This is a genomic window from Streptomyces sp. NPDC046716, from assembly GCF_040645755.1.
GTDB lineage: Bacteria > Actinomycetota > Actinomycetes > Streptomycetales > Streptomycetaceae > Streptomyces.
Genome location: NZ_JBEYYU010000033.1, coordinates 1 through 98,762 on the forward strand (window position 1 = coordinate 1; position 98,762 = coordinate 98,762).

At 72.2% G+C, this 98,762-nt stretch carries 97 protein-coding genes and 1 pseudogene; 46 read left to right on the forward strand and 52 right to left on the reverse strand.

The genetic code is table 11. The features are described 5' to 3' along the window. Positions 1–180: 180 nt before the first annotated feature. The 5 genes from ABZ930_RS23890 to ABZ930_RS23910 form a co-directional block, all read right to left on the reverse strand. The gene (locus tag ABZ930_RS23890) at positions 181–777 is read right to left on the reverse strand and encodes an ATP/GTP-binding protein (RefSeq protein WP_361551058.1); all 597 of its coding nucleotides are present in this window, start codon (positions 775–777) and stop codon (positions 181–183) included. After that, the gene (locus tag ABZ930_RS23895) at positions 761–1,117 is read right to left on the reverse strand and encodes a DUF742 domain-containing protein (protein WP_361551061.1); all 357 of its coding nucleotides are present in this window, start codon (positions 1,115–1,117) and stop codon (positions 761–763) included. Before ABZ930_RS23895 ends, ABZ930_RS23890 begins: the two co-directional genes overlap by 17 nt. Beyond that, positions 1,114–1,542, reverse strand: a complete 429-nt coding sequence (locus ABZ930_RS23900; RefSeq protein ID WP_361551064.1) for a roadblock/LC7 domain-containing protein — start codon at positions 1,540–1,542, stop codon at positions 1,114–1,116. The genes ABZ930_RS23895 and ABZ930_RS23900 overlap by 4 nt, the downstream gene beginning before the upstream one ends. Then, positions 1,539–3,908, reverse strand: a complete 2,370-nt coding sequence (locus tag ABZ930_RS23905) for a nitrate- and nitrite sensing domain-containing protein (protein ID WP_361551067.1) — start codon at positions 3,906–3,908, stop codon at positions 1,539–1,541. The genes ABZ930_RS23900 and ABZ930_RS23905 overlap by 4 nt, the downstream gene beginning before the upstream one ends. Before the next feature lie 195 nt (positions 3,909–4,103). Further along, a complete protein-coding gene (locus ABZ930_RS23910) occupies positions 4,104–5,402 on the reverse strand; it encodes a DUF5685 family protein (RefSeq protein WP_361551070.1) in 1,299 nt (432 codons plus the stop codon). Positions 5,403–5,769: 367 nt separating this feature from the next. Between ABZ930_RS23910 and ABZ930_RS23915 the strand changes: the two genes are divergently transcribed. After that, positions 5,770–6,216, forward strand: a complete 447-nt coding sequence (locus tag ABZ930_RS23915; RefSeq protein WP_361551073.1) for a cell division protein SepF — start codon at positions 5,770–5,772, stop codon at positions 6,214–6,216. Positions 6,217–6,264: 48 nt separating this feature from the next. Here the strand turns inward: ABZ930_RS23915 and ABZ930_RS23920 are convergent, their stop codons facing one another. Further along, on the reverse strand, positions 6,265–7,905 hold the full coding sequence (locus ABZ930_RS23920; RefSeq protein WP_361551076.1) for an MFS transporter: 1,641 nt from the start codon (positions 7,903–7,905) through the stop codon (positions 6,265–6,267). A 249-nt stretch (positions 7,906–8,154) separates the two neighbouring features. Between ABZ930_RS23920 and ABZ930_RS23925 the strand changes: the two genes are divergently transcribed. Both ABZ930_RS23925 and ABZ930_RS23930 read left to right on the forward strand, forming a co-directional pair. Next, positions 8,155–9,294 carry a hypothetical protein gene (locus tag ABZ930_RS23925; protein ID WP_361551079.1) on the forward strand — a complete coding sequence of 380 codons (1,140 nt, stop codon included), beginning with the start codon at positions 8,155–8,157 and terminating at the stop codon, positions 9,292–9,294. 238 nt (positions 9,295–9,532) lie between these two features. Further along, complete coding sequence (locus ABZ930_RS23930) at positions 9,533–10,510, forward strand: phosphatase PAP2 family protein (protein WP_361551082.1); 978 nt, start codon at positions 9,533–9,535, stop codon at positions 10,508–10,510. Between the two features lie 123 nt (positions 10,511–10,633). Here the strand turns inward: ABZ930_RS23930 and ABZ930_RS23935 are convergent, their stop codons facing one another. Beyond that, a complete protein-coding gene (locus tag ABZ930_RS23935; protein WP_361551085.1) occupies positions 10,634–10,837 on the reverse strand; it encodes an I78 family peptidase inhibitor in 204 nt (67 codons plus the stop codon). 448 nt (positions 10,838–11,285) lie between these two features. Here ABZ930_RS23935 and ctaD point away from each other — a divergent pair. Then, positions 11,286–12,932 (forward strand): annotated as a pseudogene (gene ctaD / locus ABZ930_RS23940) (cytochrome c oxidase subunit I); the annotation flags it as partial. On the opposite strand, the gene ABZ930_RS23945 reads toward ctaD, so the two are convergent. From ABZ930_RS23945 to ABZ930_RS23960, 4 genes are all read right to left on the reverse strand, one after another. Beyond that, positions 12,868–13,920 carry a YafY family protein gene (locus ABZ930_RS23945; protein ID WP_361551088.1) on the reverse strand — a complete coding sequence of 351 codons (1,053 nt, stop codon included), beginning with the start codon at positions 13,918–13,920 and terminating at the stop codon, positions 12,868–12,870. The pseudogene ctaD and the gene ABZ930_RS23945 sit on opposite strands and share 65 nt — an antisense overlap. Before the next feature lie 38 nt (positions 13,921–13,958). Next, positions 13,959–14,795 (reverse strand): hypothetical protein, encoded by an 837-nt coding sequence (locus ABZ930_RS23950; protein ID WP_361551091.1) that lies wholly within the window; start codon positions 14,793–14,795, stop codon positions 13,959–13,961. After that, complete coding sequence (locus ABZ930_RS23955; RefSeq protein ID WP_361551093.1) at positions 14,792–16,051, reverse strand: glycosyltransferase family 4 protein; 1,260 nt, start codon at positions 16,049–16,051, stop codon at positions 14,792–14,794. Before ABZ930_RS23955 ends, ABZ930_RS23950 begins: the two co-directional genes overlap by 4 nt. Before the next feature lie 301 nt (positions 16,052–16,352). Continuing rightward, the gene (locus tag ABZ930_RS23960; RefSeq protein WP_361551096.1) at positions 16,353–16,886 is read right to left on the reverse strand and encodes a hypothetical protein; all 534 of its coding nucleotides are present in this window, start codon (positions 16,884–16,886) and stop codon (positions 16,353–16,355) included. Positions 16,887–17,081: 195 nt separating this feature from the next. On the opposite strand from ABZ930_RS23960, the gene ABZ930_RS23965 reads away from it, so the two are divergent. Next, the gene (locus ABZ930_RS23965; RefSeq protein WP_361551099.1) at positions 17,082–17,522 is read left to right on the forward strand and encodes a hypothetical protein; all 441 of its coding nucleotides are present in this window, start codon (positions 17,082–17,084) and stop codon (positions 17,520–17,522) included. 47 nt (positions 17,523–17,569) lie between these two features. On the opposite strand, the gene ABZ930_RS23970 is transcribed toward ABZ930_RS23965, so the two are convergent. Both ABZ930_RS23970 and ABZ930_RS23975 read right to left on the reverse strand, forming a co-directional pair. Then, complete coding sequence (locus tag ABZ930_RS23970; RefSeq protein ID WP_361551102.1) at positions 17,570–18,217, reverse strand: transglycosylase family protein; 648 nt, start codon at positions 18,215–18,217, stop codon at positions 17,570–17,572. A 115-nt stretch (positions 18,218–18,332) separates the two neighbouring features. Next, the gene (locus ABZ930_RS23975; protein WP_361551105.1) at positions 18,333–18,953 is read right to left on the reverse strand and encodes a transglycosylase family protein; all 621 of its coding nucleotides are present in this window, start codon (positions 18,951–18,953) and stop codon (positions 18,333–18,335) included. A 400-nt stretch (positions 18,954–19,353) separates the two neighbouring features. Between ABZ930_RS23975 and ABZ930_RS23980 the strand changes: the two genes are divergently transcribed. Together ABZ930_RS23980 and ABZ930_RS23985 are read left to right on the forward strand one after the other, a co-directional pair. Beyond that, complete coding sequence (locus ABZ930_RS23980; RefSeq protein WP_361551108.1) at positions 19,354–20,139, forward strand: hypothetical protein; 786 nt, start codon at positions 19,354–19,356, stop codon at positions 20,137–20,139. A 146-nt stretch (positions 20,140–20,285) separates the two neighbouring features. Continuing rightward, positions 20,286–20,678 carry a hypothetical protein gene (locus ABZ930_RS23985; RefSeq protein WP_361551111.1) on the forward strand — a complete coding sequence of 131 codons (393 nt, stop codon included), beginning with the start codon at positions 20,286–20,288 and terminating at the stop codon, positions 20,676–20,678. A 19-nt stretch (positions 20,679–20,697) separates the two neighbouring features. Here ABZ930_RS23985 and der read toward each other — a convergent pair whose 3' ends face one another. From der to ABZ930_RS24015, 6 genes are all read right to left on the reverse strand, one after another. Further along, positions 20,698–22,173 carry a ribosome biogenesis GTPase Der gene (gene der / locus ABZ930_RS23990; protein ID WP_361551114.1) on the reverse strand — a complete coding sequence of 492 codons (1,476 nt, stop codon included), beginning with the start codon at positions 22,171–22,173 and terminating at the stop codon, positions 20,698–20,700. An 80-nt stretch (positions 22,174–22,253) separates the two neighbouring features. Beyond that, entirely contained in the window at positions 22,254–22,901 is a 648-nt protein-coding gene (locus ABZ930_RS23995) for a lysophospholipid acyltransferase family protein (protein WP_361551117.1), read from the reverse strand. Continuing rightward, entirely contained in the window at positions 22,898–23,578 is a 681-nt protein-coding gene (cmk, locus tag ABZ930_RS24000; RefSeq protein WP_361551120.1) for a (d)CMP kinase, read from the reverse strand. The genes ABZ930_RS23995 and cmk overlap by 4 nt, the downstream gene beginning before the upstream one ends. A gap of 90 nt (positions 23,579–23,668) precedes the next feature. Next, the gene (locus tag ABZ930_RS24005; protein WP_361551123.1) at positions 23,669–24,754 is read right to left on the reverse strand and encodes a prephenate dehydrogenase; all 1,086 of its coding nucleotides are present in this window, start codon (positions 24,752–24,754) and stop codon (positions 23,669–23,671) included. Beyond that, positions 24,751–25,122 (reverse strand): chorismate mutase, encoded by a 372-nt coding sequence (gene aroH / locus ABZ930_RS24010; protein ID WP_111666099.1) that lies wholly within the window; start codon positions 25,120–25,122, stop codon positions 24,751–24,753. The genes ABZ930_RS24005 and aroH overlap by 4 nt, the downstream gene beginning before the upstream one ends. Positions 25,123–25,240: 118 nt before the next feature. Further along, complete coding sequence (locus ABZ930_RS24015) at positions 25,241–25,678, reverse strand: YidB family protein (protein WP_361551126.1); 438 nt, start codon at positions 25,676–25,678, stop codon at positions 25,241–25,243. A gap of 166 nt (positions 25,679–25,844) precedes the next feature. Here ABZ930_RS24015 and ABZ930_RS24020 point away from each other — a divergent pair, with 166 nt between their 5' ends. From ABZ930_RS24020 to ABZ930_RS24035, 4 genes are read left to right on the forward strand one after another with little or no spacing between them, the layout of a single operon-like run. After that, positions 25,845–26,498 (forward strand): hypothetical protein, encoded by a 654-nt coding sequence (locus tag ABZ930_RS24020; protein WP_361551129.1) that lies wholly within the window; start codon positions 25,845–25,847, stop codon positions 26,496–26,498. A gap of 3 nt (positions 26,499–26,501) precedes the next feature. Continuing rightward, positions 26,502–27,086, forward strand: coding sequence for a DUF6529 family protein (locus tag ABZ930_RS24025; protein ID WP_361551132.1), 585 nt, complete (start codon positions 26,502–26,504; stop codon positions 27,084–27,086). After that, positions 27,083–27,538 (forward strand): Rieske (2Fe-2S) protein, encoded by a 456-nt coding sequence (locus ABZ930_RS24030; protein WP_361551135.1) that lies wholly within the window; start codon positions 27,083–27,085, stop codon positions 27,536–27,538. Before ABZ930_RS24025 ends, ABZ930_RS24030 begins: the two co-directional genes overlap by 4 nt. Positions 27,539–27,559: 21 nt before the next feature. After that, positions 27,560–28,243: a nucleotidyltransferase domain-containing protein gene (locus ABZ930_RS24035; RefSeq protein WP_361551138.1), complete on the forward strand. Its 684-nt coding sequence runs from the start codon at positions 27,560–27,562 to the stop codon at positions 28,241–28,243. A gap of 19 nt (positions 28,244–28,262) precedes the next feature. Here the strand turns inward: ABZ930_RS24035 and ABZ930_RS24040 are convergent, their stop codons facing one another. The 10 genes from ABZ930_RS24040 to ABZ930_RS24085 form a co-directional block, all read right to left on the reverse strand. Beyond that, positions 28,263–29,264 (reverse strand): ADP-ribosylglycohydrolase family protein, encoded by a 1,002-nt coding sequence (locus tag ABZ930_RS24040; protein WP_361551141.1) that lies wholly within the window; start codon positions 29,262–29,264, stop codon positions 28,263–28,265. Further along, complete coding sequence (locus ABZ930_RS24045; protein WP_361551144.1) at positions 29,261–30,022, reverse strand: NUDIX domain-containing protein; 762 nt, start codon at positions 30,020–30,022, stop codon at positions 29,261–29,263. The genes ABZ930_RS24040 and ABZ930_RS24045 overlap by 4 nt, the downstream gene beginning before the upstream one ends. A 90-nt stretch (positions 30,023–30,112) precedes the next feature. Continuing rightward, positions 30,113–31,246, reverse strand: coding sequence for a pseudouridine synthase (locus ABZ930_RS24050; protein WP_361551147.1), 1,134 nt, complete (start codon positions 31,244–31,246; stop codon positions 30,113–30,115). A gap of 10 nt (positions 31,247–31,256) precedes the next feature. Next, positions 31,257–31,898, reverse strand: coding sequence for an SMC-Scp complex subunit ScpB (scpB, locus tag ABZ930_RS24055; RefSeq protein WP_361551150.1), 642 nt, complete (start codon positions 31,896–31,898; stop codon positions 31,257–31,259). Then, the gene (locus ABZ930_RS24060; protein ID WP_361551321.1) at positions 31,895–32,761 is read right to left on the reverse strand and encodes a segregation/condensation protein A; all 867 of its coding nucleotides are present in this window, start codon (positions 32,759–32,761) and stop codon (positions 31,895–31,897) included. Before ABZ930_RS24060 ends, scpB begins: the two co-directional genes overlap by 4 nt. 119 nt (positions 32,762–32,880) lie before the next feature. Further along, positions 32,881–33,465, reverse strand: a complete 585-nt coding sequence (locus ABZ930_RS24065; RefSeq protein WP_361551153.1) for a hypothetical protein — start codon at positions 33,463–33,465, stop codon at positions 32,881–32,883. Beyond that, positions 33,450–34,643 (reverse strand): ParA family protein, encoded by a 1,194-nt coding sequence (locus ABZ930_RS24070; RefSeq protein ID WP_361551156.1) that lies wholly within the window; start codon positions 34,641–34,643, stop codon positions 33,450–33,452. Before ABZ930_RS24070 ends, ABZ930_RS24065 begins: the two co-directional genes overlap by 16 nt. Before the next feature lie 378 nt (positions 34,644–35,021). Continuing rightward, complete coding sequence (ald, locus tag ABZ930_RS24075) at positions 35,022–36,137, reverse strand: alanine dehydrogenase (RefSeq protein WP_361551159.1); 1,116 nt, start codon at positions 36,135–36,137, stop codon at positions 35,022–35,024. A 145-nt stretch (positions 36,138–36,282) separates the two neighbouring features. After that, the gene (locus ABZ930_RS24080; protein WP_361551162.1) at positions 36,283–38,337 is read right to left on the reverse strand and encodes a tetratricopeptide repeat protein; all 2,055 of its coding nucleotides are present in this window, start codon (positions 38,335–38,337) and stop codon (positions 36,283–36,285) included. 394 nt (positions 38,338–38,731) lie between these two features. Then, entirely contained in the window at positions 38,732–39,940 is a 1,209-nt protein-coding gene (locus ABZ930_RS24085; protein WP_361551165.1) for a helix-turn-helix domain-containing protein, read from the reverse strand. Between the two features lie 238 nt (positions 39,941–40,178). On the opposite strand from ABZ930_RS24085, the gene ABZ930_RS24090 reads away from it, so the two are divergent. The 5 genes from ABZ930_RS24090 (at position 40,179) to ABZ930_RS24110 (ending at position 45,157) form a co-directional block, all read left to right on the forward strand. Beyond that, positions 40,179–41,015: an ABC transporter ATP-binding protein gene (locus ABZ930_RS24090; RefSeq protein WP_361551168.1), complete on the forward strand. Its 837-nt coding sequence runs from the start codon at positions 40,179–40,181 to the stop codon at positions 41,013–41,015. Positions 41,016–41,117: 102 nt separating this feature from the next. Continuing rightward, positions 41,118–41,909: an ABC transporter ATP-binding protein gene (locus ABZ930_RS24095; protein WP_361551171.1), complete on the forward strand. Its 792-nt coding sequence runs from the start codon at positions 41,118–41,120 to the stop codon at positions 41,907–41,909. Continuing rightward, a complete protein-coding gene (locus ABZ930_RS24100) occupies positions 41,906–42,796 on the forward strand; it encodes a branched-chain amino acid ABC transporter permease (protein WP_361551174.1) in 891 nt (296 codons plus the stop codon). The genes ABZ930_RS24095 and ABZ930_RS24100 overlap by 4 nt, the downstream gene beginning before the upstream one ends. Continuing rightward, positions 42,789–43,895: a branched-chain amino acid ABC transporter permease gene (locus ABZ930_RS24105; protein ID WP_361551177.1), complete on the forward strand. Its 1,107-nt coding sequence runs from the start codon at positions 42,789–42,791 to the stop codon at positions 43,893–43,895. Before ABZ930_RS24100 ends, ABZ930_RS24105 begins: the two co-directional genes overlap by 8 nt. After that, on the forward strand, positions 43,892–45,157 hold the full coding sequence (locus ABZ930_RS24110; RefSeq protein WP_361551180.1) for an ABC transporter substrate-binding protein: 1,266 nt from the start codon (positions 43,892–43,894) through the stop codon (positions 45,155–45,157). Before ABZ930_RS24105 ends, ABZ930_RS24110 begins: the two co-directional genes overlap by 4 nt. Before the next feature lie 67 nt (positions 45,158–45,224). On the opposite strand, the gene pssA is transcribed toward ABZ930_RS24110, so the two are convergent. From pssA to ABZ930_RS24155, 9 genes are all read right to left on the reverse strand, one after another. Beyond that, a complete protein-coding gene (gene pssA / locus ABZ930_RS24115) occupies positions 45,225–46,007 on the reverse strand; it encodes a CDP-diacylglycerol--serine O-phosphatidyltransferase (protein ID WP_351445425.1) in 783 nt (260 codons plus the stop codon). A 64-nt stretch (positions 46,008–46,071) separates the two neighbouring features. After that, positions 46,072–46,728, reverse strand: a complete 657-nt coding sequence (locus tag ABZ930_RS24120) for a phosphatidylserine decarboxylase (RefSeq protein ID WP_361551182.1) — start codon at positions 46,726–46,728, stop codon at positions 46,072–46,074. 195 nt (positions 46,729–46,923) lie between these two features. Then, entirely contained in the window at positions 46,924–48,129 is a 1,206-nt protein-coding gene (locus ABZ930_RS24125) for an acyl-CoA dehydrogenase family protein (protein WP_361551185.1), read from the reverse strand. Between the two features lie 2 nt (positions 48,130–48,131). Next, a complete protein-coding gene (locus ABZ930_RS24130) occupies positions 48,132–48,641 on the reverse strand; it encodes a MaoC family dehydratase (protein WP_361551325.1) in 510 nt (169 codons plus the stop codon). Positions 48,642–48,646: 5 nt separating this feature from the next. Beyond that, positions 48,647–49,612 carry a CoA ester lyase gene (locus ABZ930_RS24135; protein WP_361551188.1) on the reverse strand — a complete coding sequence of 322 codons (966 nt, stop codon included), beginning with the start codon at positions 49,610–49,612 and terminating at the stop codon, positions 48,647–48,649. Next, positions 49,609–51,657 (reverse strand): protein meaA, encoded by a 2,049-nt coding sequence (locus ABZ930_RS24140; protein WP_361551191.1) that lies wholly within the window; start codon positions 51,655–51,657, stop codon positions 49,609–49,611. Before ABZ930_RS24140 ends, ABZ930_RS24135 begins: the two co-directional genes overlap by 4 nt. 22 nt (positions 51,658–51,679) lie before the next feature. Further along, entirely contained in the window at positions 51,680–53,017 is a 1,338-nt protein-coding gene (gene ccrA, locus ABZ930_RS24145) for a crotonyl-CoA carboxylase/reductase (protein ID WP_361551194.1), read from the reverse strand. 625 nt (positions 53,018–53,642) lie between these two features. Then, positions 53,643–54,500: a TetR family transcriptional regulator gene (locus tag ABZ930_RS24150; RefSeq protein WP_361551197.1), complete on the reverse strand. Its 858-nt coding sequence runs from the start codon at positions 54,498–54,500 to the stop codon at positions 53,643–53,645. An 85-nt stretch (positions 54,501–54,585) separates the two neighbouring features. Further along, positions 54,586–56,385 (reverse strand): 3-hydroxybutyryl-CoA dehydrogenase, encoded by a 1,800-nt coding sequence (locus ABZ930_RS24155; RefSeq protein ID WP_361551200.1) that lies wholly within the window; start codon positions 56,383–56,385, stop codon positions 54,586–54,588. A 360-nt stretch (positions 56,386–56,745) separates the two neighbouring features. Between ABZ930_RS24155 and ABZ930_RS24160 the strand changes: the two genes are divergently transcribed. Beyond that, positions 56,746–57,318, forward strand: coding sequence for an adenylosuccinate lyase (locus tag ABZ930_RS24160; RefSeq protein ID WP_361551202.1), 573 nt, complete (start codon positions 56,746–56,748; stop codon positions 57,316–57,318). 3 nt (positions 57,319–57,321) lie between these two features. Here the strand turns inward: ABZ930_RS24160 and ABZ930_RS24165 are convergent, their stop codons facing one another. The 3 genes from ABZ930_RS24165 to ABZ930_RS24175 form a co-directional block, all read right to left on the reverse strand. Next, positions 57,322–57,723 carry a RidA family protein gene (locus ABZ930_RS24165; protein ID WP_361551205.1) on the reverse strand — a complete coding sequence of 134 codons (402 nt, stop codon included), beginning with the start codon at positions 57,721–57,723 and terminating at the stop codon, positions 57,322–57,324. Positions 57,724–57,756: 33 nt separating this feature from the next. Further along, positions 57,757–59,352 (reverse strand): alpha/beta hydrolase, encoded by a 1,596-nt coding sequence (locus tag ABZ930_RS24170; RefSeq protein WP_361551208.1) that lies wholly within the window; start codon positions 59,350–59,352, stop codon positions 57,757–57,759. Positions 59,353–59,498: 146 nt separating this feature from the next. After that, positions 59,499–60,551 carry an Rv2578c family radical SAM protein gene (locus ABZ930_RS24175; RefSeq protein WP_361551211.1) on the reverse strand — a complete coding sequence of 351 codons (1,053 nt, stop codon included), beginning with the start codon at positions 60,549–60,551 and terminating at the stop codon, positions 59,499–59,501. Positions 60,552–60,696: 145 nt separating this feature from the next. On the opposite strand from ABZ930_RS24175, the gene ABZ930_RS24180 reads away from it, so the two are divergent. From ABZ930_RS24180 to ABZ930_RS24230, 11 genes are all read left to right on the forward strand, one after another. Next, positions 60,697–61,140, forward strand: coding sequence for an SRPBCC family protein (locus ABZ930_RS24180; RefSeq protein WP_361551214.1), 444 nt, complete (start codon positions 60,697–60,699; stop codon positions 61,138–61,140). A 340-nt stretch (positions 61,141–61,480) separates the two neighbouring features. Next, entirely contained in the window at positions 61,481–63,790 is a 2,310-nt protein-coding gene (locus ABZ930_RS24185) for an MFS transporter (protein ID WP_361551328.1), read from the forward strand. Positions 63,791–63,977: 187 nt separating this feature from the next. Further along, entirely contained in the window at positions 63,978–65,327 is a 1,350-nt protein-coding gene (gene fes, locus ABZ930_RS24190; protein WP_361551217.1) for an enterochelin esterase, read from the forward strand. Positions 65,328–65,428: 101 nt separating this feature from the next. Then, positions 65,429–66,262: a M55 family metallopeptidase gene (locus ABZ930_RS24195; RefSeq protein WP_361551220.1), complete on the forward strand. Its 834-nt coding sequence runs from the start codon at positions 65,429–65,431 to the stop codon at positions 66,260–66,262. After that, positions 66,255–67,610 (forward strand): M20/M25/M40 family metallo-hydrolase, encoded by a 1,356-nt coding sequence (locus ABZ930_RS24200; protein WP_361551223.1) that lies wholly within the window; start codon positions 66,255–66,257, stop codon positions 67,608–67,610. The genes ABZ930_RS24195 and ABZ930_RS24200 overlap by 8 nt, the downstream gene beginning before the upstream one ends. A gap of 88 nt (positions 67,611–67,698) precedes the next feature. Beyond that, entirely contained in the window at positions 67,699–69,726 is a 2,028-nt protein-coding gene (locus tag ABZ930_RS24205; RefSeq protein WP_361551226.1) for a prolyl oligopeptidase family serine peptidase, read from the forward strand. Next, positions 69,723–70,655 carry an LD-carboxypeptidase gene (locus ABZ930_RS24210; RefSeq protein WP_361551229.1) on the forward strand — a complete coding sequence of 311 codons (933 nt, stop codon included), beginning with the start codon at positions 69,723–69,725 and terminating at the stop codon, positions 70,653–70,655. Before ABZ930_RS24205 ends, ABZ930_RS24210 begins: the two co-directional genes overlap by 4 nt. 531 nt (positions 70,656–71,186) lie before the next feature. Then, entirely contained in the window at positions 71,187–72,911 is a 1,725-nt protein-coding gene (locus ABZ930_RS24215) for a CocE/NonD family hydrolase (RefSeq protein ID WP_361551331.1), read from the forward strand. 119 nt (positions 72,912–73,030) lie between these two features. Continuing rightward, positions 73,031–73,276 carry a LapA family protein gene (locus tag ABZ930_RS24220; protein WP_361551232.1) on the forward strand — a complete coding sequence of 82 codons (246 nt, stop codon included), beginning with the start codon at positions 73,031–73,033 and terminating at the stop codon, positions 73,274–73,276. Between the two features lie 11 nt (positions 73,277–73,287). Beyond that, positions 73,288–73,617, forward strand: a complete 330-nt coding sequence (locus tag ABZ930_RS24225; RefSeq protein WP_361551235.1) for a hypothetical protein — start codon at positions 73,288–73,290, stop codon at positions 73,615–73,617. 20 nt (positions 73,618–73,637) lie between these two features. Then, positions 73,638–74,210, forward strand: coding sequence for a GNAT family N-acetyltransferase (locus ABZ930_RS24230; protein ID WP_361551238.1), 573 nt, complete (start codon positions 73,638–73,640; stop codon positions 74,208–74,210). Here ABZ930_RS24230 and ABZ930_RS24235 read toward each other — a convergent pair. Beyond that, positions 74,188–74,529, reverse strand: a complete 342-nt coding sequence (locus ABZ930_RS24235; RefSeq protein WP_361551241.1) for a DUF6204 family protein — start codon at positions 74,527–74,529, stop codon at positions 74,188–74,190. The two genes, ABZ930_RS24230 and ABZ930_RS24235, sit on opposite strands and share 23 nt — an antisense overlap. A 214-nt stretch (positions 74,530–74,743) precedes the next feature. Between ABZ930_RS24235 and ABZ930_RS24240 the strand changes: the two genes are divergently transcribed. Continuing rightward, entirely contained in the window at positions 74,744–76,708 is a 1,965-nt protein-coding gene (locus ABZ930_RS24240) for a DUF5107 domain-containing protein (protein ID WP_361551244.1), read from the forward strand. Here ABZ930_RS24240 and ABZ930_RS24245 read toward each other — a convergent pair. From ABZ930_RS24245 to ABZ930_RS24255, 3 genes are all read right to left on the reverse strand, one after another. Continuing rightward, on the reverse strand, positions 76,705–77,394 hold the full coding sequence (locus ABZ930_RS24245; RefSeq protein ID WP_361551247.1) for a GntR family transcriptional regulator: 690 nt from the start codon (positions 77,392–77,394) through the stop codon (positions 76,705–76,707). The two genes, ABZ930_RS24240 and ABZ930_RS24245, sit on opposite strands and share 4 nt — an antisense overlap. Positions 77,395–77,465: 71 nt before the next feature. Further along, positions 77,466–77,834, reverse strand: coding sequence for a VOC family protein (locus ABZ930_RS24250; protein ID WP_361551250.1), 369 nt, complete (start codon positions 77,832–77,834; stop codon positions 77,466–77,468). A 108-nt stretch (positions 77,835–77,942) separates the two neighbouring features. Further along, on the reverse strand, positions 77,943–78,389 hold the full coding sequence (locus ABZ930_RS24255) for a carboxymuconolactone decarboxylase family protein (RefSeq protein ID WP_361551253.1): 447 nt from the start codon (positions 78,387–78,389) through the stop codon (positions 77,943–77,945). Between the two features lie 88 nt (positions 78,390–78,477). Here ABZ930_RS24255 and ABZ930_RS24260 point away from each other — a divergent pair, with 88 nt between their 5' ends. The 13 genes from ABZ930_RS24260 to ABZ930_RS24320 all read left to right on the forward strand — a co-directional run bounded on the left by ABZ930_RS24260 (position 78,478) and on the right by ABZ930_RS24320 (position 87,558). Further along, positions 78,478–78,798, forward strand: coding sequence for a phage holin family protein (locus ABZ930_RS24260; protein WP_361551256.1), 321 nt, complete (start codon positions 78,478–78,480; stop codon positions 78,796–78,798). A 39-nt stretch (positions 78,799–78,837) separates the two neighbouring features. Next, entirely contained in the window at positions 78,838–80,202 is a 1,365-nt protein-coding gene (locus tag ABZ930_RS24265; RefSeq protein ID WP_361551259.1) for an NAD(P)/FAD-dependent oxidoreductase, read from the forward strand. A gap of 38 nt (positions 80,203–80,240) precedes the next feature. Then, the gene (locus ABZ930_RS24270) at positions 80,241–82,073 is read left to right on the forward strand and encodes a transketolase (RefSeq protein WP_361551334.1); all 1,833 of its coding nucleotides are present in this window, start codon (positions 80,241–80,243) and stop codon (positions 82,071–82,073) included. A gap of 89 nt (positions 82,074–82,162) precedes the next feature. Beyond that, positions 82,163–82,477, forward strand: coding sequence for a gas vesicle protein (locus ABZ930_RS24275; protein ID WP_361551262.1), 315 nt, complete (start codon positions 82,163–82,165; stop codon positions 82,475–82,477). A gap of 129 nt (positions 82,478–82,606) precedes the next feature. Beyond that, positions 82,607–83,023: a gas vesicle structural protein GvpA gene (locus tag ABZ930_RS24280; protein ID WP_353945732.1), complete on the forward strand. Its 417-nt coding sequence runs from the start codon at positions 82,607–82,609 to the stop codon at positions 83,021–83,023. After that, entirely contained in the window at positions 83,020–83,772 is a 753-nt protein-coding gene (locus ABZ930_RS24285; protein ID WP_361551265.1) for a GvpL/GvpF family gas vesicle protein, read from the forward strand. The genes ABZ930_RS24280 and ABZ930_RS24285 overlap by 4 nt, the downstream gene beginning before the upstream one ends. Positions 83,773–83,776: 4 nt before the next feature. Then, positions 83,777–84,010, forward strand: a complete 234-nt coding sequence (locus ABZ930_RS24290; RefSeq protein ID WP_361551268.1) for a gas vesicle protein GvpG — start codon at positions 83,777–83,779, stop codon at positions 84,008–84,010. 3 nt (positions 84,011–84,013) lie between these two features. Continuing rightward, a complete protein-coding gene (locus tag ABZ930_RS24295; protein WP_361551271.1) occupies positions 84,014–84,754 on the forward strand; it encodes a DNA primase in 741 nt (246 codons plus the stop codon). Then, entirely contained in the window at positions 84,747–85,931 is a 1,185-nt protein-coding gene (locus ABZ930_RS24300; protein WP_361551274.1) for an SRPBCC family protein, read from the forward strand. The genes ABZ930_RS24295 and ABZ930_RS24300 overlap by 8 nt, the downstream gene beginning before the upstream one ends. After that, positions 85,928–86,263: a gas vesicle protein gene (locus ABZ930_RS24305; RefSeq protein ID WP_361551277.1), complete on the forward strand. Its 336-nt coding sequence runs from the start codon at positions 85,928–85,930 to the stop codon at positions 86,261–86,263. Before ABZ930_RS24300 ends, ABZ930_RS24305 begins: the two co-directional genes overlap by 4 nt. Continuing rightward, the gene (locus ABZ930_RS24310; protein WP_361551280.1) at positions 86,263–87,099 is read left to right on the forward strand and encodes a GvpL/GvpF family gas vesicle protein; all 837 of its coding nucleotides are present in this window, start codon (positions 86,263–86,265) and stop codon (positions 87,097–87,099) included. The genes ABZ930_RS24305 and ABZ930_RS24310 overlap by 1 nt, the downstream gene beginning before the upstream one ends. After that, entirely contained in the window at positions 87,096–87,284 is a 189-nt protein-coding gene (locus tag ABZ930_RS24315; protein ID WP_361551283.1) for a gas vesicle protein, read from the forward strand. Before ABZ930_RS24310 ends, ABZ930_RS24315 begins: the two co-directional genes overlap by 4 nt. A gap of 1 nt (position 87,285) precedes the next feature. Beyond that, positions 87,286–87,558 carry a gas vesicle protein K gene (locus ABZ930_RS24320; protein WP_361551286.1) on the forward strand — a complete coding sequence of 91 codons (273 nt, stop codon included), beginning with the start codon at positions 87,286–87,288 and terminating at the stop codon, positions 87,556–87,558. Positions 87,559–87,573: 15 nt separating this feature from the next. Here the strand turns inward: ABZ930_RS24320 and ABZ930_RS24325 are convergent, their stop codons facing one another. Together ABZ930_RS24325 and ABZ930_RS24330 are read right to left on the reverse strand one after the other, a co-directional pair. After that, complete coding sequence (locus ABZ930_RS24325) at positions 87,574–88,398, reverse strand: methyltransferase domain-containing protein (protein WP_361551289.1); 825 nt, start codon at positions 88,396–88,398, stop codon at positions 87,574–87,576. Positions 88,399–88,508: 110 nt separating this feature from the next. After that, on the reverse strand, positions 88,509–90,020 hold the full coding sequence (locus ABZ930_RS24330; protein ID WP_361551292.1) for a phosphatase PAP2 family protein: 1,512 nt from the start codon (positions 90,018–90,020) through the stop codon (positions 88,509–88,511). A 94-nt stretch (positions 90,021–90,114) separates the two neighbouring features. On the opposite strand from ABZ930_RS24330, the gene ABZ930_RS24335 reads away from it, so the two are divergent. Continuing rightward, positions 90,115–91,737: an ATP-binding cassette domain-containing protein gene (locus ABZ930_RS24335; protein WP_361551295.1), complete on the forward strand. Its 1,623-nt coding sequence runs from the start codon at positions 90,115–90,117 to the stop codon at positions 91,735–91,737. A 16-nt stretch (positions 91,738–91,753) separates the two neighbouring features. Here ABZ930_RS24335 and ABZ930_RS24340 read toward each other — a convergent pair whose 3' ends face one another. Next, on the reverse strand, positions 91,754–92,770 hold the full coding sequence (locus ABZ930_RS24340) for a hypothetical protein (RefSeq protein ID WP_361551298.1): 1,017 nt from the start codon (positions 92,768–92,770) through the stop codon (positions 91,754–91,756). Between the two features lie 288 nt (positions 92,771–93,058). On the opposite strand from ABZ930_RS24340, the gene ABZ930_RS24345 reads away from it, so the two are divergent. After that, positions 93,059–94,054, forward strand: a complete 996-nt coding sequence (locus ABZ930_RS24345; RefSeq protein WP_361551301.1) for an AraC family transcriptional regulator — start codon at positions 93,059–93,061, stop codon at positions 94,052–94,054. A gap of 10 nt (positions 94,055–94,064) precedes the next feature. Here ABZ930_RS24345 and ABZ930_RS24350 read toward each other — a convergent pair whose 3' ends face one another. The 3 genes from ABZ930_RS24350 to ABZ930_RS24360 all read right to left on the reverse strand — a co-directional run bounded on the left by ABZ930_RS24350 (position 94,065) and on the right by ABZ930_RS24360 (position 95,495). Continuing rightward, positions 94,065–94,610 (reverse strand): type 1 glutamine amidotransferase domain-containing protein, encoded by a 546-nt coding sequence (locus ABZ930_RS24350; protein WP_361551304.1) that lies wholly within the window; start codon positions 94,608–94,610, stop codon positions 94,065–94,067. A 7-nt stretch (positions 94,611–94,617) separates the two neighbouring features. Next, a complete protein-coding gene (locus tag ABZ930_RS24355) occupies positions 94,618–95,052 on the reverse strand; it encodes a CBS domain-containing protein (protein ID WP_361551307.1) in 435 nt (144 codons plus the stop codon). Between the two features lie 68 nt (positions 95,053–95,120). Next, positions 95,121–95,495: a DUF2795 domain-containing protein gene (locus ABZ930_RS24360; protein WP_361551310.1), complete on the reverse strand. Its 375-nt coding sequence runs from the start codon at positions 95,493–95,495 to the stop codon at positions 95,121–95,123. A gap of 316 nt (positions 95,496–95,811) precedes the next feature. On the opposite strand from ABZ930_RS24360, the gene ABZ930_RS24365 reads away from it, so the two are divergent. Then, entirely contained in the window at positions 95,812–96,630 is an 819-nt protein-coding gene (locus ABZ930_RS24365) for an RNA polymerase sigma factor SigF (RefSeq protein WP_361551313.1), read from the forward strand. A 34-nt stretch (positions 96,631–96,664) separates the two neighbouring features. On the opposite strand, the gene ABZ930_RS24370 is transcribed toward ABZ930_RS24365, so the two are convergent. Then, positions 96,665–97,801, reverse strand: a complete 1,137-nt coding sequence (locus ABZ930_RS24370; RefSeq protein ID WP_361551315.1) for a GAF domain-containing protein — start codon at positions 97,799–97,801, stop codon at positions 96,665–96,667. Between the two features lie 76 nt (positions 97,802–97,877). Here ABZ930_RS24370 and ABZ930_RS24375 point away from each other — a divergent pair, with 76 nt between their 5' ends. After that, positions 97,878–98,645, forward strand: coding sequence for an ANTAR domain-containing protein (locus tag ABZ930_RS24375; RefSeq protein WP_361551318.1), 768 nt, complete (start codon positions 97,878–97,880; stop codon positions 98,643–98,645). The last annotated feature ends 117 nt before the right edge of the window (positions 98,646–98,762 follow it).

Here is a 98,762-nt window from a genome sequence, read left to right on the forward strand (position 1 = left end):
GCGGGCCCCCTGCCGTCCAGCTGCACCCAGATGCGGACCCTGAGCGAGCGCAGCTCGCTTCAGGGGCGCGGGGAACTGCGCGAGAAGCGGCCACCGGGCCGCGCCCGAAGAACGACCCAGGGGCGCGGGGAACTGCGCGACCAGCCACGGCGCAGCCGGCACCCGGCGACGGCGCTGCGATCAGCGGGCCGCCGCGACCGTGCGCCGCCCCCGGACCCGAACCCCGATGACCTGGTCCATCAGCGCCCCCAGAACATCCCGCACAGACCCGCGGGCCCGCGCATCGCACTCCACCACCGGCACCGCGTCCCCCACCCCCAACGCCTCCCGGATCTCCCCGAGTTCGAACCGGTCCGACCCCTCGAAGCGGTTCACGGCGAGAACGAACGGCGCACCGTGCGCCTCGAAGTAGTCGAGCGCGGGGAAGCAGTCCTCGATGCGCCGGGTGTCGACGAGCACGACCGTCCCCAGCGCCCCTTCCACCAGGTCGTCCCAGAGGAACGAGAACCGGTCCTGCCCGGGCGTGCCGAAGAGATACAGCGCGATCGTCGGATCGAGCGTGATGCGCCCGAAGTCGAGGGCGACCGTCGTGGTCGTCTTGCCCTCGACGCCCGCCAACGAGTCGACGCCCACCGAGACCTGGGTGATCGCCGCCTCGGTGTCGAGCGGCTCGATCTCCGAGACGGCCCCGATGAAGGTCGTCTTGCCGACCCCGAGCCCACCACTGACCACGATCTTCACGGCCAGCGGGGCGACGCGTTCAGAGCGCCCTGACATGGTCCCTGATCCTTTCGAGGGTGTGGAGCGGCAGCTCCGTGGTTTGCGAACACGACAGCCGGCCGCCCACGACCAGGTCGGCGATGAGCACCTTGGCGACGCCGAGCGGCACGCCGATGGCCTCGGCCACATGGGCGACGGTGGCCGGTTCCTGGCAGTGCGCCACGATCCGCTGGTGCTCGAAGGCGAGCGGAGCGGCACCGCCGTCCGGGGCGTCGACGGCGACCACGAGGGTCTCGAGCCGCAGATCGGCCTGGGCGGGCCGCACCCGTCCGCCGGTGATGATGAAGGGACGCACGAAGGCTTCCGACGAGTCGCCGGGCTCGCGGGACTCGCTCATCGCGGCAGCGTCTCCCGCAGATCGGCGATGAGCGTCGGCGTGAGCAGGTCTCCGGCGCGCTCGGCGAGCACCGCCATCTCGTAGCCCACGAGGCCGAGTTCACCGCTGCTGTCCGCGAGCACCCCGAGACAGCTGCCGTCCCTGATCGCGGAGACCAGCAGGAAGCCGCGGCCCATCTCGATCATGATGAGTTTCACGCCGTCGAAGCTGTACCGCTTGGAGGCGCTGCGCGCGAGGCTGGAGAGCCCGGACACGATGGCGGCCAGATGGTCGGCCTCGGTCCGTCCGATCCCTTCGGAGACAGCGATGAGCAGCCCGTCCGAGGAGACCGCGACGGCGTCGCGCACTCCGTCGGTGTTGCGGACGAAGTTGGCGAGCAGCCAGTTGAAGGTCTGCGAGTCGCCCCGCGTGTCGACGGTGGTCACTTGTCGCCCTGCCCTTCGCCGGTGTTCTGCTCGGTGCCCTGCTTGTTGCCGTCAGGGGCGGTTCCCCTGGCGGCCCGTTCCCGCTCCACGCTGATGGATCCGCGCATATGGGCGCTGCGCAGCCCGGACAGCATTCCGGAGACGTCCTCGGGGCCGCGCTCGACGGCGGGTCCCTCGGGGGCGGGCCTGGTGGGCGCGTCCGCCTCGGTCACGGCCTTGGCGATGGCGCTGCGCTGCGGGCGCTTGACGAGCCCGTTGCGGGTGCGGGACGCCGAGGAGGCGGGGGCGCCGGACCTCGGCGTCGCGGCTGCGGCCTGTTCCCGGCGCGGGGCGGGCAGCACGGTCTCGCCGGCGGTGCGGGAGACCGGCACCGGGCGGGCCGCGGCGGCCTTCACCGCGCGCTCCCTCGGGGTCGCTCCCTGCGGTGCCGTGCCCTTGGCGGGCGTCGGCTCCGCCTCGGTGAGCAGCGTGGACGGGATCAGGACCCGGGCCACGACACCGGCGGCGGGCGCTTCGCCGAGCCGTACCTCGATGCCGCACTTGCGGGCGAGCGCGCCGACCACGAAGTGGCCGAGGAACCGGGTGGGTTCGGCCATGAAGCTGGCGGTGCCGGAGAGTCGTACGTTGGCCTCGGCGAGCGCCTGGGTGTCCATGCCGAGCCCGTGGTCGACGATCGCGATGAGGTATCCGGCGCTGGTGCGCCGCCCCTCGATCTCCACGTCGGAGTCCGGCGGCGAGAAGCTCAGCGCGTTCTCCACCAGTTCGGCGAGCAGGTGCGCGAGTTCGGCGACGACGGCCCCGGACGCCTGGGCGGGCTCGACCCGGCGCAGGGTGACGCGGCGGTACTCCTCCACCTCGGAGAGCGAGGCGCGCAGCACGTCGTCGACGGAGAGCGGGGTCGCCCAGGTGCGGGGGCTCGACTCCCCGGCGAGGACGAGCAGGGATTCGGCGTTGCGGCGCATGCGGGTGGCCAGATGGTCGAGTTCGAAGAGGTTGGCGAGGGTGTCGGGGTCGGCGTCCTCGTGCTCCAGCTTGTTGATGAAGCCGATCTGGCGGCGCACCAGGTTCTGGTTGCGGCGGCCGAGGCTGACCAGCGACTCGGTGGCGTTCCTGCGCAGCACGGCCTGCTCGGTGGCGAGGTCGAAGGCGGCGCGCTGCACCCGGTCGAAGGCGTCGGCCACCTCCCGTACCTCGGCCCCGGCCCGGGCGTCGAGCCCGAGCGGAGGGGGCGGCGCGGGCGCCTCTCCCCCGGTGGCGGACTGCACATCGGCGACGGCCCGCGGCAGCCGCACCCCGGCGACCTCGCGGGCCTCCTGGGCGAGTCCGCTGAGCGGCGCGGACACGGACCGTACGCAGTCGCGGGCGAGCGCGGCGAGGGCGCCGATCACGGCGAGCGCGAGCAGGACGAAGAGCAGCAGGTCCCGCTGGGCGGAGCTCTCCAGCTCGGCGGCGCGCGACTCGACGTCGGAGCCGATGGAGATCTGTACGTCCCGCAGGCCGTTGATGGTCGAGGTCATCGTGTCCCACCAGGCCATGGGCGGGATGTCCCGGGCGGCGAGCCGGCCCGCGCCGCGTACGGCGACCGACTCGTACGCGAGGGCGCGCTCGGCGTCGGGCGTCGCCAGGGCGGTGTCGAGCCGGCGCTGCTGCGCCGCGGTCGCGGTGCGCGGGAAGGTGGTCAGGGCGGCCAGCCGGCCCGACCTGATCTCCATGAACCGGCTGTAGTCGTCCCCGCGGAAGCGGCCGCCGGCCCGGACGGAGCCCAGCACGATGGCACGTTCCTGCCCCAGGTACTCCTTGGCGGTGCCGAGGACCTGGAGCGACTGGTAGGCGTCGCGCAGCCGCGCGTCGTCGACGTCGCCGAGGCCGCGGCCGGCCTTGGCGAACTGGGCGATGGTGCCGGTGAAGTAGTCGAAGGTGGCCTTGACCTGGCCGGAGCCGTCGTCGGCGTCGGCGCGGATCCCGGCGAGTCCGCCGAGCCGTCCGAGCGCGTCGCGGGCCGCGCCGGAGCCCTCGCGCTGCGCGAGCGCGTTCTCCAGGGCGGTGCGGGCGGTGTCGGTGGCCTTGCGCTGGGCGGGCAGTTTGGCGGCGAACTGCCGGACGCCGCCGACGTAGCCGGTGGTGAGCCCGCGCTCCTTCTGCAGCTCGTGGACGAGCCCTTGGAGGGTCACCTCCAGGCGCGCGTTGGCGGCGGTGGCGGACGCGCCGCGGTAGCCGGAGACCTGCTCGGCGGCGAAGACCCCGAGCAGGGCGAGGAGCACGGCGAGCGCGAGTCCGAGGATGCGCAGGAGCCGGGTACGGATGGTCGTGCTTGTTCTGGGGCGGGAGAAAGCCTTCTTGAACCGGACGGTCGACAGGAGTTCCACGGAAGTGCCTTATGGAGAGGGCGAGTTGACGGGGCAGAAACGCTGCTTCTGCGCCCGCCCAACGACCTCTCTCAGGCTGCGGTCACCGGATCACGTGTGTCTTTTACGTCCCGGAAACAGCATCCTCGCGACCCCGCAGGTGAACCCGTCGCCCCGTCCTCCGCCCGCACCTCCGTATACAGGGCCAGCACTTCACTAACCGCAGTCACAGCACGAACAGCATTCGCAGCACTCACAGCACGAGCAGTCGGGACAGTCGCAGTTGTTGCAGCAGCCCTCCCGCTTCTTGCGCGACCAGGGCCCCTCGAACTCGTCGGCGCAGCACACCTTGCAGGTGCAGCAGAGCCCGATCGCGACGGCGCACCCGGCGAGCAGCCCGCGCTTGCCGGGCTTGGGCGGCTGGAACGACGGCCCACCGCCGGAGCCACCGGGCCCACCCGGTCCGCCCGGCCCGCCGGGCCCACCCGCTCCGCCCGGGTGGCCGCCCCCGTACGGATTGTTGGACCCGTACGCGCCCGATCCCGTCGGCGCGTACGGGCTGCCCGGCGCCCCGGTCGGCACCCAGCCGTCCTGGCCTCCGTGGCCTGCCTGGTGGGCCGCGGACGCGGTTCCGGTGTGCGCGCAGGCCCCCTTCACCCCGAACACCCGGTCCACGGAGCGCGCCACCTCGTGGGCCAGCAGCAGATGCGCCAGCTTCCCGTCCACGAAGTCGACCTCGCGCAAGGCGAGCCGGATCCCGTGCACGGCGTCGTCGGCGAGGCGGCGCGCCTCGGCGAGGCCGGTGCCGGTCGCGGACAGGGGGTTCCAGGCGCCGGACGCGGTGTCCTCGGCGAGGTCCTCCACGGCGTCGAGGAGGTGCGCGAGCCGTCCGAAGAGCCGGCCCGCCTCGGCGAGCGGCTCGGCGTTGTGCGGCCGCCCGGCGAGCAGCGCGGTGTGGGCGAACGCGGCGGCGGTCGCGGTCTCGGTCGGCTCGGTGACGGTCAGCAGGGCGGTGCCGGGCCCGGCCAGCGCCTCGATGCCGGTCTGCCGCTCGACCGCGTCGAGCAGCACCGCGGTGTCGAATCCGACGTCGGACCCGGTGCGGGTGCCGGCCCGGCCCCAGCTCGCCGCGACCCGGCGGGCGGCGAGGGCGACCGGCCGGCGCGCGAAGAGCCCGTCCCGGTCGTCGACGTGGTCGCGGACCTTCGCGGCGGCGAGCACCAGGGAGACGGCGGCCGCGAGCCGGGCCCCCTCGCCCTGGGCGACGGACGCGGTCCGCATCCCGCGCAGCGGGCAGGGCCCGGCCTGGCGCCGCCGGGCTCCGGCGCCGCCGGGCAGCTCGGCCTGAGCCTCCGTCAGAACAGAGATCAGCAAACCGTCATAGTTCGTGACGACCCGGGCGAACTGCCCGTGATCGCCGCGCAGCGCCAGACAGAGGCCGCACAGGTGGGCCATCCACTGGGTCTTGAGATGCTCTCCGAGCCGATGACTGCAGGGCCGGACGATTCCGAACAAGGCGACTCCCCCGTGCGCCGGATGACGAAGCGTCAACTGGGGCCGTCAACTCCGCCCGATCGACGCGTCGCCGCCCAAGTGACCGTGAACGACGGCATCGTATCGAGCCTCCGTCCGCCTTCTCGTTCACCCGTACGCACCTCTGATCACCCAAACGCCGCGAAGAATCATATTTCACTCACCGTCAGCAGCTCGGGCCCGTACAGCCCTTGGGAACGCCGGGGCAACACCGTGTTGACTCTGCACCAGTACCGTCACGAAAACCCCGCGCGGCGACTATCCACTTGGCGCGGCATCCGCATCATGGATGAACATGGGGATGCAGGACATGCGGAACGCAGAGGAACCGCGGTGAGAGGAGGCGTCCATGGGATCGGTGCGCAAGGCGAGTGCCTGGCTTGGCCTCGTCGACGACAACGATGACGAGCGTTACTACGACGACGACTACGACGAGGGGCCCGAGCCCCCTGCGGGCGGCGCCGCCTGGGTCACCGACCCGCGCGTCAAGGTCGCCGAGGACAAGGCCGAGGAAGAGGGCCGGCGCATCGGCACCGTGACCCCGGACAGTTTCCGCGACGCACGCCGGATCGGGGAGATGTTCCGGGACGGGGTCCCGGTCATCATGAACCTCACGTCGATGGAGCCCGCCGACGCCAAGCGCGTCGTCGACTTCGCGGCGGGGCTCATCTTCGGCCTGCGCGGTTCGATCGACCGGGTCGCGAACCGGGTGTTCCTGCTGACCCCCGCGGACACGCAGATCGTGTCGGGACGGGAGGCCAAGGTTCAGCAGGACGGTTTCTTCAACCAGAGCTGACCGTGGGCGGGCGGTGACATCGCCCCGCCCACCCACGGTCAGACGGCCTCAGACAATCGAAGATTCGGCGCGGGACGGCCTGCGCGGGGCGGCGACCCCGGACGCCGGGGAGGCCTCCCCGGACGTCGGGGCAGCGTCCTCGTCGCACTCCATCCGGCGCGGCAGCCGCAGCGCGGCGAGCGCGCCGAGGAACAGCAGCACGGCGCTGACGACCAGGGTGACGTGCAGCCCGTGCACGAAGGCGGCCCGTGCGGCGCCCCGCAGTGCAGCGCCCGCGGTACCGCCCAGATCGGCGGCGATCTCGTACGCCTCCCCCAGCGAGTGCCCCGCGGCCCCGCTGGCCGTCGCGGAGACCCCGGAGACATGGCCGAGGCCGGGCGCGTACGCGGCGTTCATGACCGAGCCGAGCAGCGCGATGCCCATCCCGGCGCCCAGCTGGTACGACGTCTCGCCGATGGCGGCGGCGCCTCCGGCGTCGTCGGCCGGTGCCTCGGTGAGCATCGACTCGTAGGCCCCGAACAGCGTGCTCTGGAAGCCGAAGCCCAGCAGTATGAAGCCGAGGCTGAGCAGCCACGGCCGGTCCTCCTGGCCCATCAGACAGAGCAGCAGCACCGCGCAGGCGGTCAGCGTGAAGCCGGACGCCACCATGGCGCGCGGCCCGAACCGGCGCAGAATGGCGGAGCCGAGCACTCCCGCGGCCATCGCGGCGAAGGTGAGCGGCAGCATCCGCAGGCCGGTCTCCAGCGGGCTGAGCCGCAGCACCAGCTGGAGGTACTGGACGGCGATCAGCTCCAGGCCCACCAGCGCGAGCATCGCGATCACGATGCAGCCGACGGACGTCGAGAACGCGGCCCGGGCGAACAGCCGCATGTCGATCAGCGGATGCTCGCGCCGCCGCTGGCGCCGCACGAACAGCAGCAGGAGCACCACGCCGGCCAGGAACGGCAGCACCGCCTCCGGGGCGAGCAGGTCCCGCTCGGTGCCCCACTGCTTGATGCCGTACACGACACCGAGGACGCCGAGGGCCGCGAGCAGCGCCCCGATCAGGTCCCACGGTCCGTCCGAGCGGCCCTTGGACTCGGGCACCAGGATCCGGCACAGCGGCAGCATGACCGCCATCAGCGGGATGTTGATGAGGAAGACCGAGCCCCACCAGTAGTGCTCGACGAGGAAGCCGCCGAGCACGGGTCCGGTGGCGGCGCCGATCGCGGCGACCGCGGTCCACACGCCGATGGCGACGGCCCGCTCGTGCCGGTCGGGGAAGACGTCCCGCAGGATCGACAGCGTCGCGGGCATGATCATCGCGCCGCCGATGCCCAGCAGGGCGCGGGCCGCGATGAGCACCTGGGCGGTGTCGGAGAAGACGGCGAGCGCGGAGGCGAGCCCGAACAGCCCGTAGCCGAGCAGCAGGATTCTGCGGCGGCCGACCCGGTCGCCCAGGGTGCCGAAGAGGATCAGCAGGGAGGCGCAGACCAGGGGGTAGGCGTCGCCGATCCACAGCAGCTCGACCGAGGTGGGCCTGAGGTCCTCGGTGACCGAGGGCAGGGCGACGTAGAGGATGGTCGAGTCGAGCGCGACCAGGAGCAGGCTCGTGCACAGGACGACGAGGACGACCCAGCGATTGGTGCGGGCGCGCGTCGCGGCGAGCAGTCCGCGCAGCCGCCCGGTGGTCGTGCTCGTCCCGGACATGTGCGTACCTCCCAGTGGTCCTCGCGTTCGGCGGATCCGGGGGCTGGGGATGTCCCTCGGTCTCCGGTCGGGAGGAGTCGGCTCCCGGCCCCGCAGCGATCAGGCGAGTGAGCCGTCAGAGTACGCGAGTTCGGGCCGGTCACACGTGGCGGGGCTCTCACGGAACGGGCTCACGCGTGTGGCGTGCGCCACTCGCCCGAGGGCGGGTGACGTCCGGAGCACGGCGGGCGACCGCCGATAATCGGGGCCGTGACGGACGATGATCGACAAGACCGGCCCGTACTGCGGCGGGCGGCCCCGGCCCTCCTCGGGTACGCGGCCGTGCGCGCCCTCGGCGTGCTCGTGCTGGCGCTGTGGAGCGCCGCCGAGGGCAAGAGCTGGCTGACGCTGCTGACCGCCCGCTGGGACTCGCTCTGGTACACGCGGGTCGCCGAGCACGGCTACGGCTGGTCGGTGACGCTGCCCGACGGGAGCGTCCACTCCAACCTCGCGTTCTTCCCCCTGCTGCCCTGGCTGGAGCGGCTGGTGTCGGCGCTGACCCCGCTGGCGTACGGCACGGCGGGCATGGTGGTGAGCTGGCTCGCCTCGCTGGCGGCGGCGTGGGGGATCTACGCGGTGGGCTGCCGCGTCGCAGGTCAGCGGGCCGGGGTCTGTCTCGCGGTGCTCTGGGGCGCGCTGCCCATCGGGATCGTGGCGTCGATGGCGTACAGCGAGGCCCTGTTCACGGCGCTCGCGGCGTGGGGACTGTACGCGGTCCTGCGGCGCCACTGGGTGACGGCCGGGCTGCTCGCCTCGCTGGCGGGGCTGACCCGGCCGATCGGCGCGGCGGTCGTGGCGGCGGTGTGGGTGGCGGCCGCGCTGTGGGTGCGGCGGGAGCGGCGGGTGCCGTGGCGGCTCGTGGCCGGGGTGCTGCTCGCGCCGGTGGGCGCGGCCTCGTACGTGCTGTGGGTCGGGCACCGCACCGGCGGCGGGCTCCTCGGCTATCTCGACGTGCAGGGGCAGTGGGGCAACGGCTTCGACGGCGGTCTGGCCTTCGCCCGGTTCGTCGCCGACAAGTTCACGTCCCTGCCCGGGGCGCTCGCCGGGATCGGGCTGATCGTCGGGGTCGTGCTCGTCCTGTGGCTGTACGTGACCGGGGTCCGTCAGGGCCAGCCGGTTCCGCTGCTCGTCTACACGGGCATCGTGCTCGCGCTTGCCCTCTGTTCCTCGGGGTACTTCGGATCGAAGCCCCGGCTGATGCTGCCCGCGTTCCCCCTGCTGCTGCCCGCGGCGGTGGCGTTGGCCCGGTGGCACACCCGCCGGCCCGCGGCGGCGTGGGTGCTGGGCGGACTCGCGCTGATCTCGGCCGGGTACGGAGCGTTCTGGCTGAACGGCTCGGGGCCGCCGTGACCGGACCCGCCCCGCCCCCGACCGGACGGAGAATTCCGTGCCAGCTCGCGGTGAACGGATTCAAAAGCGAACTAAAACTGACCTGTTTAAACGATCACCGAATTCATGGGAACAGCGCTCTCCGGTAATCGGAATCCGGGGAATAAACCCCCGGCTGAGATCAATCCCACATCACATCGTCATCACAAAGCCCCTGTTTCGAGCCGGTCCGCCACTCACCCGCTGTAGCGTCGATTGGGTGCGTACCGAACCAAACCTGACCCGCCGGGTCGAGCGGGTCTTCGCCCGGCTCGACCGCGAGCCCGAACGGCCGGTGCATGTGGGGATGCCCCACATGAGCCGGCACCGTGTCGTGCTCTTCGGGCTGACCCTGTCCTTCTACCTCGCGATCGTGGTGGCCGTGCTGGTCACGTCCTGGCTGGTCGCGTTCGACTGGCAGGTCATGTTCTTCCGGCCCTACCAGCAGTGGCCGGAGATCCACGCGTTCCTCGACTACTGGGTCGTGCTCGGCCAGCGCGGCCCGACGGCCGTGATGGTGACGGCCTGGCTGGGCTGGCGCTCGTGGCGCCAGCACACGCTGCGCCCCCTGCTGATGTTCGGTACCGCCCTGCTGCTGCTCAACGCGACGGTGGGCGCCGCCAAGTACGGCATGGGCCGCGCGGGCCCGCACTACGCCACCATGATCGGCTCGAACGAGATGTGGCAGGGCGGCGACATATTCCCTTCGGGCCACACGGCGAACGCGGTGGTGACGTGGGGCATCCTCGCCTACCTCGCCTCCACCCCCCGGGCCCGCCGCTGGCTGTCCGCCGTCTCCGCGGTGATCTCCCTCAGCGTGGGCCTGACCACCGTCTACCTCGGTACGCACTGGCTGAGCGACGTGCTGCTGGGCTGGGCCGCGGGCCTGCTGATCCTCCTCGCGCTGCCCTGGCTCGAGCGGCCGGTCGCCCAGGCCGAGGCCCGGATCCTGGCGGTCCGCGACCGTCTCCGTCTGCCGGGCGCCCCGGCGCCCGCCGAGCCGCTCCCGGCCCCCGTCCCGGCCCGCACCCGCGAGCCGGTCGGAACGCCGAACCGCCCGGGGAGCCGCCCCTCGGCGCTCCTCCCCCAGGGCCCGCACACGCCGCGCGGCGAGCGCACCCCGGTCACCCCGGCGGGCAGCAGACGCCCCGCGAACACCCGGACACGGGCGGGCACGGCGGACCCGCAGCGGGCCTAGGCCCGCACCGCGGGTCCCCCAAGGACAGCGGGGCCGGTACGCACAACCACCCCGCACGACGAAGGCCCCCGAAGCCGACAGGCTCCGGGGGCCTTCGCGCACGCGCGGGCCGTCGAGGGGGCGTCACCCCTTCCAGCAGCGCGTCACCGTGCCGTCCCTGACCTCGAAGTTCAGCCGGCCCGCGCGGTACTCCATGGTGATGATCGCGCCCGGCGGCAGCTGCCGGACGGTCGACCAGCCCTGGTCGTGGGCCTGCCGCTCGGCGCGCTCGGCGTCGAGGCCGACGTAGCTGTCGGGGGCGTCCTGTGATCCGTGCGTGGGTGCCATGCCGCCACCGTAGGCCGTGTCCGCGGGTGACGCCAGGCCCGCCCGAATGCCCCCGTCGGACTGTCCTACTGTCACGCTTCCGTCACAAGATCACGACGAATCGCGACGCCGAGTTTCCGTCTTTGTTCCTCACACGTTCGAGCGGTTCCCTCCTTCTTACGTACTTCTTACGCGCCCTCGTCATGCCGTGTGAAGCGCCCCCGGCGCAGAGAATTCCGGATCCCCGCACAATGGGCGCGGCGTCGACTCCAGGACAATTACCGGACGCCCGCGGACCATTACTCCGCCAATTCGAATCCTGCGTCCGCACCGGCGAGTTGAGGCTGTCCGACAATTGCCTGTCCATGCCAGAAACCGGTGCGCGCCCCCTGTCGCGGGGGTGGTGGCGCGAGCATCATGGCCTGAGTTCGAAGCAAGCCCGGGGCGCGTTGCGGCGAGGGGGCAGGCGATGGGGACGACCGGGGTCGCGGCCGGACCGCACACGGCCGGACGGGTCCGCGAGCGGCAGCCGGGCCGCATCGTGGTGGACTGGCTGACCACGACCGACCACAAGAAGATCGGCCACCTCTACCTGATCACGGCCTTCGGCTTCTTCCTGGTCGGCGGCCTGATGGCGCTGCTGATGCGGGCCGAACTGGCCCGCCCGGGGCTGCAGGTCCTCTCCGCCGAGGAGTACAACCAGCTCTTCACGATGCACGGCACGATCATGCTGCTGCTCTTCGCGACGCCGACGTTCGCCGGGTTCGCCAACGAGATCATGCCGCTGCAGATCGGCTCCCCCGACGTCGCGTTCCCGCGGCTGAACATGCTCTCGTACTGGCTGTTCCTCTTCGGCGGCCTGATCGTGCTGGGCTCGCTCGTCGTGCCCGGCGGCGCGGCCGACTTCGGCTGGTTCGCGTACGCGCCGCTGAACAGCCTGGAGCGGTCGCCCGGCATCGGCGCCGACCTGTGGATCATGGGGCTCGCGCTCGCCGGGTTCGGCACGATCCTGGGCTCGGTGAACTTCCTGACGACGATCATCGGGATGCGGGCGCCCGGCATGACGATGTTCCGGATGCCGATCTTCACGTGGAACACGCTGTTCACGTCGATCCTCGTGCTGCTCGCCTTCCCGGTGCTGGCCGCCGCGCTGCTGGTGCTCGAGGCGGACCGGCGGTTCGGCTCGGTGGTCTTCGAGCCGGAGAACGGGGGCGCGCTGCTGTGGCAGCACCTCTTCTGGTTCTTCGGCCATCCCGAGGTCTACATCATCGCGCTGCCCTTCTTCGGCATCATCAGCGAGATCATCCCGGTCTTCAGCCGCAAGCCGATCTGGGGCTACACGATGCTGGTCGGCGCGACGATGGCGATCACCGGCCTGTCGGTGGTCGTGTGGGCGCACCACATGTTCGTGACGGGCGGCGTCCTGCTGCCCTTCTTCTCCTTCATGTCCTTCCTCATCGCGGTGCCGACGGGCGTGAAGTTCTTCAACTGGACCGGCACCATGCTCAAGGGCTCGCTCTCCTTCGAGACACCGATGCTCTGGTCGGTCGGCTTCCTGGTGACGTTCCTGTTCGGCGGGCTGACCGGCGTCATCCTGGCCTCGCCGCCGATGGACTTCCACGTCTCGGACACGTACTTCGTCGTCGCGCACTTCCACTACGTCGTCTTCGGCACCGTCGCCTTCGCGACGTTCGGCGGCTTCTACTTCTGGTGGCCGAAGCTGACCGGGAAGCTGCTCGACGAACGGCTCGGCAAGATCCACTTCTGGACGCTGTTCATCGGCTTCCACACCACGTTCCTGGTGCAGCACTGGCTGGGCGCGGAGGGCATGCCGCGCCGGTACGCGGACTATCTGGCGGCGGACGGCTTCACGGCGCTCAACTCGATCTCCTCGATCGGCGCCTTCCTGCTCGGCCTCTCCACGCTGCCGTTCCTCTACAACGTCTGGAAGACCGCCAAGTACGGCACCAAGGTCGAGGTCGACGACCCGTGGGGGTACGGCCGCTCGCTGGAGTGGGCGACGTCCTGCCCGCCGCCCCGGCACAACTTCGTCACGCTGCCCCGGATCCGCTCGGAGTCCCCGGCGTTCGATCTGCACCATCCGGAGTTCGCGGCGTTCGAGGAGGGTGCCCGCTCGTCGACGACCGCTGTAGCGCACGGTCCAGACGGTCCCGCACCGAGCTGATCGTGTCGATGAGCGCGGCCGGCTCGACCACCTCGAACTCGAAGCCGGTGGACGCGATGTGCCAGACCATCACATCGAGGCTGACGGCCCCGGTGCGCAGCAGACACGTCTCCCCGCTCTCGGCCTCGAGCGTCCCGGCCGTCGGCGAGATCCGCTGCCGCGCCTCGTCCACCGGCACCAGGAGTCGCACCACGGCCTCGGTCGCGTACGCGCGTGTGGAGACACCCCGCGACACATACGCGGCGAGATCGTCGGCGGGCGGCGTACGCGGCTGGAAACGCGGCCCGTGCGGAGGTGTCGGCGTGACCCGGTCCACGCGGAACGTCCGCCAGTCGTCCCGCTCCACGTCCCAGGCCACGAGGTACCAGCGCCGCTCGCTGCACACCAGGCGCAGGGGTTCCACGGTCCGCCGACTCGGCTCGCCGCCGTGCCCCACGTACGCGAACCGAAGCCGCTCCGAGTCCCGGCAGGCGGCGGCGAGTTCGCTCAGCAGTCCGGGGTCGACGGCCTCGGCGCCGGCGCCGCGCAGCATGGGCACGGTGTAGGCGTTCAGGGCGCCGACCCGTCGGCGCAGCCGGTGCGGCAGCACCTGCTCCAGCTTGGCGAGGGCCCGCACCGAGGTCTCGCCGATCCCGGCGATCCCCTGCCCCGCCGCCGTCCGCAGCCCCACCGCCACGGCGACGGCCTCGTCGTCGTCGAGCAGCAGCGGCGGCAGTTCGGCCCCCACGCCCAGCTGGTAGCCGCCCCCGGTGCCGGGGCTCGCGTGCACCGGATACCCGAGCTCGCGCAGCCGGTCGACGTCCCGCCGCACGGTGCGCGCACTGACCCCGAGCCGGTCGGACAGCTCGGGCCCGGACCACTCGCGGTGGGCCTGGAGCAGGGAGAGCAGCCGCAGCAGCCGGGCAGAGGTCTCAAGCATGGGCCCGATTGTGCCCCGCGCGGCGGCGGGGCGGCGATCTAGGCCGTGACGGCGCGGACCACCACCGCGAGATCGTTGTCCCCGGTGTAGTAGGGCTCGGCGGTCAGGTCCCGGCCCGCGACGGCGACCGGGGTCACCGGGTAGGCGAAGATCTGCTTCTTGTCGGCGATGTCGTCGAGCAGCCGGGCCACCCGCACCTCGGGCCCGTCCTCGCCGCCGGGCCGCACCCACAGGTCCCAGCGCCCCTCGGACAGCTCCTCGTACGCGAACCGCAGGGTGAACTCGGGGCCTTCCACGTCCACTTCGCCCCGGAGCGCGGGGCCCTCGCCGCCGCGTGCCCGCGCCTCGGCGCTCGCCTTGGCCGTGACCGGCGTGCCGTAGACCCGGCCGCGCACGCTCAACTCGGTTCCGGTGATGAGCAGTTCACCGGCCTCGGCGTGCGGTGCGCGCCGCCAGCTGCGCACCGACAGGTTGCCGTTCTTCGTGGCGTACGGGATGCGGACCGCGACATGGCCGCGCGATCCGCTGGGCGCCCGGTCGACCAGCGACCTCAGATCGTTCACACCCGGCACCAGGCGGATCGGTTCTCCCCCGGCGACCTCGGCGAACGCGTCCCAGCGGCCCTCGGCCAGTTCGACCCCTATCGGCAGCGAGGCGCGCAGCCGTCCGTCGCCGACCGGGGCGAGCGGCAGCCGGACCTCCTGGCCGCCGGCGCGCTCGACCAGCACGAGATACGCGGAGCCGTCCGCTCCGTGGTCGGTGACGTCGAAGGTGAGCCCTCCGGCGGAGTCGGCGATGCAGTCGGCGCGGGGTGCCATGAGGACGGTCCTGTCGTCGGACGTGAACGTCGGTGCGGGCGTGGCCAGCGGTGTCATGCGGTGCGCCCCTTCCCCGGCGACCTGAACAGGGCACGGCTCGCGTCCCGCACGACGTAGGCGCCGCCGAGCACGGAGCCGCGGGCCCGGTGCAGCAGGTTCACGGAGCCGCCGCGTCCGGTCAGCGAGCCGAAGAGCGACTCGTAGCGCTCGGCGATCCGGGCCGGGTCGAACCGCTCGGAGCTGGTGAGGGCGCGCGCCGCCATCTCCTGGCGCCGCTTGTCGTCGTTGATGAGCTCCAGCAGGCCGCCCGCGATCGCGTCGACGTTGCCGACCTCGACGAGGCGGCCGTCGATCCCGTCGTGGATGATCTCGCCGGGCCCGTGCGGGCAGTCGGTGGCGACGACCGGGAGCCCGCACCGCATGGCCTCGACGATGGTCATGCCGAACGACTCGAAGGTCGAGGTCACGGCCGCGACGGAACCTTTCGCCCACTCCGGCTCGATCGGGTTGGCGGGGCCCATGAGGAAGACGTGGTTGTAGAGGCCGAGCTGGTCGATGAGGGTGCGCAGCTTGTCCTTCTGGCGGCCCGCGCCGTAGATCCGCAGCCGCCAGTCGGGGCGCTCGGCGCGCACCTTGTCGAAGGCCCTGATCAGCAGGTCGTACCGCTTGACGGGGGCGAGCCGCCCGGCGGCCACGACCCACTTGGCGTCGCCGTCGGCGGGGGTGATGCCCGGAGCGGGCACCGGGTTGGACATCGCCTCGATCCGGACCCCGGGCAGCCGCATGCGGTCGCGGTACGCGCGGGCGTCGGCCTCCGTGGTGGTGGTCAGGGCGTCCAGGCGCGGGTACACCTTGCGCAGCTGGCGCAGCAGGCCCGGCGTGTGGGTGTCGAGCGTCAGGTGCTCCTGGCCGACGCGCAGCGGGCCGCGCCGGGTCTCCTTGGCGAGGTGCACATTGAGCCCCGGCCGGGTGCCGACGACGACGTCCGCCTCGACGCTCGCGAGGTGCTCGGCGATGCGCCGGTCGGTGAGCGCGCTGTACTGCTCGTAGCGGCCCTCGTGGCGCGGGAAGACCGTCGCGGGCTCGCCGAACGCCGGGTCGCCGCCGTCGTAGCCGGGCGAGTCCTTGCGCAGGTCCACCAGGTGACGCACCCGGACGCGCTGGTCAGGCGCGAACACCGGCTCGTCGCGGTGCCGGAAGACCGATACGACCTCCACGTCGTGCTGCTCGGCCAAGGTGTTGGCGAGGTTGTACGTGGTGCGGATCGTCCCTCCGATCCCATACGCGTTGTGAATCAGGAAAGAAATCTGCATGCGTCCCCGTATCCCACCATTCCGCGCGGACAGTCCGGACCGTCTGTTCTGTCGGTTCAATCCGTGTCCTCCGCCTACCAGATGGTTAGACAGAGATGCCCGGCCGAGGGTTGTTCATCATCATCATCTTGTTCCAGAACAGTTGCCTTATTGGTAGGCAATATGAGGAACCAATTGGCCACTTTGTCCATCAGGGTCACGTCTTGGCTGGTGGGGAAGCTGCGGAACGTCAAAGCACGTGTCGTTCATGTCACCGCCCTGGGTGACCCGACCACGTCGGGTCATGCCCGCGGCAAGCACATCAGCAGCCCGCGCCCGGCGACTCGTTGCCGCTCATCCGCACCAGCGCGCACAGCGTCCTGACGGACACCTTCCAGACGCCGCCCTGCTCCACGGAGGTGCCCTTGGCGCCGGGGAGCAACGTGGCTCCCTTGTAGGAGAGCGAGTACGTCACGTCGGCGGAGGTGGGCGAGGTGAAGTCGACCTTCGTCACCTCCGCCCGCACCTGACCACCGCGCCCGTCCCCGCCGAAGCCCTCCAGCACCTTCTGCATCGCCGACCCGTTCTCCAGGAGCTCGGCCTTCTGGTCGACCGGCACGTCCGGATCGAAGAACTTCTGCCAGTTCGCCTTGATCTGCTTCTCCGCGGCGGCGGGATCGGCCGGCGCGGTCCCGGTCGCGGTCGTCGTCACGGTCGGCGTGGGCCGGTGCGTCGTCGGGGTGGGCGAGCCGCCGCCCGAACCGCCGCACGCCGCCAGCGCGGGCCCGAGGGCGAGCACCGCGACGAGGGCGGCGCCCCGGCCGTGCCGGACCGCCACGATCCTGTTTCCGAGCATCAACTGGATCACCACCGGATGTCGGTCCGGGCCCCAACCTCGCCCGGAACTTTCAGGGTTGGCCTCCAGAAGGCATAGTGCAAGGCAATCGGTCGACAAAGCCATACAGAGCCGGACACGACCGGATACGACCGAAAACGGCCGCCCGGAACGGCTTCGGCGGACACCCGACACGACGACGGTGGGGAGCCACCCATGCGGACAGTCCGGCCCCGCGCATCCGACCTGCACCCCGTGCTGTGGACGGGCCTCGCCACGCTCGCCGTCGGCGCGGTGCTGTGCGTCATCGGCTGGTACGGGATGTCGGGCGAACGCCACGCCGCGCGCCAGCTGCCCTATCTGGCCTCGTGCACGGTGCCGGGCTCGGCCCTGATCATCGCGGGCGCGGTCCTGCTCACGTACGGCAGGAACACCCTGATGGCCGCCCGGGTGGCGGAGCTGTACGAGCTGCTCGTCGCGGTCGAGCCGCCCGCCACCGCCGGGAAGCTGCTGACGGTCCCCGGCGGAACGCTCTGGCACCGCGCCGACTGTCCGCTCGTCGAGGGCAAGCCGCAGGCGGTGCCGGCGGACGGCCAGGCCATCGCCGCGGGCGGTCTCGGCCCGTGCCCGGTGTGCGATCCGCCGGACGGGAGGTGAGGTGCGGCAGTCCCCGGCCTACGGGCTTCGGCGCGGGACCGTGGTGTTCAGCGGCGAGGCGTCCGGGTCGTCTTCGCCACCGGCCGAGCCGTCTTCTTCTTCGCGGCCGGCCGCTTCTTCGCGGCGGTCTTCTTCGGACCCGTCGGCCGGCCCTCGGGGATGACCAGCATCGTCCCCACGTTCAGCCGGTCGGGGTGCGGCCCGATCATGTCCCGGTTCGCCTCGTAGAGCGCCTGCCAGCCGCCCTTGACCTTGAGGCGCCGGGCGATCGACGTCAGCGTCTCCCCGCTCTTCACCCTGTGCACGCGCCCGTGGAGCCGGTACTTCTTCGCGCACGCGGGCCAGGCCTGCCAGCCCTGCGTGCGCAGCACCTCCTCGGCGACCGCGATCTGTTCGGCGCGGGTGGCGAGGTCGGCGCGCGGGGCGTACGCGAGGCCGCCGTGCTCCTCCCAGGTCGGCTGCCAGAACTGGAGCCCGCCGTAGTAGGAATTGCCGGTGTTCGCGTCCCAGTGGCCACCGCTCTCGCACTGGGCGAGGCAGTCCCACGGCCAGGTGCCCTTGGTGCAGTCGGCCGGCTTGACGACGGTGTGCGGCCGGTGGGCCGCGCCCAGGGCGGGCGCCGGCGCGACGGCCACGGCGAGCAGCGAGGCGAGCAGGGCGCAGGACGCCGGGAGCAGCGGGGGCAGCAGACGCATCGCGTCACGCTAAGCAGCGGGCCAGGGGCGGGCCGCTGTGCCGCGCCGCGCGGACCGTGGCCCCACCCGGTCGGCGGACCGAGCGGGCGGGACCACGGCGCACCACCCTCTGCGCCTACCGGATCAGCAGGTGCTGGCCCGGCAGGATCAGGTCCGGATCGCCACCGACGACCGACCGGTTGACGGTGTACAGACGCTGCCAGCTGGTGCCGTGGGCCGCCGCGATCCGGCCGAGGGTGTCGCCGTCGCGCACGACGTACCCGCCGCCGCGGGAGGTCCCGCGGGACGTCCCGCGGTCGGCGTGGCCCGGGGACCGCTGGGGGGTCGCGGCCTTCGGGGCGGACTCCGTCACGACGGGGGCCGAGCCGCCCGACGGCGCGCTGCCGTAGGCGCCCGCGCGGGCCGAGCAGGTGGGCCAGGCGCCCCAGCCCTGCGCGCGCTGCACCTTGGCGGCGACGGCGATCTGCTGGTACTTCGACGCCCGGTCGGCGGTCGACGCGTAGGCCCCTCCGCCGTACGCGCGCCAGGTGCCGGCGGAGAACTGGAGCCCGCCGTAGTAGCCGTTGCCGGTGTTGATGTGCCAGTTGCCGCCGCTCTCACAGCGGGCGATGCGGTCCCAGACGCCGGAGTCGGCCGCGTGGGCCGAGCCGGCCGCCGTCAGGAGACCGAGCGGGGCGAACAGGGCCGCCCCGGCGAGAACCGCTGTAGTTCGAGCCGTACGAATCGGCACGGACATGAGTAATCCCTCTCGTGGACTGCTCGTTGCAGACGGCGGAGGAATCTAGGCAGCGGAGGAGCGCGGCATCAACCGGCCTTCCGTCACTCCAGGCCAGTCGCTCGTTACCCGAAGTAGCGACGCATTCAGGCCACCCACTTCATTAGCTGATTTCAGGATTTGTCGACCTGGCCACTCGTGGATCTGTGACCCACTTCACCCACTCAACTTGCTTGGAAATAAAAGAAGTTGGCATGGAGTGACGCATTCCGCCATGACTCTCACCGTGCGCTTCGGATGGGTGAATTCCGTTCGGTTCCGGGCGTGACTCCTGCCACAGATCACCCGTTGTCCCTTTATCAGCACTCTCTGTCCCCGCACGGCACTCGCCTGCGGGGCGCCCGACCCTGAGGAGCCACCCGTGCCGCGCTTGCTCGACGTCAGTGACGACGTACGCGCCGAGATCGGCGACGAAGAAGCCGACCGGCTGCTCGCCGGGGGCAACGTCCCGGGCAGCTACGACTGCACGTCCTGCCGCACCGCGGGGGACTCGGAACAGGAGCGCACCAGCACCGTCCTGTTCGTCGGTGACGAGACCGCCGTGCTCGCCTTCGCCCACGCCGCCTGCCTGCCCTCGCAGGTCGTCCGGGTCGCCGAGGACCAGTTGCAGGGCGCCGTCCGCTCCGTCGCCGACGCTCCCGGCACCCCCGATCAGGTTCCCGGCGCCGCGCCGTCCCAGGCCGTGCTCGGTGTGACCAGCGGCCTCGTCCTGATCGCGGGCGAGCTGCACCCCGCGCTCGTCGTGGAGCCCACCGGCCCCATCGCCCGGCCCGGCGCCGACTCCGGCGACGACTTCCTGCCGCTCCTGATCGAGCAGGGCTACATGCCGGTGACCAGCCTGGAGGAGGCGCCGCGCGGCCTCGAGGGCTGGTCGGTGCTGCTCGCCATGGGCCAGCTGCACGCCGTCCTCCAGCCCGGCACCGGCGGCGCGCCCTCGCAGGTCGCCTGGTGGCAGGCGCACCAGCCGCTCCTCGTCACCGAGGGCTGGCGGGCCGCGGCCAACAAGACGCAGAAGGTGCTCATCTTCGCCGCCCCGGCCGGCTCCATCGGCCGCCAGCCGCGCGAGGACCTGCTGCGCGACGCCCTCGACAAGGCGGCGGCGAACGGCCGGCTGGTCGCCGCCGCGCTCCCGCTGGCGGGCACCTGAGCCTGTCCGCACCCCGTAGAGCCGACGGCCCGGACCCTCACGAATGCGCCGGTCACCCTCCTGACGCCCCGCAAAAGCCGAGGCCAAGGGCGCATCCGTAGCGGATCCGGGTCGTTGGCACCTACGTGCACCCATACGACCCCACCATGTCCGGGCGGCGTCAGCCGTACCCCAGCCAGATCCCGTCGATGCGCCCCGCGGAGGACCACCAGGGCGGCCACGCGACCGGTCACACAGGCGGCTACGCGACCGGCTACTCGGGCGGCTCTTCGGGCGGCCATTCGGCCACGCCCATCTACGACGCCCTCTACGCGGAATACCTGAGGTCCTTCCGGGCGCTGCCCGGCGACCGCAGCGGCGAGGAGGAGCTCGGATTCACCGGCTTCGGGACCGGCCCCTACGGCGCACGCCACCACACCCCGCACTACCCGTCGGCCCACCAGCACCAGCCCTGGCAGCCACAGACGAACGGGCGGCAGCACGGCCACGGAGGTCACCTCCCGGCCGCACTGCCGCCCGCTCCGCGCCGCGAGCACTGAGAGCGCCCCGGCGAAGCCGCTACTTCTTCCGGCCGCGCTTCTCCCGCACCCGGACGGAGATGTGGATCGGCGTTCCCTCGAAGCCGAACTCCTCGCGCAGCCGACGCTCCACGAAGCGGCGGTAACCGGCCTCGATGAACCCGGAGGCGAACAGCACGAACCGCGGCGGCTTCGTACCGGCCTGCGTTCCGAACAGGATGCGGGGCTGCTTGCCGCCGCGGACCGGGTGCGGGTGCGCGGCGACCAGCTCGCCGAGGAAGGCGTTCAGCCGGCCGGTGGGGACGCGGGTCTCCCAGCCGGCCAGCGCCGTCTCGATCGCCGGGACCAGCTTCTCCATGTGCCGGCCCGTCTGTGCCGACACGTTCACCCGGGGCGCCCACGCGATCTGACCGAGCTCGGTCTCGATCTCGCGCTCCAGGTAGTAGCGGCGCTCCTCGTCGAGGGTGTCCCACTTGTTGTACGCGACGACGATCGCGCGGCCCGCCTCGACGGCCATCGTCACGATCCGCTGGTCCTGGATGGAGATGGACTCGGAGGAGTCGATCAGGATGACCGCGACCTCCGCCTTCTCGACGGCGGCGGCGGTGCGCAGCGAGGCGTAGTAGTCGGCGCCCTGCTGGAGGTGGACGCGCTTGCGGATGCCCGCCGTGTCGACGAACTTCCAGACGACGCCGCCCAGCTCGATCAGCTCGTCGACCGGGTCGCGGGTGGTGCCCGCCAGCTCGTTGACGACGACGCGGTCCTCGTTCGCCACCTTGTTGAGCAGCGAGGACTTGCCGACGTTCGGGCGGCCGATCAGCGCGATGCGGCGCGGGCCGCCGACGCCGGTGGCGCCGAACGTCTGCTGCGGCGCGTCGGGCAGCGCCTCGATGACGGCGTCCAGCATGTCGCCGGTGCCGCGGCCGTGCAGCGAGGAGACCGGGTGCGGCTCGCCGATGCCGAGCGCCCACAGGGCGGTGGCGTCGGCCTCGCCGGACGGGCCGTCGACCTTGTTGGCGCAGAGCACCACCGGCTTCTTGGCCTTGCGCAGCAGCCGGACGACGGCCTCGTCGGTGTCGGTGACGCCGACCGTGGAGTCGACGACGAAGACGACGGCGTCGGCGGTCTCGATCGCGTACTCGGCCTGCGCGGCCACCGACGCGTCGATGCCGAGCACGTCCTGCTCCCAGCCGCCGGTGTCGACGAGCTTGAAGCGGCGGCCCGCCCACTCGGCCTCGTAGGTGACGCGGTCGCGGGTGACGCCCGGCTTGTCCTCGACGACGGCCTCGCGGCGGCCGATGATGCGGTTCACCAGGGTCGACTTGCCGACGTTCGGGCGGCCGACGACGGCGAGCACGGGCAGCGGGCCGTGGCCCGCCTCCTCGATGGCGCCCTCGACGTCCTCGATGTCGAAGCCCTCTTCGGCGGCGAGCTCCATGAACTCCGCGTACTCGGCGTCGCCGAGCGCCCCGTGCTCATGCTCCGGGGAGCCCTCGGGCTGGATCTGGTCGTTCATGAAGTCCGTACCTCGTCGTTCATTCGTGGTGATCGGTGCGCCGTCTCGGTCGGAGGCCGGTGCACTACTGAAAGTCTCGCTCAGCGCCCGGTCAGGCGCCTGGCGTCCGCCAGGTGGCCGGTGAGCCGCTCCTGGATGCGCACGGTCGCCTCGTCGAGCGCCTTGCGCGTACGCCGTCCGCTGCCGTCGCCCGCTTCGAAGGGGTCGCCGAAGACGACGTCGACCCTGCTCCTGAGGGGAGGCAGCCCCTTTATCAACCGTCCGCGCTTCTCCGTGCTTCCCAGGACGGCGACCGGGACGATCGGTGCCCCGCTGCGCACGGCGAAGTACGAGAGTCCGGCGCGCAGCGACGCGAAGTCGCCGTCGCCGCGGGTGCCCTCGGGGAAGATGCCGAGCACTCCCCCGTCCTTCAGCACGTCGAGGGCGCGCGTGATGGCGGTCCGGTCGGCGCTGGTGCGGTCGACCTTCAGCTGCCCGATGCCTTCGAGGAAGGTGCCGAGCGGCCCGATGAACGCCTCCTGCTTGATCAGGAAGTGCGTCGGGCGCGGGGCGACACCCATGACCATGGGGCCGTCCACGTTGTGGGAGTGGTTCACGGCGAGGATCACCGGGCCGGCGGCGGGCACCCGCCACGACCCGAGTACGCGCGGCTTCCACAGCCCGTACATCAGGCCGACGCCGATCCGCCGCCCGACCTCGGCCCCGCGGACCGAAGGCGCGTCCGTCACTTCGCCGCCCGCTTCTCCTCGACCAGCGTCACGACGCACTCGATGACCTGCTGCAGCGTGAGCTCGGTGGTGTCCACCTCGACGGCGTCCCCGGCCTTGGCCAGCGGCGACGTCTTGCGGCTCGAGTCGGCCTTGTCACGGGCGACCAGGGCCTCCTGGGTCGCCTTGACGTCGGCGCCCTTCAGCTCACCGGAGCGGCGGGCGGCGCGGGCCTCGGGCGAGGCGGTGAGGAAGATCTTGAGGTCGGCGTCGGGCAGCACGGTCGTACCGATGTCCCGGCCCTCGACGACGATGCCGACCTCGGCGCCCTTGGCGATGGAGCGCTGGAGGTCGGTGATGCGGGCGCGCACCTCGGGCACCGCGCTGACGGCGCTGACCTTCGAGGTGACCTCGGTGGTGCGGATCGGCCCGGCGACGTCCGTGCCGTCCACCGTGATGGTGGGCGCGGACGGGTCGGTGCCGGAGACGATGTCGGCCTTGCCGGCGACCGCGGCGATCGCGGTCGGGTCGGTCAGGTCGATGCCGTTGTTCACCATCCACCAGGTGATCGCCCGGTACTGGGCGCCGGTGTCCAGGTAGCTCAGACCGAGCTGCGCGGCGACGGCCTTCGAGGTGCTGGACTTGCCCGTGCCGGAGGGTCCGTCGATCGCGACGATGACAGCTGCCGGGGTTTCCATGGGTGACGGACACCTTTCTCAGTGCACGGGGGCATGCGTACGGGGCGCGGACACGCCCCGCACAAGGTTACTGGCTCTGGCAGGCGCCTTTTACTGGCGCATGGCCCAGCCCCGCTCGCGCAGGGACGCGGCGAGTTTCGGGGCGGCGGCGGGCTGCACCATGAGCTGCACGAAACCGGCCTGCTGCCCGGTCGCGTGCTCGATGCGGACGTCCTCGACGTTGACCCCGGCGGCGCCGGCGTCGGCGAAGATGCGGGCCAGCTCGCCGGGCTGGTCGGAGATGAGTACGGCGACGATCTCGTACGCGGCCGGGGCGGCGCCGTGCTTGCCGGGCACCCTGGCCTGTCCGGCGTTGCCGCGGCGGAGCATGGTCTCGACGCCCTCGGCGCCCTCGTGGCGCTTGGCGTCGTCGGCGGACTGGAGGGAGCGCAGCGCCTGCACGGTCTCCTCCAGGTCCCCGGCGACCGCCGAGAGCAGGTCGGCGACCGGTCCGGGGTTCGCGGAGAGGATGTCGATCCACATCTGCGGGTCGGAGCCGGCGATCCGGGTCACGTCGCGGATGCCCTGTCCGCAGAGCCGGACGGCGCTCTCCTCGGCGTTCTCCAGCCGGGCCGCGACCATGGTGGAGACCAGGTGCGGCATGTGGGAGACGAGGGCGACGGCCCGGTCGTGGGCGTCGGCGTCCATGACGACGGGGACCGCGCGGCACAGGGCGACCAGTTCGAGGGCGAGGTTCAGGACCTCGGTGTCGGTGTCCCGGGTCGGCGTGAGAACCCAGGGGCGGCCCTCGAAGAGGTCGGCGGTCGCGGCGAGCGGTCCGCTGCGCTCGCGGCCGCTCATCGGGTGCGTACCGATGTACGGCGTCAGATCGAGGCCGAGCGCCTCCAGCTCGCGGCGCGGGCCGCCCTTCACGCTGGCGACGTCCAGGTACGCGCGGGCCGCCCCGGCGCGCATCGCGTCGGCGAGCTGGGCGGCGACGTGCGCCGGCGGCACCGCGACGACGCACAGGTCGACGGGGCCCTCGGGGGGCTCGTCGGTGCCGGCGCCGAGCGCGGCGGCGGTGCGGGCCTGCGCCTGGTCGTGGTCGGCGAGGTGCACGGTGACCCCGCGCGAGGCGAGGGCGAGGGCGGCGGAGGTGCCGATCAGGCCGGTGCCGATGACGAGTGCGGTTCTCACTGGGCGATGTCCTTGCGGAGGGCGGCCGCGGCACCGAGGTACACGTGCGCGATCTCGGACTTGGGCAGGTCGGTCTCGATGTGCGCGAGGAGCCGGACGACGCGCGGCATGGCGCCGGCTATCTCCAGCTCCTGGGCGCAGATCAGCGGCACGTCGGCCAGGCCGTCGACGCCCAGCTTGCGGGCGGCCGCCGCCGGGAAGTCGGAGTGCAGATCGGGCGTGGCCGTGAACCAGATGGAGATCAGGTCGTCCGCGGTCAGACCGTTGCGCTCCAGGACGGCGGTGAGCAGCTCACCGACCTGCTCGTCCATGTGGTCGGCCGCGTCCCGCTCCAGCTGGACGGCGCCCCGGACCGCTCGTACCGCCACGACGATGCTCCTTGCCTGTGTACGTATGTCTGTCCGCTCCAGCGTAATTGGGCCCGCACGCACGGGTGCGCGGCGCCCGTCTGCCGAGACGGGGGCCGCGCGCCGCGATACGGGTGGGTCAGAGGTTCTGCTGCTTCGCCAGCTCCTCCAGGGAGACGGCCGGCACCTGCCCGTCGGGGGTGATCCGGTCGACGAGCTGCGGCAGCTGCTGCGCCACCTGGTCGGCGACCTGGTCGCGGCTGATGCCCGCGTCGGCGGCGGCCTGGTCGAGGGTCTCGTCGGGGATGGCCTGCTTGACCTGGTCGGCGTCGAGCGGCTGGTTGCTGCCCGTGCCGACCCACGAGTCGAGCTGGTCCTGGCTGACCAGGCCGGACTTCGTGATCATGTCCATCAGGCCGCCGAGCGGATTGGACCCTCCGGCGCCGCCCCCGCCCGTCTTGCTGCTCAGCACGGAGCTCAGGACCTGGCCGAGGATGTTGCCGGTGCCGGACGAGCCGCCCTGGCCGCCTCCGCCGAGGAGACCGCCGAGCAGACTTCCGAGATCGTTGCCCGCCATGGGGGTGCCTTTCGGGCTCGGGGAAACGCGAACCACCTCAATGTCACCCGAAGCGCACCAGGGCGCCACTCGGCCGGAGGAGGGCCGGTCGTCCCCTGGACGCGGCGCCGCGGGTCCGCTGTCATGAAGAGTCGGCCGCACGCCGCGCCTCGGGGGAGGCTCGCAGATGAAGCGCTCAGGACCCCTCTTCACGCTGTTCGCCGGGCTGGCGCTCGGCCTGGTCATGCTGTCGCTGAACGCCACGACGGGCGAGGCCGGGGCGCCGCCCGGAAACACGCCCGCCGCGTCCCCGGCCACCGAGAGCCCGTCCGTGCGGCCGAGCCCTTCGCGGACGGCGGGCGGGAAGTCCGCCTACGCGGGCCGCACGGACGACGGCACGGCCGCCGTCTCGGTCTCCGTCCGGGGCGACAGGGCGATCGCGTACTACTGCGACGGCCGCACGAAGGAGTCGTGGCTGAAGGGGCCCGTCGGGGACGACGGCTCCCTGAGGCTCAGCGGCGCGCACGGCGCCGAGCTGACGGGCACGCTCAAGGGCGACCGGATCCGGGGCACCGTCGAGACCGGCGACCGGCCCGCCGCCTTCACGGCGAGGAAGGCCGTCAAGCCGTCCGGCCTGTACCGGGCCACCACCGAGGTGCGCGGCGCGCGGATCGACGGCGGCTGGATCGTGCTGCCCGACGGCCGGCAGGTCGGCGTCCTCGAGCGCGACGGCGTACCGCGGGCCGCGCCCCGGATCGACCCGGAGACCGGCGCCGTCATCGTCGACGGCGAGCGGCTGACCGCGCGTCCCGTCGTCCCCCGACCGCTCCCGGAGGGGTGAGCCATGCCCGTCGACCCGAACGCCCCGACGCAGAGCTTCCCGAGCCCGGTGCCCGGCCACCGCGCCCCGGGCCCGGCCCGCTATCTGGTGCCCGCGGTCGTGGCGGCCGCGGTGGCGGTGGCCCTCGGCGCGTACGGCAAGGTGCACGACCCGGCGGGCACGGCGTTCAACCTGGCCGGGTTCACCAGCACGAGCGCGGTGAAGTCCTGGCTCGCGACGGTGGCGTTCGCCTTCGCGCTGGTCCAGGTCGGCTCCGCCTTCATGGTGTACGGGAAGCTGCCGGGCCCGCCCTGGGCGCCGGCCCTGCACCGCTGGTCGGGCCGGATCGCGTTCCTCGTGGCGGTCCCGGTGGCGGTGCACTGCCTGTACGCGCTCGGTTTTCAGACGTACTCGGCCCGGGTCCTGTGGCACTCGCTGCTCGGCTGCTTCTTCTTCGGGGCGTTCAGCGCCAAGATGCTGCTGCTCCGGGCCGAGCGGCTGCCGGGCTGGCTGCTGCCGGTCGTCGGCGGCCTGGTCTTCGCGGTGCTGACGCTGCTGTGGCTGACGTCGGCGCTGTGGTTCTTCCGCACGGTGGGGGTGACGACATGACAACCAGTCGGCGCGCGGCCTCGCGCAGGAGCGTGCTCGTGGCGGGCGCGGCGGCGCTCGCGGCCGGGTGCAGCAAGTACGGCGACGAGAGCGGGGGCGGAAGCGGCGGGACCCGGACGGCGCGGACCTCACCGCCCGCGGAAGCGTCCCCGCGGTCGTCGTCCCCGGTCGTGCTGGCGAAGACCTCGGACATCCCGGTCGGCGGCGGCCGGGTCTTCGCCGCCGAGAAGGTCGTGGTCACCCAGCCCGCCCAGGGGGACTTCAAGGCGTTCTCGGCGATCTGCACGCACGAGGGCTGCACGGTGAACCGCGTCGCGGGCGGCACCATCGACTGCCCCTGTCACGGCTCGAAGTACCGGATCGCGGACGCCTCGGTCGCGGCCGGACCCGCGCCGCGCCCGCTGCCGCCCCGCCGCATCGGGGTCAGCGGAAATTCGATCACGCTCGGCTGACCGGCGGCCTACGCTCACGGCATGAACCCGCACGACCTCGTCCGCGACCACACGGTCTACGCCTGCGTGATGGGCTCGCGCGCGTTCGGCCTGGCCACCGAGGGCAGCGACACGGACCGCCGGGGCGTGTTCCTCGCGCCGACGCCGCTGTTCTGGCACTTCGACAAGCCGCCGACGCACGTCGACGGGCCGGCCGACGAGCAGTTCTCCTGGGAGCTGGAGCGCTTCTGCGAACTGGCGCTGCGCGCCAACCCCAACATCCTGGAGTGCCTGCACTCCCCTCTGGTCGAGCGGCTGACGCCGACGGGCGAGGAGTTGCTCGCCCTGCGCGGGGCGTTCCTCTCGCGCCGGGCGCACGAGACGTTCGCCCGGTACGCGGCCGGCCAGCACAAGAAGCTGGAGGCCGACGTCCGCGTCCACGGCGCCCCGCGCTGGAAGCACGCGATGCACCTGCTGCGGCTGCTGACGTCGAGCCGCGACCTGCTGCGCACCGGCGAGCTGCGGATCGACGTCGGCGAGGACCGCGACGCGCTGCTCGCGGTGAAGCGGGGCGAGGTCCCGTGGGCCGAGGTGGACCGCAGGATGGCCCGGCTGACCGAGGAGGCGGACGCGGCGGCGGACCGCTCCCCGCTCCCGCCCGATCCGGACCGGGCTATCGTCGAGGACTTCCTGTTCCGCACCCGCCGCGCCTCGGCCGTCGCCTGAGCCCCGCCGCCCCGTCACCTCACCCCGCGTCCCACTGCGCCCCGAACCCGATCAGCTCGTCCCGGTGCTCGATCCGGTCGACCCAGGCCGCAGGCCAGGCGTCCGCGCCCAGCCGGGCTCCGGCGAACGCGCCGGCCAGCGCCGCGATGGAGTCGGAGTCGCCCGAGGTGCAGGCGGCCCGGCGCAGCGCGAGCGCGGGTTCGTCGACGAACAGCAGGAAGCACAGCAGCCCGGTGGCGAGGGCCTCCTCGGCGATCCATCCCGCGCCGGTGGCGAGGCAGGGGTCGACCTCCGGATTGGCGTCGCGCAGGGCGGCCTCCAGCCGCTCCAGGACACCCAGGCACTCGTCCCAGCCGCGCGCGATGAACTCCTCGGGGCCCGAATCCTGGGAGCGCCGCCACAGGTCGCCGAGCCAGCGCTCGTGGTACCGGGTGCGGTTCTCCAGCGCGTAGGACCGCAGCCGACCGACGAGCCCGGTGGGGTCGGCGCCCTGCGCGAGGAGGTGCACGGCCCGCGCGGTCAGGTCGCTCGCGGCGAGCCCGGTCGGATGCCCGTGGGTGAGCGCGGCCTGCAACTGGGCCGCCCCGGCGCGCTGTTCGTCGTCGAGGCCCGGCAGGAGCCCGAGCGGCGAGACCCGCATGTTGGCGCCGCAGCCCTTGGAGTGGATCTGGCTGGCGTCGCGCCAGTCGCGGCGCGGGTCCTCCAGGAGGTCGCAGGCGCGCAGGCAGGTGTTGCCGGGGGCGCGGTTGTTGTCGGGCGAGCGGTTCCAGGCGATGAACTCGCGGCGCAGGGCGTCGGCGTACTCCCCGGGCGAGGCGGGAACCCCGGCCCGCGCCACGGCGAGCGCCATCTGCGTGTCGTCGGTGATCCAGGCGACGGGCCCGTCGTCGGGGAGCTTCATCTCCCGCCACGGCCCGCACATCGCCAGGATCGCCGGTACGTCGTTGAACTCGACCGGGGCGCCGAACGCGTCCCCGAGCGCCAGCCCGAGAAGCGATCCGGCGGCGGCACGCTCGGTCATGAGGAAGGACCCTTCTTCGCGTCGGGCACGGGTTCGGGCGCGGGCCGCAGCAGCGGCGGGTGGAGGGATCCGGCGCCGCCGGCCCGGTACAGCGCGGCGGGCTTGCCGCGGCCTCCGGTGAGCCGGGACGCGCCGGGGATCTGGGCGACGAAGCCGGGGGTGGCGAGCACCTTGCGGCGGAAGTTCGCGGGGTCGAGCTCGGTCCCCCACACCACCTCGTAGACCTGCCGCAGCTCGCCGAGCGTGAACTCGGGCGGGCAGAACGCGGTGGCGAGGCAGGTGTACTCCAGCTTGCCGCCGATCCGCTCGTGGGCGTCGGCGAGGATCCGGTCGTGGTCGAAGGCGAGCGGACCGTACGCGCCGCCCGCCCCCTCCTCGTACGGCAGCCAGGCGGCCCGCGCCGCGTCTCCGCCGCCCTGCGCCTGCGGCGCGTCCGGCACCAGGGCGGCGAAGGCTACCGAGACGACGCGCATCCGGGGGTCGCGGCCCGGCTCGCTGTAGGTGCGCAGCTGCTCCAGGTGGAGCCCGGCGACATCGTCGAGACCGGTCTCCTCGGCCAGCTCGCGCCGTGCCGCCTCCTCGGCGGCCTCGTCGGGCTCCAGGAAGCCGCCGGGCAGCGCCCAGCGCCCCGCGTACGGCTCCTGGCCGCGCTCGACGAGCAGAATGTGCAGCCGCCCGGACCTGAGCGTGAAGACGGCCAGGTCGACGGTGACGGCGAACGGTTCGTAGGCGTACTTGTCGTAGCCCTGCACGGACATACGGCGACCCCCTCCCTTATTGGTCTAAGAGACTTTAAAGGAGGGGGTCACTCACGACAACCCCTTGGGGGATCTGTGTCCGGAGTCGGCCTAGAGGTCGACTTCCTTCATCAGCATGCCGACCTCGGTGTTGGACAGGCGGCGCAGCCAGCCCGACTTCTGGTCGCCCAGCGTGATCGGGCCGAAAGCGACCCGCACCAGCTTGTCGACCGGGAAACCGGCCTCGGCGAGCATCCGCCGCACGATGTGCTTGCGGCCCTCGTGCAGGGTGACCTCGACCAGGTAGTTCTTGCCGGTCTGCTCGACGACGCGGAAGTGGTCCGCCTTGGCGTACCCGTCCTCCAGCTGGATGCCGTCCTTGAGCTGCTTGCCCAGGTCGCGCGGGATCGGGCCCACGATGTGCGCGAGGTAGACCTTCTTCACGCCGTACTTCGGGTGCGTGAGGCGGTGGGCCAGCTCACCGTGGTTGGTGAGCAGGATGACGCCCTCGGTCTCGGTGTCGAGCCGCCCGACGTGGAACAGCCGCGTCTCGCGGTTGTTCGTGTAGTCGCCGAGGTTCTGCCGGCCCTCGTTGTCCTCCATCGTGGAGACGACGCCGGCGGGCTTGTTCAGGACGAAGAACTGGTACGACTGCGTGGCGACGGTCAGGCCGTCGACCTTGATGACGTCCTTCTCCGTGTCGACGCGCAGGCCCTGCTCCAGGACGATCTCGCCGTTGACCTCGACACGGGCCTCATCGACCAGCTCCTCGCAGGCGCGCCGCGAGCCGTAACCGGCCCGGGCCAGCACCTTCTGCAGCCGCTCGCCCTCCTGCTCGGCGCCCGGGAAGGTCTTCGGGAGGTTCATCTTCGTCTTGCCCGCGTACCGCTCGCGGTTGCGCTCCTCGGCGCGCGCCTCGTACTCGCGCGAGGTCGCCGGGACCCAGCGCCCACGGCCCTGCGAGGACTGCTGTCCGCGCTTGGGGCCGCCCTTGGCACCGCCGCGCGCCGACGCGCCGCGGCCCGTCTTCGGGCCGTCCTGCGTGCCGCCGGGGCCCACGTCGTAACGCCGCTCCTCGGGGCGCGGCTTCTTCGGGCGGCCGCTGCCGCCCTGCTTGTCGTCACGGTCGTTGCCGGCGCCGCGGGGGTTGCCCCGGCCGCCGCCACTCCCGCCGCGGCCGCCGCTGTTGCCACCACGGCTCCCGCCGTTGTTTCCGCTGCTGTTCCTGCCGCTGCTGCTTCGCATCAAATTTCCGTTAGTCGGCTGTGTCGTCGGTGTACTGCGGGCCCGGCGCATCGGGTGCGTCCGGGTCGAACGACGGGACCCCCTCCAGCGTGTCCGCCTCGATCGCGTCCGCCTCGGGGAGGAAGGGCGCGAGTTCCGGCAGCTCGTCCAGGCCGCGCAGGCCCATCCGCTCCAGAAAGTAGTTCGTCGTCCTGTACAGGATCGCACCTGTTTCGGGTTCCGCGCCCGCCTCCTCCACCAGACCCCGCTGCAACAGGGTGCGCATGACCCCGTCACAGTTCACTCCGCGCACGGCGGAGACCCGGGACCGGCTGACCGGCTGGCGGTACGCGACCACGGCCAGGGTCTCAAGCGCGGCCTGCGTCAGCCGGGCGATCTGCCCGTCCAGGACGAAGCCCTCCACGGCGGCCGCGTACTCGGGCCGGGTGTAGAACCGCCAGCCGCCGGCCACGAGCCGCAGCTCGAAGCCGCGTCCCTGCACGGTGTACTCGTCGGCGAGGGCCCGCAGCGCGTCGGCGACGGCCCGCCGGGGCCGCTGCAGGATCTTGGCGAGGTGGTCCTCGGTGGCCGGCTCGTCGACGACCATGAGGACGGCCTCCAGCGCGGGCTTCAGGTCGAGCCCCTCCACACCGGTCGCGCCGTCCACGCTCATCGCGCACTCTCCTTGTCGTCGACGGGCTCGGGGGCCCGGTCGAACTCGTCGGTCACCACCGGCCGCTCGTCGCCCTCGCCGCCGGTCCACCGCACGAGCAGCTCGCCCAGCGCGGTCTCCTGGTCCAGCGCGACGGCCTTCTCCCGGTACAGCTCCAGGAGCGCGAGGAACCGCGCGACGACGGTGAGGGTGTCGTCGGTGTCGGCGACCAGCTCGCGGAAACTGGCCTCGCCCCGCTCCCGCAGCCGCGCCATGACCACGCCCGCCTGCTCCTGCACGCTCACCAGCGGGGCGTGGATGTGCTCGACGTACACCTGCGGCTTCGGCTTCGGCTGCATCGCCTTCACGGCCAGCTTGGCGAAGCCCTCGGCGCCGATGCTGATGACGACGTCGGGCAGCAGCTCGGCGTAGTGCGGCTCCAGGCCCACGGTGCGCGGGTAACGGCGCGCCTCGTCGTCCATGCGCCGGGTGAAGATGTCGGCGATCTCCTTGTACGCGCGGTACTGGAGCAGCCGGGCGAACAGCAGGTCCCGGGCCTCCAGGAGCGCGAGGTCGCCCTCGTCCTCGACCTCGGCGGCCGGGAGCAGCCGGGCGGCCTTCAGATCCAGCAGCGTGGCGGCGACGACGAGGAACTCCGTCGTCTGGTCCAGGTCCCAGTCGGGCCCCATGGCGCGGATGTACGCCATGAACTCGTCGGTGACCTTCGACAGGGCGACCTCGGTGACGTCCAGCTTGTGCTTCGAGATCAGCTGCAGGAGCAGGTCGAAGGGCCCCTCGAAGTTGGCGAGCCGCACCTTGAAGCGGCCGTCGTCCTGAACCTCTTCGGCAGGGACCTCTTGGGCGGGGGCCTCTTCAGCGGGCACGGCGGCCTCGGGCTCCGCCTCCGGCGGCGCGGCCAGCGCCCCCCGCCCCAAGGCGCGCCGACGCGCACCCCGGTCGGGCGAAAGGGAGGAGGAATCGTTCACGGCCACAAAGCCGGAGGCTACCGCCCGCGCAGCCTGCGTACGAGAATGCTGGCGTCGCCGCGCGACTCCAGGTCGGCCAGGACCACGGCGACGGCCTCGCGCACGATCCGCCCCCGGTCCACGGCGAGCCCGTGCTCGCCGCGGAGCACCAGGCGCGCGTGCTCCAGGTCCATCAGCTCCTCGGCGGAGACGTACACGGTGATCTTCTCGTCGTGCCGCTCACGGCCGCTGGGCCGCCGGTTCGCGGCGCGGGCGCGACGACGGGCCTGGCCCGTCCCCCGGCCCGACCCGCCAGAACCTTCCTGCGCACCGGCGGACGAGCGCCGTGCGGCCTTCTCGGCGGGCTCCGCGGCGGCGGACCGGCCGCGCGACCCGGAGTCGGACTCCGCGTCCGCGGCGGCGTGTTCGGCGGACGGCGTGGACTCGCCCTCGCCCTCCTCCGGGGCCGACGACGCGGCGGCCGCCTCGTCGCTCTCCCCGGCCGGCGCGGGCACGCGTGCCTCACCGTTCGCCCCACGTCTCGGCGACGACGCCTGCAGTGCCATGCCCCCGGTCGTACGGAACAGTTCGTCGGCCCCCGGCAGACTCACTCGGCGTGACACCGGGCGAGCACCTCCCTGGCGAGCTGGCGATAGGCGGCGGCACCGACGGAGTTGGACGCGTACGTGGTGATCGGCTCACCGGCGACCGTGGTCTCCGGGAAGCGGACGGTCCGGCCGATGACCGTGTGGTACACGTGGTCGTCGAAGGCCTCGACGACGCGTGCGAGCACCTCACGGCTGTGCACGGTCCGCGAGTCGTACATCGTGGCGAGGATGCCGTCGAGTTCGAGCTCGGGGTTGAGCCGCTCCTGGACCTTCTCGATGGTCTCGGTCAGCAGCGCGACACCGCGCAGTGCGAAGAACTCGCACTCCAGCGGGACGATCACCTTGTGGGCGGCCGTCAGCGCGTTCACGGTCAGCAGGCCGAGCGAGGGCTGACAGTCGATCACGATGTAGTCGTAGTCGTCCATCAGCGGCTTCAACGCCCGCTGCAGCGTGGACTCGCGCGCGACCTCGCTGACCAACTGCACTTCGGCGGCGGACAGGTCGATGTTGCTGGGCAGCAGGTCCATGTTCGGAACGGCCGTCTTCAGCAGCACCTCGTCGGCGGACATCCCCCGCTCCATGAGCAGGTTGTAGACCGTGAGGTCGAGCTCCATCGGGTTCACGCCGAGCCCGACCGACAGGGCACCCTGCGGGTCGAAGTCGACGAGCAGGACCCGGCGGCCGTACTCGGCGAGTGCCGCACCCAGGTTGATGGTCGACGTGGTCTTGCCGACGCCGCCCTTCTGGTTGCACATCGCGATGATCTTCGCCGGACCGTGGTCGGTCAGCGGTCCTGGAATCGGGAAGTACGGGAGCGGCCGCCCGGTCGGGCCGATGCGCTCACGGCGCTGCCGGGCAGCGTCGGGCGCGAGCGTGGCCGCGTACTCCGGATCGGGCTCGTACTCGGCGTCTGGGTCGTAGAAGTGTCCCTCGGGGGACAGTTCGTCGTAGTCGGCGAAGTGGCTGTGTGTGTCGCCACTTCGGTCGCCGGCCATGGCGTTCACGTGATGGCCATCCATGCTCTGGTGTGCTGTCTGCGTCGGCAACTGCTGGGGGCTCTGGGATGAGATGCCCCGATAGCCACTCTGGCGGGCCGCGAAGGTACGTACAGCGACGGAGCCGACAGCCTGAAGCCCCGCGGGTCCTTGTCCGCCTGGCTGGCCACCTCCGGGAGTAAATGTCGACTCATTCACAAGTCGTCTTACCTCCTTGGATGTGACCAGGAACATTTATCGATAGGTCAGCGTGGCACCATGCCGACGGTTTGCGACTCTATGGCGTGTCACCACTCCGCAGCAACACAATCCGCCGGACCCGGCACGATGTGTCGGCACTTCAGCGAGCGAAGAACACCCTCATGTCAAGGGCGTATGACGGTTCTTCGGCGGGTTTCGCAGGGGCGCGAATCGGTTAAAGGGTTACGTTCGCCGCGAGTTGACCGTGCCGACGCGCCCGCCGTGCCCCCAAAAGTACGGCCGGACCCCTCGCAAGGTCCGGCCGTAGGCGTGAGATTGACGACTCCCGTTGACGCGCGCCCGGTGCGGGCGGTCGGCGGGGAGACGGTCGGGGCGTCAGCCCAGGAGGGTCTCCAGCTCGACGTGGTCCAGGCCGTGGGCCTCGGCGACCTCCTTGTAAACGACCTTGCCGTCATGCGTGTTCAGGCCCAGGGCCAGGGCCGCGTCCCGGCGCAGGGCCTCGGCCCAGCCGCGGTTGGCGAGCTCGACGATGTACGGCAGCGTCGCGTTGGTCAGCGCGTACGTCGACGTGTTGGGCACGGCGCCCGGCATGTTGGCGACGCAGTAGAAGACCGAGTTGTGGACCGGGAAGGTCGGCTCGGCGTGCGTGGTCGGGTGCGAGTCCTCGAAGCAGCCGCCCTGGTCGATCGCGATGTCGACAAGGACACTTCCGGGCTTCATGCGCGACACGAGCTCGTTGGTGACCAGCTTCGGCGCCTTGGCGCCGGGGATCAGAACGGCACCGATGACGAGGTCGGCGTCGAGGCAGGCCTTCTCCAGCTCGAAGGCGTTGGAGACGACGGTCTGGATCTTCGTACCGAAGATCTTGTCGGCTTCCTTGAGCTTGTTGATGTCCTTGTCGAGCAGGGTCACGTGGAAGCCCATGCCGATGGCGATCTGCGCGGCGTTCCAGCCGGAGACGCCACCGCCGATGACGACGGCCTTGCCGGCGGCCACGCCCGGGACACCGCCCGGCAGCACGCCGCGGCCGCCGTTGGCGGCCATCAGGTGGTAGGCGCCGACCTGCGGGGCCAGGCGGCCCGCGACCTCGGACATCGGGGCGAGCAGCGGCAGCGCGCGGTTGGCGGTCTCGACCGTCTCGTACGCGATGGCGGTGGTGCCCGACTCCAGGAGCGCGTCGGTGCACTCCCTGGAGGCCGCGAGGTGCAGGTACGTGAAGAGCGTCTGGTCCTTGCGGAGGCGGTGGTACTCCTCCGCGATCGGCTCCTTGACCTTCAGGAGCAGGTCGGCGGTGGCCCAGACCTCGTCGGCGGTGCCGAGGATCTGCGCGCCGGCGGAGACGTACTCGGCGTCCGTGATCGAGGAACCCACACCGGCGTTCTGCTCGACGAGGACCTGGTGCCCGTGGCGCACCAGCTCGTGCACACCGGCGGGGGTGATGGCCACCCGGAACTCGTTGTTCTTGACCTCGCGGGGGATGCCGACCTTCATCGTCGATCACGGTCCTTGGCTCAGGGGATGTTTCGGGCAATGCACTACATACCAGTGCCCCGAGGGGCGCACCGGGAGACACCGCGGAAGGACGCGGCGGAGCCAGTCTAATGAAGGTCTTCCGGCTGTCTAGCCTTTCGATGCATCAATCTTCAGAGGATGCACTACGGATTTCGTAGGCGTTAGCGGCTTGTTCCGATGGGTTTGCTTCCGGACTGTCCTTCGCGCCTGCGGTGGTCTCGGTGTCCGCGGACGGCGCCGGTGCGAGTTCCTCTCCCAGCATGCGCTCGGCGGCACTGCGGTGCAGCTTGGCCGCGGCCGGGTCGCCGAGCCGCTCCAGGGTGTCCGCGAGCCGCACCTGGAGCGCCGCCTGGAGCCGTACGTCCTTGGCCTGCCGGGCCCACTCGACGGCCTCCTGGCACGTGTACAGCGAGTCCTCGGGACGCCCGGCGTACTCCTGCACGCGCGCCAGTTCGCTCAGGGCCCGCGCCTGGGACCGGACGTCGCCCTCCTTGCGGTACCCGGCCACGGCCGACCGCCAGCCGCGCAGCGCGTCGCCGTAGCGCCCCGCGTACGTGTGCACCGCCGCGATCCGGCCGTGCAGCCGCGCGGCGTCCGACCGCTCGCCCCGGGTGAGCCGCTGGGCGAGGGCCCGGCCGTACCAGTCGGCGGCCCGGTGCCAGTCCCCCAGCTCCTGGTAGGTACCGCCTACGGATTCCATCGCGCGGCCGGTCGCGTAGGGGTCGCCGGCCGCCCGTCCGGCGTCCAGCGCGGACCGGTAGCGGGCCAGGGCCTCCTGCGTACGTCCGGTCCGCGCGTCGAGGTCGGCGAGATTGAGCAGGGCCGCGGCCTTCTCGCGCGGCAGGTCACGGCGCTCGGCGACGTCCAGGACGAGCCGGTGGATGCCGTACAGCTCGGCGGCGGCGTCCTCGGGCCCGCGGTGCGCGACCAGGGCCCGGGTCAGGGCCGCCATCAGGCGCCGCGCCAGGGTGTCGAGGTCGCCGTCGGCCACGGCCAGCCGGGCCGCCGCGAGCAGGGTGGGCTGCCGTACCCGCAGCCATTCCGCGGCCACCTCCGGATTCGCGAACCGCAGCGCGCTGGGCAGCCCCGCGAGCTTCTTGCGCGCCGGGGAGCCGTCGGGCTCGGTGATCGCGCGGCAGGACGTGAGCAGCCGCACCGTGCGCTCCAGCATCCGGGCGCGGGCCAGCTGCACCTCGCCGGGCCGGTCCAATGTCTCGGTGAGCCCGCGCAGCAACGGCAGCAGACAGCCCGGCACCTCGTACTGCGGCAGCTCGGAGGCGACGCCCCGGACGAGCCCGAGCGTCACGAAGTCGTCGAGCGTGGTGCGGGCGGCGGACACCGAGCACCCGGCGAGCGCGGACGCGGTGTGCGGGTCGACGTACCCCTCGGGCGCGAGGGACAGGTATCGCAGTATCCGGGCGGCGGGCCCCGGAAGGGACGCGTAGGAGTGCCGGAACACGCGGGCGAGGGCCGGGCCGTCGCCGTCCAGCGCGTGCAACTGCTTGGCGAGGTCGGCGACGGACTCCTTCGGCCGTACGGCGAGCCAGCCGCCTGCGATCTCCAGCGCCGCGGGCTCCGATCCGCACACCTCCACCAGGGATTCGGCGGAGCGCGGGTCGCAGGTGATCCGGACGGAGCCGGTGTGCCGGGTCAGCAGCTCGACCGCGGACTTGGTGTCGAGACCGCCGATCGTGCAGGGCCGCACGTCGGGAATGCCGGTGAGAGGGCCTTCGGCGACGGCCACGACCAGGCAGTCCGGGGTCTCGGGCAGCAGCTCGTCCACCTGCTCGGCGCCGCTCGCGTCGTCGAGCAGCAGGACGACCCGGCGCACGGACAGTCCCTCACGCAGCCGCTCCGTCAGATCGTCGGCGGACTCGCCGGGCGGTGCGGGCAGGTCGAGCTCGTCCAGCAGTTCGCGGGCGACGCGCTCGGTCGGCACCGGGGTGCCGTCGGGCGCGGTGAGCCGGGCCCGGAGCGCGCCGTCCGGGTAGCGGTCGGCGATCTGGCGCAGCAGCTCCTCGGCGAGTGCGGTGCGGCCGGTTCCGGGGCGGCCCGCGATGAGCAGGACCCGGGCCCTGGGCGCCTTGCGGCCCGACAGGGTGTCCAGGCCGGCGCGCTCGATGTCGGCGCGCAGCTCTTTCAACTCGCGGCCGCGCCCGAGGAACTGAGGGGCCGTCAAGTCCAGACCCCCGCGCGTGCGGCGCCGCTTTCGGGCTCGCCCCGAGGGCTCCTCGACCGCCTGATTCGTCACGGGCCACGCTCCGTCTCACGCCAGCCCCTCCGGGGGTCGGCAGGGGCGATCCCGAGCCTAGTTCAGGGGGTGCCGCAGCCCCGGCCGTGCATCGCGGACGGGTCCCCCGATCGGATCAGCGGATCGTCTGCTTGTCGTCCGGCTGACGGCCGGTGGGGCTTCTCGCGCAGTTCCCCGCGCCCCTGGACGAGCGGAGCTCGTTTCAGGGGCGCGGGGAACTGCGCGAGAAGCGGCCACCGGCCGTGAGTCGACCGGCAGCCCGTTAAGGGGCGCGGGGAACTGCGCGACCAGCCCCCCACCGGCCGCGCTCGACCGACAACCCCTAAGAGGCCCCGGCCCCCGACGACAACCGGTACGCGTCCAGCGCCAAGGTCATCTCCATGAGATCCCGCGGCCGTGACAACGACCGCGCCGTCAACTGCTCGAGCCGCCGCAACCGGTTGAAGACCGTATTGCGGTGGCAGTACAGACGACCGGCCGCCCGCCCGGCGGACCCCTCGCACGCCAGCCACGCGTCCAGCGTCTCCAGCAGCACGGCACGATCGGCCGGTTCCAGCGCGAGGAGTTCACCGAACACGCCGGAGACGAGCCGCTGCGCCAGGTCAGGCTGGCTGACCACGAGCGCCGTCGGCATCCGGTGATCGAGCCGGACGACACCCGTGGTGTCCGCAGGACAGGTGCGCAGGGCGAGCTCGGCGAGCCGCCGGGCATGCCCCAGTTCCCCCAGACCGCGCACGACCGGACTCAGCCCCCCGGGCCCCGGGCACCGCCCGTCGAGCAGCACCGCCACGTCGTCGAGGGTGCGCCCCGCGCCCAGCGCCACCACGCCGACCTCGCAGTCGGCCCGCATGCGCCACACGAACCGGAAGTCGGGATCCTGGACCCGGCGATGGAACGTCTCCCGGCTGTCCCGGCGCTCCACCCGCAGCACGACCACGGCGTACGGACCGTGCTCGGGAAGATCGAGCCCGGCCGCGGCCCGGGCGGCGAGCCCCGGCGACGGACGGCCCTCCAGGAGCGCGTCGAGCAGCGCCTGCATCTGCTCGTCGGTACGGCGCCGCAGCTCGAGCTCCGTCGCCCGGTACGCCTCCGAGGCCGCCGCGGCCTGCGCGTCCACCGCCGCCCACACCATCGTCGCCGACCGCATCAGGGCCTTCAGCCGCTCCGGCTCGCCCCCCGCGCTCTCCATCAGCGCGTCCCACACCAGATAGCCCGCGTTGCGGTACGCGTGCACGAGCAGGTCGAGCGGCAGCCCCTGGCCCGCCCGGCGCCGGCCCGCCTCCTCCGCGTACGCCAGATCCCGCCGGGGCGCCTCCCGCGGCGCCGTGATCGTCTCGACGCCGATCCGGATGGCCTCCTCGGCCTCCCGCCACTGGGCGTCGTACGGCAGCACCCGCGCGTAGACGTCCGAGTGCGCGAACAGCTGCCGCAGATGCTCGTCGACCAGCTCGGGCACCCGGTCGAGAAGGGTCGTGCACGCCTCCCTGAGGAGCTTCCAGTCCTGTCCGGTGCGGTGTTTGCGTCCGCCCATCGTCCCTCCCCAACAGCCCGTAAAGCGACGGCAAAGGACTCGTTCGCTGCTGCGGAGGATGCCATCCCCGGCGCCCGTCCGGCAGGCCCCTGACACGGGGTCTTGTGCGCGCGCACAACCGGGACGGGCGGGCGCTGGGCCTGCGCAGCGTTTCCCCGGCAGTCCGTGGACGGGCCGCCCGCGCGGTGCTGTCGTGAGCGCCACCGGTCCCGTACCGGTCCAGGGAGGGACACACAAAGTGACCGATACGACCGATGCAAACGAAGCAGGCGGGCTCGCGGTCGACGGCGTATCCGTCGGCTACGGGCCCGTACGCGCCCTGCGCGACGTGACGCTGAACGTGCCGCGGGGAGCCGTCGTCGCCGTGCTCGGCGGCAACGGCGCGGGCAAGTCCACGCTGCTGCGGGCGATCTCGCGCACCCTCGACTTCCACGGCGGCGCCGTGACGTCCGGCGAGGTGCGGTTCGGCGGGCGGCGCGTCAGCGGGCTCAGCCCCGACCGGATCGTCGCCGCCGGGGTCTGCCAGGTCCCCGAGGGGCGTCAGGTGTTCGCCCGGATGACCGTCGCCGACAACCTGCGCGCCGGCGCCCTCGGCTCGACCGGCTCGCGGGCCGCGAAGGCCGCGGCCCTGCGCCGCGTCCACGACCTCTTCCCGGTCCTCGCCGACCGGGCCCAGCAGCGGGCCGGACTGCTCTCCGGCGGCGAACAGCAGATGCTGGCCGTCGGCCGCGCCCTCATGGCCGAGCCGCGACTGCTGCTCCTCGACGAGCCGTCGCTCGGGCTTGCCCCGCTGATGGCGGCCCGCATCGCCGACACCATCCGGGAGATCAACGCCCAGGGGGTCTCGGTCCTGCTCGTCGAACAGAACGCCGCGCTGGCGCTGCGTCTCGCCTCGTACGCGTACGTGCTCGATGTCGGGGAGGTCGCGCTGCACGGGCCCGCCGACGAGCTGGCCGGGTCCGACGAGGTGCGGCGGCGCTATCTCGGGGTCGTCGACGAGGACGCCGTCGCCGACGCGTCCGGTGGGGTGCGGGAAGCGCCCGTGCTGCGGGCCTGGGGAGGTGGCGACCGGTGAGCGGATCGTCTGCCCCTGTGCGCAGTCGCGCGTCCGGCGGCCGGTGGCCCTGCCTCGCGCAGTTCCCCGCGCCCCTTCGGGGCGCTGTCGAAGGAGGCCGCGATGAATGACGTACTGCCGCTTCACGTCCGGGACCTGACCGTGCGGTTCGCCGGGCTCACCGCGCTCGACGGGATCGGGTTCACCGTCGGGCCCGGCACCGTGCACGCCGTCATCGGGCCCAACGGCGCAGGCAAGTCCACCACGTTCAACGTGCTGTCCGGGGTGTACCGGGCCACCTCCGGCACCGTCCACCTGGGCGACACCGAACTCACCGGACTGCCCCCGCACCGGATCGCCGCGCTCGGCGTCGCCCGCACCTTCCAGAACCTCGCGCTGCCGCCGCGCACCACGGTCGCCGACAGCCTGCTGCTCGGGCGGCACCGGCTGACCCGGGCCGGATTCGTCGCGGCGGGGCTGCGGCTGCCCGCCGCCGTCCGGGAGGAACGGGCGCACCGCGAACGCGTCCGGGAGATCGCCGAGTTCGTCGGCATCGCGGACCAACTGGACACGCCGACCGGCGCCTTGCCCTACGGCGCGCAGAAACTCGCCGAGCTGGCCCGCGCCCTGTGCATGGAGCCGAAGGTGCTGCTCCTCGACGAGCCCGTCGCCGGGATGACCGCCGACGAGCGGCGCCGCACGGCCGCCGTGATCGCCGGCGTCCGCGACAGCCTCGGCATCTCGATCGTCCTGGTGGAACACGACATGGGAGTCGTCATGCGCCTCGCCGACGAGGTCACCGTCCTCGACTTCGGAAAGCGGATCGCCGGGGGACCGCCGGCCACCGTCCAGAACGACCCGGCGGTGATCCAGGCCTACCTGGGCGCCCCCGACGAACCGGAGAACGCCGCATGACCACCTTCCTCGAACTGCTCCTCAACGGCGTCTCGATGGGCTCCGTCTACGCCCTGATCGCCCTCGGCTTCGTCGTGATCTTCCGCGCCACCGAGGTCGTCAACTTCGCGCACGCCTCCCTGCTGCTCGCCGGCGGCTACGTCACCGCCTCGCTCCACGACGACATCGGCTTCTGGCCCGCGCTCGGCGTCGGCATCGCCGCCGCCGCGGTCGTCGGCGCCGCCGTCGAGTTCCTCGTCATGCGCCGCTACCGCGGCCACGACCACAGCGTCCTCGCCATCGTCACCATCGGCGTCGACATCCTGCTCACCACCGAGCTCACCCGCCGCCTCGGCACCGACGTGCTCACCCTCGGCGACCCCTGGGGCGACGCCGTCCTCACCGTCGGCGGCATCTCGATCGCGCACACCCGGATCGCCGCGTTCGTGGCCGCGGGCCTGCTCATCACGGCGTTCCTGCTCACCTTCCGCTACACCTCCTGGGGTGTCGCGATGCGCGCCGCCGCCGAGAAGGGCGAGACCGCCGCGCTGATGGGCGTACGGCTCGGAAGGGTGTCGCTCGGCGCCTGGGCCGTCGCGGGCGCCCTCGCCGCCGTCGCCGCGCTGTTCCTGACCGTCTTCCCCACCCCGGGCCTGGAGCGGGCCACCTCGCTCGCCGCCCTGAAGGCCTTCCCCGCCGCCATCCTCGGCGGCCTCGACTCCACCACCGGCGCCCTCGTCGGCGGTCTGATCGTCGGCGTCACCGAGTCCCTCGCCACCGGCTACCAGAGCGAACTCGCCTTCATGGGACGGGGACTCGGCGATCTCGCCCCGTACCTCGTGATGACGGTGATCCTGCTCCTGCGGCCCTCCGGACTCTTCGGCACCAAGGAGCTCGCCCGTGTCTGACACGCTCGCCCCGGCCCGGGCCACCCCCGCCGCCCCGCCCCGCACGTTCCTCACCCGCCGCCGCACCTGGGCCGCCGGCGTCCTCGCCCTCGTCCTGGTCGCCCTGCCGTTCTACGTGGACCGGTTCTGGCTCCAGGCGGGACTGTTCGCCATGGCCGCCGCGATCGGCGCCATCGGCCTCAACCTGCTCACCGGCGCCACCGGCCAGCTCTCCATGGGCCACGCCTTCTTTCTCGCCGTCGGCGCCTACGGCTACTGCGTGTTCGCGGGGGAGGAGGGCCAGACCGTCCAAGGCCTCGGGCTCCCGCCCTGGCTCGCCGCGGTGCTGGCCGTGCTCCTCGCGGGGCTGGCGGGCGGCCTGTTCAGCCCCATCGCGGGACGGCTCCAGGGCGCGTACCTCGGCATCGCCACCCTCGCGCTGATCTTCATCGGGCAGCACGTGCTGTTCAACGCCGAGGACCTCACCGGCGGCGCCAACGGCCGCGACGTCCCCGTCATGAACCTCTTCGGGCTCTCCTTCGACGACAGCGAGCTCACCCTCGCCGGAGTGCCGTTCGGCTCCGCCGAGAAGCTCTGGTACCTCGGCCTCGTGCTCCTGCTCGGCTGCGGGCTCTTCGCCCGCGGCGTGCTGCGCGGGCGGCCGGGACGCGCCATGAACGCCATCCGCGACCACCGCATCGCCGCCGGGGTCCTCGGCGTGCCCGTCGCCCGCTACCGGGGAGCCGTCTTTGTGCTCTCCTCGATGTACGCGGGCCTCGCCGGAGTGCTGCTCGCCCTGGTCTTCCAGCGCACCGTCCCCGACTACTTCGGCATCACGCTCTCCCTCGAATACCTCGCCATGATCGTCATCGGCGGTCTCGGCTCGGTGGCGGGCGCGGTCGTCGGTGCCGCGTTCGTCTCGCTGCTGCCCCAGATCCTCACCCGCTACAGCGACGCACTGCCCCTCGTCTCGGCTCCCGGAACCGGTGGCATCGCCCCCGGTGAGGCATCCCGCTACCTCTACGGCGCCGCCGTCGTGGCAGTGGTCCTCTTTCTGCCCGGCGGCCTGGTCCGGATCGCCGCCCGGCGCGCCCGGAAACACCCTCAGGAGGACGCATGAACACCCGTACCCGCACGCTCACGGCGGCAGCCGTGGCGGGGCTGCTCGCCCTCACGGCGGCCTGCAGCTCCAAGGCGAAGGACGACAACGAAGGCGACAAGCAGAGCGCGGGCGGGGTGAAGACCGGCCAGGGCATCTCCGGCAAGACGATCAACCTGGGCGTCCTCACCGACATGACCGGCGTCTACGCCACGCTCGGCAAGAGCGTCACGCAGGCCCAGCAGCTCTACGTGAAGCAGACCAACGCCGCCGGCGGCATCTGCGGCTACCAGCTCAAGCTGACCGTCCGCGACCACGGCTACGACCCGCAGAAGGCCGTCGCCGGCTACACCGAGCTGGAGCCGAACGTCCTCGGCTTCACCCAGTTCATCGGCTCGCCCTTCGTCGCCGCGGTCGAGAAGCGCATCAGCCAGGACAAGGCCCTCGTGCTGCCGCAGGCCTGGTCGGCGAACCTCCTCGGCGACCCCTACGTCCGCGTGATCGGATCGACGTACGACTACGAGACCATCAACGCCGTCGACTTCCTGATCAAGGAGAAGGGCCTGAAGAAGGGCGACAAGCTCGGGCACGTCTACTTCGAGGGCGACTACGGCGAGAACGCGCTCAAGGGCTCGAAGTTCATCGCCGAGAAGGCCGGGCTCACCGTCGTCGAGCAGAAGATCAAGCCCACCGACAACGACATGACCGCCCAGGTCGCCGCCCTGAAGAAGGCCGGCGTCAAGGGCATCGTGATCAGTGCGGGCCCGCGCCAGGCGGCCTCCCTCGTCGGGGTCGCGGCGGCGGCGAAGCTGGCCGCGCCCATCATCGGCAACAACTCCGCGTTCGCGCCCCAGCTGCTCGCCACCCAGGCCGGACCGGCCCTGGAGAAGAACTACTGGGTCGCCTCGCCGTCGCTGCCCATCGGCGCGGACACCGCGCAGGCGAAGAAGCTCGTCGCCGACTACAAGAAGGCGTACCCGAAGGACTCCCTGGACAACGGCGTCGTCGCCGGCTGGACCGCCGCGTCCGCCTTCGGCGACGCCCTGAAGAAGGCCTGTGCCGACAAGGACCTCACCCGTGAGGGCGTCGACAAGGCGCTGCTGACCCTGAAGTCCTTCGACAACGGCTTCGGCACCGCGCAGGACTTCACCGACCCCGAGGCCCCGTCCTCGCGCCAGTCGGTGATCCTGCAGCCCGACAAGACGGCGGTCGGCGGCATGAAGGTCGTCCGAGAGGCGGGCGAGGCCGACGAGGCCAAGGACTACGCGCCGTCGGCCGGCTGATCCCGGCCCCGCACACGAGAAGGGCCCCGAACCGACCGGTTCGGGGCCCTTCTCACGTCGTACGGGACTACGGCAGCTGCGTCGCCCGCGCCTCGCGACGGTTGTCGCGGAAGTTGTTCACCCGGCGGGCCGTGGCGAACAGCGGGATCACCGCGCCGAGCACCAGCTGCAGCGCACAGCCGGTCTGGAGCAGCAGCTGGCCGCCGGGGGCGTCGAACGCCCAGGCCGCGAGCAGCGCCATGCTCAGCACGATCCACGACAGCATCGCGACGGCGAGGCGGCCGCGCGGCTTCGGGTACTCGACCCGGCTCACCATCAGCCACGCCGTGCCGATGATCGCGAGGAGCGTCGCCACGAAGGGCAGCTCCAGCAGGACGATCGAGACGACCGTCAGCGCGCCGAACGGCGACGGCATGCCCTGGAACGTGCCGTCCTTCACCGTCACGCACGAGAAGCGCGCGAGGCGTAGGACGACCGCCAGGAGGACCACGATGGCCCCCACCGCCGCCACTCTCTGGTGCGCGTCGTCGGCGACCATGCCGTAGACGAGTACGAAGTAGGCGGGCGCCAGGCCGAAGCTGATGAGGTCGGAGAGGTTGTCCAGCTCCGCGCCCATCGGCGACGAACGCAGCTTGCGGGCCACCAGACCGTCGAACAGGTCGAAGATCGCGGCGGCCAGCATCAGGATCACGGCGGTCGCGGCGGAGTGCCGCGCCATGCCGGAGTCGTTGCTGCCCTGGATGTGCGGGATCAGGATGCCGGTCGTCGTGAAGTAGACCGCCATGAAGCCGCACGTGGCGTTGCCGAGCGTCAGGGTGTCCGCTATCGACAGGCGCAGTGAGAGCGGCATCTCCTCCGCGTCGTCACCCCCGTCGACGGCGTCTGTGTCACCCGCCCAGGTCTGGGCCTCGGGATCAGTCACGGTCAATGCGAGTCACCCCCGCTGTCGTCTTCTGGCCGACCTCGACGTCGACCTCGACCCCTTCGGGAAGGTAGATGTCGACGCGCGACCCGAAGCGGATCAGCCCGATGCGCTCGCCCTGCTCGACCTTCGTGCCCTGAGGGATGTAGGGAACGATACGACGGGCGACGGCACCGGCGATCTGGATCATCTCGATGTCACCGAGCTCGGTGTCGAAGTGCCACACCACCCGCTCGTTGTTCTCGCTCTCCTTGTTGAAGGCGGGAACGAAGCCACCGGGGATGTGCTCGACCGACGTCACCGTGCCCGCGAGGGGAGCGCGGTTCACGTGCACGTTCAGCGGGCTCATGAAGATCGCGACACGGGTGCGACCGTCCTTCCACGGCATGATGCTCTGCACCACACCGTCGGCCGGGGAGATGACCCGGCCCGGGGCGATCTCGCGCTCGGGGTCGCGGAAGAACCACAGCATGCCGGCCGCCAGAGCGGTGGTCGGGACGGCGAGTGCTGCTGCCTTCCTGGAACGACGCGAGCGCGCCAGGCTCAGTGCGGCCGTGGCGACGGTCGGAAGAAGCCACGGCGATGCTCCGCGCGCAAGGCGACCACCGAGGAAGCCGTCGCGTGGTGCAGAGGTTTGGCTGTGGGGCATGGATGACCTTCGTAGCGGATGAGGCCGCGCTGGTTACGGGGGGACGGCGGCTTTTCCCGGGATGGTATCGGTTGCGAGCCACAACTGGGCAAGCCAGGAAGCGACATCAGGCTGTGAGGCTCGGCCGAAGAGTGCCTACGGGGTGTGATCTTCTTCGCGAAGAAAACACCCCCAATGAGGACACTTCGGGTGGACTCAGCCTTGGAACCGGTACTCCTCGAGCAGACGCCGTCCAATGATCATTTTCTGGATCTCGGCGGTACCTTCGCCGATCAACAGCATCGGAGCCTCACGGTACAGGCGCTCGATCTCGTACTCCTTCGAGAACCCGTAGCCGCCATGAATGCGGAACGCGTCCTCCACGACTTCTTTGCAGTATTCGGAGGCCAGGTACTTGGCCATTCCCGCTTCGAGGTCGTTTCGTTCCCCGGAGTCCTTTTTGCGTGCTGCATTCACCATCATCGCATGGGCGGCTTCCACCTTGGTAGCCATCTCGGCCAGCTTGAACTGGATCGCCTGGTGCTGGGCGATGGCCTTCCCGAAAGTGTGACGTTGCTGGGCGTAAGCGACACCCAGCTCAAATGCACGCTGTGCGACGCCGCAGCCACGCGCCGCCACATTCACCCGCCCGACTTCGACACCGTCCATCATTTGGTAAAACCCTCGGCCGGTGGTGCCGCCCAGCACACGATTGGCTGGAATACGTAGCCCGTCCATGATGAGTTCGGTGGTGTCGACCCCCTTGTAACCCATCTTGTCGATCTTCCCGGGGATGGTCAGACCCGGCCGGACCTCGCCGAACCCGGGCTCCTTCTCCACCAGGAAGGTGGTCATCGACTTGTGCGGGGCCGTGCCTTCGGGATGACCTTCGTCACTTCGCGTGAGAACCGCCACAAGCGTTGACGTTCCGCCGTTGGTCAACCACATCTTCTGGCCGTTGAGGACGTATTCGTCGCCGTCCTTGACCGCCTTCGACGTGATCGCCGACACATCGGAACCGAGGCCCGGCTCGGACATCGAGAACGCGCCGCGCACCTCGCCGAGCGCCATCCGCGGCAGGAAGTGCTCCTTCTGCTCCTGCGTGCCGTGCTGCTTCAGCATGTAGGCGACGATGAAGTGGGTGTTGATGATGCCGGAGACCGACATCCAGCCACGCGCTATCTCCTCCACGCACAGCGCGTACGTGAGCAGCGATTCGCCCAGACCCCCGTACTCCTCGGGGATCATGAGACCGAACAGGCCCAGCTCCTTGAGCCCGTCGACGATCTCCTGCGGGTACTCGTCGCGGTGCTCCAGCTCGGTCGCGACCGGGATGATCTCCTTGTCCACGAAGTCCCGGACGGTGGAGAGGATCTCCTGCTGCACGTCGTTGAGGCCGTGGGTCTGGGCGAGTCGGCTCATGGTTACTTGCTCTCCCGAAGTTCCGGGCGGCCGGGCTGCTCGCCGCCGCGCTCCTTGATGTACGTCTCGGTCGGCACCATCACCTTGCGGCGGAACACGCAGACGAGCGTGCCGTCCTGCTTGTAGCCCTTCGTCTCGACGTACACGATCCCGCGGTCGCTCTTGGACCGCGACGGCGTCTTGTCGAGGACCGTCGTCTCGCCGTAGATCGTGTCGCCGTGGAAGGTCGGCGCCACGTGCTTCAGCGACTCGATCTCCAGGTTGGCGATCGCCTTGCCGGACACGTCCGGGACCGACATGCCCAGCAGCAGGGAGTAGATGTAGTTGCCCACGACGACGTTCTTGCCGAAGTCCGTCGTGCTCTCGGCGTAGTTGCTGTCGAGGTGGAGCGGGTGGTGGTTCATCGTCAGCAGGCAGAAGAGGTGGTCGTCGTACTCGGTGACCGTCTTCCCTGGCCAGTGCTTGTAGACGTCCCCGACGGTGAACTCTTCGTAGGTGCGGCCGAATTGCATGGTCGTCACGCCTCCGGGGCTTCGAACTTCGACGTGCGCCGCATGCCGGCCGCGCGTCCCTTGCCCGAGATGACCAGGGCCATCTTCCGGCTGGCCTCGTCGATCATCTCGTCGCCGAGCATCGCGGAGCCCTTCTTGCCGCCCGCCTCGGACGTGTAGTAGTCGTACGCGTCCAGGATCAGCTCGGCGTGGTCGAAGTCCTCCTGGGACGGCGAGAAGATCTCGTTCGACGCCTCGACCTGGCCCGGGTGCAGCACCCACTTGCCGTCGAAGCCGAGGGCCGCGGCGCGCTGGGCGACCTCGCGGTAGCCGTCCACGTTGCGGATCTGGAGGTAGGGGCCGTCGATCGCCTGGAGGTCGTTGGCGCGGGCCGCCATCAGGATCTTCATCAGGATGTAGTGGTAGGCGTCCGCGCCGTAGCCGGGCGGCTGCTCGCCGACGACCAGCGACTTCATGTTGATGGACGCCATGAAGTCGGCCGGGCCGAAGATGATCGTCTCGATGCGCGGCGAGGCCTCCGCGATCGCGTTGACGTTGTTGAGGCCCTTGGCGTTCTCGATCTGCGCCTCGATGCCGATCTTGCCGACCTCGAAGCCCATCGTCTTCTCGATCTGCGTGAGCAGCAGGTCGAGGGCGACGACCTGGTCGGCCGTCTGGACCTTCGGCAGCATGATGCAGTCGAGGTTCTGGCCGGCGCCCTCGACGACGGTCACGACGTCGCGGTACGTCCACTCGGTCGTCCAGTCGTTGACCCGCACGACGCGCGTCTTGCCCGTCCAGTCGCCCTCGTTCAGGAACTTGACGATGGTGTGCCGCGCCTCCGGCTTGGCGAGCGGCGCGCAGGCGTCCTCCAGGTCGAGGAAGACCTGGTCGGCCGGCAGACCCTGGGCCTTCTCCAGGAAGCGGGGGTTGCTTCCCGGCACCGCGAGACAGGAGCGGCGCGGCCGGAGACGGTTGACGGGGCTGGTCATGCGGGGACCTCCAACGGGTCGAGGTGGTTCGCTTTCCGGATCTCGTCGACGATACGGCCGATGATCTCCGTGATGCCGAAGTCCTTGGGGGTGAAGACGGCGGCGACACCCGCCCGCTTCAGCTCCTCGGCGTCGGCGTTCGGAATGATGCCGCCGACGATCACGGGGATGTCGGTGGCGCCCGCCTCGCGGAGCCGTTCGAGGACATCGGGCACCAGCTCGGCGTGCGACCCGGAGAGGATCGACAGGCCGACGCAGTGCACGTCCTCGGCGAGCGCGGCGGACACGATCTGGTCGGGGGTGAGGCGGATGCCCTGGTAGACCACCTCGAACCCGGCGTCGCGGGCGCGGACGGCGATCTGCTCGGCGCCGTTGGAGTGGCCGTCCAGGCCCGGCTTGCCGACCAGCAGGCGGAGCTTGCCGCCCAGCTCGTCCCCGGTGCGGCGGACCTTCTCGCGGACGAGGGCGAGAGGGGTGCCTTCCTCCGCGGTCACCGCGACCGGCGCCGAGGAGACGCCCGTGGGCGCCCGGAACTCGCCGAACACCTCGCGCAGCGCCCCGGCCCACTCGCCGGTCGTGACCCCGGCGCGGGCGCATTCGAGCGTGGCCTCCATGAGGTTCTCCGTGCCCTCGGCGGCCTCCTTGAGGCGGTCCAGGGCCTGCCGGGTGGTCGGGTAGTGGAACGGGTCGCCCATGCCCTGGCGGTCCGTCGACTCCTGACGGGTGGTGCGCCACTGATCGATGGCCGCGATCACGCCCGCCTCGACCCCGTGGTCCACCGTCATGATGGCGGTGTCCAGGTCGGCGGTGAGCGGGTTCGGCTCGGTGCCCTCGTAGCAGTTCACACCGATGATCTTCTCCTCGCCGGCCTCGATCCGCGCCCTGCGCTCGGCGTGCGAGGAGACCAGCTGGGACTTCAGATAGCCCGACTCGACGGCGGCCATCGCGCCGCCCATCTCCTGGATCCGGTCGATCTCGGCGAAGGAGTCGGCGACCAGCTCGTCGACCTTCTTCTCGATGACGTGCGAGCCCGCGAAGATGTCCTCGTACTCCAGGAGGTCGCTCTCGTGGGCGAGGACCTGCTGGATGCGCAGCGACCACTGCTGGTCCCAGGGCCGGGGGAGGCCGAGGGCCTCGTTCCAGGCCGGGAGCTGGACGGCGCGGGCGCGCGCGTCCTTCGACAGCGTCACGGCGAGCATCTCGAGGACGATCCGCTGGACGTTGTTCTCCGGCTGCGCCTCCGTGAGACCCAGCGAGTTGACCTGCACGCCGTACCGGAAGCGGCGCTGCTTCGCGTTCTCGATGCCGTACCGCTCGCGCGTGATCCGGTCCCAGATCCGCCCGAACGCCCGCATCTTGCACATCTCCTCGATGAAGCGGACTCCCGCGTTCACGAAGAAGGAGATGCGGGCCACGACGTCCCCGAACTTCTCGGCGGGGACCTGCCCTGAGTCGCGTACGGCATCGAGAACGGCGATGGCGGTGGACATCGCGTACGCGATCTCCTGGACCGGTGTGGCCCCCGCCTCCTGAAGGTGGTACGAGCAGATGTTGATCGGGTTCCACTTGGGGATGTTCGACACCGTGTAGGCGATCATGTCGGTCGTCAGCCGGAGGGAGGGTCCCGGCGGGAAGACGTGCGTCCCCCGGGACAGGTACTCCTTGACGATGTCGTTCTGCGTCGTGCCCTGGAGCGTGGCGATGTCCACGCCCTGCTCCTCCGCGACCACCTGATAGAGCGCCAGAAGCCACATGGCCGTGGCGTTGATGGTCATCGAGGTGTTCATCTGCTCCAGGGGGATGTCCTGGAACAGGCGCCGCATGTCACCGAGGTGGGACACCGGGACGCCGACCCGGCCGACCTCGCCGCGGGCGAGGATGTGGTCGGGGTCGTAGCCGGTCTGGGTCGGCAGGTCGAACGCGACCGACAGACCGGTCTGGCCCTTGGCGAGGTTGCGGCGGTACAGCTCGTTGGACGCCTCGGCCGTGGAGTGACCGGCATAGGTGCGCATCAGCCACGGCCGGTCCTTCTGACGCTCAGTCATGAGCCGGTGAACCTCCGTGAGATCAGACGTTGCGGAAGCGGTTGATGGCGTCGATGTGCTGGGCGCGCTTGTCCTGGTCGCGCACGCCCAGGCCCTCCTCGGGGGCGAGCGCGAGGACGCCGACCTTGCCCTGGTGGAGGTTGCGGTGCACGTCGTACGCGGCCTGGCCGGTGTCCTCCAGCGAGTACACCTTCGACAGCGTCGGGTGGATCTTGCCCTTGGCGATCAGGCGGTTGGCCTCCCACGCCTCGCGGTAGTTCGCGAAGTGCGAGCCGATGATCCGCTTCAGCGACATCCACAGGTAGCGGTTGTCGTACTCGTGCATGTAGCCCGAGGTGGAGGCGCAGGTGGTGATGGTGCCGCCCTTGCGCGTGACGAAGACGGAGGCGCCGAAGGTCTCGCGGCCGGGGTGCTCGAAGACGATGTCGATGTCCTCGCCGCCGGTGAACTCGCGGATGCGCTTGCCGAAGCGCTTCCACTCCTTGGGGTCCTGGGTGTGCTCGTCCTTCCAGAACTTGTAGCCCTCGGCGCTGCGGTCGATGATCGCCTCGGCGCCCATCGAGCGGCAGATGTCCGCCTTCTGCTCGCTGGAGACGACACAGATCGGGTTGGCGCCGCCGGCCAGCGCGAACTGGGTGGCGTAACTGCCGAGTCCGCCGGAGGCGCCCCAGATCAGGACGTTGTCGCCCTGCTTCATGCCGGCGCCGTTGCGCGAGACCAGCTGGCGGTACGCGGTGGAGTTGACCAGGCCCGGGGCCGCGGCCTCCTCCCAGCTCAGGTGGTCCGGCTTCGGCATCAGCTGGTTGGACTTGACGAGCGCGATCTCGGCGAGGCCGCCGAAGTTGGTCTCGAAGCCCCAGATGCGCTGCTCGGGGTCGAGCATCGTGTCGTTGTGACCGTCGCTCGACTCCAGCTCGACGCTGAGGCAGTGCGCGACGACCTCGTCGCCGGGCTGCCAGGCGTTGACGCCCGGGCCGGTGCGCAGGACGACGCCCGCGAGGTCGGAGCCGATGATGTGGTACGGCAGGTCGTGCCGCTTGGCCAGGTCGTTCGTGCGGCCGTAGCGCTCCAGGAACCCGAAGGTGGAGAGCGGCTCGAAGATCGAGGTCCACACCGAGTTGTAGTTCACGGAGGAGGCCATGACGGCCACGAGCGCCTCGCCCGGACCGAGCTCGGGCACCGGGACCTCGTCCAGGTGGATCGACTTGCGCGGGTCCTTCTCGCGCGTGGTGAGTCCTTCGAACATCTCCGTCTCGTCCTTGTGCACGGTGATCGCGCGGTACGAGTCGGGGATCGGCAGAGCGGCGAAGTCGGCAGACGTGGCGGTCTGCGACTGAATCGCGTCCAGGATGTCCTTCACGGTGTTGCCTCCGGCGAAGAGCGTTGAGGGAACGCTGGTCGGGGTGTGGCTGTACTGGGGCTGCGGTGGTGCTGATGAGGGGTGTGCCGTCGGTTCGGCGGGGTGGTGCTCCGGCAGCGCTTGGTGTGGCGCGGAAGGGTGCCTGTGACGCAGGCGTCCGGGCGCGCGGGCCGTGGCTCGCGGGGACAGTCGGCGTACGGAAGTTCTCCTTCCGCCGGCCGCCCGGACACCTTCAACGTATGGCACACCGTGACAGCTGGCAAGGCACTGCGTGCCATTGATGTCGCTCAGATGAAATCTTTACGCTTCAGGCGAGCGATGATCGATCATTCGAGGTCAGGGTGGGGTTATGGCTGGTCCGGGGGATCGATGATCGATCACGGGGGTGGTGGGTGGGCGCGCCCGGGCACGAAGAAGGCGTCTGACGTGGCACTGCGTGCCATGTCAGACGCCTGAGGGGTCTCGCGATCGGGTGCGGGCCGGTGGGGGCTGGTCGCGCAGTTCCCCGCGCCCCTGGGGCATGCGCTGCGCGCGGCCTCATCGATGAGATGCTGCACGGAGTGCGCATCTCAGGGGCGCGGGGAACTGCGCGAGAAGCCCCACCGGGCCGCGGCCGACGAACGGCCTACCGGTTACGGAGTGCTTCCTCGATGGTGCGCATGACCTCGGGCAGCGGAGCGTCGACGCGGGCCACCGTGACCACGACCTCACCGGAGTGCGACACCTGCGCCGCCGGGACGGCCTCGGCGGCGGCCGGGGTGCGGCCGGCGCCGATGCCCGTGCCGAACGTGCGCCGCACGATAGCGAAGGCGTGGTCGAGCTGGGTCTCCACATCGCCCTGGCCCCCGGCCCGCAGCCAGCGCCGCAGCACGTGGTTGTGGGCGGTCACGACGGCGGACGCGGCGACCTCGGCGAGCAGCGGGTCGTCGTTGCCGTCGTGGTGCGCCTCCTCGTCGAAGTGTCCGAGGAGATAGCGCGTGAAGAGCCGCTCGTACCGGGCGACCGAGGCGATCTCGGCCTCGCGCAGCGTCGGCACCTCACGGGTCAGCCGGTACCGCTCCACGGCCACCGTCGGCGACGACGCGTACATCTTCATGACTTCCTTGATGCCGCGGCACACCGTGTCCAGCGGGTGCTCGTGCGGCGGCGCCGCGTTCAGCACCGCCTCGGCGCGCACCAGGGTGTCGTCGTGGTCCGGGAAGATCGCCTCTTCCTTGGAGCGGAAGTGCCGGAAGAAGGTGCGGCGCGCGACCCCGGCCGCCGCCGCGATCTCGTCGACCGTCGTCGCCTCGTACCCCTTGGTGGCGAAGAGCTCCATCGCCGCGGCCGCCAGCTCGCGGCGCATCTTGAGCCGCTGTGCCGCGGCCCGGCTGCTCGCCGCGCTCTCCGGAGCCTCCGAGCCGCCGGCAACGGCGCTCGTGGCGGATGTACGGGAGGACCGGTCGGCCTTGGCAGCGGGCGTCATGCCCCGAACGTACTGCATGTACGTTCCAAGTCGCTCCCCGGTTGACGGGCCGCCCGACGCTCCGAGCAGCCCGCCCCAACCGGCCCCCGACTCCGCGTCCGGCTCAGCGCCGGGCATATTCGCGGAAGCCACGGCCGGTCTTGCGGCCGAGGCAGCCCGCGGCCACCAGGTGCTCCAGGAGCGGCGCGGGCGCGAGACCCGGGTCGCGGAACTCGCGGTGCAGCACCTTCTCGATGGCGAGGGAGACGTCCAGGCCCACCACGTCGAGGAGTTCGAACGGACCCATCGGGTATCCGCCGCCGAGCTTCATCGCGGCGTCGATGTCGTCCAGCGACGCGTAGTGCTCCTGCACCATCTTGACCGCGTTGTTCAGGTACGGGAACAGCAAAGCGTTCACGATGAAACCGGCACGGTCCCCGCAGTCCACGGGGTGCTTGCGCACCTTCAGGGTCAGATCGCGGACGGTCGCGTGCACGTCCTCGGCGGTCAGCACGGTCCGCACGACCTCGACGAGCTTCATCGCGGGCGCCGGGTTGAAGAAGTGCATCCCGATCACGTCCTGCGGCCGCGAGGTGGCCCGGGCGCACGCGACCACCGGCAGCGAGGAGGTGGTCGTCGCCAGGATCGCGCCCGGCTTGCACACCTTGTCGAACGTCGCGAACAGCTGCTGCTTGATCTCCAGGTCCTCCGCGACGGCCTCGAGCGCGAGGTCGACATCGGCGAAGGCGTCGTAGGAACCGGCCGGGGTGATCAGGGCGAGGGTGGCATCGGCGGCCTCGGCCGTCATCCGGCCCTTGTCGACAGAGCGCTTCAGGGACTTGCCGATCCGGGCCTTGGCCGCCTGCGCCTTCTCCTCGCTGCGGGCGGCGAGCACGACCGCGTACCCGGCCTTCGCGAACACCTCGGCGATCCCGGAGGCCATGGTCCCCGAGCCCGCGACGCCGACGGACTCGACGGTGCGCAAGGGCGCGGCGACGGCGTCGGTCAGCGGCGTCAGCGCGTCCCGCACCACCGTGGAGCTGCCCGGCTCCTCGTACGTGTAGAAGCCGCGGCCCGTCTTGCGCCCGGTCAGACCGGCCTCGCTGAGCTGCTTGAGGATCGGCGCGGGGGCGTGCAGCCGGTCCCGGGACTCGGCGTACATGGCGTCGAGGACGGTCCGGGCGGTGTCGATCCCGATCAGGTCGAGCAGGGCGAGCGGGCCCATCGGCAGACCGCAGCCGAGCCGCATCGCGGCGTCGATGTCCTCGCGGGAGGCGTACTTGGCCTCGTACATCGCGGCGGCCTGGTTGAGGTAGCCGAAGAGCAGCCCGTCGGCGACGAAGCCCGGCCGGTCCCCGACGGCCACCGGCTCCTTGCCCAGTTCCAGGGCCAGGTCGGTGACGGCGGCCACGGCGGCCGGGGCGGTGAGCACGGACGAGACGACCTCGACGAGCTTCATCGCGGGCGCCGGGTTGAAGAAGTGCAGGCCCAGGACCCGTTCGGGCCGTGCGGAGTCGGCGGCGAGCCGGGTCACGGACAGGGCGTTGGTCCCGGTCGCGAGGATGGCGTCGGGACGCACGATCCCGTCCAGCGCGCGGAAGATCTGCTGCTTGATCTCGTACGACTCCGGGGCGACCTCGATCACCAGGTCGGCGTCGGCCGCGGCCTGCAGATCGGTGAACGTACGGAACCGCGCGAGAAGGTCGGCCCGCTCCCGCTCGGTGAGGTGCTCGCGGCGCACCGCACGCGCCGTGGAGGCCTCCAGGGAGGCGACGGCCTGCGCGGTGGCGGCCTCGCTGATGTCGATGCCGACGACCTCGCGGCCGGCGCGGGCCAGGACCTCGGCGATGCCGGTGCCCATGGTGCCGAGGCCGACGACGGCGACCGTCGGAAAAGGGGCGGTACGGGACAGAGGAGCGTCCATCCGGGGACTCCAGGAAGTGAGGGTGACGACGAGGGGCGCACGCGGCGGCGCCAACGGGCGCGCGGCGTACGGGAGGCGGGCGGGCGATGCGGATGCCCGGACCCGGGTGAGAGGAGCGCCGCGCGCGAAGAGCCGCGCGACGTGCGGAGGTGAACCGACCGGCCCTGTCCCAAGCCGTGTCGTACCGAACCGACGAGCACTCGCGGTGGCTGCGTCACCAGGCCACCGGGAGGTGTACTGCGGGAAGTGTGCCCCGCTCACATGAGATTAACCGGCGAGTAACGAGCGCGCCAGCCCTGGACGTTGACGAGTCCGTGTGATCTACGTCGCCGCCGGCCCGGGGGGACGTAGCCTCGATGCATGGACGAAGAGTCGCGAACGGTGACAGAGCGCATCCGGAAGGAATCCGGCGGCACCCCCGCCTTCGAGCAGCTCGCCGCCACGGACGACCCGGATGCGCTGGCCGCGGTCCTCACGGCGCCGGAACAGCCGTTGTGGGCGCGTGAGTTCGCGGCCCATCGGCTCGGCACGGCGGGTGACCGGCGTGCCTTCGAGGCCCTCGTCCTGCTGCTCAATCACCGCGATCCCGAGCGCTGCGCCGGTGCCGCGCACGCCCTCGCGGTCCTCGGCGACCCGCGCACGGCCCGCGCCGCGGCGGCCCTCGCCACGAACGAACTGCGCGTGGCCTACGCCCTGTACCCGGTCCGCCTGCTGACCCAGCTGCGTGCTTCCGAGTCCGCCCCGGCCCTGATCACGACCCTGCGCCGCCGCCTCGCCCCGCACGATCCGTACCGCAAGGTGGCGCTCGCCTGTGTGGAGGGCCTCGGCAGCCTGGCCGACCCGCGGGCCCGCGAGGTCCTCAAGGAGGCGGCCACGCACCCGAGGCTCGCGATGGCGGCGGAAGCGGCCCTCGCCCGGCTGCCCCGGAGGTAGGCGTCACTCGGGCAGCACGGCCCACGCCTCGATCTCCAGCAGGAAGTCCGGGCCCATGAGGGCGGCGACCTGGACCGCGGAGGCCGCGGGCAGCCGTGCCGGGTCCAGGAACTCGTCGCGGGCCCGGCGCACCTCGGGCATGAACGCCGCGTCGGTCACGAAGTACGTCAGCTTCACCACGTCGTCGAACGACGCGCCCGCCGCCGCGAGGCAGCGCCGCAGGTTGCCGAAGACCTGGCGCGCCTGCGCCAGCGGATCGCCGGCGCCGACGAGTTCGCCCCGCTCGTCGAGGGCGAGCTGGCCGGAGACGGCGACGAGGCGGCCGCTGCCCAGGACCACATGGCTGTACGCGGCCGCCGGGGCGACACCGTCGGGAACGGGGAGGCGGGTGAGGTGGGTCGTCATGCCCCCATCCTCACCCGCGCCCCGCGCGTCAGGTCAGCGGGTCCGGAAGCCGAGCAGCCGGTGCAGCGTCGCGCCCTTCGTCGCTCCCGGGGACGCGGCCTCCCGGGTCGCCGGCGGCTTCGGGTCCGGCAGCTTCCGGCAGACCGCGTCGGCCGTGCCGTGGCCGCGCGGCACCTTCCCGGTCGCCAGATACGCGGACAGGTACCCGTCCAGGCAGGTGCTGCCGCTGAGCGTGATCCCGTGGTTGCCGCCGCCCTGCTCCACCACCAGGCTGGAACCGCGCAGCAGCTGATGGACCCGCACGCCGCCCTCGTACGGGGTCGCCGCGTCGTCCGTCGCCTGGAACAGCAGGACCGGCGGCAGCGCGTCGTTCGTGACGTCGGTCCGCTCCAGCGGCGGGACCGGCCAGGACGCGCACGGCGCGTTGTACCAGGCGTTGTTCCAGGTGGAGAACGGGGCCTTCGCGTTCAGTGCCGCGCTGTCCCGGTGCCACCGGCGCCAGTCGCGGGGCCAGCGGGCGTCCCGGCACTGCACGGCCGTGTAGACGCTGTAGCCGTTGTCCCCGGCGGCGTCGACCGCGCCGAAGGTCTCGTACGCGGCGACCAGCGAGTCCGCGTCCTTCTTGTTCGCGTACGCGGAGAACGCCTCGGCCAGACGGGGCCAGTAGCCGTCGTAGTAGCCGCCGGGCAGGAAGGTGTCCTCCAGTTCGCCCGCGCCGACCGTGCCGCCGGCCGGCTTCTTCGTGACCGCGTCCCGCATCGCGTACCACTTGGCCTCGACCGTCGCCGGGTCCTTGCCCAGCCTGTAGACCGCGTCGTACTTGGCGACCCACGCCATGAAGGCCTGGTGGCGGGCGTTGAAGGCGAGGTCCTGGTCGAGGTTGTCCCGGTACCAGGCCCCGTCGGGGTCGACGATCGAGTCCAGGACGAGCCGCCGCACCCGCTGCGGGAAGTACTTCGCGTACACCGCGCCCAGGTAGGTGCCGTACGAGTAGCCGAAGTAGTTGATCTTCGGTGCGCCGAGCGCCGCCCGGATCAGGTCCATGTCCCGGACGGTGCTCACCGTGTCGATGTACGGCAGGACGTCGTGGTACTTGGTCTCGCAGGCGCGGGCGAAGGCGGCCGCGCGCTCGGTGTTCGTCCGCTCGATCGTCTGTGTCGTCGGCACGCTCGGCGGCCGCACCGGGTCGAAGTGGCCGGGTACGCAGTCGAGCGCCGGCCGGCTCTTGCCGACCCCGCGCGGGTCGAAGCCGATCACGTCGTACTGCGCGGCGACCTTCTTCGGCAGGCTCGACGCCACGAACCCGGCGAGCGAGAGCCCGCTGCCGCCGGGGCCGCCCGGATTGACCAGGAGCGGTCCCTGCGAGGTCTTCGCCGTGTGCGGGATCCGGGACAGGGCGATGGTGATCCACTGCCCGTAGGCGTTGTCGTGGTCGAGCGGCACCTTCAGCGACGCGCACTGCTGCGTCGGCTGGTCCGAGGTGCCGCACTTCTTCCAGGTGAGGTGCGGGGTGCCGGCTCGCGTCGCACGGGCCGGTGCGGCGTCGGTGTCCGCGACGGCCGCGGGCGTGACGACCGCGGCGGCCGCCAGGGCGGCGATCCCGCACAGGGCGACTGCGCGTTTCTTCATGGGGCCTCCCGAGGCGGGGGGTCAGGGCCGCGAATCCACGGCTCGCGGCTGCATGTTCCCGGAAACCCCGCCCAGAAGAATCCGTTCTGCGGAACTTGACCCGATTGCACCCAGATCTCGGACGCCGTCCGGCACGTGACCCGGCGTCAGAGGAGGGAGAGCTGGGTGGGGCCCGGCCCGGCCCCGACCGGTGCCTCCCGCTCGGGGACGCGCCGCCGCGCCGCCGCCCGCGAGGGCCCGATGCCGAACTCCTCGGCCAGCTCGTGCACCTGCCGGGTCACCCGCCGCTGATACCACTTCGGCGCGTAGGCCCCCTCCGCGTACAGCCGCTCGTAACGCCGCACGAGGTACGGGTGGTTCTGCGCCAGCCACGTCATGAACCACTCCCGCGCCCCGGGCCGCAGATGCAGCACGAGCGGGGTGACGGAGGTCGCGCCCGCCCCGGCGATCGCCCGCACCGTCGCCCGCAGCTGGTCGGGACGGTCGCCGAGGAAGGGGATCACCGGCGCCATCAGCACCCCGCACCCGATCCCGGCGTCGGAGAGGGCGCGTACGACATCGAGCCGGCGCTCGGGAGCGGGCGTGCCCGGCTCGACGGTGCGCCACAACTCCTGGTCCACGAAGCCGACCGAGACCGAGATCCCGACGTCGGTCACCTCGGCCGCCTGCCGCAGCAGCGGCAGATCGCGCAGGATCAGCGTGCCCTTGGTCAGGATGCTGAAGGGGTTCGCGTAGTCCCGCAGCGCCTCCAGGATCCCGGGCATCAGCCGGTAGCGGCCCTCGGCCCGCTGGTAGCAGTCGACGTTCGTGCCCATCGCGATGTGCTCGCCGTGCCAGCGGCGCGAGGCGAGATGGCGGCGCAGCAGCTCCGGCGCGTTCACCTTCACCACGATCTGGCTGTCGAAGTCGAGCCCGGTGTCCAGGTCCAGATAGCTGTGCGTGTTGCGCGCGAAGCAGTAGACACAGGCGTGGGTACAGCCCCGGTACGGATTGACCGTCCACTCGAACGGCATCCGTGACGCGCCCGGCACCCGGTTCACGATGGACCGCGCGCGGATCTCGTGGAACGTCACCCCGCTGAATTCCGGGGTGTCGACGGTGCGGCTCACGACCGCGTCCGCGCCGAAGAGCGCGGCGTCCCCGGCCCGCCCGTGGTCCACGGGCCCACCCTCGAGTCCGGTGAGGTTCTCCCAGCGCATGACGCCTCCTCGGTAGCACTGGCCCCAGAATAGAACACACGTTCCCTTGATCGTGCGAACCCCGATTTTGGCGGCTGGCGGGCGGGGTGGTTGGCTTGGCCCCACTCGTGCAGGACCGGATGAACCAAGTGCTGGAGGAAGATTCATGGCGCAGGTCGAGGCCACCACGGAGCGGGTCGTCACCGCGAAGCCGGACGATGTGTTCGACGCCCTCGCCGACTACAACGGCACCCGCCAGAAGCTGCTGCCGGAGCACTTCAGCGAGTACGAGGTGCAGGAGGGCGGCGACGGCGAGGGCACCGTCGTGCACTGGAAGCTCCAGGCCACCAGCAAGCGCGTCCGCGACTGCCTGCTCGACGTGAGCGAGCCGACCGAGGGCGAGCTGGTCGAGAAGGACCGCAACTCGTCGATGGTGACGACCTGGCGCGTCACGCCCGCGGGCGAGGGCAAGTCCCGCGTCGTCGTCTCGACGGTCTGGAACGGGGCGGGCGGCATCGGCGGCTTCTTCGAGAAGACCTTCGCCCCCAAGGGCCTCGGCCGCATCTACGACGCCCTGCTCGCCAACCTGGCCACCGAGGTCGAGAAGTAGCGGTCGAGAAGTAACGTACGCGCCACGGTGGGCACTTGCATGTCTGTGCAGCGCTCACCGATTCGAGTGGTTCTTGTTTCGCGCCGGTTGTACGCCGTAGGGCTCCGACCGGCGCATACGTCCGTTCGGCCCGCCTGAACAGCGATTCGTCGCGCTTGCTCCCCGTTGTCGCGCAATGCGAGAAATGGGCGCGCAAGAGTGACGAGGGGAGCTGCAGGTGGGCACGACGACGCTGGTGACCGAGGCGGTCGGGGAGCGGCGTGCCGCCCCCGGGCCGCCCGAGACGGACTCCCCGACGGGCCCGCCGGAGGATCCCCGGCCGGCGGAGGCCGCACCGCAGTTGCCCGCCCACGGGCTCAGCCCCAGCCGGGTGCGCATGGTCTTCGTCGGGCTGATGCTGGCGCTGCTGCTCGCCGCGCTCGACCAGATGATCGTCGCCACCGCGCTGCCGAAGATCGTCGGCGAGCTGCACGGCCTCGACAAGATGTCCTGGGCGATCACCGCCTACCTGCTGACCTCCACCATCGGCCTGCCGATCTACGGCAAGCTGGGCGACCTCTTCGGCCGCAAGGGCGTCTTCCAGTTCGCCATCGCCGTCTTCGTCATCGGCTCCGCGCTCGCGGGCCGCGCGCAGAACATGGACCAGCTCATCGCGTACCGCGCGGTCCAGGGCGTCGGCGCGGGCGGCCTCATGATCGGCGTGCAGGCGATCATGGGCGACATCGTGCCGCCGCGCGAACGCGGCCGCTACATGGGCCTGATCGGCGCCGCGTTCGGCCTCGCCTCGGTCGCCGGCCCGCTGCTCGGCGGCTACTTCACCGACCACCTCTCCTGGCGCTGGTGCTTCTACATCAACGTCCCCTTCGGCCTCGTCACCCTCGCGGTGACGGCCGTGGTCCTCAAACTCCCCAAGCCCACGAAGCGCGCCCGCCTCGACGTCCTCGGCGCGCTGCTGCTCGCCGCCGCGTCGACCTGCCTGGTGCTGCTGACCAGTTGGGGCGGCACCGAGTACGCGTGGGGCGACAAGGTCATCCTCGGGCTCGGCGCCGGGGCCGTCGTGTCGTGCGCGCTGTTCGTCGTCGCCGAGAAGTACGCGGCCGAACCCCTCATCCCGCTGCGGCTGTTCCGCGACTCGGTCTTCAACCTCAGCGGTCTGGTCGGCATGGTCGTCGGCGTCGCGCTCTTCGGCGCGGCCAGCTATCTGCCGACCTTCCTGCAGATGGTCGACGGCGCCACCGCCACCGAGTCCGGGCTGCTGATGCTCCCCATGATGGGCGGCGTCGTCGGCGCCTCGATCATCTCGGGCCAGCTCATCAGCCACACCGGCCGCTACAAGATCTACCCGATCCTCGGCGGCGCCCTGTCGACCCTCGGCATGTTCCTGCTGTCCCGCCTCGAGGTCGACACCCCGCGCCTGGAGTACAGCGTCTCCATGGCCGTGCTCGGCGCGGGCATCGGCCTGATCATGCCGGTGCTCGTGCTCGCCGTGCAGAACTCGGTCCGCGCCTCCGACCTCGGCACGGCCACCAGCGCCAACAACTACTTCCGGCAGATCGGCGGCAGTGTCGGCGCCGCGATCTTCGGCACGCTCTTCGCCAATCGGCTCGGGGACGCGCTCGCCGACCGGCTGCCGCGCGGCGGGGACCTCCCGGACGCCGAGTCCATCACCCCGCAGCTCGTGCACGCGATGCCGCCGGGCCTGCGCACCCCGTACATCGAGGCGTACGCCGACGCGATGCCCCGGATCTTCCTCTACCTGGTGCCGGTCCTGGTCCTGGGTCTGGTGCTCGCCTTCTTCCTCAAGGAGACCCCTCTGTTGTCCAGTGCCGCCCCCTCCCCGTCCCCGCAGCCGCCGGTCGTCCCCGCGCAGGAGCGTGCCACCGCGTACGCCGCCGGTGTCCCGGTGTGCGGCACCGTGCAGCACCCCGACGGCACGGTCGTGCCGCGCGCCGCGCTGACCCTCATCGACGTCGGCGGCACCCAGATCGGGCGGGGCGCCAGCGGCGACGACGGCCGCTACGCCCTCTCGACGCCCGGCGCCGGGAGCTACGTCCTGATCGCGGCCGCCGGCGGCCACCAGCCGCAGGCCGTCACGGTGACCGTCGGCGAACGCCCCGTCGAGCTGGACGTCGTCCTCGGCGGCGCCGGGCGGCTCGCGGGCTCCGTCCTCACCGCGGACGGAACGCCCGTACGGGACGCGACCGTCACGCTGACGAACGTGCACGGCGAGGTCGTCTCCACCACCCGCAGCGGCCGCGAGGGCGGCTACGTCATCACCGAACTGGTCGCGGGGGAGTACACGCTGGCGGCCAGTGCCCCCGCCTACCGGCCCGCCGCGCTCCCCGTCACCGTCATGGCCTCCCGCGAGACCCGGCAGGACGTGGAACTGGCCGGCGGCGCGGTGCTGCGCGGCACGGTGCGCGCGGGTGGCGGGCGTCCCGTGGAGGAGGCCCGGGTCACGCTGCTCGACGCCGCGGGCAATGTCGTCGACACGCTGACCACGGGCCCGGACGGCACGTTCCGCTTCGTCGATCTCTCCTCGGGCGAGTACACGGTCATCGCGGCCGGATACCCGCCGGTGGCGACGGTCCTCCAGGTCGCCGGTGGCGGCCGCACCGAGCGCGACCTTCAGCTGGGCCATGAGGACTGAAGCCCCGCCAGGGGCGCGGCCGGCCGCGACAAGAGCCGCGGTCGCGTCTGCTCGGTGCATGAGCAGGCGCGACCGCGGCTTGTACGTGGCTGAGCGCGCAGTTCCCCGCGCCCCTGGCGGGGCGCCCACACCTCGGGTGATAGGTTAGGTGAGCCTAAGCTAAGTAGTTCGGAAGGTGGTGCGCGGGATGGTCATGCCCACGGTGGCGTCCGACCTCGAATGGGTGCCGGAACCGGTCAGGCCGCGACCGGCCGTAGGCCCCCGCATCAGCCGCCTCCTCGACGACCTGGCGGAGCCGGAAGGCGCCGACGAAACCCACCGCGCCGAACTCGTCGACGCCTTCTGGGCCGGAGTCGCCCGGCTCGGCGCCCCGCTGATCGAGCCGATCGAGAACGAGCCGGACCACCGCACCCTCACGTTCCTGTACCGCGGCCACCGGGCGACCCGGCACGTGCTGCTGTTCAGCAACCGCCTCGTCGACCGCGCCCGCCTGTCCGACGCCCTGTTCCACCACGTCCCCGGCACCGACATCTGGCACCTCGGCTTCCGGCTGCGCGCCGACCACCGCGGCGCCTACCGGATCGCCGCCGACGTCTCGACCGGTGAGCCGCCCGCAGAACCCGAGCGGCTCCAGCTCTTCCTGCGCACGCTCCAGCGGTACGCCGGTCCCGACCCGCTCAACCCCCTCACCATCCCCACCCGTTGGGGCGGCCACGACTGTTCCGTCTTCGCCCTGCCGGACGCGCCGGTGCGCCGCTGGGAGGGCCGCGCGCGCCATGCTCCCCGGGGGCGGGTCGAGCGGCACCGCCTCGACAGCCCGGCGCTCGGCGGTGAGCGCGACGTCTGGGTGTACCTGCCGCCCGGGCCCGCGGGGCGCGATCTGCCCGTCGTCGTCCTCGGCGACGGCGACATGTGGCTCGGCGGCGGCGACGGGCTCGGCCTGCGGGACTCCCTGGACCGGCTGATCGCCGACGGCACCCTGCCACCGCTGATCGTCCTCGCCCCCGACTCGGTCGACAACGCCACCCGCTGGCGCGAGATGGGCGCCCGCGACTCCTACGTCACCTTCCTCGCCGACGACCTGCTGCCCTGGGCCGCCGGACGCTGGCCGCTCACCACCGATCCGCGCCGCACCGTCGTCGCGGGCCAGAGCCTCGGCGCGCTGACCGCCCTGTACGCGGGCCTGGTGCGCGCCGAACGCTTCGGCAACGTCCTCGCCCAGTCGCCGTCCCTGTGGTGGCACCCCGGACTGCCCACCACCGGCGGCGTACCGCAGACCCCGGTCGTCGGCGTCCCCTGGCTGGTGCGGCGCTGGGCCGAGGCCGGGCCCCGCGACCTCACCGTGCACCTCGACGTGGGCCTCCACGAGGGCCCGATGGTCGGCTACTGCCGCGCGCTGTACGAGACCCTGGACGGGTCCGGGCACCGCGTGACGCTGGAGGAGTTCAACGGCGGCCACGACTACGCCTGTTGGCACGGCGCTCTCATCGACGCGCTCGTACGGATGCTCGCCCCCGACGGCCGTCCGGGCCTGTGACGAGGCAGAACTCCGCCTAACGGGTAAGACATTGGTCTATACCCCTGAGAGTTATCCACAGGCCTGGTGAGGCGTGCCCGGATCCGCGTACGGTGCAGGGCATGAAGATCCTCATCAGCGCCGACATGGAGGGCGCGACCGGTGTGACCTGGCCCGCGGACGTCCTGCCGGGCACACCGCAGTGGGAGCGCTGCCGCTCGATGTTCACCTCGGATGTGAACGCGGCGGTGCTCGGCTTCTTCGACGGCGGCGCCGACGAGGTGCTCATCAACGAGGCGCACTGGACGATGCGCAATCTGCTGCTCGAGCGGCTCGACGAGCGCGCCGAGATGCTGACGGGCCGCCACAAGTCGCTCTCCATGGTGGAGGGCGTCCAGCACGGCGACGTCGACGGCATCGCGTTCATCGGCTACCACGCGGGCGCGGGCATGGAGGGCGTCCTCGCCCACACCTATCTGGCTAACCAGATCACGGGCGTGTGGGTGAACGAGGCGAGAGCGAGCGAAGGCCTGCTGAACGCGCACGTGGTGGCCGAGTACGGCGTCCCCGTCGTCCTCGTCACCGGCGACGACCACGCCTGCGACGACGCGCTCGGCTATGCCCCGGAGGCCCGCAAGGTCGCCGTCAAGGACCACGTCTCCCGGTACGCGGCGGTGTGCCGCACCCCGGCGCGTACGGCCGCCGACATCCGGGCCGCCGCCCAGGACGCCACCTCCCTGGCGGTGCGTCACGAGCCGGTGCGCGGCGGCCCGTTCACCGTCGAGGTCGAGTTCGACGCCGAGCACCTCGCCATGGCGTCGACCGTCGTGCCGGGCGTCCAGCGCGTCGGCGAGCGCAGGATCGCGTACACCCACGAGACCATGTACGAGGGCATCCGCACCTTCAAGGCGGTCACCACGATCGCCTCGGCCGCGGTGGAGGAACAGTATGGCTGAGCAGACAGCACCGGCCGCGGTCGTCGGCGACGTGGACCAGAAGGCCCTCGACGAGGTCGTCGCCTTCACCTCCGAGCTGATCCGCATCGACACCACGAACCGCGGCGGCGGCGACTGCAAGGAGCGCCCCGCCGCCGAGTACGCGGCCGCCAAGCTGGCCGAGGCGGGCCTGCGGCCGACGATCCTGGAGCGCACGCCCGGCCGCGGCAATGTCGTCGCCCGGATCGAGGGCACCGACCCGACCGCCGACGCCCTCCTGGTCCACGGTCACCTGGACGTCGTACCGGCCGAGGCCGCCGACTGGAGCGTGCACCCGTTCTCCGGCGAGATCCGCGACGGCGTCGTGTGGGGCCGCGGCGCGGTCGACATGAAGAACATGGACGCGATGATCCTCGCGACCGTACGGGAATGGGCCCGCGTCGGCTTCCGGCCGCGGCGCGACATCGTCATCGCCTTCACCGCCGACGAGGAGGCCAGCGCCGAGGACGGTTCGGGCTTCCTGGCCGACCGGCACGCCGACCTCTTCGAGGGCTGCACCGAGGGCATCAGCGAGTCCGGCGCCTTCACCTTCCACGACGGCCGCGGCACACAGCTGTACCCGATCGCGGCGGGGGAGCGCGGCACCGGCTGGCTGAAGCTCACCGCACGCGGCAAGGCCGGCCACGGCTCCAAGGTGAACCGGGCCAACGCGGTCACGCGGCTCGCCTCCGCCGTCGCCCGCATCGGCGACCACGAGTGGCCGCTGCGGCTCACCCCGACCGTGCGTGCCGCCCTCACCGAGATGGCCGCCGTCTACGACATCCCCGCCCCGGACTTCGACGCGCCCGGCTTCGACGTGGACGCGCTGCTGACCGCGCTCGGCCCGGCCGCCGACCTCGTCGCGCCGACCGTGCGCAACAGCAGCAACCCGACGATGCTGTCCGCCGGCTACAAGATCAACGTGATTCCCGGCCAGGCCGCCGCGCACATCGACGGGCGCTATCTGCCGGGCACCGAGGACGAGTTCCGGGCCACCCTCGACCTGCTCACCGGACCGGACGTCGACTGGGAGTACCACCACCGGGAGGTGGCCCTCCAGGCACCGGTCGACTCGCCCACGTACCGCACGATGCGTGCCGCGGTCGAGGCGTTCGCCCCCGAGGGGCACGTCGTCCCGTACTGCATGTCGGGCGGTACGGACGCCAAGCAGTTCTCCCGCCTCGGCATCACCGGCTACGGGTTCGCCCCGCTCAAGCTCCCCGAGGGCTTCGACTACCAGGCGCTCTTCCACGGCGTCGACGAGCGGGTCCCGGTGGAGGCGCTGCACTTCGGGGTGCGGGTACTCGACCGCTTCCTGCGGACGGCCTGAACGCGAAGAACAGAAGAAGACGGACTAGGAAAAGATGGCGGACGCGAAGAACATGGGGGCCTCAGGACCAATGGGGGGCGGGGACGACATGGTGCAGACCCGGGCGTACGGCTCCTGGCCGTCGCCGCTGGACGCGGCACTGGCCGCCGCGCACGACGGGATGCCCGAATACGTCGGGTTCGTCGGCGACGAGGCATGGTGGACCGAGCCGCGGCCGGCCGAGGGCGGTCGCAGGGCGCTGGTGCGGCGCAGGCCGGACGGCACGGAGGAGTCCGTCCTGCCCGCCCCGTGGAACGTGCGCAGCCGCGTCATCGAGTACGGCGGCCGCCCCTGGGCCGGCGCCGAGCGCCCCGAAGGCCCCCTGCTCGTCTTCGCGAACTTCGCCGACCAGCGGCTGTACGCGTACGAACCCGCCGTGCCCGAGCGGGCCCCGCGCCCGCTCACCCCGCTCTCCGCCGTCGGCGGCGGCCTGCGCTGGGCCGACCCGCAACTCCATCTCGACCGGGGCGAGGTCTGGTGCGTCCTGGAGGAGTTCACGGGGGAGGGCCCGAGCGACGTGCGGCGGGTGATCGCCGCCGTGCCGCTCGACGGCTCGGCCGCCGAGGACCGCGGCGCGGTGCGCGAACTCAGCGACGACGCCCACCGGTTCGTCACCGGCGCCCGGCTCTCGCCCGACGGCCGACGCGCCGCTTGGATCGCCTGGGACCACCCGCGGATGCCGTGGGACGGCACGGACCTGCTGCTCGCGGAGGTCACCGACGACGGCACGTTCGGCCCCGCGCGGACCGTCGCGGGCGGCACCGAGGAATCCGTCTGCCAGGTGGAGTGGGCACCGGACGGCGCCCTGCTGTTCGCCGGTGACCGCGGCGGCTGGTGGAACCTGCACCGCATGGAGATCGCCCCCGGAGCCGCACCCGGTACGCCCGTGCTGCCCGCCCTGCTCTCCACCACCCATGGCCTGTGCCCCCGCGAGGAGGAGTTCGGCGGACCGCTGTGGAAGATCGGGCTGAGCTGGTTCAAGCCGCTCGCCGCCGGGCTGATCGCCGTCGTGCACGGCGTCGGCGCCACCTCGCTCGGCGTCCTCGACCCCGCGACCGGCGAGGTCGTCGACGTCGCGGGCCCCTGGACCGCCTGGGCCTCGTCGCTCGCCGTGCACGGCACCCGGGTCATCGGCGTCGCCGCCAGCCCGCGTACCGGACACGAGGTCGTCGAGCTGGACACCAGCACCGGACGCACCCGCGTGATCGGCTCGGCGCACACCGACCCCGTCGACCCGGCCTACTACCCCGAGCCGCAGATCCGCACCTTCGAGGGCCCCGACGGGCGCGACATCCACGCCCACATCTATCCGCCGCACAGCCCCACCCACGCCGCCCCCGACGACGAACTCCCGCCGTACGTCGTCTGGGCGCACGGCGGCCCCACCGGCCACGCGCCCCTCGTCCTCGACCTGGAGATCGCCTACTTCACCTCGCGCGGCATCGGCGTCGCCGAGGTCAACTACGGCGGCTCGACCGGATACGGCCGCGAGTACCGCAACCGGCTGCGCGAGCAGTGGGGCGTCGTCGACGTCGAGGACTGCGCCGCCGTCGCGCTCGCCCTCGCCGACGAGGGCACCGCCGACCGGGCCCGGCTCGCCATCCGCGGCGGCAGCGCGGGCGGCTGGACCAGCGCCGCCTCCCTGACCAGCACGGACGTCTACGCCTGCGGCACCATCAGCTACCCGATCCTGGACCTCACCGGCTGGGCCGAGGGCGAGACCCACGACTTCGAGTCCCGGTACCTGGAGACGCTGATCGGCCCGCTCGCCGACGTCCCCGCCCGGTACGCCGAGCGCTCCCCGGCCGAGCACGCCGACCGGCTCGGCGCCCCCTTCCTGCTCCTCCAGGGCCTCGACGACGTGATCTGTCCGCCGGTCCAGTGCGAGCGGTTCCTGGCACGGATGGAGAGCGAGGGCCGCCGCGTCCCGCACGCGTACCTCACCTTCGAGGGCGAGGGCCACGGATTCCGGCGTGCCGACACCATGGTCCGCGCCCTGGAGGCCGAACTCTCCCTGTACGCCCAGGTGTTCGGCCTGCATCCGACGGGCGTCCCGGTCCTGGAGCTGACCAAGTGACGGAGTCCCTGGTCCGGCCGCCCCGGCTCGCGCCCGGCGCCCGGGTCGCCGTGGTCGCGCCGAGCGGGCCGGTTCCCGAGGACCGGCTCCAGGCCGGCCTCGACCTCCTGCGCGGCTGGGACCTGGAGCCGGTCGTCGCGCCCCATGTCCTCGACACGCACGACCGGTTCGACTACCTCGCGGGCACCGACGCCGACCGCGCCGCCGATCTCCAGGCCGCCTGGTGCGACCCGGAGGTGGACGCCGTCCTCTGTGCCCGGGGCGGCTACGGCGCCCAGCGCATGGTCGACCTGCTCGACTGGACGGCGATGCGGGCCGCGCGGCCCAAGGCGTTCGTCGGGTACAGCGACATCACCGCGCTGCACGAGGCGTTCGCGGTGCGGCTCGGGGTGAGCACCCTGCACGGGCCGATGGTCGCCGCCGCCGACTTCCTCAAGAGTGCCCGCGCGCAGGGGCATCTTCGGGCGACCTTGTTCGAGCCGGAGACGGTGCGGAGCATCGCCGCGCCGGGCGGGGGCCGGGTTCTGGTGCCCGGTGTCGCGCGCGGGGTCACCCTCGGCGGCTGTCTCGCGCTGCTCGCCGCCGATCTGGGGGCGCCGTTCGCCCGGCGCTCGGCCCGGGGCGGGCTGTTGTGCCTGGAGGATGTGGGGGAGGAGACCTACCGGCTCGACCGGTATCTGACCCAACTGCTGCGCGGGGGACTGTTCGAGGGGGTTTCCGGGGTGCTGCTCGGGTCCTGGGCCGAGTGCGACGACCCGGGCCTGGACGATCTGCTCGCCGACCGGCTCGGGGGGCTCGGGGTGCCTGTGGTCGACGACTTCGGGTTCGGGCACGGGGACGACGCGCTGACGGTTCCCTTCGGGGTGGCCGGTGTGCTGGACGCCTCCGGCGCCGCCGTTCTGACCCTGGACGAGCCGGCGCTGAGCTGACCGTCGCCGGTGGCGGTCGGGTGCGGCTCTCGTCGTGGCTGGTCGCGCAGTTCCCCGCGCCCCTGGAGCGTGCGCTGCGCGCTGCTCGTCCTGTGGGCGGGTGCGGGTCTCGTCGTGGCTGGTCGCGCAGTTCCCCGCGCCCCTGAGATGCGCACTTCGTGCGCCATCTCATCAGGAGAGGCGCGCCCCGTGCCGCACCCGTCGGGGAGTCGCGGCGAAGCCGCAGCCTCGAGGGGAGGCTGCGCGAAGCGCATGCCTCAGGGGCGCGGGGAACTGCGCGACCAGCCACGACGAGAGCCGCACTTGCCCAACCACCCCTCCCTCCACTGCGATTGCCCCGCCCACCCCTTCACCAAATAACCCCACGCACGCCCGTTGACCCCCAACTGACACGCGTCACACGATGACCCCGAACTCATACCTACCGGTCGGTAAAACGTCATCGCCGTGGAGGCCGTCACCGTGCCAAGACCCCGCGCCACCCTGCTCGCCAGAGCCACCGCCACAGCCGCCGCCGTCACCACCGCCGCGCTGACCCTGACCGCCACCCAGGCCACCGCGGCGCCGCCCACCGCGACCGACGGCGCCTACACCGTCAGCGCCCTGAAGTTCACCGTCGACACCGGCGACCGCACCTGCACCGTGGACGCCGACCTCTACCGCCCGGCCGCGGCCGACGCGGAGCACCCCGCCCCGGCGGTGCTCACCACGAACGGCTTCGGCGGCGACAAGTCCGACAGCACCGGCGACACCGCCAAGGCCTTCGCCCAGCGCGGCTACGTCGGACTCGCCTACTCGGGCCTCGGCTTCGGCAAGTCCGGCTGCCTGGTCTCCCTCGACGACCCGAAGATCGACGGCAAGGCGGCCTCCGCGCTCGTCGACTTCCTGGCCGGCACCCGCGCCGCCGACGACGGCACCACCGTCGACTACGTGACGACCGACAAGAAGGGCGATCCCCGGGTCGGCATGATCGGCGGTTCCTACGGCGGCGCCATCCAGCTGGCGACGGCCTCCGTCGACCACCGCGTGGACGCCCTCGTCCCGCTCATCACCTGGAACGACCTCGCCTACTCGCTCGACCCGCAGAACGCCTCCGACCGCTCCGTGCCCGGCGTCTTCAAGTGGCAGTGGACCAACGGGTTCTATCTCATCGGCGAGGGACAGCCGCTGCTCTCGCCGTCCCTCGACCCCTCCCGCATCAACAAGCTCACCTGTCTGCACTTCGTCGACGACGCCTGCGAGACGATCCGCACCCTCAACTCCGGCACGTACCCGGCCGACAGGACGGCCGCCCTGCTCGCCTACGCGCGCAGCGTCTCCCCGGTGACGTACCTGAAGAACGTCAAGGCGCCCACGCTGCTCGTCCAGGGTCAGACGGACAGCCTGTTCAATCTGAACGAGGCCACGGCCACGTACGACAGCCTCCGCGCGCAGGGCACGACGGCGAAGATGATCTGGCAGTCGTGGGGACACAGCGGTGGGCTCACCGACCCGGCGAGCGGCGAGCTGAACCTCTCCGAGGGCAACCTGGAGACGAGCTACGTCGGACGGCGGATCCTCGCCTGGTTCGACCGGTACCTCCAGCACAAGAAGGGCGTCGACACCGGCCCCGCCTTCGCCTACTACCGCGACTGGATCGGCGACCCGGACCACACCTACGGCACCGCGTCCGCCGTCCCCGCCGCGACCCGGAAGCTGTACCTGTCCGGCGACGGAAAGCTCGTCGACAGCCGCGCCGAGGTGGCCCGAGGCAGCCGCGAGTACCGCAACTGGCTCATCCCCACCAGCCACTCGGAGTCCTCGCTCGCCGGCACCATCGGCCTGCCCGACCCCGCCCCGCGCGACACCAAGGGCACCTACCTCGACTGGACCACCGGGCCGCTGACCCGGGCCACCGATGTCGTCGGCTCCCCGAAGGCCACCCTCAAGGTGATCTCCCCGAAGACGGAACGGGTCCAGAACTCCGGCGACGCCGCCGACAAGCTGGTCCTCTTCGCGAAGCTGTACGACGTCGCGCCCGACGGCACGAAGACGCTCGTGCACCGGCTCGTCGCGCCCGTCCGGGTCCCCGACGTCACCCGCTCCTTCACCGTCACCCTCCCCGGCATCGTGCACCGCTACGAGCAGGGGCACCGCATCCGGTTCGTGGTCGCGGCGAGCGACGACGCGTACGGCGGCAACAAGGGCGTCAAGCCGGTCACCGTCACCAGCGCCCCGGAGGACACCGGAACGGTGGAGCTTCCGGTCGTTCCGTAGGCCGCGGAGGCGGTCCGTCACCCGTACGGGCCCTCGGCCGGTGCGGGATCGCCGCCTGCCCGCCCATGCTGGGCGGGGAGGCGGCGACGGCCTCCGGGATACGACGGAAGGGTCCACCGATGAGCCCGAAGGACACCGCGAGCACCGCGAAGAGCGGGGGCTCCAGAGCGTTCACGCCGGCCAGGATCGCGGTCCTGGTCCTCTTCGTCCTCCTGCTGGTCTTCATCTTCGAGAACACCCGGCAGGTGAAGATCCGCATGCTCATCCCCGAGGTGTCCATGCCGCTGTACCTGGCCCTGCTGATCACCGCGGTCATCGGCGGGATCTGCGGCGGCTACTTCGTGGCGCGCAGGGGGCGCAGGTGACGGCGCACCCGATGACCCGTGCCGTGCGGCGACGCGTGGCGACCGTGACCGCCGGGGCGGCCCTCGCCCTCACCGTGTCGGCGGGCGCCGCGGTCGCCGCCGACGGCCAGCGGATGCCGGAGCTGCGCGGGCGCGGCCTCATGCACGTCTTCTCGACGGTCGACTACCGCACCAGGGTCGACGTGAAGGACGTCAGCGGCCTCAAACGGCACGTGCTGTGGCCGATGAGCTGGAAGGTGTGCAGCCAGTACCCGGCCACCGGCCGGCCGATCGGCGACGAGGGAGTGCGCGTCGGCGTCGTCAAGAACGGCGAGAAGTGCCCCCGGGCGGCCACCGCCTAGCCGCTCCGTAGGCTGAGCCGATGACCGACGAGCATCCCTTCGCCGCCGTGGGCCCCCGGGTGGGCATCCGCCCGTTCGCCCTCGCGGACGCCGACGAGTTCACCGCGCGCTCACGCGAGAGCCGGGAACTGCACCGGCCCTGGCTCTTCCCGCCCGACAGCGCCGACGCCTACGCGCGGTACGCGGGCGGACTCATCGACGACCCGGCCAAGCACGGGTTCCTGGTGTGCGAGCGGGACGGCGGCGCCATCGCCGGGTTCATCAACATCAACAACGTCGTGCAGGGCGGCTTCCGCTGCGGCGCCCTGGGCTACGGCGCCTTCGCGCACGCCGCCGGGCGCGGGCTGATGTCCGAAGGGCTCGGTCTCGTGATCCGGCACGCGTTCGGACCGCTCGGCCTGCACCGTCTGGAGATCAACGCGCAGCCCGCGAACACGGCCTCGCTCGCGCTGGCCCGCCGCGCCGGGTTCCGGCTCGAAGGGTTCTCGCCGGACTTCCTCTTCATCGACGGGGCCTGGCGCGACCACGAGCGGTGGGCGATCACCGCGGAGATGGTGGCGGCGCGGGACGCTACCGCCGCGACTTCCGGTTGATCTTCATGGTGTCCATGTCGGTCACCGTCGACCGCAGCTCACCGTGCCCGTATCCGCGCTCGCTCAGATACGCCTCGGCCTTCTCCTCAGCGAGGGCGCCTGCCATCTCCTCGCCGTCGTCCGGGTCGGACTCGACGACGTAGCGCATGGAGAAGGCCTTGAGGCCGCGGTCGTACGCGAGCGAACCCTCGGGACCGAAGCGCATCCCCGCGATGCCCTCGTGCTCGGCCACCTCGGCGAGCAGCCGCTCCCTGGCCCCGTCGGTGAGGCCGTCGAAGGTGGCGCGGACGATGACGCGGTAGGTGTGGTTCTCGGCCATGGCGGGGCGTGCTCCTCGTGCTGCGGGCGCCGGGACCTCGCCCGGGCGTCTGGAAGCCGCCAGCGTACGACGATCAGGAGGCGCGGCGCCCGGAATATCGGCGCCGGCGGCCTTTGCGCAATCCTGACCGGAGCAGCCCCTGGCCAGCTCGCCGATGACCCTGTTCCATGGTCATCGGGGCGGGCGGCGCCCCCTGGCGACGGGAGGCTCCCCCATGACCGAGATCCGCCGTGAGGTGCTGACGCTGCCGGGCGCGCCGACGGGCCCCGCGAACCCGCTGCCACCGCTGCGGCCCCTCGACGAGACGCACGAACTCGACGAACGGACCAGGGCGGGCCTCCCGCTCGACATGGCGCGGCAGGTCGGCTACCGGCCGCTGCGCAGCGTGCTGCCCGAGCGAATACGCGACGGGTACGGGCGCGCGCGGGCCCCGCTCGACCTCGACGCGATCGTGATCGAGAACGAGCGGCTGCGGGTCACCGTGCTCCCCGGTCTCGGCGGCCGTGTCGTCTCCCTCTTCCACAAGCCGAGCGAGCGCGAACTCCTCTACCGTAACCCGGTGTTCCAGCCCGCCAACTTCGCGCTGAACGGCGCCTGGTTCTCCGGCGGCATCGAGTGGAACATCGGCGCGACCGGCCACACCACCCTGTCCTGCGCGCCCCTGCACGCCGCGCGCGTCACCGCCCCCGACGGCGGCGAGATGCTGCGGATGTGGGAGTGGGAGCGGCTGCGCGACCTGCCGTTCCAGGTGGACCTGTGGCTGCCCGCCGACTCCGACTTCCTGTACGTGGGCGTGCGCGTGCGCAATCCGCACGAGAAGCCCGCCCCCGTGTACTGGTGGTCCAACATCGCCGTCCCCGAGGACCGCCGGGTCGTCGTGCCCGCGGACGAGGCATGGCACTTCGGGTACGAGCGGACGCTGCGCACCGTGCCGGTCCCCGACCACGGGGGCGTGGACCGCACCCGGCCGCTGAACAGCACCTACCCCGCCGACTACTTCTACGAGGTGCCGGACGGGCGGCGCCGCTGGATCGCGGCCCTCGACGACACCGGGCACGGGCTCGTGCAGACGTCGACCGATCTGCTGCGCGGCCGGAAGCTGTTCGTGTGGGGCTCGGGGCCGGGCGGGCGGCGCTGGCAGGAGTGGCTGACCGAGCCCGGCACCGGGGGCTACGCGGAGATCCAGGCCGGGCTCGCCCGCACCCAGCTGGAGCACGTACGGCTCGAGGCGGAGGGCGAGTTCAGCTGGCTGGAGGCGTACGGCCCGCTCAGCACGTCACGCGAAGCCGCCGGCACGGCCTGGGGCGCCGTGACCGACGAGGTCGAGCGGCGCCTGGCGCAGGCGCTGCCGCGGGCCGACGTCGACGCCGCCCACGAGGCCTGGCGGACCGGCTGCGCCGACGCCGAACCCGGCGAGCGGCTCGCCGTCGGCTCCGGCTGGGGCGCCCTCGAACTGCGGCGCACCGGCTGGAAGCTGCCGGGCACCCCGTTCGACGAGTCGACGCTGGGGGAGGCGCAGGCGCCCTGGCGCGAGCTGCTGGACAGCGGGGACTTCCCCGAGCAGCGCCGGGTCGGCCCGCCGGGACCGACTCTCGTCGCACCTGCCTGGCGCGACATGCTGGAGACGGCACCGGCCCGGCCGCTGACCGAGTACCACCTCGGCGTCGCGCAGTGGCACGCCGGCGACCGGGCACAGGCCGAGCGCAGCTGGGAGCGGGCCCTCGAACTGGCCCCGTCCGCCTGGCCGTTGCTGCGCTGCATGGCCGTCGCCGACGAAGCGGGCGGGCATCCCGAGCGCGCCGCCGACCGGTACGCGGCCGCCTTCGACGACCTGTGCGCGGAGCGGCGCCACGACGGGGAGATGTGGGTGGCGGCGACGGCGGCCCTGGGGCGCGAGGCGGTCGCGGCGCTGCTGGCCGTGGGACGGGCGCAGACGGCCCGTTCGGTGTGGGACCGGCTGCACGCAAGCACCCGCGCGCAGGGGCGGTTCCGGCTGATCGAGGCCCAGCTGCTCGCCGCCGAGGGCGACATGGCGGGGGCGCGGGCCGCCTTCGACGCCGGGTTCGAGGTGGCGGACCTGCGGGAGGGCGCGGAGTCGATCGGTGAGCTGTGGGAGACGGTGGCGCCGGGCGAGCCGCTGCCGGCCCGCCACGACTTCCGGATGCGGCCGGAAGCCTAGGCCTGCGCGCCGAACAGGGACTTGAAGGCCACCGCGCGGCTGTCGCGCACGTGGAGCAGGGTGCTCGCGGCGGCCGACTCCGCGTCGCCCGCCGCGATGCGCTCGTACATGTCCGCGTGCTGGGCCCGCATGTGCGCCGGCTCCGCGCGCAGTCCGAACACGAGCTGCAGCTGCCAGCTCAGCTGTTCCATCGTGCGGGACAGCAGCGGATTCCCGGCCAGGGCCACGACCTCCTCGTGGAAGGCCGTGTGCGCGGCCACCTCATGGGTGCCCTCGTCGTCGCCCGCCGCCCGCTCGGCCTGCTCCAGACAGCCCAGCAGCGTGTCGAGGCCCGGCGGCCGTGCGGGCGCCGCGTCCGCCACCGCGCGGGCCGCGAGCCGCGACGCCTGGACGGCGAGGGGTTCCCACACCTCGTACAGATGCGTGACGTCGTCCCGCTCCAGGCTGCGTACCCGGACACCGCTGTGCGGCAGCAGTTCCAGCAGACCCTCGGCGACGAGCGCGCGCAGGGCCTCGCGCACCGGCACGCGGGACATCTCCAGCTCCTGGGCGACCTCGCGCTCGACGAGGCGTGCGCCCATCGGATACCGGCGGTCGACGATGCGCTGCCGCAGCGCTTCGCGTGCCTGGGCGCTCAGCGACGTACGCCCCTGTCCCGCCGGTGTTCCGTCACCGCTCGCCGTCACCCGCACCACTCCACCGTCCCCGCGTCCTCACCCGTCGTGCTCCGGGTGAGGATACGTGGGGCGGGCGCCGCTCACCCGTCGGCGGGCGTCTGCCGGTCGACGTACTCGAAGACGGATCCGTCCGGGTGCAGCGCGATGAGATTGCGGCCGCCCGGGCTCGGCACCGGGCCCGCGAGGACCTTCGCGCCGGACGCGGTGAGCAGGGCGTACGCCTCGTCGACATCGGGCACCGCGATCGTGGCGGCCACCTTGCGCAGCACCTCCAGCTCCGTCGCGGGGCCGCTCATCAGGAGGAAGCAGCCGACCGCGGCCACCGAGACGCCGCCCCGCTCGAAGCGCATCGCTCTGCTGCCCGTCAGGCGCTCGTAGAACGTGACCGTCGGGTCCAGCATCGCCGGATCGGCGACGCAGATGCGCAGCGTGGTGCCCAGGATCTCCATGGCTTGGCCCGTGCCACCTCTCTGACCGGCTCTCTTCGGGCTTGCCACGATTTCATGATTGCCGCGCCCGCGCCACCAACTCCGTTGACCGCCGCCCGCCTTGGCCGACTACTTCTGGTCCACGGGCAGCAGACCGCGCTCGGCGAAGACCTTCTTGGCGACGAAGGTGGCGTTGAGGGCCCGGGGGAATCCGGCGTAGCCCGCCGAGTGCAGGAGCGCCTCGACGATCTCCTCGGGGGTCAGCCCGACGTTGAGGGCGGTGTTGAGGTGCACCTCCAACTGCGGTTCGCAGCCGCCGAGGGCCGTCAGGATGCCCAGGGTGAGCAGCTGGCGGTCGCGCGGCGGCAGCGCGGGGCGCCGGTAGATCTCGCCGAAGCCCCACGCGACGATCTGGTGGGCGAGCTCGGGGCTGACGTCGGCGAGGGAGTCCAGGACGAGCGGGACCGCGTCGCTGTTGATCCCGTTCAGCGTCTCCAGGCCCTGCGCGAAGCGGGCCTGGCGGGTCTCGGCGGTCGCCGAGGAGGGGGCGGGGGTGGGCTCGGGTCCGGTGTTCATGAGGCCTCTTCCGTAGCTCTTCCGTAGCTCTGTCGTGTGGAGTCTCGGTGGCCGTTACGAGGTGCGCGGGAAGGGTACCCGCCGCGCCATGGAACGCTTGGATCAACGACTCACCGAGCAAGTGGCAGGAGCCGTGCGCGACGCGGTCCGCGACGAGATGCGGGGCGTCGTGAACCGGCGCCGCCGCACTGCCGCGCTGTACGCCGGGTCGGCGCTGTCGGCCCTCTACGCCGGCGCGGCGGCCGCGGTGGCGCTCGGGCTCGCGCTGGCGCTGGCCCTGCCGAGCTGGGCCGCCGCGCTGATCGTCGCCGCGCTGCTGGGCGTCGTGGCGTTCGTGCTGCGGCGGGCCGCCAGGCCCACCGGGCCCGAGATTCCGCCGATGCCCGCCGGGCCGCCGCCCGGGGCCTGAATTCAGGGGCGCGCAGCGGGGGAGAACCGGAGGAGAGACGTGAGCCGCACACGTGTCCTGGTCGTCGGTGCCGGGTTCGCCGGGTACCGCGCCGCTCGCCTGCTCACCCGGGTGGCCCGGCGCGATGCCGAGGTCACCCTGCTCAACCCGACCGACTACTTCCTGTACCTGCCGCTGCTGCCGCAGGTCGCCGCCGGCCTGCTGGAGCCGCGCCGCGTGACGGTCTCGCTGTCCGGCACGCTGCCGCACGCCCGCCTCGTCCTCGGCGAGGCCGACGGGGTGGATCTCGACCGGCGGACCGTCTCGTACGTCGACCCCGAGGGCGGCCGCGGCGCGCTGGAGTACGACCGCCTCGTCCTGGCCGTCGGCAGCGTGAACAAACTGCTGCCGGTGCCTGGCATCGCCGAGTACGCGCACGGCTTCCGCGGCATGCCCGAGGCGCTGTACCTGCGCGACCACGTGACCCGGCAGATCGAGCTGGCCGCCGCCGCGCCCGACGCCGAGTCGTGCCGGGCGCGCTGCACCTTCGTCGTGGTCGGCGGCGGCTACACCGGGACCGAGGTCGCCGCGCAGGGGCAGCTGCTGACCGAAGCCCTGGTACGGAAACAGCCGCCGCGCCACGGCGTGCGGCCGCGCTGGATCCTGCTCGACGTCGCGCCGCGCCTGCTCCCCGAACTCGACGCCCACCTGTCGCGCACCGCCGACCGGGTGCTGCGCGAGCGGGGCGTCGAGGTGCGTACGCGGACCTCGGTGCGGGAGGCCACCGCCGACGGCGTGCACCTCGACGACGGGGAGTTCGTCGGCACCCGCACCCTGGTGTGGTGCGTCGGCGTGCGGCCCGATCCGCTCGTCGCCGCGCTCGGCCGGCCGCTGGAGCACGGGCGGCTGCTCGTCGACCCGTATCTGACGGTGCCCGGCCACCCCGAGGTGTTCGCCTGCGGCGACGCGGCGGCCGTCCCCGACCTGACCCGGCCGGGGGAGTACACCCCGATGACCGCGCAGCACGCCTGGCGGCAGGGGCGGATCGCCGGGATCAACGTCACCGCGTCCCTCGGCCGCGGCCAACAGCGCGCCTACCGGCACAAGGACCTCGGCTTCACCGTCGACCTCGGCGGGGCCCAGGCCGCCGCCAACCCGCTCGGTGTCCCGCTCTCCGGCCCGCTCGCGGGCGCCGTCACCCGCGGCTACCACCTCGCCGCGCTGCCCGGCAACCGCGTCCGGGTCGCCGCCGACTGGCTCCTGGACGCCGTACTGCCGCGCCAGGCCGTCCAGTTGGGGCTCGTGCGCTCCTGGTCCGTGCCGCTCGACACGGCGTCGCCCGAACTGGCGCGGACACCCGGCGAGCACACCGACGCCCCGCACACCGAACCGACCCACGACCCGCCCGATGGAGGAACCCCGTGACCACGTCCCCGCCCGTCCCCGCCCGTACCGCGACCGAGATGCAGGACCTGGCGCGGCAGTTGCGGGTCGACTCGGTCCGCGCGGCCGACGCCGCCGGGTCCGGGCACCCCACGTCGTCGATGTCCGCGGCCGACCTGCTGGCCGTCCTCCTGGCGGGCCATTTCCGCTACGACTTCGAACGCCCCGCCCACCCGGGCAACGACCGTCTCGTCCTGTCCAAGGGCCATGCGTCGCCGCTGCTGTACGCGGCGTACAAGGCGGCCGGAGTCATCGACGACGCCGAACTGCTCACCTTCCGCAGCCTCGGCAGCCGTCTCGAAGGGCATCCGACGCCCCGGCGGCTGCCGTGGGTGGAGACCGCCACCGGCTCGCTCGGCCAGGGCCTGCCCGTCGGTGTCGGCATCGCCCTGTCCGGCAAACGGCTCGACCGCGTCGACTACCGCGTCCACGTCCTGTGCGGCGACAGCGAGCTCGCCGAGGGCTCGGTGTGGGAGGCCGCCGAGCACGCCGGGTACGAACTGCTCGACAACCTCACCGTGATCGTCGACGTCAACCGGCTCGGCCAGCGGGGCCCGACCCGGCACGGCCACGACCTGGACGCGTACGCGCGCCGCTTCCGCGCCTTCGGCTGGCACACCATCGAGATCGACGGGCACGAGAGCGCCCAGATCGACCACGCGTACACGGAGGCCGCGTCCACCGTCGGGCGGCCCACCGCGATCCTCGCCCGCACCATCAAGGGCAAGGGGGTCCGCTCCGCCGAGGACCGGGAGGGACTGCACGGCAAACCGCTGCCGGACGCCGCCGCGGCCGTCGAGGAGCTGGGCGGCGACCGGGGCACGCGCGTGCGCGTACAGGCGCCGCCCGCCGCACGGGCGTTGCACGCCGTACGCAGCGGCCGGCTCGAGCTGCCCCGCTACGAGATCGGCGACGAGGTCGCCACCCGCGACGCCTTCGGCGAGGCCCTCGCCGCACTGGGCTCCGCCCGCGGGGACGTCGTCGCGCTCGACGGGGAGGTCGGCGACTCCACCCGCGCCGAGTTCTTCGCCAAGGAGCACCCCGACCGGTACTTCGAGTGCTACATCGCCGAGCAGCAGCTCGTCGGGGCCAGCGTGGGGCTCGCGGCGCGCGGCTGGGTGCCGTTCGCGGCCACGTTCGGCGCGTTCCTGACCCGGGCGCACGACTTCGTGCGGATGGCGGCGGTCAGCGGCGCCGGGATCAATCTGGTCGGCTCGCACGCGGGCGTCGCCATCGGGCAGGACGGGCCCTCCCAGATGGGCCTGGAGGACCTGGCGATGTTCCGGGCCGTGCACGGGTCGACGGTGCTCTGCCCGTGCGACGCCAACCAGACGGCCCACCTCGTCGGGCGCATGGCCGACCTGAGCGGCGTGCGCTACCTGCGGACCTCGCGCGGGGCCGACCCGGTCATCTACGGGCCGGACGAGGAGTTCCCGGTGGGCGGGGCCAAGGTGCTGCGCTCCGGCGACCACGACCGGGTCACGCTCGTCGCCGCCGGGGTCACCGTGCACGAGGCGCTGACCGCGGCCGATGAGCTGGCGTCGGCCGGGATTCCCGTGCGGGTGATCGACGCGTACTCGGTGAAGCCGGTGGACCGTGAAGTGCTGCGGGAGGCCGCGCGGGTCACCGGGTGCCTGGTCACCGTGGAGGACCACCGGGAGGAGGGCGGCCTCGGGGACGCCGTCGCCCAGGCCTTCTCGGACGGGAGCCCGGCACCCCGGCTCGTGCGGTTGGGCGTGCGGGAGATGCCCGGGTCCGCGTCGCCGGAGGAGCAGCTGCGGGCCGCCGGGATCGATGCCGGCTCTCTCTCGGCGGCGGTGGCACTGCTGGTGGAGCAGCAGGTGGCGCCCTGAGCGCGAAACGGTCGCCCAACTCGTCGTATCGACGCCGGAGTTGAAGGTTTGGCCACGGCTCGTGAGGTGACTCGGAGTGTGAGGTTGCCATGACGAATACGAAGAAACCGCGAACGAACGAGGAGAGCCGCGTGCCGCGCCCCATGGAGGTGCTGCGCGAGGCGCGGGCCCAGCTGGCCGAGCTCACCGGGATGACGGCGGAGTCCGTGTCGGCCTTCGAACGCACCGAGGACGGCTGGGAGTTGCAGGTCGAGGTCCTGGAAGTGGCGCGCGTCCCCGACACGATGAGCCTGCTGGCGAGCTACCAGGTGAGCCTGGACCCGCAGGGCGGCCTCACCGGGTACCGGCGGGTCCGCCGGTACGAGCGCGGACGCGCCGAGCCGCGCCGGTCCGGCGGCCAGTAGACCGGCCCGCTCCCCTCGCCGACCGCACCACCCGCACGATCCGCACCACCCGTGCGGACGATCCCCGTTTCCCAGATCCCGTCTCCCAGATCCCGTTTCCCAGACCCCAGACAAGGAGGACCGGTCTCCATGACCGTTGTTCCCGCACAACAGTCAGGCGGCGGTGGCGGCACCAGTGGCCTGTACGACGTACTCGAACTCGTCCTGGACCGCGGGCTCGTCATCGACGCGTTCGTCCGGGTCTCGCTGGTCGGCATCGAGATCCTGAAGATCGACGTCAGGGTCGTCGTCGCCAGCGTCGACACCTATCTCCGGTTCGCCGAGGCGTGCAACCGGCTCGACCTGGAGACCGGCAGCAAGAAGCCGTCCGGCCTCACCGACATCCTCGGCGACACCATGGAGTCGGGCGCGCGCGGCAAGACCAAGGGTGCCCTCTCCGGCGCCGCGCAGACCATCTCCGACGCCTTCAACCAGGCCCGCGAGGAGGGTGAGGCCGAGCCGCGCCGCACCCGCCGCGCCCCGAGCCGCCGTAAGGAGGAGCAGTGAGCAGCACCTACATCTACGGCATCGCGAGTGCCGAACATCCCACGCTGCCCGACGGCATGGGCGGCATCGGCAAGCCCGCGCGCCCGGTGCACATCGTGAAGGAGGGTCCGCTGGCCGCGATCGTCAGCGAGGCCCCCGACGACCTGCGGCCCAAGCGCCGTGATCTGCTCGCCCACCAGAGCGTGCTCGCCGAGGCGGGCGCCGGCGGTCCGGTGCTCCCCATGCGGTTCGGCAGTCTGGCCCCCGACGAGAAGGCCGTGGCCGATGTGCTCGCCGAGCGGGCGGACCACTACCAGGAGCGGCTGCGCACGCTCGACGGCAAGGTCGAGTACAACGTCAAGGCGCAGCACGACGAAGAGGCCGTACTGCACCGGGTGATGGCCGAGAACCCCGAGGTCCGCTCGATGGCCGACGCCAACCGGCAGGCGGGCGGCGGCACCTACGAGGACCGGCTGCGGCTCGGCGAGATCGTGGTCGGCGCCGTGCAGGCCCGCGAGGCCGAGGACGGCGTGCTGCTGCGGCGACTGCTCGAACCGTCCGCGGACTCGGTGTCGACGGGCCCCGAGAGCACCGGCTGGCTCGCCAACATCTCGTTCCTCGTCGACCGGAAGGCGGCCGAGCGCTTCCTCGCCGCCGTCGAGGACGTCCGCCGCGACCACGCGCACATTCAGCTCACCGTCAACGGCCCGCTCCCGCCGTACAGCTTCGTGGAGCCGGGCCCGTCCGCTCCGGCGGGCAGTACGGAGTGAGGCCGTGGGGCTGACCAGGCTGGTCGGCGAGGTGCTGCTGCTGCCGCTCGCGCCCGTGCGCGGGTCGATGTGGGTGATGGAGCAGCTGGTCGCCGAGGCCGAACGGAACTACTACGACCCGGCCGTGATCCGTTCTGAACTGGCCGCCCTGGAGCGGCGGTTGACGGAGGGCGACATTGACCAGGAGACGTTCGACCGGCTCGAGGACCAGCTCCTCGACCGGCTGGAAGGGAAGTGAAGCGTGAACCGGGCAGCGCTCGGCCTCGCGGTAGGGGCCGGTTACGTCCTCGGACGGACCAAGAAGATGAAGCTGGCGTTCGCCATCGGCACGATGGTCGCGGGCAAGCGGCTGAAGCTCAGCCCGCGCGCCATCGGCGAACTGGTGACGCAACAGCTGGAGAACAACCCGCAGTTCAAGGAGATAGGCGATCAGCTCCGGGAGGATCTGCGCGGCGTCGGCAAGGCGGCGACCGGTGCGCTCGTGGAGCGGCAGATCGAGGGGCTCGCGGGCCGGCTGCACAGCCGTACGCAAGGGGTGCGCGACCAGATCTCGGGTGTCGCCCCCGACGCGGACGACGTGCGCGACGCCGGTGAACGGGTCACGCGCGTGGTGCCGGGGCAGAGCGTGCGCCGCGAGGACGACGCGAACGACGCGGACGAGGACGCCTACGAAGACTCTGAGTCCGACTCCGACTCGGACTCCTATGACGACGAGGGCGACCGCGACGAGGGCGACCGCGACGAGAGCCCGCGCCGTGGCCGACGTGGTGAATCCGCTGCGTCCGGCCGGCGCGGTCAGGCCGCCGAGCGCACCCGGATGAGCACGTCGACGGCGAAGCGGGCCCCCGCGAAGAAGACCGCGGCGAAGAAGACGGCCGCGAAGAAGACGGCGGGCAAGAAGACGGCGGCGAAGAAGACGACCGCCAAGAGGACCGCGGGCAGTCCCGCCCGCGCCGCGAAGGGAGGGCGGGACCGTGGCTGAATCACCCACCAAGGCGCTGGGCGGCCTCGCCAAGAGCCAGGCCGCCGACCACCTCAAGTCGGAGCTGCAGGAGTACCTCGCCGCCCAGGCCCAGCGGATGCTGCTGGGCGCGGGGCGCAAGCTGGGCCAGACGACGGTGAAGCTGAACGACATCGCCGAGGGCAACAGTCCCGGCTTCGCCAAGCTGGCGCTCGACGGCGGCCGCAAGCTGGCCGAGGGCAAGGGCCCGATGCGCAGCGCGGTCGAACTGGGCGCGGGGCACCTGAAGGACAAGGTCGTCGGCGCGTTCAAGGGCCTCGGCGGCAAGGGGAAGAAGAAGGGCGGCGCGGGCAAGAAGCCGACCGTCATCATGGAGTTCATCGACGTCGGCGTCGATCTGCGGACCGCGTACGACCAGTGGACGCAGTACCAGGAGTTCTCCACGTTCGCCCGCGGCGTCAAGAACGCGAACCGCGCCGACGACGTGACCTCCGACTGGCAGATGAAGGTCTTCTGGTCGAGCCGCAGCTGGAAGGCGCACACCACCGAGCAGGTGCCCGACGACCGGATCCAGTGGACGTCGGAGGGTGCCAAGGGCACGACGAAGGGTGTCATCACCTTCCACCGGCTCGCCGACCGGCTCACCCGGGTCCTGCTGGTCATCGAGTACTACCCCAAGGGCCTGTTCGAGAGGACCGGCAACATCTGGCGCGCCCAGGGCCGCCGGGCCCGCCTGGACCTCAAGCACTTCGCGCGGTTCGTGACGATCCGCGGCGAGGCGAGCGACGGCTGGCGCGGTGAGATCCGCGACGGCGAGGTGGTCACCACCCACGAGGACGCCCTCGCCCAGGAAGAGGAGGAGAAGGAGCAGGAGGAGCAGGAGGAGCAGAAGGAGCAGGAGGAGCAGGCGGAGCAGGAGGAGGGCAAGCCGGCCGACGAGTACGACGAGGAGGCCGGGGAGGGCGAGGGGTCCGAGGAGGACGCCGAACCCGACCAGGACGAGTACGACGAGGCGGAGGCCGAGTACGACGACGCCGAGGGCGGCTACGAGGACGAGCCGGAGGAGGCGGAAGAGTACGAGGAGGACGAAGGCGAGTACGAGGAATACGCCGATGAAGGCGCCGAGGGTGACGAGGGCGCCGACGAGGAGGAACCCGCGCGTGGCAGGGAGCGCGCCGGCAGCGGGGCCCGCCGATGACGACGGCCACCACCGGCGCCCGCTTCCCCGAGCCGTACCGCGGGGACGGAGGCGGGGCCAATCTCGCCGACATCCTGGAGCGCGTCCTCGACAAGGGGATCGTCATCGCGGGCGACATCCGGATCAATCTGCTCGACATCGAACTGCTCACCATCAAGCTCCGCCTGATCGTCGCGTCGATCGACAAGGCGAAGGAGATGGGCATCGACTGGTGGGAGGACGACCCGGCGCTGTCCTCGGGCGCCCGACGCAAGCAACTCGCTCAGGAGAACGCCGAGTTGAAGAGCCGGCTGGCCGAGCTCGAAGAGGCCGTGGAGGGGGAGAGGTCCTGATGGGCACGAGTGTCCCGGCGGGGCAGCTGCGCTACGTGTACGCCGTGTGCCGGCCGCTCGACGCGCCGTTGCAGGCCGAACTCGCCGGTGTCGCGGGCGCGCCGCCCCGGCAGCTGGAGCACGACGGCCTCGTCGCGATCGTCGCCGATGTGCCGGAGCGGGACTTCGCGGAGGCCCCGCTCCGCGCGCACCTGGAGGACCTGGACTGGCTCACGGCCACCGCCCGCGCCCATCAGACGGTGATCGCCGCCCTCACCACCGTCACCGGACCGCTGCCGCTGCGCCTGGCCACCGTCTTCCGGGACGACAGCGGTGTGCGCGTGATGCTGGAGCAGGAGGGCGACCGCTTCCGGGCCTGCCTCGACCGTCTCGCCGGACGCGTCGAGTGGGGCGTGAAGGTGTACGTGGAGGGAGGGGCAGAGGGGGCGGAGGCCGCGAGGGAGGACCCGGCGCGGGGCGCTCAGGCGGCCCCTTCGTCCGGGCGCGACTATCTGCGCCGCCGCCGCGCCGAGCGCACCGCGCGCGACGACGCCTGGCAGCGTGCGGAGCGCTTCGCGCAGGAACTGCACGACGAGCTGGCCGGGTGCGCGGCGGACAGCAGGATTCATCCTCCGCAGAACCCCGAACTGGCCCGCGCGAGCGGCCGCAACGTCCTCAACGCCGCCTATCTCGTGGACCGTACGGAGGCGGAGGCGTTCGTGGAGCGGGTCGACGCCACCAAGGGCCGGGAGCCGGGCCTGCGGGTGGAGCTGACCGGCCCGTGGGCCGGCTACTCGTTCGCGGCGACGGGCCCGGACGTCCAAGAAGCGGACACACGGGGAGGTGACGTGCGGTGACCGTCGTCGAACGGCGCGAGATCGCTCTCGTCGACCTCCTCGACCGGCTGCTCGCGGGCGGTGTCGTCCTCGCCGGGGACATCACCCTGCGCATCGCGGACGTCGATCTGGTCCGCATCGATCTGAACGCCCTGATCAGCTCGGTCAATGAACAAGTACCCTCGCCCTGGCCGGAGTTGATGTGACATGGCACGTATCGAGATCGAGCGGGACACGGTCGAGCGCGATCTGATGAAACTGGTCCTCACGGTCGTCGAGCTGCTGCGGCAGCTCATGGAGCGGCAGGCGATCCGCCGCTTCGACACCGGTGATCTGACGGAGGACCAGGAAGAACGGATCGGGCTCACCCTGATGCTCCTGGAGGACCGGATGGCCGAACTCAGGGACCGCTACGACCTGCGGCCCGAGGACCTGAACATCGACCTCGGACCGCTCGGGCCGCTGCTGCCCAGGAGCTGAACTCCCCTCGCGGGACTACTGCTTGCGGGCCAGGATCTCCCCGTGCGGCACGGCGAACCAGGCGTCCGCGTGCGTGCCCCACTCCCGCCACGTGGCGGAGACCGCCGTCAGCTGATCGGTGGTCGCGTGCCCGCCCGCCGTGGCGCGGTCCGCGTACGCGGAGGCGACGGTACGGTCCGCCCACAGCCCGCTCCACCAGGCGATCTCGTCCGGCGTCGCGTAGCACCACGCGCCCACCGAGCACGTGACGTCCTCCTGGGTGAAACCGGCCTTCATGGCCCACGACTTGAGGAAGCGGCCGGCGTCCGGCTCCCCGCCGTTGGCCCGGGCGACCCGGCGGTACAGATCCAGCCAGTCGTCCATGCCGGGCAGCCGCGGGTACCAGGAGAACACCGCGTAGTCGGAGTCCCGGGCCGCGACGATCCCGCCCGGCTTCGTGACGCGCCGCATCTCCCGCAGCGCCTGCACCGGATCGCCGACGTGCTGGAGCACCTGGTGCGCGTGCACCACGTCGAACGTGTCGTCGTCCCACGGCAGCGCGTGCACGTCGGCGGTGGTGAACTCCGTGTTCGCCAGGCCCCGTTCGGCCGCCGTGGCCCGCGCCTGCTCCACGATGCCCTCGGCGCTGTCGGCGCCGACCACCCGCCCCTGCGGCACCAGCGCGGCGAGGTCGGCGGTGATGGTGCCCGGCCCGCAGCCGATGTCCAGGACGCTGGAGTCCGGCCGGAGCACGCCCGAGTCGAGGAGGTAGGCCGCCGAGTTGGCGGCGGTGCGCCAGGTGTGCGAACGCAGCACGGACTCGTGGTGGCCGTGGGTGTACACGGCGGTCTCCTGCGACATGGCCCGATCCCTTCACGGTGGGGGTGACACGGTGTGGCTGCCGCCCGGGGCGGACGCCCCGGGCGATGCGTTCACCGTACGCCCGCCAACCGGATGATGAGACCCGTGTCTCACAGTATGGTCAGCGGGCGGTACACGCGCAGCGCCTCGTGCTCCTTCTCGACGGTCAGCACCGGTCCGCACGGGCTCACCTCACCGTCGTAGGCGAGCGGGGTGCCCGGCGCGATCCCGTCCACGCGCAGCCGGGTCATCCGGGTCGCCGTGTGGAACGGGGAGCGGGACAGCGGGCCCGACAGGGCCGCCGCGAGGAGCCGGAAGCCGGGCAGCCGGCCGCCGCCGACCGTGCGCACGTCCAGCAGCCCGTCGGCCAGGGACGCGCGCCGCCCCGCCGTCAGCCCCATCCGGCGGTAGGTGCAGTTGCCCGCGAACAGCAGCCACAGCTTCCGGTCGCTGCCGCCGATGCGGACGTTCAGCGGATGGTCGCGGCGCAGCACGTGCACGGCCGCCACCACATCGGCGAGCCGCCCGCCGACCCGCGCCGACCAGCGTTCGCGCTCGTGCACCAGCTCCGGGTAGGCGCCCAGGCTGAAGGTGTTGAGGAAGATCCCCGAGGTCTCCGCCGAGTGGAAGCGCCCCACGTCGACCGCGACCGCGTCCCCGCCCTGGACGGCCCGCACCAGATCGCCCGCGTCCTCCACCCCGAGGTCGTACGCGAAGTGGTTGAGGGTGCCGCCGGGCAGGACCGCCAGCGGCAGCCCGTGCTCCAGCGCCACCCGCGCCGCCGTGTTCACCGAGCCGTCGCCGCCCGAGATGCCGAGCGCGCGGGCGTGTGTCGCGGCCTTCTGGAGGACCGGCACGAGGTCGCCGCCGGTGAACTCCACGAACTCCGCGGCGGGCAGCGCGTCGCGCAGCGCCTTCACCTTCTCCGGCGTGCCCGCGTTCGTGTTCACCACCATCACCAGACCCTCGCCGCCCGGCAGCGCGGGTACGTCGTCGACCAGCGGCCGCCCCGGTGTCGGCATCTGGTCGCGCGTCGGCACCAGCCCGCGTACGGCGAAGGCGGCACCCACCCCGAGCGCTGCGCCCACCAGGACGTCGCCCGGGAAGTGGGCGCCGGTGTAGACACGGGAGGCCGCCACGGAGAACGCCAGCGGCGCGACGGCCGCGCCCAGGCCCCGCGACTCCAGCGCCACCCCCGTCGCGAAGGCGGCGGCGGACGCCGAGTGCCCCGACGGGAACGACGTGGTGAACGGCTGCCGCTTCAGGCGCCGGGCCAGCGGCACCGGGTCGAGGATCGGCCGCGCCCGGCGCACTGAGCGCTTCCCCAGCGTATTGATGGTCGCCGAGGCCACGGCGAGGGACGCGATGCCGCGCACGGCGGCCCGGCGGGCCTTCGGCGATCCGCTCAGGGCGAGGGCACCGCCGATCCCGAACCAGAGCACACCGTGGTTGGCGGCCCTGCTGAGCCGGGGCAGGACCCGCTCGGCACCGGGCCAGTTCGAACCCGCGGCGAACTCGAAGACGCGCCGGTCCAGGGAGGCGAGGCGTCCCCGCAGGGACGGGCCGGGCTTGGTCACGGCCGGCGCGGGCGTGATGAGGTCGGCGAAGAAGTCGGCACACATGTCACGACGGGTACCCCGTGCCGGGCCCCGCACCCGGCCCCGGCCTGCCAATTCATTTGCCCGTCACCCGCACGGGCGTCCAGAATGCGGGATCATGGGACATCTGGAAGCCGCGCACCTCGAGTACTACTTGCCGGACGGGCGGGCGCTGCTCGGTGACGTCTCCTTCCGGGTCGGCGAGGGCGCGGTCGTCGCCCTGGTCGGGCCGAACGGCGCGGGCAAGACCACGCTGCTCCGCCTGATCTCCGGCGAGCTCCAGCCGCACGGCGGCTCCGTCACGGTCGGCGGCGGCCTCGGCGTGATGCGCCAGTTCGTCGGCTCCGTCCGCGACGAGACGACCGTCCGCGACCTGCTTGTCTCCGTCGCCCAGCCCCGGCTCCGCGAGGCCGCGAAGGCGGTCGACAAGGCCGAGCACGCGATCATGACGGTCGACGACGAGGCCGCGCAGATGAGCTACGCCCAGGCGCTCGCCGACTGGGCCGAGGTCCAGGGCTACGAGGCGGAGACGCTCTGGGACATGTGCACCATGGCCGCGCTCGGCGTCCCCTACGACAAGGCCCAGTTCCGCGCCGTGAGCACGCTCTCCGGCGGTGAGCAGAAGCGCCTGGTCCTGGAGGCGCTGCTGCGTGGCCAGGACGAGGTCCTGCTCCTCGACGAGCCGGACAACTACCTCGACGTGCCCGGCAAGCGCTGGCTCGAGGAGAAGCTCCGCGAGACCCGCAAGACGGTCCTCTTCGTCTCCCACGACCGCGAGCTGCTCGCCCGCTCCGCCGAGAAGATCGTCAGCGTCGAGCCGGGCCCCGGCGGCGCCGACGCCTGGGTGCACGGCGGCGGCTTCGCCACGTACCACGAGGCCCGCCGGGAGCGCTTCGCCCGCTTCGAGGAGCTGCGCCGCCGCTGGGACGAGAAGCACGCCCAGCTCAAGAAGCTGGTGATCAACCTCCGGCAGGCCGCCGCGGTCAGCCACGAGATGGCCTCCCGCTACGCGGCCGCGCAGACCCGGCTGCGCAAGTTCGAGGAGGCGGGCCCGCCGCCGGAGCCGCCGCGCGAGCAGGACATCACCATGCGCCTCAAGGGCGGCCGCACCGGCGTACGCGCCGTGACCGTCCAGGGCCTGGAGCTGACCGGCCTGATGAAACCCTTCGACCTGGAGGTCTTCTACGGCGAGCGCGTCGCGGTCCTCGGCTCGAACGGCTCGGGCAAGTCCCACTTCCTGCGCCTGCTGGCCGGCGACGACTCGGTGGCGCACACCGGCGCCTGGAAGCTGGGCGCGCGCGTGGTCCCCGGCCACTTCGCCCAGACCCACGCCCACCCCGAGCTCCAGGGCCGCCCGCTGCTCGACATCCTCTGGCGCGACCACGCGAAGGACCGGGGCGCGGCGATGTCCCTGCTGCGCCGCTACGAGCTGACGGCCCAGGCCGAGCAGAACTTCGAGCGGCTGTCCGGCGGCCAGCAGGCCCGCTTCCAGATCCTGCTCCTCGAGCTGGAGGGAGCCACCGCCCTGCTCCTGGACGAGCCCACGGACAACCTCGACCTGGAGTCGGCCGAAGCGCTCCAGGAGGGCCTGGAGTCCTTCGACGGCACCGTCCTCTCGGTCACCCACGACCGCTGGTTCGCCCGCGCCTTCGACCGCTACCTGGTCTTCGGCTCGGACGGGAAGGTCCGCGAGACCACGGAGCCCGTCTGGGACGAACGCCGGGTGGAGCGCGCCCGCTAGGGCGTCACCGAGGGGCTCACGCGTCCCAGCGCAGCAGCGCCCCGAGACCCCCGGCCGGTCCGGTGGCCGGATCCGCCCCGGCCACCGACACCGCCTCGGCCCCGGCGGCGGCCGCGCACCGCAGCAGCGCGTCGTCGGCCCGCGCGGGCACCGCGTCCCGCGCCCCGAGCACCGCCGGCTCGTCCCGCTCCACCCCGACCTGGTCGGGTTCGGCGCCGACCCAGACCGGCCGGTGCGCGTCGGGCCCGTCGGCCCGGATCAGCAGCTGCGAGATCCGGTGCTCGCGCGCCGCGTCGACCAGCGCGGGCACGCCCTCCGCGGCCTCCTCGCCACGCAGGCGCGCGGCGGCGAACAACTCGGCCTCGTGGGCGGCGCGGGCCCGGGGCAGCTCGGTGTCGAGCCGCCCGCCGCCCGCACCGGAGCCGGCCCGCAGCGCCCGCTCCCGCACCTCCGCGGGCAGCCGCTCGCACACGGCGGCGCACTCCGCGTCGTCCCCGACCAGCACGACGAGATCGGCCCCTGTCCCGGCCCGGCAGCGTGCGAGCGCCTCCGCGAGCTCGGCGGCGCCGTGCTCCCAGCCGTCCGCCGCCCGCAGCGGGACGTGCCGCTCCGCCTCGCGGAGCCCGTCCTGCCACAGCGCGAGAGCGGCGCCGTCCCGGCCGACGCGCGCGACCAGGCACAGCGGATCCGGGCCGGCCAGGTCCAGCAGGGGAGCGATGTGCGGAAGCGCCGCCCAGCGCACCGACGTACCGGGTGGGGCCTTGCTCAGCGGCGGATCGAGGACCACCTCGCCGCCGGTGGCGAAGAACGCCCGCCCGACCGGCTCACCGGCGTGCCGCAGCTCGTCGACGGCCATCCGCACCGCGTGGCACGTGGCCTCGTCGGCCCCGGCGCGGGCGAGCGCCCGCTGCACCGCCAGCGACTCCAGCGTGCGCTCCTCGGAGGTGGAGGCGCGGTGGCGGTCCGCGTCGACGTACACGGACGCCCAGGGCCCGGGGCGGTCGTACAGCGGGGTGAGGAACGCGAGGTCCATGTCTGCCTCCCGGAGGTCGTGGGCGCGGTGGGCGGAATACCGCGTTCAGGCGCGGGTACCCTGCGCGCCCCCGGGCAGACGGGGGGTGACACACACGAGTGAAAGGGGCGTGTCCTTCGCGCCGTCCGGAGCGCGAGGCGATACGGGGGAGGACGGGGAACCATGCCCGTTGCAGGTGTCGTCGCCATGACCCGGCGGTGGTCGTACGCTGCTGGGTCGACGGAGGAACCGGCGTACGGGACCGCCGGGCGCACGACGCGTCATGACAGGTCATCACGAGGAGTCAGGGTGGCGAGAACGTCCTTCCGGACGGAAGACGTCGACCGGGCCATGGAAGCGATCAAGGACGCTTTCTACAGCAACCGGCTGGACGTGCTGTCACGCCCCGAGCGGTTCGACGCCACGTTCGACGTGCTCGAACTCGGCGGGCTCACCGTCGGGAACCTCAGGTGCGGGGCCGATGTCCGGGTGCGCTGCGGGGAGTTGGGCTCCTACCACGTGAACATCCCGCTCGGCGCCGCCCTGTCCTGGCACCAGGCGAGCCGGCCCGGTCAGCTCACCCTGCCCGGCTCGGCCGCCGTGTTCCAGCCGGTCGGCACCACGTCCGTGGACCAGTGGACCGGCGAGGGCCGGATCGTCGCCCTGAAGATCGAACGGCCGCTGCTGGAGCGGCGGGTGGAGGAGCTGACCGGCCGGCCGCTGCGCGGGCCGCTCGTCCTCGAACCCGGCATGGATCTGACCCGCGGGCGCGGCCGGGCCTGGGCCCGGCTCATCGCCACGCTCGTCGAGGATCTGGACGAGGACGTCCATCTGCTCCAGCACCCGCTGGTCGCCGCCCCGTTGCGGGACGCCGTCGTCAACGGCCTGCTGCTGAGCGCCGATCACCACTACCGCGACGTACTGGACCAGCCCGCGCACGGACTGCGCCCCGCCCCGGTCAAGCGCGCCATGGACGCGATGCGCGAACGCCCCGAACACCCCTTCACCACCGGCGAACTCGCCGTGCTGGCGCGGGTCGGCGTGCGCTGGCTCCAGGAGGCGTTCGCGCGGTACGTGGGGATGCCGCCGATGGCGTATCTGCGCTCGGTCCGGCTGGAGCGGGCCCACGCCGATCTGCTCGCCGCCGACCCGCGCACGGCGTCCGTCAGCGACATCGCCCACCGCTGGGGCTTCGGGCACCTGGGGCGCTTCGCCGAGCAGTACCGGGCCAAGTACGGCCAGGTGCCGTCCAGCACGCTGCGCGCGCTGGACGGCGACGCCCTCTGGGACCGTCGCGTCCCCTGACGGCCGTGGCTCACACGCCGCTGACCTGCTCCAGGAGCGCCGCGTCGAACGCCTTGAGGTCGTCCGGGCGGCGGCTGGTGACCAGCACGTTCGGCCCGCCGGTGCAGATCTTGACCTGCTCGTCGACCCAGGTGCCGCCCGCGTTGCGGATGTCGGTCGCCAGGCTCGGCCACGACGTCAGCGTGCGGCCGCGCACCACGTCCGCCTCGACCAGCGTCCAGGCGGCGTGGCAGATCGCCGCGACCGGCAGGCCCCGCGTGAAGAAGTCCCGGACGAACGCCACCGCGTCCGGGTCGGTGCGCAGGTGGTCGGGGTTGGCCACCCCGCCCGGCAGCACCAGCGCGTCGAAGCCCTCGGCACCGGTGGCCGCGAGGTCCGCGACCGTCTTCTCGACCGGGAACGTGTCCGCCTTGTCGAGATGGTGGAACGCCTGCACCTCACCGTGGCGCGTCGACACGAGCACGGGCTCGCCGCCCGCGTCCCGCACGGCCTGCCAGGGGTCGGTCAGCTCCACCTGCTCGACGCCCTCGGGTGCCACCAGGAACGCGATGCGCATCAGTTGCTCAACTCCCTTGTACGGATGGATCTGTCTGTACGGTCCGGACGGTGCGCGGGCGGTCGCCCGGATCGTGGGTGACCGGCAGATCGCCCAGGCTCACCATGCCGACCGCCCGGCCGTCCTCGACGACCGGAAGGCGGCGCACCGAGTGCTCCCGCATCAGGGACACCGCGGTCGACACCGGATCGTCCGGGCCGACCGCCACCGGATGGGGAGTGCACACGGCCTCGGCGCTGACGGTCAGCGGGTCCTCGCCCTCGGCCACGGCACGCACCGTGATGTCCCGGTCCGTGAGGACTCCGACGAGTCCCACCTCGTCCGCCACCAGGACATCACCGATGTCCTGGGCCCGCATCAGTTGCGCGGCCTCGACGAGTGAGGCGTCGGGGCGTACCGCTACGACGCCTGGTGTCATGACGTCCCTGACCACATCGGCCATGACCGCCGGCCTCTCTGCTCCGTCGGGCTGGTCCGTGACCCAGGCCGCAGTACCCGGTGGGGGACCGTTCATTCCTGGTCGCCGACGAGGGCCCAGGCCAGCTCCGACGCCGTACCGAAGGTCGCGTCCTCCGGCAGCGCGGCCACCCGGTCGACGAGCCCGTCCGGCGCGGACCGCTCGCGCAGCGCCTGTGCGAGCGGCGCCGGGGCCGCAGGGAACGACGTACGGCCGAGCAGTCGCCCGAGCTCCAGCCGGAGCGCTTCGTGCCGGCCCCGGCCCGGCACCACCGGACCGCCCGCCACTTCGGGGTCGTCGTCGGCCACCGGCTCCGGATCGTGCCACTCCGCGGTCCGCGTGGGGTGCCCGGACCGCAACAGGCCCTGCAACTCGTGCTTCATCTCGTCGTCGCGGTGCGCGCTGAGCCGGTCGCTGCCTCGCTGCATCTGTCCCTCCTGTTTCCCTGGTGTCCGGTGGGTGCCGGGACGCGTACCCGGGCGCCCACCGCTGACACCTGCGGCTCCGTCCGTCGCCCGAGACCGGTACGCGCGGCCGTGTTTGTCCGGGCGGTGCAGGGGCAGCCGAAAATGAGTGCTTCGGACAGGAGGCACGTCCGTGGGACGGACGGGTACGCACGGCGTACACGTCCCCGGGACAGCGATCCGCTGTACCCGCCCCGGGTGTGTCCGACTCCGTTTTCGGGGCGACTCCCACGGTGACCACCGCCAAGGCACCACAACGCACCACCAGGGAGTTGCGACCATGCGTACGCGTACCGACGCATCTCTGCACCCGGTCAAGCCGGGGCAGCGGCACCCACACGACGACGCGCCCGACACCGCCGAGGCCTTCACCCGGCTCTGCGACCTGCCCGACGGACCCGAGCGCACCGAGCTGCGCCGTGAGGTCGTCGAGGCCTGGCTGCCGATGGCCGACCGGCTCGCGGGCCGCTTCCGCAACCGCGGCGAGTCCCTCGACGACCTGCGGCAGGTGGCCGCACTCGGCCTGGTCAAGGCCGTCGACCGGTACGACCCGGAGCGCGGCAACGCCTTCGAGAGCTACGCCGTCCCCACGGTCACCGGCGAGATCAAGCGCCACTTCCGGGACCACATGTGGACGCTGCACGTGCCGCGCCGGGTGCAGGACCTGCGCAATCGGGTCCGGTTCGCGCAGCACGAGCTCTCCCAGACCGTCTCGGGGCGGGCGCCGACGCTGAGCGAGATCGCCGACCGCGCCGGTCTGACCGAGGACGAGACCCGCGCCGGTCTGGAGGCCCTGGAGAGCTTCACCGCGCTCTCCCTCGACGCGGAGCTGCCGGGCAGCGACGACGGCTACTCGCTGGCCGACGCGCTGGGCGCCGTCGACCCCGCGCTCGACACCGTCGTCGACCGGGAGGCCGTCAAGCCGCGGATCGCCGAGCTGCCCGAACGGGAGCAACGCATCCTTTACATGCGGTTCTTCGGCGACATGACGCAGAGCCGCATCGCCGAGCAGCTGGGCATCTCGCAGATGCACGTGTCCCGGCTCATCAGCCGGTGCTGCGACCGGCTGCGCGACGAGGTCCTCGCCGATGCGGCCTAGCGGTCGTCCGGCGCGCTGACCCCGGTCATCGGCGTCATCTGCGCATGGCCAGTGCGATGTGGCGGGACATCACGTCCAGCGCCTGTGCCTCCGCCATGGAGAACGCCAGGCGGCCCGCGGACCGGAACAGGGTGAGGACGCCCTGGACCGGTTCGCCGGGGGACGGCACCAGCGGAACGCACAGCAGCGAGGTGACGTCGGCGCGGACCAGGACCGGGGCGCCGGACGCGTCCGGGCCGAGCGCCAGCGGATCCTCGGGGCGCACCAGCAGCGCGGGCGCCCCGCCGCGGGCCGCCTCCTCGATGAGCGGGGCGGAGGCCGGGTCCTGCGCGGCGATGTCCCGCACGGCCGCCTCGTCGTCGCCCAGCACGCAGGCCCGGGTGAGGCGGGCGGCTCCCGCGTCGGCCACCACCCAGTCCGCGAACCGGGCGTGCAGGACGCGGGCGGCGCGCCGCAGCACCTCGGGCGGATCACCGGCCGGGGCGCCCAGCAGCTCCCGCGTCATCGCGTCCAGCAGATCCATCACGGCCTGATGGCGGCTGGTCTCGGCGAGATCGGGGACCGGCGCTGCGGAGCGGTCCTGAGGGTGCCGCACGGTCGCGGAGCCTTCGTCGGCGGGCTGGAGCAGCGCGAGGACGGTGGTGCGCGGCTCGTTGCCCGGACGCAGGCCCGTCAGGGTCGCGCGGACCGGCTCGTGCGGGGACTGCTGGAGATGCACGGTCATCCCGCGGTCCCCCTCGCCCCGGGCCACCGCGGCGACCTGCGAGCGGAACGCGGCCCGGTCCGCGTGCGCGAGCAGACCGGTGAGCGGCCGCCCGCTCGCGTATCCGGCCCGCACCCCGGTGAAGTTCGTCGCCGCGAAATTGAGGCGGCGCACCACGCACTCCCGGTCCACGAGCGCCACCGGCAGCGGAAGCCGCTGGAACACGGCGCGCAACAACTGCTGTTCCTGCCGGTCTGCGGTGACCGGACGGCCTCCGGATCCACCGCCCTCGGAGGTCAGTTGCTCGTACCAGGGCCACAACTTGCCGATCGCGTGGTCGAGTTCGAAGAGGGCGGCGTCCAGTACGGCGGGGAGCTCGTCGGTCGGCACCGAACGTGCTGCCTTCAACTCCCCCACCCGGCGCACGAAGTCCGCCAGTTCCTCACCGAACTCTTCCAATTGCGCCATACCCGAGAACCTATCCCGGTGAGCTGTTTTCCGGGAACGAGTGAGGGAAGCCGAAGCTGTGAGGAGGCGTTTTCCGATGCGCGAGGACGATCGGAACGAAGCAGAGACCGCACCACAGCGGGCGTTCGGGACGTATCCCGCGGAGCCCTCGCGGCTCGCCCCCGAGGCGCCCGAGCCGGGGCTGCCGGCCCGCCGGCTGTCCGAGCTCGCGGAGGAGGCCGTACGCTGCACGGCCGACTGCTGCGGCGCCGTCGCGACGGTGAGCGACGGCACCGGCGAGCGGCCCTCCGCCGCCACCCACCCCGACCTGACCGCGCTGGTCTCCGTCCAGCTGCGCTCGGGCGAGGGGCCCATACCCGTCGCCGAGGAGTGCGGCACCCCGGTCGACGTCACCGATCTGCTGCGGGACCGGCGCTGGCCGCACTACCGGGCGGTCGCCCTCGACTCCGGCGTGCGCGCCAGCGTGACCATCCCCTTCCGCAGCGCCGATCTGACCGTCACGCTCAGCCTGTACAGCTTCCGCGCCGGCACGCTCGCGGACGCGCCGCACGGTCCGGTCCGCGCCCTCGGTGACCTCGCGGCCACGTGCATGGTCCGTGACCGCTCCTACCGGGCGGCCCTCGCGGAGCTGGACCAGCTGGGCGCCGCGCTGCGCAGCCGGCCCGTCGTCGACCAGGCGTGCGGCATCGTCATGCATGTGCTGGGCTGCGACGCGGACGCCGCCTTCACCGTGCTGCGCCGCATCTCGCAGGCGACGAACCGGAAACTGGCCGATGTCGCGTCCGCTGTCGTCGACAAACGGGGGCGCGGGCTCGAGCGGGAGTTCGCGGCGCTGACCCGGTGAGGCGCCGCCGGGGTGCGGATTCGTTACCGGGTGCGGCTTTCGCCGTGGCTGGTCGCGCAGTTCCCCGCGCCCCTGAAGCGAGCTCCGAAAAGTACGATGACGGCGCGGCGCACACCG

What these genes read in the sequence shown, in the direction of transcription:
- ABZ930_RS23890 (WP_361551058.1), bottom strand. Translation starts at nt 777, where the DNA reads ATGTCAGGGCGCTCTGAACGCGTCGCCCCGCTGGCCGTGAAGATCGTG.
- ABZ930_RS23895 (WP_361551061.1), bottom strand. Translation starts at nt 1,117, where the DNA reads ATGAGCGAGTCCCGCGAGCCCGGCGACTCGTCGGAAGCCTTCGTGCGT.
- ABZ930_RS23915 (WP_361551073.1), top strand. Translation starts at nt 5,770, where the DNA reads ATGGGATCGGTGCGCAAGGCGAGTGCCTGGCTTGGCCTCGTCGACGAC.
- ABZ930_RS23920 (WP_361551076.1), bottom strand. Translation starts at nt 7,905, where the DNA reads ATGTCCGGGACGAGCACGACCACCGGGCGGCTGCGCGGACTGCTCGCC.
- ABZ930_RS23935 (WP_361551085.1), bottom strand. Translation starts at nt 10,837, where the DNA reads ATGGCACCCACGCACGGATCACAGGACGCCCCCGACAGCTACGTCGGC.
- ABZ930_RS23945 (WP_361551088.1), bottom strand. Translation starts at nt 13,920, where the DNA reads ATGCTTGAGACCTCTGCCCGGCTGCTGCGGCTGCTCTCCCTGCTCCAG.
- ABZ930_RS23950 (WP_361551091.1), bottom strand. Translation starts at nt 14,795, where the DNA reads ATGACACCGCTGGCCACGCCCGCACCGACGTTCACGTCCGACGACAGG.
- ABZ930_RS23955 (WP_361551093.1), bottom strand. Translation starts at nt 16,051, where the DNA reads ATGCAGATTTCTTTCCTGATTCACAACGCGTATGGGATCGGAGGGACG.
- ABZ930_RS23960 (WP_361551096.1), bottom strand. Translation starts at nt 16,886, where the DNA reads ATGCTCGGAAACAGGATCGTGGCGGTCCGGCACGGCCGGGGCGCCGCC.
- ABZ930_RS23965 (WP_361551099.1), top strand. Translation starts at nt 17,082, where the DNA reads ATGCGGACAGTCCGGCCCCGCGCATCCGACCTGCACCCCGTGCTGTGG.
- ABZ930_RS23970 (WP_361551102.1), bottom strand. Translation starts at nt 18,217, where the DNA reads ATGCGTCTGCTGCCCCCGCTGCTCCCGGCGTCCTGCGCCCTGCTCGCC.
- ABZ930_RS23975 (WP_361551105.1), bottom strand. Translation starts at nt 18,953, where the DNA reads ATGTCCGTGCCGATTCGTACGGCTCGAACTACAGCGGTTCTCGCCGGG.
- ABZ930_RS23985 (WP_361551111.1), top strand. Translation starts at nt 20,286, where the DNA reads ATGTCCGGGCGGCGTCAGCCGTACCCCAGCCAGATCCCGTCGATGCGC.
- der (WP_361551114.1), bottom strand. Translation starts at nt 22,173, where the DNA reads ATGAACGACCAGATCCAGCCCGAGGGCTCCCCGGAGCATGAGCACGGG.
- cmk (WP_361551120.1), bottom strand. Translation starts at nt 23,578, where the DNA reads ATGGAAACCCCGGCAGCTGTCATCGTCGCGATCGACGGACCCTCCGGC.
- ABZ930_RS24015 (WP_361551126.1), bottom strand. Translation starts at nt 25,678, where the DNA reads ATGGCGGGCAACGATCTCGGAAGTCTGCTCGGCGGTCTCCTCGGCGGA.
- ABZ930_RS24020 (WP_361551129.1), top strand. Translation starts at nt 25,845, where the DNA reads ATGAAGCGCTCAGGACCCCTCTTCACGCTGTTCGCCGGGCTGGCGCTC.
- ABZ930_RS24025 (WP_361551132.1), top strand. Translation starts at nt 26,502, where the DNA reads ATGCCCGTCGACCCGAACGCCCCGACGCAGAGCTTCCCGAGCCCGGTG.
- ABZ930_RS24030 (WP_361551135.1), top strand. Translation starts at nt 27,083, where the DNA reads ATGACAACCAGTCGGCGCGCGGCCTCGCGCAGGAGCGTGCTCGTGGCG.
- ABZ930_RS24035 (WP_361551138.1), top strand. Translation starts at nt 27,560, where the DNA reads ATGAACCCGCACGACCTCGTCCGCGACCACACGGTCTACGCCTGCGTG.
- ABZ930_RS24040 (WP_361551141.1), bottom strand. Translation starts at nt 29,264, where the DNA reads ATGACCGAGCGTGCCGCCGCCGGATCGCTTCTCGGGCTGGCGCTCGGG.
- ABZ930_RS24045 (WP_361551144.1), bottom strand. Translation starts at nt 30,022, where the DNA reads ATGTCCGTGCAGGGCTACGACAAGTACGCCTACGAACCGTTCGCCGTC.
- ABZ930_RS24050 (WP_361551147.1), bottom strand. Translation starts at nt 31,246, where the DNA reads ATGCGAAGCAGCAGCGGCAGGAACAGCAGCGGAAACAACGGCGGGAGC.
- scpB (WP_361551150.1), bottom strand. Translation starts at nt 31,898, where the DNA reads ATGAGCGTGGACGGCGCGACCGGTGTGGAGGGGCTCGACCTGAAGCCC.
- ald (WP_361551159.1), bottom strand. Translation starts at nt 36,137, where the DNA reads ATGAAGGTCGGCATCCCCCGCGAGGTCAAGAACAACGAGTTCCGGGTG.
- ABZ930_RS24085 (WP_361551165.1), bottom strand. Translation starts at nt 39,940, where the DNA reads ATGGGCGGACGCAAACACCGCACCGGACAGGACTGGAAGCTCCTCAGG.
- ABZ930_RS24095 (WP_361551171.1), top strand. Translation starts at nt 41,118, where the DNA reads ATGAATGACGTACTGCCGCTTCACGTCCGGGACCTGACCGTGCGGTTC.
- ABZ930_RS24100 (WP_361551174.1), top strand. Translation starts at nt 41,906, where the DNA reads ATGACCACCTTCCTCGAACTGCTCCTCAACGGCGTCTCGATGGGCTCC.
- ABZ930_RS24110 (WP_361551180.1), top strand. Translation starts at nt 43,892, where the DNA reads ATGAACACCCGTACCCGCACGCTCACGGCGGCAGCCGTGGCGGGGCTG.
- pssA (WP_351445425.1), bottom strand. Translation starts at nt 46,007, where the DNA reads ATGCCGCTCTCACTGCGCCTGTCGATAGCGGACACCCTGACGCTCGGC.
- ABZ930_RS24120 (WP_361551182.1), bottom strand. Translation starts at nt 46,728, where the DNA reads ATGCCCCACAGCCAAACCTCTGCACCACGCGACGGCTTCCTCGGTGGT.
- ABZ930_RS24125 (WP_361551185.1), bottom strand. Translation starts at nt 48,129, where the DNA reads ATGAGCCGACTCGCCCAGACCCACGGCCTCAACGACGTGCAGCAGGAG.
- ABZ930_RS24130 (WP_361551325.1), bottom strand. Translation starts at nt 48,641, where the DNA reads ATGCAATTCGGCCGCACCTACGAAGAGTTCACCGTCGGGGACGTCTAC.
- ABZ930_RS24135 (WP_361551188.1), bottom strand. Translation starts at nt 49,612, where the DNA reads ATGACCAGCCCCGTCAACCGTCTCCGGCCGCGCCGCTCCTGTCTCGCG.
- ABZ930_RS24140 (WP_361551191.1), bottom strand. Translation starts at nt 51,657, where the DNA reads ATGACTGAGCGTCAGAAGGACCGGCCGTGGCTGATGCGCACCTATGCC.
- ABZ930_RS24150 (WP_361551197.1), bottom strand. Translation starts at nt 54,500, where the DNA reads ATGCAGTACGTTCGGGGCATGACGCCCGCTGCCAAGGCCGACCGGTCC.
- ABZ930_RS24155 (WP_361551200.1), bottom strand. Translation starts at nt 56,385, where the DNA reads ATGGACGCTCCTCTGTCCCGTACCGCCCCTTTTCCGACGGTCGCCGTC.
- ABZ930_RS24160 (WP_361551202.1), top strand. Translation starts at nt 56,746, where the DNA reads ATGGACGAAGAGTCGCGAACGGTGACAGAGCGCATCCGGAAGGAATCC.
- ABZ930_RS24165 (WP_361551205.1), bottom strand. Translation starts at nt 57,723, where the DNA reads ATGACGACCCACCTCACCCGCCTCCCCGTTCCCGACGGTGTCGCCCCG.
- ABZ930_RS24170 (WP_361551208.1), bottom strand. Translation starts at nt 59,352, where the DNA reads ATGAAGAAACGCGCAGTCGCCCTGTGCGGGATCGCCGCCCTGGCGGCC.
- ABZ930_RS24175 (WP_361551211.1), bottom strand. Translation starts at nt 60,551, where the DNA reads ATGCGCTGGGAGAACCTCACCGGACTCGAGGGTGGGCCCGTGGACCAC.
- ABZ930_RS24180 (WP_361551214.1), top strand. Translation starts at nt 60,697, where the DNA reads ATGGCGCAGGTCGAGGCCACCACGGAGCGGGTCGTCACCGCGAAGCCG.
- fes (WP_361551217.1), top strand. Translation starts at nt 63,978, where the DNA reads ATGGTCATGCCCACGGTGGCGTCCGACCTCGAATGGGTGCCGGAACCG.
- ABZ930_RS24195 (WP_361551220.1), top strand. Translation starts at nt 65,429, where the DNA reads ATGAAGATCCTCATCAGCGCCGACATGGAGGGCGCGACCGGTGTGACC.
- ABZ930_RS24200 (WP_361551223.1), top strand. Translation starts at nt 66,255, where the DNA reads ATGGCTGAGCAGACAGCACCGGCCGCGGTCGTCGGCGACGTGGACCAG.
- ABZ930_RS24205 (WP_361551226.1), top strand. Translation starts at nt 67,699, where the DNA reads ATGGTGCAGACCCGGGCGTACGGCTCCTGGCCGTCGCCGCTGGACGCG.
- ABZ930_RS24220 (WP_361551232.1), top strand. Translation starts at nt 73,031, where the DNA reads ATGAGCCCGAAGGACACCGCGAGCACCGCGAAGAGCGGGGGCTCCAGA.
- ABZ930_RS24225 (WP_361551235.1), top strand. Translation starts at nt 73,288, where the DNA reads ATGACCCGTGCCGTGCGGCGACGCGTGGCGACCGTGACCGCCGGGGCG.
- ABZ930_RS24230 (WP_361551238.1), top strand. Translation starts at nt 73,638, where the DNA reads ATGACCGACGAGCATCCCTTCGCCGCCGTGGGCCCCCGGGTGGGCATC.
- ABZ930_RS24235 (WP_361551241.1), bottom strand. Translation starts at nt 74,529, where the DNA reads ATGGCCGAGAACCACACCTACCGCGTCATCGTCCGCGCCACCTTCGAC.
- ABZ930_RS24240 (WP_361551244.1), top strand. Translation starts at nt 74,744, where the DNA reads ATGACCGAGATCCGCCGTGAGGTGCTGACGCTGCCGGGCGCGCCGACG.
- ABZ930_RS24250 (WP_361551250.1), bottom strand. Translation starts at nt 77,834, where the DNA reads ATGGAGATCCTGGGCACCACGCTGCGCATCTGCGTCGCCGATCCGGCG.
- ABZ930_RS24255 (WP_361551253.1), bottom strand. Translation starts at nt 78,389, where the DNA reads ATGAACACCGGACCCGAGCCCACCCCCGCCCCCTCCTCGGCGACCGCC.
- ABZ930_RS24260 (WP_361551256.1), top strand. Translation starts at nt 78,478, where the DNA reads ATGGAACGCTTGGATCAACGACTCACCGAGCAAGTGGCAGGAGCCGTG.
- ABZ930_RS24270 (WP_361551334.1), top strand. Translation starts at nt 80,241, where the DNA reads ATGCAGGACCTGGCGCGGCAGTTGCGGGTCGACTCGGTCCGCGCGGCC.
- ABZ930_RS24275 (WP_361551262.1), top strand. Translation starts at nt 82,163, where the DNA reads ATGACGAATACGAAGAAACCGCGAACGAACGAGGAGAGCCGCGTGCCG.
- ABZ930_RS24280 (WP_353945732.1), top strand. Translation starts at nt 82,607, where the DNA reads ATGACCGTTGTTCCCGCACAACAGTCAGGCGGCGGTGGCGGCACCAGT.
- ABZ930_RS24305 (WP_361551277.1), top strand. Translation starts at nt 85,928, where the DNA reads ATGACGACGGCCACCACCGGCGCCCGCTTCCCCGAGCCGTACCGCGGG.
- ABZ930_RS24310 (WP_361551280.1), top strand. Translation starts at nt 86,263, where the DNA reads ATGGGCACGAGTGTCCCGGCGGGGCAGCTGCGCTACGTGTACGCCGTG.
- ABZ930_RS24320 (WP_361551286.1), top strand. Translation starts at nt 87,286, where the DNA reads ATGGCACGTATCGAGATCGAGCGGGACACGGTCGAGCGCGATCTGATG.
- ABZ930_RS24325 (WP_361551289.1), bottom strand. Translation starts at nt 88,398, where the DNA reads ATGTCGCAGGAGACCGCCGTGTACACCCACGGCCACCACGAGTCCGTG.
- ABZ930_RS24330 (WP_361551292.1), bottom strand. Translation starts at nt 90,020, where the DNA reads ATGTGTGCCGACTTCTTCGCCGACCTCATCACGCCCGCGCCGGCCGTG.
- ABZ930_RS24335 (WP_361551295.1), top strand. Translation starts at nt 90,115, where the DNA reads ATGGGACATCTGGAAGCCGCGCACCTCGAGTACTACTTGCCGGACGGG.
- ABZ930_RS24340 (WP_361551298.1), bottom strand. Translation starts at nt 92,770, where the DNA reads ATGGACCTCGCGTTCCTCACCCCGCTGTACGACCGCCCCGGGCCCTGG.
- ABZ930_RS24350 (WP_361551304.1), bottom strand. Translation starts at nt 94,610, where the DNA reads ATGCGCATCGCGTTCCTGGTGGCACCCGAGGGCGTCGAGCAGGTGGAG.
- ABZ930_RS24355 (WP_361551307.1), bottom strand. Translation starts at nt 95,052, where the DNA reads ATGGCCGATGTGGTCAGGGACGTCATGACACCAGGCGTCGTAGCGGTA.
- ABZ930_RS24360 (WP_361551310.1), bottom strand. Translation starts at nt 95,495, where the DNA reads ATGCAGCGAGGCAGCGACCGGCTCAGCGCGCACCGCGACGACGAGATG.
- ABZ930_RS24365 (WP_361551313.1), top strand. Translation starts at nt 95,812, where the DNA reads ATGCGTACGCGTACCGACGCATCTCTGCACCCGGTCAAGCCGGGGCAG.
- ABZ930_RS24370 (WP_361551315.1), bottom strand. Translation starts at nt 97,801, where the DNA reads ATGGCGCAATTGGAAGAGTTCGGTGAGGAACTGGCGGACTTCGTGCGC.
- ABZ930_RS24375 (WP_361551318.1), top strand. Translation starts at nt 97,878, where the DNA reads ATGCGCGAGGACGATCGGAACGAAGCAGAGACCGCACCACAGCGGGCG.